This window comes from Kitasatospora sp. NPDC051984, from assembly GCF_044593455.1.
Taxonomy (GTDB): Bacteria; Actinomycetota; Actinomycetes; order Streptomycetales; family Streptomycetaceae; genus Kitasatospora.
Genome location: NZ_JBIUCB010000013.1, coordinates 56336 through 170735, shown reverse-complemented (window position 1 = coordinate 170735; position 114400 = coordinate 56336). Strand labels below are relative to the sequence as shown.

Here is a 114400-nt window from a genome sequence, read left to right as displayed (position 1 = left end):
CGGACCAGCCGGACCGGGCCGACGAACCTGGTCAGCGGCCGCAGCAGCATCCGCAGCCAGCCCCGGTCCGGCCACTCCAGGTCGGTGGCCACCTCGATCACCACGAATACCGGCACGTACAGCAGCCGGGCCATCAGGTCCAGCGGGACCAGCACCCACTGGACGGCGAACCACAGCACCAGCCCGATCCGCGAGCGCCGCCCCGCCGACGGGGTCAACGGCGCTGTGCCGTACGTCAACGGCGGTGTGCCGTACATCAGTTGCCTCCGCTGAACTGGTCGTGGATGCCGGTGACGATGCCCGGCAGCGAGGGCACCCCGTTGATGCCCCGGCTCCACCAGGACATCGGGTCGAGGCTGCCGTCGGCCCGGATCGCGTTCTGGAACGAGGGGATCGAGCGCAGGCCCGGCAGGTTGGCGACCCGGGTGGACTTGAACGTGTCGACCGCGGTGCCGTACACCGACTCGGCGACGTGCTTCTCCCAGGCGAACTTCATCCGGTTGCCCATGCCGGGCAGCGCCTTGAAGGTGGTCTTCAGCGCGCCCTCCGCGCCGATCTCGGTGACCCGGACGGCCGACCCGCGCAGCGCGTCGCCCATGTGGTCGACGATCTGGCTCTTGGCGATCTCCCGGACCTTCCCGCCGGTCTGCCGCATCACCGTCCCGCCGGTCTCCAGCGCCACCTTCTCGATCTTCGGGACCAGCTTGGTGGTGACCTTCATGACCGGCTTGGCCGCGGTGCCGACCAGCTTGCCGAACGGCAGCGCACCCAGCCCGTCGCCGACCAGGTCCATCGCGCTGACGTCCGCGCCGCCGAGCTTGGCCAGGCCGTGGCTGGCCAGCGCACCGGCAGAGAGTACGCCGCCGGCCAGCGCCAGCGCGCCGGACAGCGGCGGGAACCACAGGGTGCACAGGGCTGCCACGCCCAGGATGGTGGAGGCGATGCCCAGCCAGTCGCCGATCTTCTTCAGCAAATCGGCGTGCTTGGTGGCCCACTCCTTGAGCGCGTGCCCGGCCCGCTTCAGGGCGTCCTTGAAGCCGTCCCACATGCTGGTGGACGGCGCGTTCTGGTTTGCCTTGCGCAGGGCCCGGGCGACCTTCGCGGCCTCGTCCTGGTGATCCTCGCGAAGTTCCTTCGCCTGCTTCACTATCGCCCGGAAGGCGTCCTCGGCGTTCTCCAACGCCTGCTTGGCGTCGTCGAGTTCCTCGCCGGCCGCGTTCAACTCGCGCTGCGCGGCGTCGATCTCGGCCTGGGCCTGCCGCAGCTGCGCATCGTCGGTGTACATCCGCCCGGCCAGCCGGAACGCCGGGGCGCCGGCCGCCGTCTCGTACCGCGAGCGGGCGCCGTCCTGCTGACGCTCGCAGGTCTCGCAGCGCCGCTTGGCCGCCTCCGCGTCCGCCTCGTAGCGTCTCGCCACCTCCTGGAAGTGCGTCAACTGGCCGCGCCAGCTCTCCAGTTGCCGGGCAGCCGTGCGCACCGCGTCGTCGCTGTCGCGGAGCAGGCCGGGCAGTTCGCCGACCTTCCCGGCGAACGCGCGCGCCGCGTCGCCGCGCCAGCTGCCGCCGGCCCGGGTGAGCCGCTCCAGGGTGCCGTGGGCACTCTCCAGCGCCCCGGCCGCGGTGGTCAGCCGCCGCACCAACTCGTCCACGCTGCCCGGGTTTCCGGGTGCCGGGTCGAAGCCCAGCGCCGGGAACTGCGCCGTGTCGTTCACGCGGCACCGCCGCCGAACGCGTCGCGCAGGGCCTGGTCGGTCTCCGCGTAGGCCCGCCGGGTGATGGTCAGCCCCTCCTCCACCTGCTGGGTGGACTCGGCGATCTTCTTGATCGCGTCGTCCCAGCTGTCGTGGAACTCGTCGCAGGCGTGGTCCAGCGACGTGGCGCCGGTGGTCTTCGGCCCGGTGTCGCGCATCGCGTTCAACGCGGTGCGCAACTCGTCCTGACTGCGGTGCAGGTCAGCCAGCAGACGGTCCAGGTCCGCCACGTCGACCGCGAAGAACGACCCCAAGACTCCCCCAAAATAACGTCAACTCCAGGTAATGTGGCTCAGCATAATCCGTGCCCGCCGCGACGCTCCGCACGCAAAGCTCCGTCCACCCCGCACCGCCACCCGGACATAAGGTGGGCAGGTGAGCACCTGTACGACGCTGTCGCGCGAACTGACCGAGCCGCTGGCCGCCACCGCGGCCACCGCCACCACCTGGCTGCTGCTCGAACAGCCCGGCCCCTGGGGCGCCCAGGCGCTCACCGCCAGCCACCTCGACCCCGGACTCGGCGCCGCGCTGGAGCTGGCGGCCGAGGGCACCGATGTCCGGATCGCGCTGATCCGCCGGCCCGGCCGGCACGCCGACACCGACACCGCGGCCCGCCACGAGGTGCTGATCGCGCACACCGCGCCCGCCGACCCGTGGGTGCGCCGGGCCCGGCTGGACTCCCCCGCCGAACTGCTCGACCTCGACTTCGCCGCCCTCGGCGCGGGCCGCCACGACGGCTTCGGCAGCGAACACATCGGCGGCCCGATCGCCCTGGTGTGCACCAACGGCCGCCGCGACCGCTGCTGCGCGCTGCTCGGCCGCCCGCTGGCCGCCGACCTGCTGTCCGCCGGCCACAGCGAGGTCTGGGAGGTCACCCACCTCGGCGGCCACCGCTTCTCCCCCACCATGCTGGTGCTGCCGCACGGCTACGCGTACGGCCGGCTCACCGCGGAGTCCGCCAAGGAGGTGCTGTCCGCCACCGCCGCCGGCCACACCGTCCCCGCCCACTCGCGCGGCCGCTCGTACTGGCCCCGCCCGTCCCAGGCCGCCGAGCAGGCCGTCCGCGAACTGACCGGCGAGAGCGCCGCCGACGCGCTGACCATGCGCCAGACAGCCGACGGCGACGGCTGGACGGTCGGGGTCGCGCACACCGACGGCCGCCGCTGGCGGGCAACGGTCGCGGAGGCCGCGAGCGAGCCGCCCCGCGCCGAGAGCTGCGGCAAGGCCCCGGGCACCCCGTCCCGGATGGACGTCACCGCCCTCGCGGCCGTCACCGAATGACGAACGGGCCCCGCACCACCCGGTGCGGGGCCCGTCGTCGACGCTCCGTCAGGCGGCTCCGGCGCCGGTCAGGGCGCGGACCTCCAGCTCGGCGTAACCGTCCTCGTCGGCGGGCTCCCGGTCCAGCAGGGTGCCCAGCCAGCCGGCCAGGAAGCCGAGCGGGATGGAGACCAGTCCGGGGTTCTCCAGCGGGAACCAGTGGAAGTCCATGCCGGGCAGCACCGAGGTCTTCGCCCCGGAGACGACCGGCGAGAACAGCACCAGCACCACCGCCGGGACCAGGCCGCCGTACACCGACCAGACCGCGCCCCGGGTGGAGAAGCGCTTCCAGAACAGCGAGTACAGCAGCGTCGGCAAGTTCGCCGAGGCGGCCACCGCGAACGCCAGGCCGACCAGGAAGGCGACGTTCAGGCGCTGCGCGTACAGGCTGAGCACGATCGCGAGCCCGCCGATCACCACGGCGGAGACCCGGGCCGCGATCACCTCCTCGCGCTCGGACACCTGCCGGCTGCCCTCCCGCCGCCAGGCCCGGGCGTACAGGTCGTGGGCGAAGGCCGCGGAGGACGCCAAGGTGAGCCCGGCGACCACCGCCAGGATGGTGGCGAACGCGATCGCCGAGATCACCGCGAACAGCAGCAGGCCCCAGGTCGAGCCGTCGCCGCCGCCGAGGTCCAGGGCGAGCAGCGGAACGGCCGTGTTGCCCGCCGAGTTGGACACCCGGAGGTCGTGTCCGCCGACCACCGCGCCCGCCCCGAGCCCGAGCACGATCGCCATCAGGTAGAACGAGCCGATCAGGCCGATCGCCCACATCGTGGAGCGCCGGGCGGCCCGCGCGGTCGGCACCGTGTAGAACCGGCTGAGGATGTGCGGCAGTCCGCCGGTGCCGAGCACCAGCGCCAGGCCGAGGCTGACGAAGTCCAGCCGGTCGAGCGCGCTGGAGCCGTAGTTGAGGCCCGGCCGCAGGTACTTCTCGCCCTCGCCGCTGCGCCGCGCGGCGGTCTCCATCAGCGCGCCCAGGTCGCCGTGGAAGCGGGCCACCACCAGCACCGTGAGCAGCACCGAACCGCCCACCAGCAGGAAGGCCTTGACGATCTGGATCCAGGTGGTGGCGCGCATTCCGCCGACCGTCACGTAGACGATCATCAGGGCGCCGACCCCGATGATGGTCCACGCCTTGGCGGCCCCGCTGTTGGTGCCCAGCAGCAGCGCGACCAGGCTGCCCGCGCCGACCATCTGCGCGATCAGGTACATCAGCGTGACGACCATGGACGACAGGCCGGCCGCGGCCCGCACCGGCCGCTGGCGCATCCGCAGCGCCAGCACGTCGGCCAGCGTGTACCGGCCCGCGTTGCGGACCAGTTCGGACACCAGCATCAGCACGACCAGCCAGGCGACCAGGAAGCCGATGCTGTAGAGCACGCCGTCGTAGCCGTACAGCGCGATCAGTCCGGTCACGCCCAGGAAGGAGGCGGCGGACAGGTAGTCGCCGGACAGCGCGAAGCCGTTCTGCAGCGGGGAGAAGTCCCGGCCGCCGGCGAAGAAGTCCTCGGCGGCGTGGCCGCGGCGGCCGACCCAGACGGTGATGGTCAGCGTCACCGCGACGACGACGGCGAACAGGGCGACGGCGAGGCCGTGGTTCGGGTGGTGAGCGGTCATCGCAGCTGGTCCTGGGTGTCCCAGCGCAGCTCGAGGGCGGCTCGATCGCGCTTGGTGCGGGCATTACGGGCGTAGAGCCAGGTGAGCAGGAACGTCGAGGCGAACTGGCCGAGGCCGAGCGTCCAGGCCACGTTCAGCGGCCCGGCGATCCGGCGGCCCAGCAGGTCCGGCATGAAGGCCTCGGCCGTCACGAACAGCAGGTACCAGGCCAGGAACCCGGCGCTGGCCGGGAACACGAACGAGCGGTAGCCACGCCGGATCTCCTGGAAGGCCTCACTGTCCTGGACGCTCCGGTACACCGCGCCCCCGACCCGGTCCTCCGGCGGCACCGCGTCCACTTCCGCACTGCGCCGCGGCGCCACCACCCGCGGTTGGGGGGCGGCGGTCCCGGCCCACCAGTCGACTCTCTCCTGCTGCGCCACTTGCCGACACCTCATCATTTCGGTCGTTACGACCGAACCATGATGGAGTGTCACAAACCACACAACGAAACCCGTGAAGAAACCTTCAACCTAAGCGGTGAAAGGGCGGTACGTTCACCAACCTTCGGAAATTCCATGCTTGAAGGCGTACGCGACGGCCTGCGCACGGTCCCGGACCGCCGTCTTCGCGAAAAGGTTGTTGATATGGGTTTTCACCGTTGCGGGGCTGACGAACAACCTCTCGGCGATCTCCGCGTTGGACAGTCCGGACGCGATCAGCGCCAGCACCTCGGCCTCCCGCTGGGTCAGCCCGTCCGGCAGCACCGCCCGGGCGGTTTTCCCGGCCTCGGGCTTCGACGGCCGCACCGGCTCCGGGGCCCCGCTCGGCGGCGGGCTGGTGCTCGGCGCGCCCGAAAGCCGCTCCAGCAGCCGCAGTTGGACCTGCGGGGAGAGCCCGGCCGCGCCCGAACGGACGTCCGCGACCGCGCGGGCGATCTCCTCCGCGCCGGCGTCCTTGGTCAGGAAGCCGCGCGCCCCGGCCTGCAGCGCGGAGAACAGCGAATCGTCGTCGGCGTACGTGGTGAGCACCACCACCTCGGTGCCCGGGTGCTCGGCGCGGATCCGCCGGGTGGCCTCCACACCGTCGCAGCGCGGCATCCGCAGGTCCATCAGCACCACGTCGGGGGCGTGTTCGGCGACCAGCCGCACCGCCTCCTCGCCGTCCGCCGCCGAGCCGACCACCGTGATGCCCGGCAGCAGGCCGAGCAGCATCACGATGCCCTCGCGGACCACGGTCTGGTCGTCGGCGACCACCACCCGGATCGGTCCGCCCGTCATCTCCGCACCCGTCACGTCGGCACCCGCAGCAGCACGCGCCACCCTCCCTCCTCGGGGCCCGCCAGCAGTTCGCCGCCGAGCAGTTCCGCGCGTTCGCGCATCCCGAGCAGACCGTACCCGCTCCCGCTGTCCCCCAGCACCGGGTGTCCGCCGCGGGGCGCCCGGGAGTTGTGCACCCGCAGCTCCACCGCGCCGTCCAGGTAGCCGAGTCTGACGTCCACCCGGCCGCCGGGCGCGTGCTTGCGGGCGTTGGTCAGCGCCTCCTGGGCGACCCGGCGGACGGCCAGTCCGGCCTCGGCGGGCAGCGGGCGGGGCACCCCGTCGACGGCCAGTTCGGCCCCGGACTGCGCGGCCAGCCCGGCCACGAACTCGGTGACGGGGGCGAACTCGCCGCGCAGCGCGGACAGCGCCTGCCGGGTCTCGGTCAGCCCGTCCTGCGCCATCCGCCGGGCGGCGACCACCCGTTCGCGGATCTCCGCCCGTTCGGCGCCGGCGTCCAGCATCAGCCGGGCCGCCTCCAGGTGCACCAGCTGCGCGGACAGGCTGTGCGCGAGCACGTCGTGGATCTCCCGGGCGATCCTGGCCCGTTCGGCGAGCGCCGCGGACTCCGCCTGCGCGACCTGCGCGGCCCGTTCCTGGGCGAGCAGGGCGCGCTGCGCGGCGCGGGCCTGGCTGTCCAGGCGCAGCAGGTAGCCGAGCAGTCCGAGGCCGCCCGCGACGGCCAGCATCATCAGCATCGAGTCGCCCGAGCTGAGACCGTAACTGCCCAGCGCGGCACCGGCGGTGAGCAGCCCGGCGGCCAGCGGCAGCCGGATCACGGCGAGCACCGCGAGCCCGCACCAGATCACCGAGGCCAGGGTGTCGGCGCCGCCTTCGTGGGCCAGCGCGGAGAATACCAGCAGCCCGGCGGCGCAGCCCAGCGCGGGCCACAGCCGCTGGGCCCGGCAGTTGAAGAACCAGCCGGTGAACAGGGCGGCCGATCCCGCGATCCAGAAGATCGGGGGCAGCAACCGCCAGCCGGAGTACCGCTGTTCGGCGAAGGTCCCGAACAGCACGGCGGCCAGCATCGCGCCCCGGCCGAAGAACGACAGCACGAGCCGGGCCCGGGAGCTGCGTTCCCTGATCGGGACGTCCCCGGCCGGCCACCGGGTCCATCGTTCCAGCGTGCTCACCGGCTGTTCCTCTCTCAACGGCGGTGCCGCCGACCCCCGTTGCGGGGCCAGCGGCTCTGGTGGTCCGACGGGCCGTCAGGCGGCCAGCGTGTGCTGCTTGCCGCCGTCCAGGTGCTTGGCCCGCCACTGGATGGCCACCGAGCGGGTCAGCAGCAGCAGGCCGAGCGACAGCAGCAGCACGCTGTTGGACTGGTGGATGTGCAGCGCGACGGCCACCCCGTACCAGCCGGCGCGGATCAGGATCGCGCCGACCCAGGCGAACGCGGTGGAGGCGGTGCCCTTGGTCCACAGCGCACCGTCCGACTCGCGCCAGATCCGCACCGTCCAGCCCCAGGCGCAGCCCATGCCGACGGTGGTGATCAGCGAGCAGCCCACGATGACGGCGGCGGCGGTCTTGTGCTGCGGGTCGATCAGTACCGGGTCGCGCAGCGCGACGGCGGCCAGCACCAGCGGCAGCAGCCAGAAGCGGCGTTCGGTGTCCAGCCGGCGGGCCCGCAACTGCCGGCCGACCACGAGGACGATCACGGCGACGGCGATCAGGACATCGGACAGGGCGGTCATTTCGGGTGCCTCCTGGGCGGGGTGTTCTCGACACCACGAACGCTACGGAGCACGGGCCGCAGAATCCTCGGAGCGCGGGTTGATCCCGCAGCTGAAAGGGCTCTCCACCCGTGGGTGGAGAGCCCTTTCGAGCGGCTTGCTCAGGCGTCGATCCGGGAGCGGTCCAGGGTGGCCGCCGAGTCCACGATGAACTCCCGCCGCGGCGCGACGTCGTTGCCCATCAGCAGGTCGAAGGTCTTCTCCGCGGACTCCAGGTCGCCCAGGTTGATCCGGCGCAGGATCCGGTGCCGCGGGTCCACGGTGGTCTCCGCCAGCTGGTCGGCGTCCATCTCGCCGAGGCCCTTGTAGCGCTGGATCGGGTCCTTCCAGCGCAGCCCCTTGCCCTGGAACTCCAGCAGGGTGCGGCGCAGTTCGGCGTCCGAGTAGGTGTAGTGGTACTTCTCCTGGCCGCGCTTGGGGTTGGTCAGTTCGATCCGGTGCAGCGGCGGCACCGCGGCGAACACCCGGCCCTGCTCGACCATCGGCCGCATGTAGCGGTGGAACAGCGTCAGCAGCAGGGTGCGGATGTGGGAGCCGTCGACGTCGGCGTCGGCCATGAAGATGACCTTGCCGTACCGGGCCTGGTCGATGTCGAAGGTGCGGCCGGAGCCTGCTCCTATGACCTGGATGATCGACGCGCACTCGGCGTTCTTGAGCATGTCGCTCACCGAGGCCTTCTGGACGTTCAGGATCTTGCCGCGGATCGGCAGCAGCGCCTGGAACTCGGAGTTGCGGGCCAGCTTGGCGGTGCCCAGCGCCGAGTCGCCCTCGACGATGAACAGTTCGCTGCGGTCCACGTCGTCGCTGCGGCAGTCGGCCAGCTTGGCGGGCAGCGAGGAGGTCTCCAGCGCGGTCTTCCGGCGCTGGGCCTCCTTGTGCTGCCGGGCGGCGACCCGGGTGCGGGCGGCGGCGACGACCTTCTCCAGCACGGCCCGGGCCTGGAGCTTCTCGTCCTTCTTGGCGGAGGTGAGGAAGCTCTTCAGCTCCTTGGCCACCACCGCGGCCACGATCCGGTTGGCCGCCGAGGTGCCCAGCACCTCCTTGGTCTGCCCCTCGAACTGCGGCTCGGCCAGCCGGACGGTGACCACCGCGGTCAGGCCCTCCAGCGCGTCGTCCTTGCTGATGTCGTCCTCGGCGACCCGCAGCAATTTGCTGGCGCGCAGCACCTCGTTGACGGTCTTGGCGAGCTGCCGCTCGAAGCCGTTGACGTGGGTGCCGCCCTTGGGGGTGGAGATGATGTTGACGAAGGAGCGCACCGTGCTGTCGTAACCGGCGCCCCAGCGCAGTGCGATGTCCACCCCGAGCTCGCGGGTGACCTCGGTGGGGGTCATGTGCCCGAGCTCGTCGAGCACCGGGACGGTCTCCTTGAAGGTGCCCTCGCCGCGCAGCCGCAGCACGTCGGAGACCGGGCGGTCGGGCGCGAGGAACTCGCAGAACTCGCTGATGCCGCCGTCGAAGCGGAAGGTGTCCTCCTGGACCTGCTCGCTCTCCGTCAGCCGCTCGTCACGGACCACGATGGTCAGGCCGGGCACCAGGAACGCGGTCTGCCGGGCGCGGGCGTGCAGCGACTCCAGCGAGAGCTTGGCGTCCTTGAGGAAGATCTGCCGGTCCGCCCAGTAGCGGATCCGGGTGCCGGTCCGGGTCTTGGCGAACTTGCCCTTCTTGGTCATTCCGCTGCCGGCCGTGAACTTCGCGTCCGGGCCGTCCTCGCCGAACGTGCCGGGGGTGCCGCGCCGGAAGCTGATCGAGTGGGTGGTGCCGGAGCGGTCGACCTCCACGTCCAGCCGGGCGGACAGCGCGTTCACCACCGAGGCGCCGACGCCGTGCAGACCGCCGGAGGCCGCGTACGAGCCGCCGCCGAACTTGCCGCCCGCGTGCAGCTTGGTCATCACCACCTCGACGCCGGACAGCCCGGTCTTGGGCTCCACGTCCACCGGGATGCCGCGGCCGTTGTCCCGCACCTCGACCGAGCCGTCCTGGTGCAGCAGCACGTCGATCCGGTCGCAGAACCCGCCGAGGGCCTCGTCCACCGAGTTGTCGATGATCTCCCACAGGCAGTGCATCAGGCCGCGACTGTCGGTCGACCCGATGTACATGCCCGGCCGCTTGCGGACCGCCTCCAGCCCTTCGAGGACGAGCAGATGCCGCGCGGTGTAGTCGGACCCGCCCTCGCCGGTCACCAGTGAGGACGGGACGGTCTTTTCTCCACTCACGCTCTGCACTCCTCCACGATGTTGACGGACACCCCGCATGCTCTCAGCAACTGAGACTTCGGCCGCCGAGGCCCGCGCGCCTTGTACGCGCTGCGCGAACACGACTCCCACCGCGAACGCGGCCCCCACCCTGCCATCCCCTGCCGACACCACGGGTCCTGGCGGACCGGGGCGGCCGGGGAGGGCGGCGGAGCTGCTGCGATGCGGTCAAACGGGGTCCGGGACGGGGCTTATGCTCCAACCCAGCGGAGGATTATGCTACGCGGACCTCGCTCCCCGGCCCGATCGGGCGTTCGAGGTGATTGGCAGACCATCGGAATCGGTACGCATGAACCACCGGTGCCCGGGGCACGCCCTCATCAACGAGACAGCAGAATCCTCAAAGAGAAAAGCCACGAGCGGGAACGAATTCGACCTGGTTGGATGTTGATCCTGGTACACAGCTCGTCGAGCTAGAGAAGAGGCGACGTGACTACTGTTCTGACCCCTGCGAGCCCGCTCACCGCGGCAGACCGCTGCGACCGTTGCGGCGCTCAGGCCTACCTGCGCGTCGTCCTTTCCAGCGGTGGAGAGCTGCTGTTCTGCGCCCACCACGGGCGTAAGTTCGAGCCCGAGCTCAAGAAGATCGCCGTGGAGATACACGACGAGAGCGAGCGCCTCTCCGGCACCTCGGCAACGGCCGGCGAGGGCGAGCGCTGACGCTCCCGCTCGTCTCCTGAGCTGCCTGAACGGCCGGGGGGGCCCCCCCCCCGGGGGGGGCGCCCCCCCCGGGGGGGGGGGCCGGGGGGGGGGGGCGGGCGCAGCCGCGCGCAGCGCATCACGGCACCGGCACCCGGCACCGTGCACCGCGCCGCGATCCGCCCTCCCCCGCGCGGAGCGCACCCTTCGCTGGCGGGTGCCCGGGCGGGTGGGCGGGCGCAGCCGCGCGCAGCGCATCATCCTCCGCCGGCGGGTGGGCGCAAAAGCAGGAACCCCCCACCCAGGACAAGCCTGGACAGGGGGTTCCTGTTGCGTCAGCTACTCAGCGAGAGCGATTCAGCTCTGGCCGCCGGCCAGCTTCTCGCGCAGAGCGGCCAGGGCCTCGTCGGACGCCAGCGCGCCCGAGCCCTCGTCGCTGCTGGAGGAGTACGAGCCGCCACCGGAAACCGGGGCCTCCTCGCCGGCCTCGGCGGCGGCAGCCGCGTCGGCCTCGCGGGACTTGATGACCTGGGCCTGGTGCTGCTCGAAGCGGGCCTGGGCCTCGGCGTACTGCCGCTCCCACTCCTCGCGCTGCTTCTCGAAGCCGGGCAGCCAGTCGTTCGCCTCGGGGTCGAAGCCCTCCGGGTAGATGTAGTTGCCCTGGTCGTCGTACGAGGCAGCCATGCCGTACAGGGTCGGGTCGAACTCGACCGACGCCGGGTCGGCACCGAGGGACTCGTTGGCCTGCTTCAGCGAGAGGCTGATGCGACGACGCTCGAGGTCGATGTCGATGACCTTGACGAAGATCTCGTCGCCGACCTGGACGACCTGCTCCGGGATCTCGACGTGGCGCTCGGCCAGCTCGGAGATGTGGACCAGGCCCTCGATGCCCTCGTCCACGCGGACGAACGCACCGAACGGAACCAGCTTGGTGACCTTACCCGGCACGACCTGGGAGATCTGGTGCGTGCGGGCGAACTGCTGCCACGGGTCCTCCTGGGTCGCCTTCAGCGACAGGGAGACACGCTCGCGGTCCATGTCGACGTCGAGAACCTCGACGGTGACCTCCTGGCCGACCTCGACAACCTCGTTCGGGTGGTCGATGTGCTTCCAGGACAGCTCGGAGACGTGAACCAGACCGTCGACGCCGCCGAGGTCCACGAACGCACCGAAGTTGACGATCGAGGAAACGACGCCGGAGCGGACCTGGCCCTTCTGCAGGGTGGTGAGGAACGTCTGGCGAACCTCGCTCTGGGTCTGCTCGAGCCAGGCACGGCGGGACAGGACCACGTTGTTGCGGTTCTTGTCCAGCTCGATGATCTTCGCCTCGAGCTCCTTGCCCACGTAGGGCTGGAGGTCGCGGACGCGACGCATCTCGACCAGCGAGGCCGGGAGGAAGCCGCGGAGGCCGATGTCGAGGATGAGACCACCCTTGACGACCTCGATGACGGTACCGGTGACGATGCCGTCCTCTTCCTTGATCTTCTCGATCGTGCCCCAGGCGCGCTCGTACTGCGCACGCTTCTTGGACAGGATCAGGCGACCCTCCTTGTCCTCCTTCTGGAGAACCAGGGCCTCGATGTTGTCGCCAACCGCGACAACCTCGTGGGGGTCGACGTCGTGCTTGATCGAGAGCTCGCGGGACGGGATGACACCCTCGGTCTTGTAACCGATGTCGAGGAGCACCTCGTCACGGTCGACCTTCACGATGACGCCCTCAACGATGTCGCCGTCGTTGAAGTACTTGATGGTCTCGTCGATGGCGGCGAGGAAGGCCTCGGCGTCGCCGATGTCGTTGACCGCAACCTGCGGGGTGGTGCTGACAGAGGTGTCGGTGGGGCTCGTCATTAGGAAAAGGGCTCCGGTACGGACATGAAGTCGTAGTAATGCCACGCGGAGGGCCCTGATCGCTCCCACCGAAAGCCGTACAGGCCAGAAAACGGCCACCGAAACGATTCCTGCGATCGGAATCCCGATGTCCGTCTGACGACCGTTGGGGTCTTCGACAGATGCGAGCGCGACCTGCTCCGTCCGAGGCGCGCAGGCCCGCAGCGCAACTTGTAGCATACGGGGACACCCGGACACGGTCAATGCCGAAGTCGGCGAGACCGGTAGAGGCCGGGACGGATCAGGCCATATCCTCCGAAGGCGCACCTCGCGGCGGCTCGAACACCGGCCCTACCCCGGATGCCACAGCCCGACCCGGCCCAGCAAAGGACCGGCTCCGCGGCAGTGGCGCTTCCGCGATCCATAGCCTACGTGACGGATTCCATGAACCACTCCACCACCCCCGGTCCCATCGAGCCCAGCGACTACGACCCTGCCGGGTACGACGTCCCGAGCGCCTACCACGTCGAGTCCGATCAGGAGGACGACGGCGACGAGGCGCTGCGCCGGGAGGTCGGTGAGGTGGAGTCGAGCCGGGCGAGTCGGCACTGGTGGGACCGGAACGCGGACGACTACCAGGACGAGCACGGGGAGTTCCTGGGGGACGACCGGTTCACCTGGTGTCCGGAGGGGGTGGACGAGGCCGAGGTGCGGCTGCTCGGTGAGCCGGCCGCGCTGAAGGGTGCGGACATCCTGGAGATCGGTTCGGGGGCCGCGCAGTGTTCGCGCTGGCTGGCGGCGCAGGGGGCCCGGCCGGTGGCACTGGACATCTCGTACCGGCAGTTGCAGCACTCGCGGCGGATCGACCTGGGCCGCGGTCTGGAGCCGGTCGCGGTGGTGCAGGCGGACGGCGCGGCGCTGCCGTTCGCGGACGGCTCGTTCGACCACGCGTGTTCGGCGTACGGCGCGGTGCCGTTCAGCGCGGACACCGAGCGGCTGATGCGCGAGGTGCACCGGGTGCTGCGGCCGGGCGGGCGGTGGGTGTTCTCGGTGACGCACCCGATCCGCTGGGCGTTCCCGGACGAGCCCGGGGAGGAGGGCCTGACGGCGTCGTCCTCGTACTTCGACCGGACGCCGTACGTGGAGCAGGACGAGCAGGGTGTGGCGACGTACGTCGAGCACCACCGGACGCTGGGCGACCGGGTGCGGGAGCTGGTGGGGGCCGGGTTCGTGCTGCTCGACCTGATCGAGCCGGAGTGGCCGGAGGAGCTGGAGCAGGAGTGGGGCGGCTGGAGCCCGCTGCGCGGTCAGCACATCCCCGGGACGGCGATCTTCGTCGCCCGCCGGGACGGCTGACGGTGCGCACCGGGGGGCTCGAGTTGCCGGTCCGCACCGCGCTGCCCGCGCTGGCCGAGGCGCTGGAGGAGTGCGGCGCGGCGGTGCTGTCCGCGCCGCCGGGCACCGGCAAGACCACCCTGGTGCCGCTCGCGCTGGCGGGGCTGCTGGATGCTTTCCCGGGCCCGCCGCGCCGGGTGCTGGTCGCGGAGCCGCGCCGGCTGGCGGTGCGGGCCGCGGCGCGGCGGATGGCCTGGCTGCTGGGCGAGCCGCTAGGCGATGGGGGTACCTCCCAGCCCCCCCGGGGCTGGGGGAAGATCGGCGGCCGGGTCGGGTTCACGGTGCGCGGCGAGCGCCGGGTCGGCCCGGAGACCCGGGTCGAGGTGGTCACCACCGGCGTCCTGCTGCAGCGGCTGCAGCGCGACCCGGAGCTGCCGGGCGTGGACGTGGTGGTGCTCGACGAGTGCCACGAGCGGCACCTGGACGCGGACACCGCGCTGGCGTTCCTGCTGGACGTCCGGGCGGCGCTCCGCCCGGAGCTGCGGCTGCTGCTGGCCTCGGCCACCGCCGACACCGACGCCTGGGCCGAACTGCTGGACGGCGCGCCGGTGGTGGCCGCCGAGGGTGTCTCGCACCCGGTGGAGACGGTGTGGGCGCCGCCGCCCGGCACCGTCCGCCCGCCGCACGGGACGAAGGTCGATCCGGTGCTGCTCGAGCACGTCGTGGCGACGGTCCGCCGGGCGCTCGCCGAGCGCGACGGGGACGTGCTGTGCTTCCTGCCGGGCGTGGGCGAAATCGCCCGGGTGGCGGGGCAGTTGGACGGCGTCGAGGTGCTGCAGCTGCACGGGCAGGCGCCGCAGGCGGTGCAGGACGCGGCGCTGGCGGCCGGTCAGCGGCGGCGGGTGGTGCTGGCCACCTCGGTCGCCGAGTCCTCGCTGACGGTGCCGGGCGTGCGGGTGGTGGTCGACTCCGGGCTGACCCGTGAGCCGCGCACCGACCACGCCCGCGGCCTGTCCGGGCTGGTCACCGTCCGCACCTCGCTGGCCGCCGCCCGGCAGCGGGCCGGCCGGGCCGGGCGCGAGGCCCCCGGCACGGTGTACCGGTGCTGGGCGGAGGTGGAGGATGCCCGCGCCGCGCGCTTCCCGACGCCGGAGATCGCGCTCGCCGACCTGACCTCGTTCGCCCTGCAGGCCGCCTGCTGGGGCGACCCGGACGCCACCGGCCTCGCCCTCCCCGACCCGCCGCCCGCCGGGGCGATGGCCGCCGCCCGCACCACCTTGCGCGCGCTGGACGCGGTGGACGCCGGCGGCCGCCCCACCGACCGCGGCCGGGCGATCGCCCGCACCGGCCTGCACCCCCGGCTGGCCCGCGCGCTGCTCGACGGCGCCGCCGCCGTCGGCGCGCGGCGCGCCGCCGAGCTGGTCGCACTGCTGTCCGAGGAACCGCCGCGTGCCCTCGGCGACGACCTGGCCCACATCTGGCGCACCGTCAAGCAGAGCAACGACCCGTACGCACGCCGGTGGAAGGACGAGACCCGGCGGCTGGAGCAGCAGGTCGACGGGCCGTCGGGCGGGCTCCCCGACGCCGCGGCCGTCGGGCTGGTGGTCGGCCTGGCGTACCCGGAACGGATCGCCCGGGCCCGGGAGGGCGGCGAGGGCGCGTACCTGATGGCCTCCGGGACGGCGGCCCAGGTGCAGGCCGGATCGCGGCTGCCGGCCGGCGGGTGGCTGGCGATCGCGGTGGCCGACCGGCCCGCCGGGTCGCCGTCGGCGCGGGTGCTGCGGGCGGTGGCGATCGACGAGGCGACGGCCCGCCGGGCGGGCGGGCCGCTGCTGGACGGGCGGGAGGAGGTCGGCTGGTCGGCCCGGCAGCGGGAGGTGACGGCCCGCCGGGTGGAGACCCTCGGCGCGATCGAACTCGCGGCGGTGCCGCTGACGGCGCCCGACCCGGCGCTGGTGCGCGACGCGCTGCTGGAGGGCCTCGCCCGCGAGGGCGTCTCCGCCCTGCTGAACTGGCCGCCGGCCGCGGCCGGGCTGCGCGAGCGGCTGGCGTTCCTGCACCGAACCCTCGGCGGGGTGTGGCCGGACGTGAGTGACGCGGCGCTGCTGGTCGCCGCCGAGCAGTGGCTGGAGCCGGAACTGTCCCGGGCCCGGCGCCGCGCCGACCTGGAGCGGATCGACACCGCCGCCGCGCTGCAACGCCTGCTGCCGTGGGCGAGCGGCCAGGCCGGCCGGCTGGACGAGCTGGCCCCCGAGCGGATCACCGTGCCCACCGGCAGCCGGATCCGGGTCGACTACTCGGGCGACCGCCCCGTCCTCGCCGTCAAGCTCCAGGAGCTGTTCGGCTGGGACGCCGCCCCCGCTCTCGCCGACGGCCGCGCCCCGCTCACCGTCCACCTGCTCTCCCCCGCGGGCCGGCCGGCCGCCGTCACCGGCGACCTGGCCGCGTTCTGGCGCGAGGGCTACCGCGCCGTCCGCGCCGACCTGCGCGGCCGCTACCCCCGCCACCCCTGGCCGGAGGACCCGACCACCGCCGAACCCACCCGCCGGGCCAACCCACGCAAGTGACTACAGCCAGTCCTCCGCGAGGACGGCCATGTCGATGTCGTCGATCCACTCGTCGCCGTACCGCAGGACCTGCCGGCGGACGCCCTCGACCTTGAACCCGGCCTTCTCGTAGGCCCGTTGGCCGCGCCCGTTGAAGGCGTAGACGCCCAGCGAAACCCGGTTCAGGCCGAGGGCGCGGATGGCGTGGTCGGTGACGAGCCGGACGGCCTCGGTGCCGAAGCCCCGGTCGCGGCCGTCGGGGCCGATGCAGATCCGGAGGTTGCAGGAGCGGTTGGGTTCGCTCCACTCGTTGAGGACGACCTCGCCGACGCCGCGGCCGGTCGACTTGTCGACGATGATCAGGTCGAGGCGGTCGGTCTGCGTGTTGCGGGTGGAGTACCACGCGACGATGCGCTTCTCCATCACCTCGTCCCACTCCGGCGCGACGGGGGTGTACTCGCTCGAGGTGTACTTGAGCACCTCCGGGTCGTTGAGCATGACGCGCAGCCAGGGAAGGTCCTCCTCGGCCTTGACCGGCCGGAGGACGATCCGCTCCCCCTCCAGCGTCGGCTTGTCGGCGAACGTGGCGGCGGGGGCGGGAAGTTGATCAGTCATTCGGCCAGTCTCGGAGGACCGGCCGACCGACCGCAATCGGATTATTTGGACGGCCGGATCAGATCGCGTGCCATATCCGATGGTCCGCGTCCTCCGGGAAGTCGTTGGTGAATGTCACAGCGATCGGACCGTACTGCGTGTCGATGCGCCAGTTCTCGAATTGGTCGAGCTCCGTCATGACGTAGCGCCGCAGGTAGTCGCGGAGCCGGGTCCACTCGGCGTCGGTGAGCCTGAGCTCGGGGTCGCCTGTGCGCTCGGGCTCGGGACCGGACGGCAGTTCGTGGCCCCAGTCCTCCGCGAGGGCCGCCATGTCGATGACGTTTGCCCACCGATCGCCGTACCGCACGGCCTTCCGCCGGACGCCCTCGACTCTGAACCCGGCCTGCTGGCAGGCGCTTTGGATGCTGTGGCCGGGGATGCGGACGGAGAGCGAGACCCGGCGGAGGCCGAGGACGCGGAAGGCGTGGTCGGTGAGCAGGCGGAGGGCCTCGGTCTCGAAGCCGCGGTCGCGGCCGTCGGGGGCGATGGCGATGCGGAGGGTGCAGGAGTTGTTGGGTTCGTCCCACTGGTCGAGGACGATCTCGCCGACGCCGCGATCGGTGGACCGGTCGACAACGATCAGGTCGAGCCGGTCGGCCTGCCTGTTGCGGCTGCGGTGCCACCACTTGACGGTGCGGCGCTCCGTCGCCCTGGCCCGTTCGGGGGCCTTCGGGGCGTCGAGCGTGGTACGGAGCGCGGAGAGGTCCTCCTGCGGCCGGGCGGGACGCAGGAGGACCTTCTCGCCCACCAGGGTGGGCCTGTCGGCGAAGGGGGTGCGCGATTCGGTCACCGGGCCAGTCTCGGGACCGGCCGGGCCGCGCCGCAAGGGATCAGTGGGCTGCGGCCTCCCAGTTGGCGCCGATGCCGACCGAGACGTCGAGCGGGGCGCGCAGCGGGTAGGCGGCGGCCATCTGTTCGCGGACCAGGGTTTCGACCTGTTCGCGCTCGCCGGGGGCGAGTTCGAGGACGATTTCGTCGTGGACCTGGAGCAGCATGCGGGACTTCAGGTCGGCGGCGCGGAGGGCCTCGTCGACGCGGAGCATGGCGATCTTGACGATGTCGGCGGCGGAGCCCTGGATGGGGGCGTTGAGGGCCATGCGTTCGGCCATCTCGCGGCGCTGGCGGTTGTCGCTGGTGAGGTCGGGCAGGTAGCGGCGGCGGCCGAGCAGGGTCTCGGTGTAGCCGACGGCGCGGGCCTCCTCGACGACGTTCTGCAGGTAGTCGCGGACGCCGCCGAAGCGCTCGAAGTAGGTGTCCATCAGGCCCTGGGCCTCGCCGGGCTTGATGCCGAGCTGCTGGGACAGGCCGTACGCGGACAGGCCGTAGGCGAGGCCGTACGACATGGCCTTGATCTTGCGGCGCATCTCGGCGTCGACGGAGTCGGGGCAGACCGCGAAGACCTGGGAGGCGACGGTGGTGTGCAGGTCCTCGCCGGAGGCGAAGGCCTCGATCAGGGCCTCGTCCTCGGACAGGTGCGCCATGATGCGCAGTTCGATCTGCGAGTAGTCGGCGGTGAGCAGCGACTCGTAGCCCTCGCCGACCACGAAGGCGCGGCGGATGGCGCGGCCCTCCTCGGTGCGGACGGGGATGTTCTGCAGGTTCGGGTCCTGGGAGGAGAGCCGGCCGGTGGCGGCGACCATCTGGTTGAAGGTGGTGTGGATGCGGCCCTGCGGCGAGACGGTCTTGAGCAGGCCCTCGACGGTGGTGCGCAGCTTGGCCTGGTCGCGGTGGCGGAGCAGGATGACCGGGAGTTCGTTGTCGGTCTGGGTGGCGAGCCAGGTGAGGGCGTCGGCGTCGGTGGTGTAGCCGGTCTTGATCTTCTTGGTCTTGGGCAGGTTGAGGTCGCCGAACAGGATTTCCTGGAGCTGCTTGGGCGAGCCGAGGTTGAACTCGCGGCCGGCGGCGGCGTGCGCCTCTTCGACGCAGCGCTGGATCTCGGCGGCGAACTGGGCTTCCAGGCCCTGCAGCCAGGCGCGGTCGGCGGCGATGCCGTAGCGCTCCATCCGGGCGAGGAGTTCGGCGATGGGCAGTTCCATGTCGTGGAACAGCTTGTCGGCGCCGACCTCGGCGAGCCGGGTGTCGAAGAGTTCGGCGAGGTCGTGGATGGCGCGGGCCTCGGTCATCAGGGCCTGGGCACCGGCGGTGGGGTCGGGCTCGTCGGCGTCGAAGCTGAGCTGGCCGGTCTCGGCCTGGGCGGCTGCGGGGGCGAGCGAGCGGGCCAGGTACTCCTCGGCGAGGACGTCGAGGGTGAAGGTGCGGCGGCCGGGCTTCTCCAGGTAGGCGGCGAGCGCGGTGTCGGCGCTGACGCCGGCGAACTGCCAGCCCTGTTCGGCGAAGGCGCGGATGACCTGCTTGGCGATGTGCAGGGCCTTGGGGCGCTCGGGGTCGGCGAGCCAGGCGGTGAACGCCCGGTCGTCGTTCTCGTCGAGCGTGGCGGGGTCGAACCAGGCGGCGGCGGTGCCGGTGGCGAGCGCGACCTGCTTGACGTCGCCCGCGCCGAGGGCCCACGCGTAGTCGGCGGCGAGCGCGGTGCGTTCGCCCTTGCCGGTGTGCTCCTCCAGCCAGGCGGTGAGCGCGCCGGGTTCGGTGAGCAGGTCGCCCTCGACGGCGGGGCCGGTGGGGATCTCGGCGGCGGCGCTCTCGGCGCCGGCCGGGTCGATGCCGTGCACCCGGTCGCGGAAGTTGGGGTTGCGGAACTCCAACGCCTCCATCAGCCGGGCGATTTCCTCCCGGTCGAACGGCGTGCGCTCCAACTGCGGGACGGCGAGCGGGAGTTCGACGTCCCGGACGAGCTCGGTGAGGACCCGGTTGCGCTTGACGGAGTCGAGGTGCTCGCGGAGCTTCTCGCCGATCTTGCCCTTGACCTCGTCGGCCCGGTTGACCAACTCCTCGAAGGAGCCGAACTGGTTGACCCACTTCGCGGCGGTCTTCTCGCCGACGCCGGGGATGCCGGGCAGGTTGTCGGACGGGTCGCCGCGCAGCGCCGCGAGGTCCGGGTACTGGTCGGGGCGCACGCCGTACTTCTCGGCGACCTTCTCGGGGGTGTAGCGCGTCAACTCGGAGACGCCCTTGGTCGGGTAGAGCACGGTGACGTGCTCGTTGACCAGCTGCAGCGAATCCCGGTCGCCGGTGACGATGAGCACCTCGAAGCCCTCGGCCGCGGCGGCGGTGGCCAGGGTGGCGATGATGTCGTCGGCCTCGAAGCCCTCGGCGGTGAGCCGGGGGATCCGCATCGCGTCGAGGAGTTCGCCGATCAGCGGGATCTGGCTGCGGAACTCGTCGGGCGTCTTGGCGCGGTTGGCCTTGTAGTCGGGGAACTCGGCGGCGCGGAAGGTCTGCCGGGAGAGGTCGAAGGCGACCGCGAGGTGGGTGGGTGCCTCGTCGCGCACGGTGTTGACCAGCATCGAGGTGAAGCCGTACACCGCGTTGGTGTGCTGGCCGGTGGTGGTGGAGAAGTTCTCCACCGGCAGGGCGAAGAAGGCCCGGTAGGCCATCGAATGCCCGTCCAGCAGCATCAGCCGGGGCCGTTCGGCCGCACTCTTGCCTGCACCCTGTGTCGCCACGTCACGTCCTGTTCCTGCCGGATTGCACTGCCTCCACGATCCTATGGCCCGTGGCCGACATCTCCCGGCGCGGCGCGGAGCACCTCCCTACTGGCGGGTAGACAGTCGTACGATCGACGCGCACAGACGAAGTGAACCCCCGAACAGGAGCACCATGACCGACGCGGCGCCCGTACTGAACGTGCCCCAGGACGTGCTGGACCACTTCGCGAAGCTGGGGGTGAGCCCGGAGACCTTCTCCGGTGGGCACCTGGGCGAGAAGCTGGGCATCACCATCGTCGAGGCCTCCCCGGACCGGGTGGTGGGCACCATGCCGGTGGAGGGCAACCAGCAGCCGTACGGGCTGCTGCACGGCGGCGCCTCGGCCGCGCTCGCGGAGACCCTGGGGTCGATCGGCGCGATGCTGCACGCCGGCCCGGGCCGCTACGCGGTGGGCGTGGACCTGAACGCCACCCACCACCGCTCGGCCACCTCCGGCCTGGTGACGGGCGTGGCGACGGCGGTGTTCAAGGGCCGCACCGCGGCGACCTACGAGATCGCGGTGACGGACGACACCGGCCGCCGGATCACCAGCTGCCGACTGACCTGCATGCTGCGCGACCTGTAACCCGTAGATCCCCAACTCCCTACGCGCCCCCGGTGTTTGGCCACTCCCCGGTAGGGGAAATCTCGGCTGGACGAGGGGGCGCCGTCATGTCCGCAGAGAGCGAAAGACCGGGCGAACCAGGAGGGTTCCTCGGCCCGGTGGAGCCGGGCGAGGGCACCTGGACGCAGTTCCGGAGGAACGCCGACCAGCCACCACGCCTGCTGAGTCTGCGTCAGAAGTCGCTGGTGGTCGGCCTGTTGCTGGCGCTGGCGCTCGCGCTGACCGTCCGTCACGCGCTGGACCGCTCGGCGGCGGCCGGCCCGGCGCCGTCGGAGCTCGCACTGCCGTTCCCTTCGCAGGCCACCCGGTTCGAATACGGCGGCCCGCTGCCGTCCTGGCAGGACTCGTTCGCGCTGTCGCTGACAGTGCACAACACCAGCGCGGGCCCGGTGGACGTGCTGGCGGTGAGCCAGGGCTACCGCGGGCTGTCGGTGGCGGTGGCGGGCTGGCTGCCGCAGACGGTGCCGCCCGGGCAGACGGTCTCGCTGCGGGTCGGCCTGCGGGTGACGGACTGCTCGGCCGCCCCGGCGGACGCCGGAATGCCCTTCCTCGACGTCACGCTGCGTAACACGCGTGCCATCGAGACCCAGAGCGAGATCCTGGGCGACTCGTACGCCCGCGACCTGTCCGCCGCCCTGCACGCCACCTGCGACAGTCCCGATAATCGGACGCCGACGACCAGCCCGACCGCGCCGGACAAACCTGTTCGATAAGCGGAGTTCCCAAGCCTGAACAGGGAGTTGAGAACCCTCACCGTTCACTCCTCGGAGTGGGGCCCGGAATCGAGGGCTCCACCTGGGATTTTTCGACCGCGCACAGAGATCAACTTCCGGCGTGGTCATAACAAGAGAATCACAGCCTCTCTCGCCCCTCTGCCCGAGCCGCCGCGCCCGGTCTAGAGTCACGCCCAGTCACCGTCTGTCCGATTTTCGGGCTCGGTCGACGCGTTCCGGCACCGCCAGCCCTGTGCGCGTGTCTTCCGTCCAGAAGGAGACCCCCGTCGTGCGAAAGAGCTCACTTCTTGTCGTGACCATTGCAGTTACCGGAGCGCTCACCCTCTCGGCCTGTGGCTCGCGCGGTGACAAGTCCACGGAGGGCGGGAAGGCCGGCGGCACCACCAAGGTGGTCATCGGTGTGGACGCCCCGATCAGCGGCAAGCTGTCCGCGCTGGGCCTGGGCATCAGGAACTCGGCCGAACTCGCCACCAAGAAGGCCAACAAGGACAACCTGGTCCCCGGCGTCACCTTCTCCATCGAGGCCAAGGACGACCAGGCCAACCCGACCTCCGGCAAGCAGAACGCCACCGCCCTGGTCGACATGAAGGACGTCATCGGCGTGGTCGGCCCGCTGAACTCCAGCGTCTCGCAGACCATGCAGAAGGTCTTCAACGACGCCAAGCTGACCCAGGTCTCCCCGGCCAACACCAGCCCCGAGCTGTCGCTCGGCCCGGACTGGGGCAGCAGCAAGTTCACCCGCCCGTACGCCTCGTACTTCCGCACCGCCACCACCGACGTGGTGCAGGGCAAGTACGCCGCCCAGTACCTGTTCACCGAGGCGAAGAAGACCAAGGTCTACGTCATCGACGACAAGAAGACCTACGGCGCGGGCCTGGCGGCCATCTTCCAGGAGGAGTTCAAGAAGCTCGGCGGCACCGTGGCCGGCACCGACCACATCAACCCGGACGACAAGGACTTCTCCGCGGTCGCCACCAAGGTCGCCGCCTCCGGCGCCGACTCGGTGTACTACGGCGGCGAGTACCCGGAGGCCGGCCCGCTCTCCGACCAGATCAAGAAGGCCGGCGCGAAGATCCCGCTGATGGGCGGCGACGGCATCTTCGACGCCGAGTTCATCAAGCTCTCCAACAACAACAGCGACGGTGACCTGGCCACCTCGGTCGGTGCCCCGGTGGAGGAGCTGCCCTCCGCCAAGGCCTTCATCTCCGACTACTCGGCCGCCGGCTACAAGGACGCGTACTCCGCGTACGGCGGCTACTCGTACGACGCCGCGTGGTCGCTCATCGAGGCCGTCAAGGCCGCGGTCGAGCACAACGGCGGCAAGGTGCCCAGCGACCTGCGCACCAAGGTGCTGGCCGAGATGGCCAAGGTGAACTTCTCCGGCGTCACCGGCCAGGTCTCCTTCGACCAGTACGGCGACACCACGAACAAGCAGCTCACCGTCTACAGCGTCAAGGGCGGGGAGTGGAAGGCGGTCAAGAGCGGTACCTACACCGGCTGATTCCGCACCGCACCAGCCTGTCCGGCGGGGGGCGCCACAAGTGCCCCCCGCCTCCTCATACCCCCCTATCCACGGAGGCCCGCGGTGCACGAACTGCCGCAAAACCTGGCCAACGGACTGATGCTCGGCCTGATGTACGGCCTGATCGCCATCGGGTACACGATGGTCTACGGCATCGTCCAACTCATCAACTTCGCCCACGGCGAGATCTTCATGATCGGCGGCTTCGGGGCACTGACCGCCTACGCCGCGCTGCCGCACGGCACTTCGCTCTGGCTGGCGCTGCCGGTCATGATCCTGGGCGGCGTGATCGCCTCCGTGCTCACCGCCACCGCGGCCGAGCGGTTCGCCTACCGGCCGCTGCGGACCGCGCCCCGGCTGGCCCCGCTGATCACCGCGATCGGCCTGTCCATCGCGCTGCAGCAGGTGGTCTGGGCGTTCTACCCGGGAGCCAAGAAGGCCATCTCCTTCCCGCAGTTCGAGGGCGCCAACGTCAGCCTCGGCCTGTTCCACCTGCAGCGCAACGACCTGTTCCTGCTGGCCGCGGCGCCGCTGTGCATGCTGATCCTGGCCTCGTTCGTGCGCTTCACCCGCACCGGCCGGGCCATGCAGGCCACCGCGCAGGACCCGGACACCGCGAAGCTGATGGGCATCAACACCGACCGGATCATCGTGATCGCCTTCGCACTGGGCGCGGCCTTCGCCGCGGTCGCGGCCGTGGCGCACGGTCTGCGGTACGGCCAGGTCGACTTCATGATGGGCTTCCTGGCCGGTCTGAAGGCCTTCACCGCCGCCGTGCTGGGCGGCATCGGCAACATCTACGGCGCGATGCTCGGCGGGCTGGTCCTCGGCGTCGCCGAATCGCTGGCCACCGCGTACATCCAGAACGTCCCCGGCATGCACCAGCTCGGCGGCGGCGCCTGGGCCAACGTGTGGGCGTTCGTCCTGCTGATCGTCGTGCTGCTGGTCAGGCCACAGGGCCTGCTCGGCGAGCGCGTCGCGGATCGGGCGTGAACACCATGAAAGCAACTTCCCACGAGACCAAGCCCGTTCTGCCGCTGCCCGGCACCGCGGCGCTCGCCGCCGCGGTGGCCGGCGGGGTGCTGGCCGCCGCGTCGGCGGCGATGTCCTGGACCTGGACCGACCGGTTCCCCGGCGACCTCACCTACTACGGTTCCCCGGCCGGCCTGCAGTGGCTGGCACTGGCCGGCGGCCTGCTGACCGCGCTGCTGGCGCTCGCCGCCCGCGGGCTGAAGGGCCTGCGCTGGCTGAGCCCGTCCGGCAGCCACAACGGTGTGCTGTTCGCCGCCCTCGGCACCCTCGCGGTGTGCTGGTACTCGGTGATCGCGATCGCCGTCGAGCTGGACGGCCTGGTCAACCTCGACCCGGGCGGCTGGGTCGCCGCGGTCGGCTCGCTGCTCGCCGTGCTCGGCGCGCTCGGCCTGCCGCTGGACCGCCGCCGCACCGTCAAGCAGGCCCCCGTCGCCTGGTGGTGGTACCTGGTCGCGGGTGTCGCGCTGGTGCTGCGGGTCGGCTTCGGCCAGGGCTGGGCGCTGAACGCCGTTCCGCCCGGGATCCGGCCGATCTTCAGCGAGAACCTGTGGTTCTTCGTCGCGGTGCCGGTCGTGATCCTCGGCTTCCGGCTCTGGCAGCTGCTGGACGCCTGGCTGCGGATCGGCCGGATCGAGCGCCCGCTGCCCGCCGCCCGCGCGCTGCCGTCCTGGGCGGAGATCCTGGTGATCACCGCGGTGTTCGCGCTCGGCCTGGGCGTGGTCGAGTTCGGCATCTCCACCGAGTACGGCGAGCTGTTCATCGGCTTCCTGCTGCTCGCGGTCTTCGCCACCGCCGCCCTGCTGGCCAGCGGCGCGGTCGGCCGGCTGAGCGAACTGACCACCCGGCACCGCGCGGTGACCACCGGCGCGGCGTTCGCCGCCGCGGGCGCGTTCCCGTTCACCCAGAGCAGCGAGACGTACGTGCTGATCGGGGCGAACATCCTGATCTTCGCCACGGTGGCGCTCGGCCTGAACGTGGTGGTCGGCCTGGCCGGTCTGCTGGACCTCGGCTACGTGGCCTTCCTCGGCGTCGGCGCCTACGCGGCCGCGCTGGTCTCCGGTTCGCCGTACTCGGTGTTCCGCGGCCTGCACCTGCCGTTCCCGCTCGCGGTGCTGATCGGCGCGCTGGCCGCGCTGGTGTTCGGCGTGGTGATCGGCGCCCCGACGCTGCGGCTGCGCGGCGACTACCTGGCGATCGTCACGCTCGGCTTCGGTGAGATCTTCCGGATCGCCATGAACAACCTGGACGGCCGCTCCGGCCCGAGCCTGACCAACGGCCCGAACGGCGTCGCGGCGATCCCCGACGTCAACCTGTTCGGCTTCGACTTCGGTCAGCCGCACGACTTCGGCTTCGTCCAGCTCGGCAAGTTCGGCAACTACCTGCTGCTGATGCTGGTGGTCACCGCCATCGTCGTGGTGGTGTTCGGCCGGGTCGCCAACTCCCGGATCGGCCGCGCCTGGGTGGCGATCCGCGAGGACGAGACGGCGGCCGAGGCGATGGGCATCAACGGCTTCCGGGTGAAGCTGATCGCCTTCGCGCTGGGCGCCACCCTGGCCGGTCTGGCCGGCGCGGTGCAGGCGCACGTGGCGGGCGCGGTCTCCCCCGACCAGTACCAGTTCGCCGGGCCGGTCCCGCCGAACTCGGCGTTCCTGCTGGCCGCGGTGATCCTCGGCGGCATGGGCACCATCAGCGGTCCGCTGGTCGGCGCGGCGCTGCTGTTCCTGATCCCGGCGAAGCTCCAGTTCCTGCAGTCCTACCAGCTGCTGGCGTTCGGCGTCGCGCTGATCCTGCTGATGCGCTTCCGCCCCGAGGGGCTGATCGCCAACCGCCGGCAGAAGTTGGAGTTCCACGAGGCCGAGCTGCCCGCGCAGGGCGGCCCGACCGACGACGCACTCTCGAAGGCAGGGGCGTGAGCACCATGACCACCGACACCGCGCCCGCCGCGCCGCTCGCCGAACCCGTGCTGACCGCCAGCAACGTGGTGATGCGCTTCGGCGGCCTGACCGCCGTCAACCAGGTCAACCTGACGGTCCGCCAGGGCGAGATCGTCGGCCTGATCGGCCCGAACGGCGCCGGCAAGACCACCTTCTTCAACTGCCTGACCGGGCTGTACGTCCCGACCGCGGGCACCGTCATGTACAAGGGCAAGGTGCTGCCGCCCAAGCCGCACCTGGTCACCCAGGCGGGCATCGCCCGGACCTTCCAGAACATCCGGCTGTTCTCCAACATGACGGTGCTGGAGAACGTCCTGGTGGGCCGGCACACCCGCACCAAGGAGGGCCTGTTCTCGGCGATCGTCCGCGGCCCCGGCTACCGGCGGGCCGAGGCCGAGAGCCGCGAACGGGCCATGGAACTGCTGGAGTTCTGCGGCCTGGCCGCGAAGTCCGAGCACCTGGCCCGCAACCTGCCCTACGGCGAGCAGCGCAAGCTGGAGATCGCCCGGGCGCTGGCCTCCGAGCCCGGGCTGCTGCTGCTGGACGAGCCGACCGCGGGCATGAACCCGCAGGAGACCCGGGCCGCCGAGGAGCTGGTGTTCGCGATCCGGGACCTCGGCATCGCGATCCTGGTGATCGAGCACGACATGAAGTTCATCTTCAACCTGTGCGACCGCACGGCGGTGCTGGTGCAGGGCCAGAAGATCGTCGAGGGCGACCGGGAGACCGTCCAGAACGACGAGCGGGTCGTCACCGCCTACCTGGGTGCCCCGCTCGAAGACACCACCGCAACGGAGGCCGACCAGTGACCGCTCTGCTGGAGGTCGAGGACCTTCGCGTCGCCTACGGAAAGATCGAGGCCGTCAAGGGCATCAGCTTCACCGTCGAACAGGGCGAGGTCACCACCCTGATCGGCACCAACGGCGCCGGCAAGACCACCACCCTGCGCACCCTGTCCGGCCTGCTCCGGCCGACCGCGGGCAGGATCACCTTCCAGGGCGAGCCGATCGACACCGTGCCCGCGCACAGGATCGTCGCCCTGGGCCTGGCCCACTCCCCCGAGGGCCGGCACATCTTCCCCCGGATGACCATCGAGGAGAACCTGCTGCTCGGCGCGTTCCTGCGCCGCGACCAGGCGGGCATCACGGAGGACGTGGAACGGGCCTGCACGCTGTTCCCGATCCTCGCCGAACGACGGAAGCAGGCCGCCGGCACGCTCTCCGGCGGCGAGCAGCAGATGCTGGCGATGGGCCGGGCGCTGATGTCCCGTCCGAAGCTGCTGATGCTGGACGAGCCGTCGATGGGCCTGTCGCCGCTGATGATGCAGAAGATCATGGCGACCATCATCGAACTGCGCGCCACCGGCACCACCATCCTGCTGGTGGAGCAGAACGCGCAGGCCGCGCTGTCGCTCTCGGACCGCGCGTTCGTGATGACCACCGGCGAGATCACCCTCTCCGGCACGGGCGCGGAACTGCTCCGCGACGACACGGTGCGCCGCTCGTACCTGGGCGAGGACTGACCCTCCGTCAGCAAGGTGCCCGCCGTCGGACCTCCGACGGCGGGCACCTTGGCGTTCGGGTGGGCTCAGCCCTCGGTGGCCTCGGCCTGCTTGCGGTCCTGGGCGGCGCCCTCCTCGATCACGGCCTCGGCGACGGCGGCCATGGTCATCCGGCGGTCCATCGAGGTCTTCTGGATCCAGCGGAACGCGGCGGGCTCGTTCAGTCCGAACTTGGTCTGCAGCACGCTCTTCGCCCGGTCGACCAGCTTGCGGGTCTCCAGGCGCTGCGAGAGGTCCGCGATCTCCTGCTCCAGGGTGCGCATCTCGGTGTAGCGGGAGACCGCCATCTCGATCGCCGGCACCAGGTCGCTCTTGCTGAACGGCTTCACGATGTACGCCATCGCGCCGGCGTCGCGCGCCCGGTCGACCAGTTCGCGCTGCGAGAAGGCGGTGAGCATCAGCACCGGGGCCAGGTGCTGCTCGTGGATCCGCTCGGCGGCGGACAGGCCGTCCAGCACCGGCATCTTGACGTCCAGGATGGCCAGGTCGGGCCTGAGCTCCTCGACCAGCCGGAGCGCCGTCGCACCGTCACCGGCCTCACCGACGACGGTGTAGCCCTCCTCCTCCAGCATCTCCTTGAGGTCGAGGCGGATCAGTGCCTCGTCCTCGGCGATGACGATTCGGGTGATCTGGGGCAAGTCGGTGTCAAGCGGCTGGGCCTGCTCGTCGGCGGTGCTCACGGGGCTCCTCGGTCCGGCGGGGTGCTGCATGCACGAGCCTACCCAGACACGGTATGTTTGGTTCACCACGGTGGGGGGTTTGACCTTCTAACCGTTGGGCCCCGATAGCCCAATCGGCAGAGGCAACGGTCTCAAACACCGTCCGGTGTGGGTTCGAATCCCACTCGGGGCACTTTCTCTTCGATTCCATGGTCACCGACCTTGGAGTGTGCGCCGCCGCAGTGATCACACTGCGGCGGCGTCGCTGTTTTTGCGGACCGACCGTCTCACCCGGCGAGACAGCCCCTAGGACGCCAGGTGCAGTCCGCCGGGCAGGCCGGCCCGGTGGGCGAGGGCGGCGGCCTCGCCGCGGGAGGTGACGGCGAGTTTGGCCAGGATGTTGGCGACGTGGAACTTCACCGTGGACTCGCTGATGTGCAGCGCGGCGGCGATGTCCCGGTTGCGGCGGCCCCGGGCGAGCTGGTCGAGGACTTCCAACTCGCGGGCCTGAAGGCCGTCCAGCGGGCCGCCGGCCGCGGCGGGTTCGGGCAGTGCGAGCGGCAGGTCCACGGTGACGGTGGCGCCCCAGCCGGGGACGGCCTCGACGGTGCTGCGGCCGCCCAGCGCGGCGATCCGCTCCGCGGTGCGGTGCACGCCCAGCGCGTCGGCCGCCAGCACGCCGAGGCCGTCGCCGCGCACCACCGCGCGCAGGATCGCGTCGGGAGTGAACTGCCAACTGACGTGCAGCCGCGCGGGCTTCTCCTGGTCGAGCATCACCAGCACGGCGGCCCGGACGGCGTCCCGCGCGGTGTGCGCCAGGTCGGCGGGGACGGAGCGGGCGGCGTCCGCCGGAGGTGCGACGTCGAGGCGGATCCGGGTGTGGCGCAGCAGCGGGCGCAGTTCGCGGGCCAGCCGGGCGAACGCGGCGTCCGCGGGTTCCTCGCTGAGGGTGCGGTCCAGGTCGGCGGAGCGGCGCACGTCGAGCAGGGCGGTGACGGCGAGTTCGGTGGCGGCTCGGCGGGCGGCGGCGTCGTCCAGGTCGGCGGAGCGCAGCGGGGCGAGGATGGCGGTGAGCGCGGCGCTGTGGGCGCCGGTGGATTTGGCGATGGCCCAGGCGCGGGCGTTGGCGGAGACCCGGGAGACGGCGGCCTGGGCGGGGGCGGCGTCGGTGGCGCGGTGTTCGGAGTGGGCGACGAGCAGGTCCCACAGTGGTTGCAGGATCTCCAGCGCGTCCGTAGTGAGCGGCCGGTCGTCCGGCCGGACCAGCACCAGGACGGCGCCCTTGCCGGCGCCCGGCGTGGTGGTGACCACCACCAACGGCCGCTCGGCCCCGGCGAGTTGGGCCTTCCCCTGCCAGGGGCGGCCGGGCCCGGCCTCGGTCAGGGCGCGCTCGCCGAGCCGGGAGATCACCAGGCTGCCGAAGGCGTCGGCGAACTCCGGAGGCCCGACGGTGTTCGCCGGCGAGTACGCGCAGACGCCGCTGAGCTGGGCGGCCGCGACGTGCGGGACCAGCGGTTCGAGCACCTCGGACAGCCGCGCCAGCAGGCCGGGGCGGGGTTCGCGCAGCACCTCGACGACGCGGGCCAGCGCGTCCTGCGGGCGGGCCCAGGGGGCGGTCTCGTCCATACCCGTCAGCCTAGTTCGGGCGCCGCGTGACGGCCCTGGCTTTTCGGCCAGGTCGAACTGGCCGAAAGGCTGGCCGGGCAGTGCTTGCCGCGGGACCAGGATGGAACTCGTCGGAGCAACCAACTCCCCTCGATTCCAAGGACATTGCCATGACCAAGGCCATTGCTTTCGCACAGTACGGCGACCCGGACGTGCTGCGCCCGATCGACCTCGACCTGCCCGTGCCGGGTCCGCGCCAGGTGCGGGTCGCGATCCGTGCGGTGGGCGTCAACCCGCTGGACCACAAGCTGCGCAGCGGCATGCTGGACGGTTTCTTCCCGATCTCCTTCCCGTGGGTGCCGGGCCACGAGGTGGCGGGCGTGGTGGAGGCCGTCGGCGCGGAGGTGACCGAGTTCGCCGTCGGGGACGAGGTGTTCGGTTCGGTGCACGGTGGCGGTTACGCCGAACACGCCCTGGTGGATGCCGAGTTGCTGGCCCGCAAGCCGGCCTCGCTGAGCTGGGCGGAGGCGGCGGCGCTGCCGGTGGCGGCGGAGACCTCCGAGCGGATCCTCGGCGTGCTGGGTGTGCGGCCGGGCGAGACGCTGCTGGTGCACGGCGCGGCCGGCGGTGTCGGCACGCTGCTGCTGCAGTTCGCCCGGGCCCGCGGCATCACCGTGGTGGGCACCGCGAGCGAGCCCAACCACGAGTACCTGCGGTCGCTGGGCGCGATCCCGGTGGCGTACGGCGAGGGTCTGGCCGAGCGGGTGCGGGCGGCGGCCCCGGGCGGGGTGGACCGGGCGCTGGACGCGTCCGGGAAGGCCGACGAGGTGCCGGTGTCGATCGAACTGACCGGCAGCGCGGACCGGGTGCTGACCATCACCTCGCCGATGGCCGGCCAGCAGCACGGCGTCCGTTTCACCGGCGGCGACGAGGTCGAGCAGTACCACCCGCGGGCGTTCGCGGCCGCGCTGGCGCTGCACGGGGCGGGCACCCTGGTGCTGCCGATCCACCGGGTGCTGCCGCTCGCGGACGCGGCCGAGGCGCACCGGATCAGCGAGCACGGCCACCTGCGCGGCAAGATCGTCCTGACGGTGTGACACCCCACGCGAGAAGGGCCGCCCTCCGGGGGGCGGCCCTTGCGCCGTCAGTTGTCCAGCTCGCCCACGTGGTGCACCCGCACCAGGTTGGTGGAGCCGGCCAGGCCGGGCGGGGAGCCGGCGGTGATCACCACGATGTCGCCGCGCTCGCAGCGGCCCAGGCCGATCAGTTGGGCGTCGACCTGGGCGACCATCTCGTCGGTGGTGGTGACGTACGGGCCGAGGAAGGTCTCCACGCCCCAGGTGAGCGCCAACTGGCTGCGCACGGCGGGCTCGTAGGTGAACGCCAGGACCGGGATCGGCGAGCGGTAGCGGGTCAGCCGGCGGGCGGTGTCGCCGCTCTGGGTGAACGCGATCAGGTACTTGGCGTCCAGGAAGTCGCCGATCTCGGCGGCGGCCCGGGCGACCGCGCCGCCCTGGGTGCGCGGCTTTCCCTTCCCGGTGAGCGGCGGCAGCCCGGCGGCCAGCACGTCGGACTCGACGGCCTCGACGATCCGGGCCATGGTCCTGACCGTCTCCACCGGGTACTTGCCGACCGAGGTCTCGCCGGACAGCATCAGCGCGTCGGTGCCGTCGAGCACCGCGTTGGCGACGTCGGACGCCTCGGCGCGGGTCGGCCGGGAGGCGTTGATCATCGAGTCCAGCATCTGGGTGGCGACGATCACCGGCTTGGCGTTGCGCTTGGCCAGCTTGATCGCCCGCTTCTGGACGATCGGCACCTGCTCCATCGGGAGTTCGACGCCGAGGTCACCGCGGGCGACCATCAGACCGTCGAAGGCGTCCACGATGGAGTCCAGGTTGTCCACCGCCTGCGGCTTCTCGATCTTGGCGATGACCGGGATCCGGCGGCCCTCCTCGGCCATCACCCGGTGCACCTCCTCGACGTCCTTCCCGCTGCGCACGAACGACAGCGCGATGATGTCGGCGCCGGTCCGCAGTGCCCAGCGCAGGTCTTCGACGTCCTTGTCGGAGAGCGCGGGCACGGAGACGGCGACTCCGGGCAGGTTGAGGCCCTTGTGGTCGGAGACCAGGCCTCCTTCGATGACGATGCAGTGCACCCGGGGGCCCTCGACGTGGGTGACCTCCAGGCAGACCCGGCCGTCGTCGACCAGGATCCGCTCGCCGCGCGACACGTCGGCGGCCAGGCCCTTGTACGTGGTGCCGCAGATGTCCCGGTCGCCGGGGACGTCGTCGGTGGTGATGGTGAACTCGTCGCCGCGTTCCAGCAGCACGGGGCCGTCGGCGAAGGTGCTCAGCCGGATCTTCGGGCCCTGCAGGTCGGCGAGCACCCCGACGCTGCGGCCTGTCTCGTCCGAGGCCTTGCGGACCCGGTGGTAACGCTCCTCGTGCTCCGCGTGGGAGCCGTGGCTGAGATTCAGTCGGGCGATGTCCATGCCGGCGTCGACCAGGGCCTTGATCTGGTCGTACGAGTCTGCGGCAGGCCCGAGAGTACAGACGATTTTTGCTCGGCGCATGGCTCCGAAACTATGGCATTACCGAGCCGTAACAACGCGCTTCCGGCCAATCCTCCCATGACAGTTGGCGAAAGATTTGTTGACATCTTCCACCGGCCGGAACCGGTGGCCGCCGGCCCTCGCGAGTCGGGCTTTCTGCTTCGCAGCCGACTGCCGACCCGGGTCACCGGCTGCGGGACGGAGCGCCGCCCATCGGTCTCACACCTGCTCCACAGACCTGACTTCCCGCCGGCCCGGCGGCAGGCGCCGGTCGGCTCGGTTTTCGCCGACCGGACGCACCGTCGCGCATACCCCTCCGGCCTGCACGACCGGCGGCCGGAACCGGGTGAATTCCCACGCCTTCGATTGACGCACAGTCGTGCGGACGGATGGGGCGGCGTCACGGGTGAGTTGCCCAGATCTCACCTGTTGGAAAGCTCGCGGGGCTGGTACCGGAGGCGAGAAGAGGGCAGACTGCCACACGCGTTTTCTACGCGCGTCGCGGCAGGTGGCGGGGGGTCAGCCGTCCCACCGCCATGTCCGCCTGACGGCCCGTACGCCCGACTTGGAGTCTTGATGTCCCTGAACCGCCGTGACTTCGTCACCCGCTCCGCCGCCACCGCGGCCGGTGCCGCCCTGGCCGGCGGCCTGACCGCCGCCGTGGCCACCCCCGCCGCCGCGGCGGACCAGAACCAGGACGAGTTCCGCGGCCGGGGCCCCGTCCCGTTCAAGGCGAGCTTCACCGTGATGGGCACCACCGACCTGCACGGCCACGTCTTCAACTGGGAGTACTTCACCGACTCCGAGTTCGACGACAAGGCCCACAACGACGTCGGCCTGGCCAAGGTCTCCACCCTGGTCGAGCAGGTCCGCGCCGAGAAGGGCCGCGGCCACACCCTGCTGATCGACGCCGGCGACACCATCCAGGGCACCCAGCTGTCCTACTACTACGCCCGGGTCGAGCCGATCACCGGCAAGCGCGCCCCGGTCCACCCGATGGCCGCCGCGATGAACGCCATGGGCTACGACGCCGCCGCGCTCGGCAACCACGAGTTCAACTACGGCATCCCGCTGCTGCGCGCCTACCAGGACCAGCTGGACTTCCCGCTGCTCGGCGCCAACGCGCTGAACGCCAAGGACGACAAGCCGGCCTTCCCGCCCTACGTGATCCGCGAGCTGCACCTCGGCCACGGCCGCCCGATCCGGGTCGGCATCCTCGGCCTCACCAACCCGGGCATCGCGATCTGGGACAAGGCCAACGTCCAGGGCAAGCTGACCTTCCCGGGCATCCCCGAGGTCGCCGCCAAGTGGGTGCCGAAGCTGCGCGCCGCCGGCGCCGACGTGGTCGTGGTCTCCGCGCACACCGGCGTCGACGACCCGTCCTCCTGGGGCGACCAGCTGCCCTACGCGGAGAACGCGGGCGCCGCGATGGCCGCCACCGTCCCGGGCATCGACGCGGTGCTGGTGGGCCACGCCCACAAGGAGATCGCGCAGCGGATCGTGGTCAACACCCAGACCGGCAAGAACGTCGTGCTGTCCGAGCCGCTGTGCTGGGGCGAGCGCCTGACCTGCTTCGACTTCGAGGTCGAGTTCGCCCGCGGCCAGTGGACCGTCACCGGCGTCACCTCGCGGCTGCTGAACTCCAACACCGTCGCCGAGGACCAGAAGATCGTCAAGCTGGTCGACGCCCAGCACAAGAAGGTCGTCGCGTACGTCAACCAGGTCATCGGCACCTGCAAGGAGAGCCTCTCCATCGCCGAGTCCCGGTTCAAGGACACCCCGATCATCGACCTGATCGGCCGCGTCCAGGCCGACGCCGTGCGCACCGCGCTGGCCGGCGGCCAGTACGCGAGCCTGCCGGTGATCGCCCAGACCGCGCCGTTCAACCGCACCGCGGTCATCCCGGCCGGGGAGGTCAAGCTGCGCGACGCGGCCGGCCTGTACATCTACGAGAACACCCTGGAGGCCCGGATCCTGACGGGCGCCCAGATCAAGGACTACCTGGAGTACTCCGCCAAGTACTTCGCCCAGGTCGCCCCGGGCGCGCCGATCAACCTGGACACCCTGACCAACCAGGCCAACAACACGCCCGACTACAACTACGACTCGCTCTACGGCGTCAGCTACGACATCGACATCGCGCAGCCCGTCGGCAGCCGCATCGTCAACCTGTCGTACCAGGGCAAGCCGGTCGACCCGACCGCGCAGTTCGTCCTCGCCGTCAACAACTACCGGGCCAACGGCGGCGGCAACTTCCCGCACGTCGCCAAGGCGCAGCAGGTGTGGGCGAACTCCGAGGAGATCCGCAACACCATGATCGCCTGGGTGAAGGCCAAGGGCGTCATCGACCCGGCCGACTTCTACGGCCAGTCCGGCTGGCGCCTGGTCCGCGCCGGCGTGCCGGTCTTCTAAGTCCCGCTCGCCCAGGGGCCGTTCGGACAATCGTCCGGACGGCCCCTGTCCCGGTCTCCGGAACCGTTGTGCCCCTTGGTCCGTCCAACTCACAATCGAGGCACGGACATTGAGGGGGCAATGGACATGCGCGGACGGATCGCGATGACGACAGTGGCAGTGGCACTGCTGCTCGGCGGGTGCACGGACAACTCGGGGACGCCGACACCGGGGAGCAGCCCGAAGGCGGCACCCAGGCCGAGCCTGATCACGGCCGGACCGGAGGTGCGCCCCGCCACCGGCGAGGCGGCCGAGCGAGCGGCGGAACTGACCGCTGCCTGGCCCGGCTCGCCCACCCAACAGGTCTGGGAACACGGCTACTTCCCGACCGAGGACTCCACCGTGTGGATGCCCGAGGGGGCGTTCCACAGCGACGACGACAAGGCCGCCTACTATTCCCACCACTTCGACCTGAAGACCACGCTGCCGGTCGCCGTGTCCGGCACCGCCGAGGTCCGGTTCGCGGACGGCACCCGGCTGACCCTGCCGCAGCGCACCGCACAGGCCGTCCTCGACTCACTGACCGAACACAGCAACCCCTGCCCCGCCCAGTGCTACCGGCTGGCTGTCACCGCCGTCCAGCCCGGCACCACCACCGTGGCCACCAGTCGCGGCCAAGCGACCATCCCGGTATGGGAGTTCACCATCACCGGCTACGACCACCCCTTCCGCTACCCCGCCGTCCTCCCCCAGGCCCAGGCCGGTCCGGCGCCCGGATCCGACACCGACCCCGCCACCACCTGGCTGCGCAAGGCCTCCCCCGACGGCCTGGTCCTCACCGCCTCGGTGCCGCACGGCAGTTGCGACAGCGTCCTGCCCGGCGAGGTCCACGAGACCGACCAGGCCGTCGTCCTGATCGGCCGCACCACCCCGGACAAGTCCGACGGGCCGTGCACCGCCATCCTACTCTCCACCGCGGTCGAGTTCCGCCTCTCCCGCCCCCTCGGCCTCCGCCCCGTCCTCGGCCTCGGCGACGGCCGCCCGCAGACCGTGGCAGCGCACTAGCCTGACCGCATGCTGATCACCGACCGCCTCACCCTGCGCCCCTGGGAACCCGCCGACCGCGACCGCGCCTTCGACCTGTACTCCCGCTGGGAGGTGGCCCGTTGGCTCGGCCGCGAACCCCGCGCCCTCACCGAGCCCGCCGAAGCGGACGGGATCATCGCCCGCTTCCGCTCCCGCTGCACACCGGACGGCCGGTACGGCGTCTGGGCGGTCGAGGTCCGCGAGACCGGCGTGATCGCCGGGACGCTGCTGCTGATCCCGATCCCGGACGGCGCCGGCGAGATCGAGATCGGCTGGCACTTCCACCCGGACAGCTGGGGGCACGGCTACGCGACGGAGGCCGCGGCCGCGATCCGCGACCGCGCCTTCGCCGACGGACTCACGGAGCTGTACGCCGTCGTCCGCCCGGACAACACCCGCTCGATGGCGGTCTGCCACCGCCTGGGCATGACGCCACTCGGCCGCACCGACCGCTGGTACGAAACCGAGATGGAAGCGTTCCGCCTCGGCCAATAGGAGGCGAAACGCAGGCGGGCGCGAATCCGGGGGCCCGGGACCTGCACGCAGCCGGCCCCCGCCGCGTTCCACGGAACCGGATCACCGGGTGCCCCGTCCAACTCGCGATCGAGATACGGACGTTGAGGGGACGATGGACATGCGTGGACGGATCGCCGTGGCAACGGTGGCAATGGCGCTACTGCTGGGCGGGTGCGCGAGCACCTCGCCGACACAGACACCGGCAGTGGGAAGCAACGCGGCACTCGCGCCCAGCCCGGTCCCCGCCGGCCCCGAGGTGCACCCCGCCACCGGCGACGCGGCCCGGCGGGCGGCGGAGGTGACGGCCGCCTGGCCCGGCTCGCCCGCCCAACAGGCTTGGGAACACGGCTACTTCCCCACCGAGGACACCACCGAGTGGCTGGCCGACGGCGCGTTCCACAGCGGCGACGACAAGGCCGCCTACTACTCCGGCCACTTCGACCTGAAGACCACCCTGCCGGTCGCCGTCTCCGACACCGCCGAGGTGCAGTTCGCGGACGGCTCCCGGCTGACCCTGCCGCAGCGCACCGCACAGGCCGTCCTCGACTCACTGACCGAGAAGGGCAGGGTCTGCCCCGGCGACTGCGGCGGCCGGCTGACCATCACCGCCGTCCAGCCCGGTACCACCACCGTGGCCACCAGCCGCGGCCAAGCGACCATCCCCGTCTGGGAGTTCACCATCACTGGCTACGACCGGCCGTTCCGCTACCCCGCCGTCCTCCCCCAGGCCCCGGCCGGCCCGGCGCACGGCCCCAACTCCGAACCCGGCTCCACCTGGCTGCGCTCGGTCTCCAGCGACGGCCTGGTCCTCACCGCCACTGTCCCGCACGGCACTTGCTCCACCCTCCTGCCCGGCGAGGTCTACGAGACCGACCAGGCCGTCGTCCTGATCGGCCGCACCGCCACCGTCACCCCCGACCCCGACCACGTCTGCGACGCCGCCCTCCGCGCCACCCCGGTCGAGTTCCGTCTCTCCCACCCTCTCGGCACCCGCGCCGTCCTCGGCCTCGCCGACGGCCGCCCGCAGGCACTGCCCGCGCAGCACTGACACCCGACTCGGCGCCGCCCGGTCGCACACCGCCCGCGCGGCGGACCTCTTGGTCACCGCCCACGTGGACCAGCAACTCGCCCAGCTGCGCACCGCGTTGCCCTGGGCGACCCACCTGGGGACAACCGTGGCGGACATCTGCGAGACCTACCCGGCCAACACCGGCTTCACCCGCCGGACCTGGACCCCGGTGATGTGCACCAGAACCGGCACCGCCTACCTGGCCTTCGACGGCGACTTCCGCGAGCACCTCGCCCAGCTCGATACAGCCCTCGCCGACGAAGGATGGAAGCCCACCAACAACGCAGGGGATCAGCCCGGCCTGGTCGCGGACCTCGACTACACCCACCGCCCACCCGGCGACGCGACCGCGGCCGAGCTCGCGAAGGCAGCCGCCCGACCGAACGTGGCCACTGTGCGGTACACCCTGCCGATCCCCTCCGCCTTCGCGGTCCCACCGGGCGCCGGCGGCGGCCCCTTCCCGATCGGGACGGTCGAGGTGGCCCAGGCCCCCACTTGCCGACCATCGACGACGGAACGGCCGCGCACGACCTGACGCTCGAGACCAGGCACTTCGTGGACTGGCAGCCGTACAGCCACACCCAGCTCTCCGCCGCGTACCCGGCGCACGGCGCGATCCTCGCCATCTCGGTCCGCCTGCCCTACAACACGTAGCTGGCGGGCGCGAAACCGGGGGCGCTGGGGGTACCCCCAAGGAAGCCGAGGGGGCGGCACGCGCGAAGCGGAAGGCACCCGACCGCAAGATCGCGACGCAGGGCAATGACTTGCCATCGATCGCGACCTTGCGGGGACGGGCAGCAACTCCTAGAACGGGAAGCGCGACCGCCCGTGCTGAATCGAGATCCACTTCACCGTCGTGAACGCGTCCACGCTGGTCTCACCGTTCAGTCGCCCCAGCCCCGAGTTCTTCTGCCCCCCGAACGGCACCAGCGGCTCGTCCGCGATGGTCCCGTCGTTGACGTGGATCATCCCGGTGTCGATGCGCTGCGCGAACCGCACGCCGCGCTCGACGTCCGCGGTGTGAACGGCCCCGGACAGGCCGAAGGGCGTGTCGTTGGCGATCCGGACGGCCTCGTCCTCGCCGTCGAACGGAATCAGCAGCGCAACGGGCCCGAAGATCTCACGCTGCAGAATCGGCGCGTCCGCCGGAATGTCCGTCAGGACCGTCGGCTTCACCAGCGTGCCCACGGTCACCCCGTGCAGCAGCGGCCGAGCGCCGGCCGCGATCGCCTGGGAGACCTCCGCGGTGATCGACTCGGCCTGCGCGGAGTTGATGAGCGGCCCGAGCTGGGTGTCCGGGTCGCCGGGGTCGCCGGCCCGCAGGGAGGCGACCTTCGCGGTGAACTTCTCGCTGAACTCGGCGAACAGCGAACGGTCCACCAGGATCCGGTTGGCGGCCATGCAGATCTGCCCCTGGTGGACGAAGCGGCTGGCCACCGCAGCGTCCACCGCGTAGTCGACGTCCGCGTCGTCGAGCACCACGAGGGCGCTGTTGCCGCCGAGTTCGAGCACGGTCCGCTTCAGGTGGCTCGCGGCGACGGTGGCGACGTGCCGGCCGACGGTGTCGGAGCCGGTGAAGGCGATCACCTTGGGCACGGGGTGCTCGATGAACACGTCGCCGATCTCGGCGATGTCGGTGAGGACGACGTTGAGCAGGCCGGCGGGCAGCCCGGCCTCCTCGAAGATCTTGGCGATCAGGGTGCCGCCGGCCACCGGCGCGTCCTGGTGGGGCTTGAGGACGACCGCGTTGCCGAGTGCGAGCGCGGGCGCGACGGCCTTCAGCGACAGGAAGACGGGGGCGTTGAACGGGCTGATCACGCCGACCACGCCGACCGGCAGGCGGTAGAGGCGGTTCTCCTTGCCGGGCACCGGGGAGGGCAGGATCTTGCCCTCGACGCGCATCGCGGTCGTCATGGACTCCCGCAGCATGTCCTTGACCAGCGAGAGTTCGAACGCGGACTTCATCAGGGTGCCGCCGAGTTCGACGGTCATCACCTCGAGGATCTCGGCCTCGCGGGCCTCCACCACCTGCAGTGCCCGCTCGAAGACCAGTCGGCGCTCGTAGGGGCTGGTGGCGGCCCAGGCGGGCTGGGCCCGCTCGGCGGCGCGGTAGGCCTGGTCGATCTCCTCGGCGGTGGCGACGGTGAACGAGGCCAGCTTCTCCCCGCTGAAGGGATCGAGGTCCACGATGTCCCAGGAGCCGGTTCCCGGCCGCCACTGGCCGTCGATGTACTGCTGGGCGAGTTCCGCGATCAAGGACATGCGATCCCTTTCGGCGCTAACGATCACCTACTGACGGATCATCATCTTAATTGCGGGCTAGCTCTCCTGGAGGATCTCCGCCAGAAGAGACCGGGTCTCCTCCTCGGACAGCGCCGCCGCCGACACCCGGTCCAGCGCGGCCGCGTACTCGGCGACCTCGCTCGGCTTGTCCAGGTACAGCGCGGTGGTGAACTGCTCGACGTACACCACGTCCACCAGGTCCGGCTCCGGGAAGCACAGCACCGTGAACGCCCCGCTGTCCGCCGCCAGCGCGCCCATGCCCAGCGGCAGCACCCGCAGGCTGATGGTCTCGCGCAGCGACAGCTCGGCCAGCCGCGCCAGCTGACCGCGCATCACCTCCGGCCCGCCGCACGGCCGCCGCAGCGCCGTCTCGTCGACGATCAGCTCCAGCCGGGCGGTGGTGTCCGCCGCGAGGTACCGCTCCTGGCGGCGCAGCCGGACGGCCGCCCGCCGGGTGATCTCCTCCTCCGGCGCGCTGGGGCTGCCCGCCCGCATCACCGCGTGCACGTACTCGGGGGTCTGCAGCAGCCCGGGCACGAACTGCACCTCGTAGCTGCGCACCAGGTTCGCCGCGTCCTCCAGGTTGAGGTACGTCTGGAACCAGCCGGGGATGACGTCCCCGTAACCGTGCCACCAGGCCGGGGCGTTGGTCCCGCCGACCAGGCCGAGCAACGCCGCCCGGGACTGCTCGTCCTCGACGCCGTACAGCGTCAGCAGGTCCGCCACGTCGCGCTGCTTGAAGCCGACCCGGCCGAGCTCCATCCGGCTGATCTTCGACTCGGAGGCGCGGATCGAGTAGCCCGCGTCCTCCCGGGTCACACCCCGGGCCTCGCGCAGGCGCCGCAACTGGGCACCCAACTGGATGCGACGCGCGGTCGCACCGCTGCCCGTCTGCAGGCCCGTCATGCAAACCTCCGCGCCGAACCAACAGTTGGACCCTGTAGGGATGCAGTCTGCCACTGCCCGGCGACACTCCGCGAGGGGCTTCCGGCATTTGGCCAAGCCGTTGCACAGTTGTACTGCAACGCCGCTCAGGACAGGGCCGGCAGCACCTCGGCAAGATCGGTGCGGGAACTCACCCCGAGCTTCGGATACGCCTTGTACAGATGGTGGCCGACGGTACGGGCGCTGAGGAAGAGCTGTGCGGCGATGTCCCGGTTGGACAGGCCCTGCGCGGCCAGCCGGACGATCTGCGACTCCTGCGGCGTCAGACCCGCCACCACCTTGACCGGGCCGCGCGCGGCGGGCGCGCCGGTGGCGTCCAGCTCCAGCCGGGCCCGCTCCGCCCAGGGCAGCGCGCCCAGTTGGCGCAGCGTCTGCTCGGCCGCCCGCAGTGGCACCCGGGCCTCCGCCTTGCGCCGGGCCCGGCGCAGCCACTCGCCGTACAGCAGCTCGGTGCGGGCCTGCTCCCACGGACGCGGCTGCTCGGCGTGCCGGGCCAGCGCCGCCAGGTACAGCTCCTCCGCCAACTCCTCGGGGGCCAGCAGCGCGTGGCAGCGGTGCACCAGCGCCCGCGCCCACGCCTGCCCACTGCGGTCCGCCCACCGTTCGAACCGGGCCAGCGGCTCGGCGACCTCCTCCGGCCGGCGCAGCCGCACCGCCGCCTCCACCAGGTCCGGCACCGAACGGACCGCCGACACCTGGAAGTTCTGTCCGCCGCCGGCAAGCGCCGCCAGCTGCCCGAAAGCGTCCTCGGCCCGGCCCGCGCCCAACTCCAGCACCCCGAGCGCCCACTGCGCCCACCGCGCCCCGGACGCGCCGCGGGCCCGCGCCAGCCCCGCCTGCTCCCGGCACCGCGCGTCCTCGCCGCGGGCCGCCGCCAGGTACGCCAGGAAGCCGTGCGTCTGCCCGGTCCACTGCGGCTGCCCGCAGTCCTCGGCCAGCCGCAGCGCCTCCCCGGCGTGCTCGTCGGCGGTGCCCGGACGGCCGGTGAACAGCTCGGCCTCGGCCAGGAAGAACAGCAGCGTCGGCAGCGTCCCGAACAGGCCGCCCTCCCGGGCTTCCCGGACCAGCCGGCCCGCCAGGTCGAGCACTTCCTCGTCCTGCCCTGCGCCCAGCGCGGCCCCGCACACCAGCGCCAGGTCCACGGGCGCCACCGCCCCGGAGGCCCGCGCCACCCGTTCGGTCTCCGCCGGGGTCGGCCCGTCCGGCGCGTCGCCCAGCGCCCGGGCCAGGTAGCGGGCCACCGGCGCCAGCGGATCGCCCGCCGGGAGAACGAGGTCGTCGAGCGCCGTGAGCGTGCCGCGGACCGACTCGGCGTCCAGGTACCAGGCCGCGTGCACCGCCTGCACCAGCACCCGGGCCGCCGGGCCGGGCGCGAACTCCGCCGCCAGCGCCGCCGCCTCCGTCAGTCGCAGGTGCGCGGAGCGGTGCTCGCCGCGCCAGAACTCGGCCACCCCGCGGGCGAACAGCAGGTGCGCCCGGGTCACCGCGTCCAGCCCGGGGACGTCCGCCGCGGCCGCCAGCGCCTCGGCCCGGCCGAGTTCGCCCGCCTCCAGCGCGGCCTCCACCGCCTCCACCGTCAACTCCCGTGCCCGCGACGGGTCCGGGCTCAGCCGCGCGGCCCGCTCGTACGCCGCCGACGCCCCCAGGTGGCCGCCGCGCCACGCCGCGCCGGCCGCCGCCGACGCCAACTCCTCCGCCACCGCCGCGTCCCGGCCGGTCGCCGCGAGGGCCAGGTGCCAGGCCCGGCACAGCGGCGCCCGCTCGCCGTACGCCTGCGCCAGCGCGGTGTGCGCGGCCAGCCGGTCCACCAGCGGGGCCCGGTCGATCAGTGCCGAACGCAGCATCGGATGCCGGAAGGTCACCTGGTCGGCGTCCAACTCGACCCGCACCAGCCGCTGTTGCTCGGCAGGCGCGAGGTCCGCCACGGTCAGCCCGCACTCGGCCGCCGCGCGCAGCAGCACCTCCAGTGAACCGGACTCCTCCAACGCGGCCAGCAGCAGCCACCGTTGGGCCCCGCCGGGCAGGCGGCTCACCTGCCCGTGGTACGTCAGCCGCAGCCGCCCCGCCGGGGGCAGCACACCGGCGACCTCGCCCGCCGAAAGCTCCAGCAGTGCCAGGGGGTTGCCCTGTGCCGCCTTCAACACCTGGTCGGTGTCGGCGAGTTCGGGCGCGACGGCGGCCAGCAGCTCGGCGGCGGCCTGCTCGCTCAGCGGCTCCACCCGCAACTCGGGCAGCCCCGGCAGCTCCGGGCCGTCCGTCCGGGTCGCCAGCAGCAGCGCCACCGCCTCCGCGCCCAGCCGGCGGGCCGCGACCTGCAACACCGCCACGGACTCCCGGTCCGCCCACTGCACGTCGTCCACCAGGCACAGCAGCGGCCCCTGCTCGGCGAGATCGCCCAGCAGTGTCAGCACCGCCAGCCCCACCAGCAGCCGGTCCCCCGCCGGACCGTCCGACAGCCCCAACACCCGCTCCAGCGCCGCCCGCTGAGGCCCCGGCAGCTCCGGCACCCGGTCCAGCACCGGGGCCAGCAACTGGCTCAGCGCCGCATACGGCAGCCGGGCCTCCGACTCCACACCCGTCGCCCGCAACACCCGTCCCGGCGCACTCCCGGCCGCCTCCGCCAGCAGCGCGCTCTTCCCGACCCCCGGCTCCCCGCGCAGCACCAGCACCCCGGCCCGGCCCGCAACCGCCGCCTCCAGCAGCCGACTTACCGCCGACTGCTCGGCTCCCCGCCCGTACAGCACCATGCCCCGCACCCTACCTATGCGCGACTGATTCCCCCCGCCCGCGAGCTCCGTAACGTCTTGTCCCGCAAGGAAGAAGCCACCCGGAACGGAGCCCACCATGGACCTGCACAACATCGTCGAGCGCTACCTCGCCGTCTGGAACGAGACCGACCCGACCGCCCGCCGCAAGCTCATCGACGACATCTGGGCCACCGACGGCACCTACACCGACCCCCTGACCGCCACCCGCGGCCGCGACGAGTTCGACGCCGCCCTCGCCGCCGTCCAGTCCCAGTTCCCCGGCCTCACCTTCCGCCTCGGCAGCCCCGTCGACGCCCACCACAACGTCGCCCGCTTCACCTGGGAACTCGCCCCCGAGGGCGCGGACGAGGCCCTGGTGATCGGCTTCGACGTCCTCACGGCAACGGACGACGGCCGCGTCGCATCGGTGGTGGGCTTCCTGGACAAGGTGCCCGCTGCATAGAGGGTGAGCACCACCAGGGGCGCGGGGAACTGCGCGAAGCGGAGGGCCCCAACCGCAAGATCGCGACGCAGGACAATGACTTGCGCGTGCTCGCGACCTTGCGGACGGGCCTTGGCCTTGTCGCGCAGTTCCACGCGCCCCTGGCCCCGAAAAACAACGACGCCTGCCCTAAACCTGGTCGGGGAAAGGGGCAGGCGTCTACCGGATCCCGGCGGCGCTGGCGGGTCGGTGCTTGGGGGTGGTCGGTCAGACCACCAGGGGACGGTCGGTCGGCTTGATCGGCGCGGGGAGCGCCGTCCTGCCGCCCAGGTAGGTGTCGACCGCCGCGGCGGCCGAGCGGCCTTCCGCGATCGCCCAGACGATCAGCGACTGGCCGCGACCGGCGTCACCGCAAACGTACACCCCATCAACGTTGGTGCCGAACTTGCCGTCACGGGCGACGTTTCCGCGGGCGTCGAGCTCGACACCCAGCTGCTCCACGAGACCGTTCTTGACGTCCGTCCCGGTGAAACCCATGGCGAGGGTGACCAGCTGAGCGGGAATCACCTTCTCGCTCCCGGGCACGGGCTCGAACTTGCCGTCCTTGAAGGCGACTTCGACCAGGTGCAGCTCCTGCACGTTCCCGTCCGCGTCGCCCGCGAAGTGGGTCGTGGAGACCGAGTAGATCCGCTCCCCGCCCTCCTCGTGCGCGGAGGTCACCTTGTACGTCATCGGCATGGTCGGCCACGGCTGCCCGGCCGGACGCAAGTCCGAAGGTCGCGGCATGATCTCCAACTGGGTGACGGACGCGGCGCCTTGACGGTGCGCGGTGCCGACGCAGTCGGCACCGGTGTCGCCGCCGCCGATGACGACGACGTGCTTGCCCTTGGCCGAGATCGGGGAGTCGACGTAGTCGCCCTCCTGGACCTTGTTGGCCAGCGGCAGGTACTCCATCGCCTGGTGGATGCCGTTCAACTCCCGTCCGGGGACAGGCAGATCGCGCGCGGTGGTGGCGCCGGCCGCGATCACTACGGCGTCGAAGCGGGAGCGCAGGTCCTGCCCGGTGAGGTCGACGCCGACCTCGACGCCGGTGCGGAACCGGGTGCCTTCGGCGCGCATCTGCTCGATGCGGCGGTTGATGTGGCGCTTCTCCATCTTGAACTCGGGGATGCCGTAGCGCAGCAGTCCGCCGATCCGGTCGGCGCGTTCGTAGACGACGACGGTGTGCCCGGCCCGGGTGAGCTGCTGGGCGGCGGCCAGGCCGGACGGGCCGGAGCCCACCACGGCGACGGTCTTGCCGGACAGCCGCTCGGGGACCTGCGGGGTGACGCCGCCCCGGTCCCAGGCCTTGTCGATGATGGTGACCTCGACGTTCTTGATGGTCACCGCGTCCTGGTTGATGCCGAGCACGCACGCGGACTCGCACGGGGCGGGGCACAGGCGGCCGGTGAACTCCGGGAAGTTGTTGGTGGCGTGCAGGCGCTCGATGGCGCCGACGAAGTCGTCCCGGTAGGCGAGGTCGTTCCACTCGGGGATGAGGTTCCCGAGCGGGCAGCCGTTGTGGCAGAACGGGATGCCGCAGTCCATGCAGCGTCCGGCCTGCTCGGTGATGATCGGAAGGAGGCTGCGCTCGACGTAGACCTCGTTCCAGTCGCGCAGTCGCACGTCCACCGGACGGCGCTCCGCCAGCTGCTTGGGCGTGGTCAGGAAGCCCTTGGGGTCAGCCACGTGCCGCCTCCATCATCTTCGCGGTGGTGTCGGCCTCGGAGAGGCCATCGCGCTCAGCGGCGTCCTTGGCGGCGAGCACTGCCTTGTAGTCGGTCGGCATGATCGTGGAGAAGCGGGAGACTCCGCTGCCCCAGTCGGCGAGGAGTTCGGCGGCGACGGTGGAGCCGGTCTCCTCGTAGTGCTGCTGCACGGTCTCGCGCAGCCATTCGCGGTCGGCGGCGTTGGGGGCCTCGATGCCCACCATGCCGCTGTTGACGTTGGCGGGGCGCAGGTCCAGCACGTAGGCGATGCCGCCGGACATGCCCGCCGCCAGGTTGCGGCCGGTCTCGCCGAGGATGACGACCCGGCCGCCGGTCATGTACTCGAGGCCGTGGTCGCCCACGCCCTCCACCACCAGGGTGGCACCGGAGTTGCGGACGGCAAAACGCTCACCGGCCTTGCCGCGCAGGTGGATCCGGCCCGCGGTGGCGCCGTAGCCGATGGTGTTGCCGGCGATCACGTGGTGCTGCGCGTCGGCGCCGATCGCGGCGGCGTCCCGGGCCGGGCGGACCACGATCACGCCGCCGGACAGGCCCTTGCCGACGTAGTCGTTGGCGTCGCCCTCGAGTCGCAGCGTCACGCCGCGCGGGACGAAGGCGCCGAACGACTGGCCGGCCGAGCCGGTGAAGGTGACGTCGATGGTGCCCTCGGGCAGGCCCTCGCCGCGGTGCTTCTTGGTGACCCGGTGGCCGAGCATGGTGCCGACGGTCCGGTTGACGTTGCGGATCGGCAGCTGGATGCGGACGGCGTCGCCGCGCTCCAGGGCGTCCTCGGCGAGTTCGATCAGCTGGTTGTCGAGCGCCTTGTCCAGCGCGTGGTCCTGCTCGGTGGTCCGGTGCAGCGCGGCACCCTCGGGCAGTTCGGGGACGTGGAACAGCGGGGCCAGGTCGAGCCCGGCTGCCTTCCAGTGGTCGATCGCGGCCCGGGCGTCGATGTGCTCGGCGTGGCCGACGGCCTCCTCGATCGAGCGGAAGCCCAGTTCGGCGAGCAGCTCGCGGACCTCTTCGGCGATGAACTCGAAGAAGTTGACCACGAATTCGGGCTTGCCGGTGAACCGCTCGCGCAGCACCGGGTTCTGGGTGGCGACGCCGACCGGGCAGGTGTCAAGGTGGCAGACCCGCATCATGATGCAGCCGGAGACCACCAGCGGGGCGGTCGCGAAGCCGAACTCCTCGGCGCCGAGCAGGGCGGCGATGACCACGTCGCGGCCGGTCTTCAGCTGGCCGTCGGTCTGCACGACGATGCGGTCGCGCAGGCCGTTGAGCAGCAGGGTCTGCTGGGTCTCGGCGAGGCCGAGCTCCCAGGGGCCGCCGGCGTGCTTGAGACTCGTGAGGGGGGACGCACCGGTGCCGCCGTCGTGACCGGAGATCAGCACCACGTCCGCGTGCGCCTTGGACACACCCGCGGCGACCGTACCGACGCCGACCTCCGACACCAGCTTCACGTGGATGCGGGCGTCCGGGTTGGCGTTCTTGAGGTCGTGGATCAGCTGAGCCAGGTCCTCGATCGAGTAGATGTCGTGGTGCGGCGGCGGGGAGATCAGGCCGACGCCCGGGGTGGAGTGCCGGGTCTTCGCCACCCACGGGTAGACCTTGTGGCCGGGCAGCTGGCCGCCCTCGCCGGGCTTGGCGCCCTGGGCCATCTTGATCTGGATGTCGTCGGCGTTGACCAGGTACTCGGAGGTGACGCCGAACCGGCCGGACGCGACCTGCTTGATCGCCGAGCGGCGCTCGGGGTCGTGCAGGCGCTCCGGGTCCTCGCCGCCCTCACCGGTGTTGGACTTGCCGCCGAGCCGGTTCATCGCGATCGCGAGCGTCTCGTGCGCCTCCATCGAGATGGAGCCGTACGACATCGCGCCGGTGGAGAACCGCTTGACGATCTCGGAGACCGGCTCGACCTCGTCGACGGAGATCGGGGTGCGGCCGAGCCCGTCCAGCTGGAACAGGCCGCGCAGCGTCATCAGCCGCTCGGACTGGGCGTTCACCCGGTCCGTGTACTGCTTGAAGACGTCGTAGCGCTTGGTGCGGGTGGAGTGCTGGAGCCGGAACACCGTCTCCGGGTCGAACAGGTGCGGCTCGCCCTCACGGCGCCACTGGTACTCGCCGCCGATCTCCAGCGCGCGGTGCGCGGCGGAGATGCCGGACGCCGGGTACGCCTTGGCGTGCCGGGCGGCGGTCTCCTTGGCGATCTCGTCCAGGCCGATGCCGCCGAGCTTGGTGGTGGTGCCCGCGAAGTAGGCGTTCACCAGTTCCTGGGACAGGCCGATGGCCTCGAAGACCTGCGCGCCGCGGTAGGAGGCGACGGTGGAGATGCCCATCTTGGACATCACCTTCAGCACGCCCTTGCCGAGCGCCTTGATCAGGTTCTTGATCGCCTTCTCGGGCTCGCCCTTGACGAACACGCCCTGGGACACCAGGTCCTCGACGGACTCCATCGCCAGGTACGGGTTGACCGCGCCGGCGCCGTAGCCGATCAGCAGCGCGACGTGGTGCACCTCGCGGACGTCACCGGCCTCGACCAGCAGCGACACCTGGGTGCGCTGCTTGGTGCGGATCAGGTGGTGGTGGATCGCCGAGGTGAGCAGCAGCGACGGGATCGGGGCGTGCTCGGCGTCCGAGTGCCGGTCGGAGAGCACGATGATCCGGGCCCCCTCGGCGATCGCCGCGTCGGCCTCGGCGGCGATCTCGGCGAGCCGGGCGGCCAGGCCCTGGCCACCCGTCGCGACCTTGTACAGGCCGGAGAGGGTGACGGCCTTCAGGCCGGGCTGGTCGCCGTCCGCGTTGATGTGGATCAGCTTGGCCAGCTCGTCGTTGTCGATCACCGGGAAGGTGATGCCGACCGAGCGGCAGTGCGCCGGGGTGGCGTCCAGCAGGTTGCCCTCGGGGCCGAGGTTGCTGTGCAGCGAGGTGACCAGCTCTTCGCGGATGGCGTCCAGCGGCGGGTTGGTGACCTGGGCGAACAGCTGGGTGAAGTAGTCGAACAGCAGGCGCGGCTTCTCGCTGAGCGCGGCGATCGGCGAGTCGGTGCCCATCGAGCCGAGCGCCTCGGCGCCGGTCTTGGCCATCGGCGCGAGGATGACCCGCAGCTCCTCCTCGGTGTAGCCGAAGGTCTGCTGCCGGCGGGTCACCGAGGCGTGGGTGTGGGCGATGTGCTCGCGCTCGGGGAGCTTGGCGAGCTGGATCTGCCCGGCGGCGACCCACTCCTCGTACGGGTTCTCGGCGGCGAGGGCGGACTTGATCTCCTCGTCCTCGACGATCCGGTGCTCGGCGGTGTCGATCAGGAACATCCGGCCGGGCTGCAGGCGGCCCTTCTTGACGACCCTGTCCTGCTCGATGTCGAGCACGCCGACCTCGGAGGAGAGCACGACCAGCCCGTCCTCGGTGATCCAGTACCGGGCCGGGCGCAGGCCGTTGCGGTCGAGGACGGCGCCGATCCGGGTGCCGTCGGTGAAGGTGACGCAGGCCGGGCCGTCCCAGGGCTCCATCAGGTTGGAGTGGTACTGGTAGAACGCGCGGCGGGCCGGGTCCATGGTGGCGTGGTTCTCCCACGCCTCCGGGATCATCATCAGCACCGCGTGCGGCAGCGAGCGGCCGCCGAGGTGGAGCAGCTCCAGCACCTCGTCGAAGGACGCCGAGTCGGAGTGCTCCGGGGTGCAGACCGGGAAGATCCGGCCCAGGTCGCCGGGGATCAGGTCGGTGGCGAGCTGGGACTCCCGGGCGGTCATCCAGTTGCGGTTGCCCTTGACCGTGTTGATCTCGCCGTTGTGCGCGACGAAGCGGTACGGGTGGGCGAGCGGCCAGCTCGGGAAGGTGTTGGTGGAGAACCGCGAGTGCACCAGGCCGACCGCGGAGGCGTACAGCCGGTCCGACAGGTCGGGGAAGAACGGCTCCAGCTGCCCGGTGGTCAGCATGCCCTTGTAGACCAGGGTCCGCGCGGACAGCGACGGGAAGTACACCCCGGCCTCCCGCTCGGAGCGCTTGCGCACCACGAACGCGACCCGGTCCAGCTCGATGCCCGCACGCTCGCCGTGCGACAGGAACAACTGCCGGAAGCGCGGCATGACGGAGCGGGCGGTGGAGCCCAGCAGCTCCGGGGCGGTCGGGACCTCGCGCCAGCCGAGGACGGTCAGGCCCTCCTCGGCGGCGATCGCGCCGATCCGGGCGACGGCGGCGTCGGTCGCCTCGTCGTCCTGCGGCAGGAAGGCGATGCCGACCGCGTAGGAGCCGGCGGCGGGGAGTTCGAAGTCGACGTTGGCGCGCAGGAAGGCGTCGGGGATCTGGGTCAGGATGCCCGCGCCGTCACCGGAGTCGGGCTCGGCGCCGGTGGCGCCGCGGTGCTCCAGGTTGCGCAGCACGGTCAGTGCCTGCTCGACGATCCGGTGGTCGGCGACACCGGTCAGCGTGGCCACGAAGCCGACGCCGCAGGCGTCGTGCTCGTTGCGCGGGTCGTACAGACCCTGGGTCTGGGGACGCGCGTCCGGAACGAGGGCGTAGGGGCCGGTGGCCCGGGCGTCCTCGTGGCCGGAGTGCATGGATGCAGACAGCATCGGCTCTCCCGTCGTCGTGATCAGTTGCTTGATGCAAAGGGACGACGTTGGCCCTGATGCGATTTGGTCGGTGCAGGCTACATGATGCCGAGTGTCCCGGGAAGTGGGATTCTGCGTCCGCATCGCGGACTCGACCCCAGGTCACGGGGCGGCTGGGGGGTAGGCGCAGCGTCGCGCGTCCACACCAGTGTGCCCGGGGTCGAGAGGGACGAAACAGGGGCGAAACGCCCCCGGAACGACCTTTGCCAGAGGTTGACCTGGGATTCCCCGACCGGGACGCCGACCGCGGTTGGGATTGTGCGGGTCGGCGACCGGATGTTGAGACTAGGGCAAGGGGGCAGCCCGTGCCCATGTGTGCAACATCACCCAGACCCCTGCATAAACATGCAGAGGTCTGGGTGTTCGTACAGGCCTGTCCGGAGGCCCGGTCAGCCGATCGCCCCGCCGATCAAGCGGCCCAGCAGGAAGGTGACGACCGCCGCCGCGCCACCCAGCGCCAGCTGGCGCAGGCCGCTGAACCACCAGGTGCGGGCGGTCACCCGGGCCACCGCCGCACCGCAGACGAACAGGCCGAGCATCGCCAGCAGCGCGGCCGGCCACAGCGCGGTGGCGCCCAGCAGGTAGGGCAGCACGGGCAGCAGCGCGCCGAGCGCGAAGCAGGCGAACGAGGAGCCGGCGGCGACCAGCGGCGAGGGCAGGTCCTCCGGGTCCACGCCGAGTTCCTCGCGGGCGTGCACGGCGAGCAGGGTGTCCGGGTCGGCGGACAGCTGGCGGGCGACCTCCATGGCCAGCTCCGGGTCGACGCCCTTGGCCACGTACAGCTGGGCCAGCTCGGCCAGCTCGCCCTGCGGGTTGCGCTTCAGCTCGATCCGCTCGGCCTCCAGCTCGGCCTCCACCAGCTCGCGCTGGGAGGCCACCGAGGTGTACTCGCCCACGGCCATCGAGAACGCGCCGGCCGCCAGGCCGGCCAGTCCGGTCAGCACCACGGTGCTCGGTTCGGCGGCCCCGCCGACCACGCCGGTCATCAGCGCGAAGTTCGACACCAGGCCGTCCACCGCGCCGAACACGGCCGGCCGCAGCCAGCCGCCGTTGACGTCCCGGTGGTGGCCGTCGGCGGGAATCCGGGGCTGCGGGCTGTCGATGTGCTGGTCGGCGGTGATGGTGCTCATGCTTGCGGCTCCCCTTCCGGGCACGGCGAAGGCCCCCCGGGGCGCATGTTCCGGCCAGGGCTGCTGGTGCCCCTCGAAACTAGCCGTTTGACCTGCGACTTTCCAGCAAAGTAAGCCTGCCCAAAGGCAGTTGGGGCCGCCCCCGCCGACTGCGGCAGGGGCGGCCCCAACGGGGTCAACTCACGTGCTCAGGAGGACTTTTCGGAATCCTTGGCGCTCTTGACGCCCTTGTCGTCCGCGGAATCCTCGGAGTCTGCGGCGTCCTCGGCAGTTCCGTCGCCGTCCTTCGGACCACCCTCGCCCTTGCCCTTGCCGGGCGCCGCGTCCGCGACCGGCTCCGCCCCGGCCTCCCGGGCCGCCGCCTCGGCGCGCTCCAGGGTGGCAGCCGGGTCGATCTCGTCCGGGTCCTCGCGGCCGGGCCGCAGCCGCGCGGAGATCACCAGGTAGACCACCGCGCCGATGAAGAGGGCGATCGCCGTCCAGTCGTTCAGCCGCAGGCCGAAGAAGCGGTGCGCCTCGTCGATCCGCAGCCACTCGGTCCAGAACCGGCCCGGCGTGTAGAGCGCGACGTACAGCGCGAAGGCCCGGCCGTGGCCGAGGGTGAAGCGCTTGTCGGCCCAGATCACCAGCACCGCGACCAGCACGCACCAGAGCGACTCGTACAGGAAGGTCGGGTGGTAGGTGCCCGTGACGACCTCGCCGTTCGGCAGGGTCTTGTCGATCTCCAGGCCCCAGGGCAGCGTGGTGGGCTTGCCGTACAGCTCCTGGTTGAACCAGTTGCCCCAGCGGCCGATGGCCTGGGCGAGCGCGAGGCCGGGGGCGACCGCGTCGGCCCAGGCGGGCAGCGGGACGCCGCGGCGGCGGGCGCCGATCCAGGCGCCGACCGCGCCGAGCGCGACGGCACCCCAGATGCCGAGGCCGCCCTGCCAGATCTTCAGCGCGTCGATCGGGTGCTTGCCCTCACCGAAGTACAGCTGGTTGTCCGTGATGACGTGGTACAGCCGACCGCCGACCAGGCCGAACGGCACCGCCCAGACGGCGATGTCGCCGACCGTGTGCTTGCCGCCGCCGCGGGCGACCCAGCGCCTGCTGCCGAGCCACACGGCCACGACGACACCGATGATGATGCAGAACGCGTAGGCGCGCAGCGGGATGGGTCCTAGGTAGAGGACGCCCCGCGACGGGCTCGGAATGTATGCGAGATCCATGACACCCTCGACGCTACCGTGTCCCGCCCGCCGCACCGGCACCGGAACGGGTCACGGAAACGTCAAGCCTCCCGGTCGATCCTCCGGCGGTCAGGGCGCGGGCGTGGTGTTGGACTCGCCGGCGGTCGAGGTCGGCGCGGGGCTCTGCCCGTGCGAGCCGGGGGTGCCCAACTGCTTGCCCTGGTTGGCCTGGTCCACCCACTTCACCAGGTTGTCGGTGCTGATCTGCTCGTCGCCCTTCTTCGGGTAGATCGGTTCGCCGTTGAGCAGCACCGTGGGCGTCGACTTGAAGCTGGACTTGTCGAAGTCCTGCTGCACGGCGGAGACCCAGCCGCCGAACTTGTTGGTGTTGACGCAGGACTGGAACTCGGCGTTGTCCAGGCCCGGCACCTGCTTGCCCAGGTCGATCAGGGCCTGCTTGCTGCCGAAGGTGTCCTCGGTCTCGCCGGGCTGGTTGCGGTAGAGCACGTCGTGGTAGTCCCGGAAGTGCCCGGCGTTCTGCGCGCAGCCCAGCGCGTTGGCGCCGTACTTGGAGCCGTTGCCGCCCAGCGAGCGGTCGATGAACGAGACGATGTGGTAGTTGACGAAGATCTTGCCGGCGTCTTCCAGCTGGTCGATGGTCGGCGAGAAGGCGCGCTCGAAGCCGCCGCAGGCCGGGCAGCGCGGGTCCTCGTAGACGGTGAGGGTGGACGGGGCGTTGGCGGACCCGACCGGGATGATCAGGTTCTTGTCGCCGATGGTGCCCGCGGGGGCGGCGGTCGGCGTCTCCGGCTTGGAGCGGTTGTTCTGCACCACCACGCCGACCACCACGGCGGCGGCGATCACGGCGATCACCGCGCCGCCGACGATCAGCTTCTTCTTCCGCTTCGCCCGGGCCTCCTGTTCGACCCGTTCCTCCAGCATCCGCTCACGGGCGCTGCGCTTGCCTTCTTCGTTCTTCTCGCTCATGAGGTGCTCTGCCATGGTCCAGGGATCGGTTCTCTTCGGATGAGTGCTGCGGGACGGGGTACGGTCAGGCGGCCAGCCAGGCGTCCGCCGAGAGCTTGGTGCGGGGGCGGAAGATCAGCCATGCCGACATCAACAGGAAACCGGTGTCGCGGAGGATCTCCTGGACGTACTTGGTCTGCGCCTCGCTCACCGCGCCGCCGCCGCCGAAGCAGCCGCAGTCGATCGAGATGCCGCGCGCCCAGACGGAGGAGATGCCGGCGATGAACAGCACCAGCAGCGTCGCGGAGATCACCGCGACCACCCGGGTGCCGAGGCCGAGCACCAGCAGCACCGCCAGCGCCAGTTCCAGGAACGGCAGCCCCCAGCCGACCGGCTTCACCAGTGACTCCGGCAGGATCTGGTAGGCCCGTACGGCCTGCGCCGCCTCCGCCGGGTCGGAGACCTTCGCCAGTCCGGCCCAGCCCCACACCACGGCCAGGCCCAGCCGCACCACCAGCCCGAACCACTCCGCCGCCGAACCGTCCACCACCCGGCGAAACCCGCTCACCCGGTCGTGTTCGGCCTGCTGACTGGCCATCAGTTCCCCCTCGGGCGCGCTCCACCGTTTCCTGCCTGATGAACCGTAGGGGATGGGGTGCGGTTCCTCCATATTCGCCAGTTACGCCGGATGAGTGACGCTATGCGGTCATACGTCCGATTATTCGGATCATCGCCCCGCCGGCCCGCACTCCGCCCCCGCCTGCCGGCACACCACCGCCCGCTCCGCGCCCCGGCGCGCCAACTCCCGTTCCACGCCGCCGGTTCCGGCCAGCGCGGCGGCCAGCGCCAGGACGGCCGCCAGCGCCCGCAGCAGGACCGCCTTGTGCACCCGCGCCATCCGCACGCCCTTTCGCCGACCGGCCGTCGGCGGGTTCAACGGACTGAACCTCGACAAGATCACCGCGCGGCCCGGACAGTTCACCCGATCAGGTGGCGGCCCGAGAACGGCGAAGAGCCGCCCGGGGATGCTCCCCGGACGGCTCTCGGCCTCGAGCGCTACTTGCGGCGCACGCCCGACGCCAGGTCGGCGGCCAGCGCCCGGACGGCGGCCAGGCCGGCCGCCGGCTCGGCGGCGTCCAGCAGGCGCTGCACGAACGCGGAGCCGACGATCACGCCGTCCGCGAAGGCCGCGACCTCGGCGGCCTGGTCGGCGTTGGAGACGCCCAGGCCGACGCAGACCGGCAGCGCGGTGGTGGCGCGGGTGCGGGCCACCAGGTCCTCGGCCAGGTTGCCGACCGCGGCCCGGGTGCCGGTGACACCCATCACGGCGGCGGCGTAGACGAAGCCGGAGCCGGCCGCGGTGACCTCGGCCAGGCGAGCGTCCTTGGAGGACGGGGCGACCACGAACACGGTGTCCAGACCGTGCTCCGCGGCGGCCTTGCGCCACTCCACCGACTCCTCGACCGGCAGGTCGGGCAGGATGCAGCCCGCTCCCCCGGCCGCGGCCAGGTCGGCGGCGAACCGGGCGACACCGTAGCGGTCCACCGGGTTCCAGTAGGTCATCACCAGCACCGGCACGGCCGGGTGGGCGGCGGAGACCTCGGCGACGGTGCGCAGCACGTCCTTGATCTTGACGCCGCCGCGCAGCGCGATGTCGTCGGCGGTCTGGATGACCGCGCCGTCCAGCACCGGGTCGGAGTGCGGCAGGCCGACCTCGACGACGTCGCAGCCGCCCTCGATCAGCGCGTTGATCGCGGCGATGCCGCCGTCGACGGTCGGGAAGCCGGCCGGCAGGTAGCCGATCAGGGCGGCCCGGCCCTCGGCCTTGGCGGCGGCGAGGGCGGTGGTGAGCTTGGTGTCGGCCATGGTCAGTTGGTCCCCTCGGCGTCGTCGTAGAGGCCGAAGTACTCGGCTGCGGTGTGCATGTCCTTGTCGCCGCGGCCGGAGAGCGAGACCAGGATGGTCGCCTCCGGGCCCAGCTCGCGGCCGAGTTCGAGCGCGCCGGCCAGGGCGTGCGCGGACTCGATGGCCGGGATGATGCCCTCGGTGCGGGACAGCAGCCGCAGCGCCTCCATCGCGGCGCGGTCGGTGACCGGACGGTACTCGGCCCGTCCGGTGTCCTTCAGCCAGGCGTGCTCGGGGCCGACGCCCGGGTAGTCCAGGCCGGCCGAGATCGAGTGCGACTGGATGGTCTGGCCGTCCTCGTCCTGCAGGACGTAGGTGCGCGAGCCGTGCAGCACGCCCGGGTCGCCCTTGGTCAGGGTGGCGGCGTGCTTGGGGGTGTCGGCGCCGTCGCCGGCCGCCTCGCAGCCGATCAGGCGCACGCCCGCGTCCGGGATGAACTCGTGGAAGATGCCCATCGCGTTGGAGCCGCCGCCGACGCAGGCGACCACCGCGTCGGGCAGCCGCCCGGTGCGGTCCAGCACCTGCTGGCGGGCCTCGATGCCGATGACGCGGTGGAAGTCGCGCACCATCATCGGGAACGGGTGCGGGCCCGCGACGGTGCCGAACAGGTAGTGGGTGGAGTCGACGTTGGCGACCCAGTCGCGGAACGCCTCGTTGATGGCGTCCTTCAGGGTGCGGCTGCCGGACTTGACCGGGATCACCTCGGCGCCCAGCATCCGCATCCGGGCGACGTTCAGGGCCTGCCGCTGGGTGTCGACCTCGCCCATGTAGATGGTGCAGTCGAAGCCGAACAGCGCGCAGGCGGTGGCGGTGGCCACGCCGTGCTGGCCGGCGCCGGTCTCGGCGATGATCCGGGTCTTGCCCATCCGGCGGGTCAGCAGCGCCTGCCCCAGCACGTTGTTGATCTTGTGCGAGCCGGTGTGGTTCAGGTCCTCGCGCTTGAGCAGCACCCGCGCCCCGCCGGCCTCGGCGGAGAACCGGTGGACGTCGGTCAGCGGGCTGGGCCGGCCGGTGTAGTCCTTCAGCAGGGCGTCGAGTTCGGCGGCGAACGCAGGGTCGTTCTTGGCCTTCTCGTACTCCTCGGCGACCTGCTCGACGGCGGCGACCAGCGCCTCCGGGATGAAGCGGCCGCCATAGGCGCCGAAGTAACCGCGAGCGTCCGGGACTTGGGTACCCGGAACGTTGAGCTCGGACATGGACAGTCCTCTGTCTGGAAGTTGACGGCGTGAAAAGAAACAGGCGGCGAGTACTCAGCCGCAGGTTCCGCGCCATCGACGTCCGGGGACCTGTCCGGGCTCGCAGCCGATCACGTAGCGCACCCGCCGCCCCAGCGCCCGGCGTGCGGGCGCGCGGCAGCCGCGCGGGCGGCAGCCGGGAGCGAGGCGGGTGGCGATCGACATGGCGGAGGGTCAGCCCCGCCCGTTGTTGCGCAGCGCCGGGTGCGCCCCGGCGGCGACCAGGTCGGCGACCGCGGTGCGCGGGTCGCGGCCGGTCACCAGGGACTCGCCGACCAGCACCGCGTCGGCGCCCTGGTTGGCGTAGGTGATCAGGTCGTGCGGGCCGCGCACCCCGGACTCGGCGACCTTGACGATGTGCGCCGGGATGGCGTCCACCACGTTGCCGAAGGTGTTCCGGTCGACCTCGAGGGTCTTCAGGTTGCGGGCGTTGACGCCGATGATCTTCGCGCCGGCGTCCACCGCGCGCGCGATCTCCTCCTCGTCGTGCACCTCGACCAGCGGGGTCAGCCCGATCGACTCGGCCCGCTCGATCAGCGAGACCAGGGCCGGCTGCTCCAGCGCGGCAACGATCAGCAGCGCCAGGTCCGCGCCGTGCGCGCGGGCCTCCCACAGCTGGTAGGCGGTGACGATGAAGTCCTTGCGGAGGATCGGCGTCTCGACCGCGGCACGCACCGCGTCCAGGTCGGCCAGCGAGCCGCCGAAGCGGCGCTGCTCGGTGAGCACGCTGATCGCGGCGGCCCCGCCGGCCGCGTAGTCGACCGCCAGCGCGGCCGGGTCGGCGATCGCCGCCAGCGCGCCCTTGGACGGGCTGGAGCGCTTGACCTCGCAGATCACCCGGACACCGTCGCCGCGCAGTGCGGCCACGCCGTCCTTCGCCGCGGGTGCCTTCGCCGCGAGCTCCTTGAGCTCGTCCAGGGAGGTCCGGGCCTGTCGCTCGGCGAGGTCCTGCCGGACCCCGTCGATGATCTCGTCGAGCACAGTCACGCGTGCGCCCCCATCATGTTTCGCTGGTGTGGCCGGGGACACAGGTGCACGGCCCCGGCCTTTCGATGGTATCGGGCCCCGGGGGCGCACTCCGCATCCGACCGGCGTGCGTCTCGATCGGCGGACCGCCCGGCGCGCGTTCAGGGCCTGCCCCGGACCGCCGCGCGCACTCGCTCGGACCACCGCGCGCACTCGCTCGGACCGCCGCGCGCACTCGCTCAGACCACCGGGGGCGCGAGCCCGGCGCCGATCGGCAGGTTGCGGAGCACCGCGAACAGGGCCAGCGCCAGCATCAGCACGACCGTCTGCCGGCCGGTCAGCCGGAAGCCGGCGGGGCGGCCGCGCAGCGCCCGCACCGTCCAGCGCAGCCACAGCGCGAGCGCGGCCAGCGCCAGCAGCGTCACCAGCAGGTTGTCGTGGGCGGCGGTCAGCAGCTCGCCCCTGGTCAGCGCGTGCACACAGCGCAGCCCGCCGCAGCCGGGGCACCACCAGCCGGTGGCCTGCAGCACCGGGCAGACCGGGTAGTGGCCGGGGGTGTTCGGGTCGACCGCGGCGACGAACGCGGTGGGCATCGCCACCGCGACCAGCGCCGCCAGCGGGCGGACCAGGCGGCGCGGCGCAAAGCCGGCAGTGGGAGCGTTCACGGCCACGATTGTGCCCGGGCCGGCCCCGAGGACGCGCCGGAAAACGCCGAACGGCGGGCGCGCGGCCCGCCGTTCGTACCGTGTCCCGCGGTCAGGCCGCGGTGACCGCGCTGCGCTCCTCGGTGGGCGCCGGCGCGAAGTTCTTGCTGGGCTGCTTGCCCATACCTGCCATCGACATCGCCTTGCCGACGACGCCACCGATCAGGACCACGGCGAGGCCCGCGATGGTCAGCACGACGCTCGGCATGATCATGGCCACGCCGGCCACGCAGAAACCGACGAAGGAAATGACCACGCCGGTCCACGCGGCGGGAGTGTGGCCGTGCGCTGCTGAAGCCATTGATGCTGCTCCTTGTTCTACCTGGGCCCCGCTCGGGCGGTCCTGGGCGGCGCTCGACGGGTTGACACCCCCATTGTGCCGGGCCGAACACGGCGTCCCCAAGCGGGGGCCACCGTGGTGCCGAGCACACTCAGCCGGTGGGGTCCTCGCCGCGGTCCAGCGCCTTCCACAGGTCAGCGGGACTGTTGGCGCCCGCCGGGGTCTTCCCGGCCGGACGGCTGCGGGTCGGGGCCTCGTAACGGGAGCCCATCGCGGGCCAGTTGCGGCCGAAGCACACGGTCAGCGCGCCCGCCACGACCAGCAGCAGGCCGCCCGCCAGCGCCACCCACGGCCAGCCGGTGCGGGTGATCTGCTCGGCGTGGCCGCTGGTCAGCCCGAGCTGCCCGGCCGCGGCGGCGTGCAGGCCCGCGGTGTCGGTGCGGCCGATCACCGCCCCGGCGACCGCGCCCACGCCCGCCAGTGCCGTCAGCGCGCCCACCAGCATCCGGGCCCGACCGCGCACCGCGAACACCGTGACGCCGGCGGCCATCGCCACCAGCGCCATGCCGGTCGGCAGGCCGGTCAGCGTGCTGCCGGAGGCGTGCACCGCGATCCGGCCGCCGTCCGTGCCTGCCACCACCCCCTCCGCCCAGGTGCGGCCGACGGAGGTCAGCAGCAGGGTGGCGCCGAGCGCGGTCAGCAGCAGCATCAGCGCGAGGGGGCCACGGGACTTGGATGCAGCGGGGGTCTCACTCACCCGACCAGTGTCCCCGACCGCACGCGGCGGCCCGCTGCCGGGTCGGTCAGCGCAGCGTGTTCGCGGCGGCGACCGCCCGCAGCACCGCGGTGGCCTTGTTGCGGCACTCGGTGTCCTCGGCGTGCGGGTCGGAATCGGCGACCACGCCCGCCCCGGCCTGCACGTACGCGGTGCCGCCGCGGATCACCGCGGTGCGGATCGCGATCGCGGTGTCCGAGTCCCCGGCGAAGTCCAGGTAGCCGACGCAGCCGCCGTACAGGCCGCGCCGGGTCGGCTCCAGCTCCTCGATGATCTGCATGGCGCGGGGCTTGGGCGCGCCGGACAGCGTGCCGGCCGGGAAGCAGGCGGTGAGCACGTCGAGCGCGCTGCGGCCCTCGGCGACCTTGCCGGTGACGGTGGAGACGATGTGCATCACGTGGCTGTAGCGCTCGACCGCCATGAACTCCACCACCTCGACCGAGCCCGGCGCGCAGACCCGGCCCAGGTCGTTGCGGCCCAGGTCGACCAGCATCAGGTGCTCGGCCCGCTCCTTCGGGTCGGCCAGCAGCTCGGCGGCCAGCTCGGCGTCCTCGAGCGCGGTGGCGCCGCGGTGCCGGGTCCCGGCGATCGGATGCACCATCGCCTCGCCCTCGGCGACCTTGACCAGCGCCTCCGGGCTGGAGCCGACCACGTCGAAGCCGCCCTCCGCACCGCCGTCCGGGCCGGGGAAGCGGAACAGGTACATGTACGGGCTGGGGTTGGTGGTGCGCAGAACCCGGTAGACGTCCAGCGCGGACGCCTCGCAGGGGGCCTCGAAGCGCTGCGAGGGCACCACCTGGAACGCCTCGCCGGCCCGGATCCGCTCCTTCACCACCTCCACCGCCTTGCGGTAGGGCTCGCCGCCGAACGGCGAGTGCGCGTCCACCTCGGTCGGCGTCCAGGTCGCCAGGCCCGGGTCGACGGGGCGGCGCAGGTCGGCCTCCATCGCGTCCAGCCGGGCCACCGCGTCGGCGTACGCCTCGTCCACGCCGGTGGCCAGGTCGTTGTGGTTGACGGCGTTGGCGATCAGCAGCACGGTGCCGGACGCGTGGTCGAGCACGGCCAGGTCGGTGGCCAGCAGCATGGTCAGCTCGGGCAGCCGCAGGTCGTCCGGGGTGAGGTTCGGCAGGTTCTCCAGGCGGCGGACCACGTCGTAGCCGAGGTAGCCGACCAGGCCGCCGGTGAGCGGCGGCAGGCCGTCGTCCGGGTGCCGAGGGGTGTGCAGGGCGGCCAGCGTGGCACGCAGCACCTCCAGCGGGTCGCCGGAGGTCGGGATGCCGACCGGCGGTTCGCCCAGCCAGCGCGCGCCGCCGTCCTGGCCGACCGTCAGAACGGCGCCGGAGCGCACCCCGACGAACGAGTACCTGGTCCAGCTGCCCTGCTCGGCGGACTCCAGCAGGAAGGTGCCGGGCCGCTCGGCCGCCAGGCTGCGGTACACGCCGATCGGGGTGAGGCCGTCCGCGAGGAGCCGGCGGGTGACGGGAATGACCCGGGTGTCTGCGGCGAGCGCGCGGAAAGCCTCAAGTTCCATGGGGCACCGATCAGATGAGAGAGCGGGTGGTCGGGAACAGGCTAGCGGGACAGCGGCAGCACATCGGCGTCGAAACAGGTCCGCTCGCCGGTGTGGCAGGCCGCGCCGACCTGGTCGACCTTGACCAGCAGGGTGTCGCCGTCACAGTCCAGCGCGACGTGCTTGACGTGCTGGAAGTGACCGGAGGTGTCGCCCTTCACCCAGTACTCGTTGCGGCTGCGGCTCCAGTACGTGCAGCGGCCGGTGGTCAGGGTGCGGTGCAGCGCCTCGTCGTCCATCCACCCGAGCATCAGCACCTCGCCGGTGTCGTACTGCTGGGCGACGGCGGGCACCAGACCGTCCGGGGTGCGCTTGAGGCGGGCGGCGATCGCCGGGTCCAGGGCGGTGCTGCCGGGGGCGGCGGGGTTGATCGACATGCAGTCCATTCTCGCAGGCGGGCCCGGCCGGCCCGGGCGGCCCCGCCAGGGCGGTAGTTTGACCCCCGACGAAAAACAGAACTGCTCTGCACGATGGGGGATTTGCCGGGTGAGTCAGTACCAGCCGCAACCATTGCCGACCGTCGCCTTCGGTCACCACCTGCTCCAGCGGACGGCGGGCGAACACCTCTACCCCGGCGAGCCGATGATCGGCACCTGGGCGATGAAACTGGACCGCCTCGCACCGCTCTGGTGGGACCGCGACACCGTCCGCGCCGCGAGCCACGCCCCGCTGGCGTGGATCTACAACTTCTTCGTGCGGCTCTGGTACGGCTTCCTGCTGTACTTCCTGCCGCGCTGGTTCGTCTTCTGGTTCACCCCGGACATCCACCTGCGGCGCCCGTACGGCCTGTCGCTGACCCGGCGCGCCTACCGGGCGATCCGCCGGCCGATGCACGGCGGCTCGCTGAGCGGCGACGAGGGCTCGACGGCCTGGCAGTTCTGGCGCGCGGTGCGGACCACGCCCGGCGAGAAGCTGCGGGCCGACCACGACTACTTCACGGTGCTGCTGACGGACCGCCGGCTGCTGATCCTCAGCCGCTGGGACCTCCTGCAGGCCAAGCAGCACTACCGGGCCGTCCCGATGTACGAACTCCCGCTCGGCAGCTGGTGGCTGCGCCCCGACACCCCGAACGACATCTGGGCCGCCCGCCAGGACCTGCTGTTCGCGGACGGCTCCTGGATCGCCCTGGACTTCGAGGACGAGGCCGAGCGCGAGGCGTTCCGCGCGGCGACGGCCGGGCGCTGACCGCACGGACCGCACGACGAGGCCCCGCCGCCGTACCCGGGTACGGCGGCGGGGCCTCGGTCATCTGTCAGCCGAACGCGGTCGCGATCCGCGACTCGTCCACCCGGTACGGCGCCGGGTCGTTGGCCAGGCCCACGTCGTGCAGGAGCTCCTGCTTGATCGCTTCCTTGTTGACGGGGCTCTTCAGGCCCTCCTTGCCGACCGCCATCGCGGACTGGCCGGCCGCCTTCAGGTTGCCCTTGAGCGTGCCGTCGCCGCGCTGCACCGGGTCGTCGTCCTCGATGCCGAGCAGGTCTCGGAACTGGTTGTTGGCCCACTTGCTGGCCTCGCCGTCGAGCTGCTGGGCGGCCTTGGCGATCATCCCCTCGCCCTGCTCCAGCTCCCGCATGCCCTGGACCGCGGTCTTCACGTTCTTGACCTGCTTCAGCGCCCGGCTGACGCTGCTCAGGTTGCGGACCGCCTTCACCGCCTGGCCCATCTCCTTCAGCGCCTTCAGCAGCGCCTCCAGCTTCTGCGCCAGCTGGGCCGAGACCCGGCCCACCCGGGCCACGAAGACGGCGATCTCCGCCTCGGTGATCAGCGCGTCCGCGATCAGGCCGATGCCCATGGTGAACACCGCGATCACCGCCTCGGCGGCCAGCGACACGATCAGCGCCTCGATCGCCTCGCTGATGATCTGGATCACCATGCCCTCGGCCATCGCGCACTCCTGCGCCGCCGAGTTGATGATCTGCGCGGTCTCCAGCATGCCCTGCGCGGTCTGGTCGAGCGCGTCCGCGACCTCGCCCATGTGACCGCCGAACGCGTCGCTGGCGCCGCCCGCCCACGCCTCGGAGAGCGGCACCGCGCCGCCCCGCAGTTCGGTCGCGACCGACTGCACGGCGTGCGCCTGCGCCTGCCACTCCTCGGCGGCCGCGTTCAGCTCCGCGAGGTTGCCGGTGACCTTCTCCAGCATCTCGATCAGGCCGGACTGCTCCAGCGCCCACTCGACCGCCTCGTCGAGCATGCCGCCCAGGCCATTGCGGTCGGGGTGCTGGGCCGGGGGCAGGTGCGCCATCGCCTGCTCGACCCGGGCGTGCGCCCAGGCGTAGGCGTCACTGGCACCGAGCATTCCACCCAGGCCGCCCGGCATGCTGCCCGGATCGACGGGGTAGGGGCCGCTCCACATACCGCCGCCACCCCCGGCACCGCGGCCCGGGTCGAAGTGGAAACCCGGGTCCGGGTCGTAGCCCGGGTCCCGCCCGGGGCCGCGCGGAATGAGGTCCTCCCAGCCATCACCCGGCGCCGGCCGCCCGACCGGCCCACCGGAGGCACCCCCGCCGCCCTCGCCGCCACCCTCGCCGGCGCCCGGCTCGGCGGCCGGCGGGTCCTTCGGGCCGAAGATCTGGTCGCCGGCCCACTCGGTACCGCGCTGGGTCAGGCCGTCGAGGATGGTCGAGGCCGAGCCCTTCAGCTTGCCCTTGAACCAGCCGTCCCGCGGATCGACCGCCCCGACCCCGTCAGCGCCACCGTCATCGCCGCCCGTCGGGTGGTTCGGCGCCTGCGGAGGCTGTTGCGGGTGCTGCGTCTGAGGAGGCTGCTGCGGGTGCTGCACCTGCGGAGGCTGCTGCGGGTGCGGCACCTGCGGCTGCTGCGGAACACGCGGCTGCGGCGCCTGTTGCTGCGGGGTGCGTCCCAACGTCCGCGGATCCGTCACCGGGCGCGACGGCTGCGGGGCCGGGCGCTGCTGCGGCGGCGGCGTCGTCTTCGGCTTGGGCGCGGGGGCCGAGACCTTGCCACTGGGGCTTGGCTTCGTCATTACATGCCACCACCCATCGTGCGCACCACGTGGTCCTCGTGGTCCATGTAGTTCTGCGAGACGCCCGCCAGCCCCTCGGAGGTGTTGTTGACGGCGTTGCCGAGCACGCCGACGTTCTCCTTGTTGGCGTTCGCGTGCTCCTGGTACGCCGAAGCCAGGTGCTGGGCGTTCGGCAGGTGCCCGAAGGCGTTGGACGAGATGGTGATCGCGGCGGTGGCCGACGCGATCCTGCTCAGCAGTTCGGACTGCTCGGCAAGCAGTGACGCATATCGATCGAGTGCGCCCGGTTCGACCCGAAATCCGCCGTCCCCCATGACAGTTGCCCTCCCTCGGCGACCTTTCAACTGGCCGGTCATCCTACTGATTCGCAGGCAAAGGCTTCGCAAACAGATGTCCGAAAAGCACTGCCGCGCCCATCGCCGAACCATCACAATGGCGGTGGAACCAGGGGGTTGGCATGAGTGGGCGACAGAAGACGGTCCTGACTGCGGTGGTGGCGGTCCTTCTGGCGGCCCTGGCCGCCGTCCTGCTGTGGCCCGAGCCGCACCGGCCGGCCGCTGCTCCACCGCCTCCCCCCAGTTCCTCCCCGGCACCTTCACCGAGTCCGACCAAGGTCATTCCGTACCCGTACTTCACCCCGGGCACGTGTTTCCAGGTGCCGCGGCTCAGCAAGGTGCAGCAGCCCACCGCCGTCCCCTGCGACCAGCCGCACGACGCCGAGGCGATCGCCAACGCGGACCTGCCGGACGGTCTGGCCGACCTCCCGGCGATCTTCCGCACCCTGACCGAGCTGTGCAAGGCCCCGACGACGCAGGCCCTCCAGCGCACCGCCGACGGCCCGCGCCACGCCACCTCGGTCGGCCTGCCGCTGGAGTTCTACCAGCAGGGGTTCCGCGGCATCACCTGCGCCCTGACCTTCAAGGCCTGACCCCACCCGTCAAGTGCGTGCAGGATCACGTGCGCGCCAACGTTCAAGGCCCGACCTGCTGCGTAGGCTGTGCGGCATGTCGAGCCTTGCACGGGCCGAGCGTGCCCGTCTTACCGGATTGTTGTCGGCGGCCGGCCCGGACGGGCCGACCTTGTGCGGGGGGTGGCTGACCAGGGATCTGGTGGCCCATCTGGTGGTGCGGGAGGGCCGGCCGGACGCGGCGGCCGGGATCAAGGTGCACGCGCTGGCGAGGTGGACCCGGCGGGTGCAGGACCGCGCGGCGAGGCGCCCGTACGAGCAGTTGGTGAAGTCTTTCCGCTCGGGGCCGCCGGCGTTCTCGCCGTTCAACCTGCCGGGTGTGGACGAGGCGGCGAACCTGCTGGAGTACTTCGTGCACGCGGAGGACGTCCGCCGGGCGGTCCCGTTCGAACCGGAGCCGGTGTCGGCCGAACTGGCGGAGGCGCTGTGGCGGCGGGTCCCGATGGCGGCCCGGCTGGGCGAATCGCGCCCGGCGGTCTCGCTGCGGCTGGCGCGGCCGGACGGCCGGGAGGTGACGATCCGTCGCGGGGAGCGGCCCCTGGTGACGGTGACCGGGGAACCGGGCGAGCTGGTGCTGTTCCTGTTCGGACGCGGCGCGAAGGCGGCGGTGACGGTGCAGGGCGAGCCAGAGGCGGTCGCCGAGCTGGCCGAGACGCTGCCGCTGCCGGAGAGCTGACGAACCGTTCGACGCCCCCACCGGGCCGGTGGGGGCGTCGTTGCGTCAGCGGACGGGGTGGCCGGTGGTCCGGAGTTCGTCCTTGACCTGGCCGATCGTCAGGTCGCCGAAGTGGAAGACGCTGGCGGCGAGCACGGCGTCGGCGCCGGCGTCGACGGCGGGTGCGAAGTCGGCGAGCTTGCCGGCCCCGCCGGAGGCGATGACGGGCAGCGAGACGGCCTTGCGGACGGCGCCGATCATCTCCAGGTCGTATCCGTCCTTGGTGCCGTCGGCGTCCATCGAGTTCAGCAGGATCTCGCCGGCGCCGAGTTCGGCGGCCCGCACCGCCCATTCGACGGCGTCCAGGCCGGTGCCCTGGCGGCCGCCGTGGGTGGTGACCTCGAAGCCGGAGGCGGTCTGGGTGCCCTCGGGGCAGCGCCGGGCGTCGACCGACAGGACCAGCACCTGGCGGCCGAAGCGCCGGGCGATCTCGCGGATCAGTTCGGGGCGGGCGATCGCCGCGGTGTTGACGCCGACCTTGTCGGCGCCGGCCCGCAGCAGCTTGTCGACGTCCTCGGTGGTGCGCACGCCGCCGCCGACGGTGAGCGGGATGAACACCTGCTCGGCGGTGCGGCGGACCACGTCGTAGGTGGTCTCCCGGGAGCCGGACGAGGCGGTGATGTCGAGGAAGGTCAACTCGTCGGCGCCCTGGGCGTCGTAGAGCTTGGCGAGTTCGACCGGGTCGCCGGCGTCGCGCAGGTTCTGGAAGTTGACGCCCTTGACGACGCGTCCGGCGTCCACGTCCAGACAGGGGATCACGCGTACTGCGAGTGTCACGGCTGCTTGCCTTCCAAAGTGCGGGCCAGGCCGGGGCGGTGGGCCTCCAGCTCGACCTCGACCATCATCCGGGAGTCGGTCAGGCCCTGCACGACCACCATCGTGGTGACCGGCCGGACCTGGTCGAAGAGTTCCTTGTGGGCGCGGCCGACCTCGTCGCAGTCCCGGACGTGGGTGAGGTACATCCGGGTGCGGACCACGTCGGCGGCGGTGAGTCCGTAGCGGTCGAGCGCCTCGAAGGCCACCTTGAAGGCGGCGATCGTCTGCTCGTACGGGTCGCCCTCGACCAGGGCGACCTTGTCGTCGAAGGCGGTGCAGCCCGCGACCAGGACGAAGTCCCCGGCCACCACTGCCCGGGAGTGTCCGTACGCGTCCTCCCGGGAGGACGCTTCGGACTGGGGGGCGTCGGCGGCCGGGGTTTCGTCGGTCATCGGGACACAGCCTCCAGGGCCTCTTCGAGGGTGAACTTCTGCTCGTAGAGGGCCTTGCCGACGATCGAGCCCTCGACGCCCTCCGGCACCAGGGTGGCGATCGCGCGCAGGTCGTCCAGCGACGACACGCCGCCGGAGGCGACCACCGGGCGGTCGGTGGCGGCGCAGACGTCGCGCAGCAGCTGGAGGTTGGGGCCGGTCAGGGTGCCGTCGCGGTTGACGTCGGTGACCACGTAGCGGGCGCAGCCCTCGGAGTCCAGGCGGGCCAGGACGTCGAACAGCTGGCCGCCGTCGCGGGTCCAGCCGCGGCCGCGCAGGGTGGTGCCGACCACGTCGAGGCCGACGGCGATCTTGTCGCCGTGCTCGGCGATCACCTTGGCGACCCACTCGGGGCTCTCCAGGGCGGCGGTGCCGAGGTTGACCCGGGTGCAACCGGTGGCGAGCGCGGCGGCCAGCGACTCGTCGTCGCGGATGCCGCCGGACAGCTCGACCTTGATGTCGAGCCGGCCGGTGACCTCGCGGAGCAGGTCGCGGTTGCTGCCGGTGCCGAACGCGGCGTCCAGGTCGACCAGGTGCAGCCACTCGGCGCCGGCGTTCTGCCAGGCCAGGGCGGCGGCGAGCGGCTCGCCGAAGGAGGTCTCGGTGCCGGAGGCGCCCTTGACCAGGCGGACGGCCTGCCCGTCGCGGACGTCGACGGCGGGCAGCAGTTCGAGGCGGTTGGTCATGATCCGTTGGTCTCCCAAGTCGGAGGGCGTCAGAGGGTGTCGACCCAGTTGGTCAGCAGGGCGGCGCCGGCGTCGCCGGACTTCTCGGGGTGGAACTGGGTGGCCCACAGCGGGCCGTTCTCCACCGCGGCGACGAACGGCTGCCCGTGGGTGGCCCAGGTCACCTTGGGGGCGCGGATCTTCTCGGAGTGGGTCTCCAGCAGCCAGTGCCGCACGCCGTAGGAGTGCACGAAGTAGAACCGGGTGTCGGCGTCCATCCCGGCGAACATCCGGCTGTCCGCGGCGGCGTCGACGGTGTTCCAGCCCATGTGCGGGACGACCGGCGCGTCCAGCGGCTCGACCACGCCGGGCCACTCGTCGCAGCCCTCGGTCTCGATGCCGTGCTCGACACCCTTCTCGAACAGGATCTGCATGCCGACGCAGATCCCCAGCACCGGGCGGCCACCGGCCAGCCGGCGGCCGATGATCTGCTCGCCGCGCACCGCCTTCAGGCCGCGCATGCACGCCTCGAAGGCTCCGACGCCCGGTACCAGCAGGCCGTCCGCGTCCAGCGCCTGCTGGAAGTTGGAGGTGACGGTGACGTTGGCGCCGGTCCGTTCGACGGCGCGCTGGGCGGAGCGCAGGTTGCCGGAGCCGTAGTCCAGCACCACCACGTTCTTGCTCATGTCGCGAAACTCCTAGTAGCGCAGGATGCCGGCGGCCAGCAGCATGGCCGAGGCGAAGCCGAGGACGACGATCACGCTCTTCGGCTTGTCCTGCTTCCAGAACGAGTAGACGCCGGCGGCGAAGAAGAGGCCGAGGAAGATCATTACCGATGCCATCAGAGGGCACCCTTCGTGGACGGGAGGATGCCTTCGGCGCGCGGGTCCCGCTCGGAGGCGTAGCGCAGCGCCCGGGCGAGCGCCTTGAACTGGCACTCCACGATGTGGTGCGCGTTGCGGCCGTACGGCACGTGCACGTGCAGGGCGATCTGGGCCTGTGCGACGAAGGACTCCAGGATGTGCCGGGTCATCGTGGTGTCGTACGAGCCGATCATCGGGGCCATGCCCTCGGGCTCGGTGTGCACCAGGTACGGGCGGCCCGACAGGTCGACGGTGACCTGCGCCAGCGACTCGTCCAGCGGGACGGTGCAGTTGCCGAACCGGTAGATGCCGACCTTGTCGCCGAGCGCCTGCCGGAAGGCGGCGCCGAGGGCGAGCGCGGTGTCCTCGATGGTGTGGTGGGTGTCGATGTGCAGGTCGCCGTCGGTCTTCACGGTGAGGTCGAAGAGGCCGTGGCGGCCGAGCTGGTCGAGCATGTGGTCGTAGAACCCGACGCCCGTGGAGACGTCCGTCCTGCCGGTTCCGTCGAGGTCGATCTCGACCAGGACGGAGGTCTCCTTGGTGGTGCGTTCGACGCGGCCGATACGGGACATTGCGGGGTTACAGCTCCTTGATCACGGAGGACACGGCGGCCAGGAAGGCGTCGTTCTCGGCGGGCGTTCCGGCGGTGACGCGCAGCCAGCCGGGCACGCCGTTGTCGCGGACCAGCACGCCCTGGTCGAGGATCGCCTGCCACACCGCGTGGGTGTCGGCGAAGCGGCCGAACTGGATGAAGTTGGCGTCCGAGTCGGTCACTTCGAGGCCGAGCTCGCGCAGCGCGACCACCAGCCGGTCACGCTCGGACTTCAGCTGCGCGACGTAGCCGAGCAGCGTGTCGGTGTGCTCCAGGCAGGCCAGCGCCGTCGCCTGGGTGACCGCCGACAGGTGGTACGGCAGCCGGACCAGCTGCACCGCGTCCACCACGGCCGGATCGGCGGCCAGGTAGCCGAGCCGCAGCCCGGCCGCGCCGAACGCCTTCGACATGGTGCGCGAGACCACCAGGTTGGGGCGGCCGGCCAGCAGCGGCAGCAGCGAGGCGCGGTGCGAGAACTCGACGTACGCCTCGTCCACCACCACCACGCTCGGCTTGGCGGCCTGCGCGGCCTCGTACAGCGCGAGCACCGTGTCGGCCTCGACGGCGGTGCCGGTCGGATTGTTCGGCGAGCAGATGAACACCACGTCCGGGCGCAGCTCGGCGATCGCCGCGCGGGCCGCGTCCAGGTCGATGGTGAAGTCCTCGTTGCGCGGGCCGGAGACCCAGGCGGTGCCGGTGCCGCGGGCGATCAGCGCGTGCATCGAGTACGAGGGCTCGAAGCCGATCGCGGTGCGGCCGGGCCCGCCGAAGGTCTGCAGCAGCTGCTGGAGCACCTCGTTGGAGCCGTTGGCGGCCCACACCTGGTCCTTCGTCACGGCGTGGCCGGTGGTGCGGCTCAGGTACGCCGCCAGGCCGGTGCGCAGCTCGACCGCGTCCCGGTCCGGGTAGCGGTTGAGCTGCCGGGCGGCGTCGGCGACCCGCTCGGCGATCCGGGCCACCAGGGGCTCGGGCAGCGGGTACGGGTTCTCGTTGGTGTTCAGCTGGACGGGCACGTCCAACTGCGGTGCGCCGTAAGGGGACTGGCCGCGGAGTTCGTCCCGGACGGGGAGGTCGTCGATGGTCGTCACGAGCTGGGGACACTCCACTCGAATCGGGCCTTGATCGCATCGCCGTGGCCGGGCAGGTCCTCGGCCTCGGACAGGTTGACCACGTGCGCGGCGATGTCGGCCAGCGCCTGGCGGTCGTACTCGACGACCTGGACGCCGCGCAGGAAGGTCTGCACGGACAGGCCCGAGGAGTGGCAGGCGCAGCCGCCGGTCGGCAGCACGTGGTTGGAGCCGGCCGCGTAGTCGCCCAGCGAGACGGGGGTGAAGCGGCCGAGGAAGATCGCGCCGGCGTTGCGCACCCGCTCGGAGACGGCGTGCGGGTCGGCGGTCTGGATCTCCAGGTGCTCGGCGGCGTACGCGTTGACGACGGCCAGGCCCTGGTCCAGGTCGTCGACCAGGATGATGCCGGACTGCGGGCCGCCCAGCGCCTCGGCCACCCGCTCGGAGTGCCGGGTGCGGGCGACCTGGATCTTCAGCTCGGCCTCCACCGCGTCGGCCAGCTCCGCCGAGGCGGTGACCAGCACCGAACCGGAGGTCGGGCCGTGCTCGGCCTGGCTGATCAGGTCGGCGGCGACCTCGGCGGCGTCCGCCGTGTCGTCCGCGAGCACCATGATCTCGGTCGGGCCGGCCTCGGAGTCGATGCCGATCCGGCCGGCGAACAGCCGCTTGGCGGCCGCCACGTAGATGTTGCCGGGGCCGGTGACCAGGTTGACGGGCGCGCACTCCTCGGTGCCGAGCGCGAACATCGCCACCGCCTGGGCGCCGCCCACCGCGTACACCTCGTCCACGCCGAGCAGCGCGCACGCCGCCAGGATGGTCGGGTGCACCCGGCCGCCGAACGCCTTCTGCGGCGGCGAGGTGACGGCGATGCCGGTCACTCCGGCCTCCTGGGCGGGCACCACGTTCATCACAACGGAGGACGGGTAGACCGCCAGACCGCCCGGCACGTACAGGCCGACCCGGTCTACCGGCACCCAGCGCTGGGTGACGGTGCCGCCCGGCACCACCTGCGTGGTGTGGCCGGTGCGCCGCTGGTCGCCGTGCACGGCGCGGGCCCGGCGGATCGACTCCTCCAGCGCGGCGCGCACCTTCCGGTCGAGCTGCTCCAGGGCCTCGGCGATCTGCTCGGCCGGGACACGGGTGGACGTCAGCCGCACCCCGTCGAAACGCTCGGTGATCTCTATCAACGCCGCCACGCCACGATGGCGTACGTCCTCCGCGATCGGCCGCACCTTCTCAAGGGCGGCCTCCACGTCGAACTCGGCACGGGGCAGCACGTCGCGGGGGTCCTGGTCGGAGCCGCGGAGGTCGATTCGAGAGATCACAGGCCCAAGTGTAAGGAGTGGCGAAAAACCACATCCGGGCATTTCAGTCCGTGATACGAAAGGTGAGACGGCTACAAGATCATCGGGGGGCGCGGTGGATCAGGCACCGGACGACTGGACGGACACCGAACGCGGCCTGTGGGAGGCGTTCCGCCACGGCGACGTGTACGACCTACGGGCCGACCGCTCCGACCCCCGCACCGACCTGGTCCGGCCCGCCCCCGCCGGGCAGGCCGTCCGCCCGGACGAGGAGAGCCGCGGCCCCGACGACCCGTTCGACTCCACCCCCTGGGGGCCGGAGCGCACCGTCCGCGCCGAGGTGATCGCCCGGCTGCTGCTGCACGGCCCCGCCCCCGCGCCCGGCAAGGTCACCTCGCTCAAGCTCACCGGCGCCCGGATCACCGGCCGGCTCGACCTGGCCGGCGGCCGGATCGACGGCTACGTCGAGCTGCGGCTGTGCCGCTTCGACCACAAGCTGCTGCTCTCCGAGGCCTCCGCCGCCACCCTGCGGCTGGTCTCCTGCGCACTCCCCCGGCTGGAGGCGTCCCGGATCGCCACCGAGGGCGACCTGCACCTGGCCCGCTGCGGCATACCCGCCGGCGTCCGGCTCACCGACGCCCGGATCGGCACCGACCTGCTGCTCAACCAGTCCGCCATCGGCCCCGACAGCTTCGGGCGCTCGCTGTCCGCCGACGGGATCGGCGTCAACCAGGACTGCGAGGCCGAACGGCTCGACGTGCTCGGCGAGGTGGGCCTGCGCTCGGCCCGGATCGGCGGCCGCCTCTCGCTGCGCGGCGCCACCCTGCGGGCCTCGCCCGTCAACCCCAACGCGCTCAACGCCCCGCGGATCACCATCGGCCACACCCTGTACCTGTCCGGCTCCGCCGACGCCGACTGGACCGGCTCCCGCACCGTCTACGGCTCCGGCTACGGCGAACCCGCCACCGCCGCCTACGAGGACGTCACCCACACCCCGTTCCGCTCATGGGGCCGGGTCCGGCTCTCCGACGCCCGCTTCGACAACGCCTGCCTGATCACCGCCGCCGAGTTCCACCTCGGTCCCGACCAGGAACTCTCCCTCAACCGGATCCAGACCCCCGAGCTCCGCTTCACCTGCCGAACCCCGCCCACCGGCACCGTCAGCCTCAACCGCGCCCGGATCGGCAACCTGGTCGACTCCCCCGGCGCCTGGCCCACCGACCGGCACATCTCACTCACCGGCTTCAGCTACGAATCGCTCCGCCCCGCCGAGCCCTTCCCGCTGGAACGCCGCGTCGAATGGCTGGAGTCCGGCGCCGAGTTCCGCCCCGAGGCCTACGAGCAGCTCGCCGCCGCCCTGCGCCGCGACGGCGCCGACGAGGACGCCCGCACCGTCCTGCTCGCCAAACAGCGCCGCCGCCGCGCCACCCTGCCGCTGCCCGGCCGGCTCTGGGGCCACCTCCAGGACGCCGCCGTCGGCTACGGCTACCGCCCCGGCCGGGCCGCCACCTGGCTGGTCCTCGCCTGGGCGCTCGGCACCATCTACTTCCAGGAACACCCGCCGGCGCCGATCAAACCCGACGAAGCGGTGGCGTGGAACCCGGCCCTGTACGCGGCCGGCAAGGTCCTCCCCCTGATCGACCTCGGCCAGGCCGGCTGGAACCCCGACCGCCCCGGCCAGTGGGTCGCCACCGCCCTGGTCCTGACCGGCTGGGTCCTCGCCACCACCGCCGTGGCCGGCGTCACCCGCCTCCTCCAGCGCGGCTAGCCGGTAAGTCCGGAGCGGCGGCGGCCCCACGGGAACTACGCTGTCCGCCGTGACTGATCGGCTCCCGCTCTTCCCCCTCAACACGGTCCTCTACCCGGGCCTGGTGCTGCCCCTGCACGTCTTCGAGGAGCGCTACCGACACCTGGTCGCCGACCTGCAGAAGCTGCCCGAGGACGAACCCCGCCGCTTCGGCGTGATCGCCATCCGGGACGGCCGGGAGGTCGCACCCGTACGCGAACTCGACGACCCCGCAGGCCCGTTGGACGGCATCGGCGCCCCCGGCGAGGACCCGCTGGACGCCCTCCACCCGGTCGGCTGCGTCGCCGACGTCGCCTCCGTCCGCGACCAGCCCGAGGGCCGCTACGAACTCCTCGTCACCGGCACCACCCGGTTCCGGCTCCGCGCGATCGACGCCACCGGCCCCTACCTCGTCGGCGACGTCTCCGTGCTGCCCGAACAGCCCGGCGAGGGCTCCGGCGTACTCGCCGCCGGCGTCGAACGCGCCTTCCGCACCTACCAGAAACGACTGGCCGGCGCCCGCGAAGCCACCCTCAACGGCGAACCCGAACTCCCCGACGACCCGCAGGTGCTCTCCTACCTGGTCGCCGCCGCCACCACCCTGCCGGTGGCCGTCAAGCAGGAACTCCTCGCCTGCCCCGACACCGCGCAGCGCCTCACCCGCGAACTCGAACTGCTCCGCCAGGAGAGCGCGGTGATCGCCAAACTCCCGTCCCTGCCCGCCACCGACCTCACCCGCCAGGCCTTCAGCCCGAACTGAGGACACCCCCACCCATGGCCAAGAAGAAGACCGCCGGCGGCACCCCCGCGACCGTCGCCCTCGACACCGCCGCGGTCCCGTTCACCGTCCACGAATACGCCCACGACCCCACCACAAGCTCCTTCGGAGCCGAGGCCGCCGAGGCGATGGGCGTCCCGCCCGGACGCGTCTTCAAAACCCTCCTCGCCGAGACCGACGGCGCCCTCGCCGTAGCCGTCGTCCCCGTCTCCGGCCAACTCGACCTCAAGGCCCTCGCCACCGCGCTCGGCGCGAAACGCGCCACCATGGCCGACCCCACCGCCGCCGAACGCTCCACCGGCTACGTCCTCGGCGGCATCTCCCCCCTCGGCCAACGCAAGAAGCTGCGCACCGTCATCGACACCACCGCCCTGACCCACCCCACGATCTACGTCTCCGCGGGCAAACGGGGCATGGAGGTCGAACTCGCCCCGACGGACCTGATCCGCCTCACCAACGCGGTCACTTGGGCGATCAGGCGAAATCAGGGGCGCGAGGAACTGCGCGAAGGGGAACGCGCTCAACCGCAAGATCGCGACGCAGGACAATGACCTGCACGTGATCGCGACCTTACGGATACGGTGCTACGTTTCGCGTCCCTACTGGGGCGGCTGCGCCCAGTACGGCGGCCGGTCCGGCTCCCGCTTGCCGAACGTCGCCGACAGCGCCAGCAGCACGATCGTCGCCGTCATCGGCCACACCAGCAGCGCGCCGTGCGCCGTGAGCTCCAGCGGCCCGTCGAACGTACCGCCGTTGCCGACGGCCAGCGCGTGCGCCCGCAGGTCCGTCGTGGGGCCGAGCCGGGTGCCGAGCTGCCAGCCGATGACGGAGCCGAGGAGGCCGCCGACGGTGAGGCCGACGGCGACGGCGATGCCACCGCCGCGGGCGCGGGTCCAGAGGAAGGCGCCGAGGGCGGTGGCGACGCCGAGGGCGAGGCCGAGGAGGGAGAAGACGCCGACGGCGGCGATCTGGGCTTCGCCTTCGGGGTCGCGGTAGAGGATCCGGTTGTCCTGGACCTCGAACCCGATCCGGGGGGCGAGCCAGAGCCAGAGCAGGCCGAGGACGACGCCGAGGACCGCTCCGGCGACAGCGATGATCGCTCCGATCCGCAGTTCGGGGCCGACCGGTGGCCGCTCGACGGGGGCGGGCGGCTGGTGCGGGTGGGGCGGGGCGAACGGGTCCGCCCCGGGCGGCGTGTTACCCGCAGGTGTGTTCGGTACGGTCACGGCCCCATCGTCCCACGGCCGCCCCCGCCGCTGTCGATCTCCCGGCGGTGCAAGTTCCCCTGGGAGGAGCTAGCGGGCGGCCCGCCGGTACGCCCAGGTGGCGAGCGTCAGCGAGCCGAGGCCGACCGCGCCGCAGACGCCGAGGTCGATCAGGACGCGGGCCCAGTCGGGGTGCGGGGCGAAGGTGAGGGCGAACGCGTCGACGCCGTAGGTGGAGGGCAGCAGGTCGCGCAGCCACTGCACGGGGACGGGCAGCCGGGAGGCCGGCAGGACGCCCAGCAGCAGCGCTGCGGACATGCCCAACTGCCCGGCAAGGGTGGCGAGTTCCTGGCGCGGGGCGAGCAGCCCGAGCGCCGCGCCGAGTCCGGCGAGCGCCGCGCCGGCCAGCGGGATCACCGCGAACAGGATCCACAGCCGGCCCATCGGCAGGTCGAACATCCAGCTGCCGGCGGCGGCGGTGACGAACACGCCGGGCACGGTGAAGGAGGCGTACGCGGCGGCCGTGCCGAGCACCACGGAGGCGGGCGGGACGGGCAGCGTCGCGTAGTGGTCGAGGCCGCCGGTGTGGCGGAGCCGGCCGAAGTACTGGGCGAGCAGGTTGAGTGCCACGAAGGCGACGACCAGGACGGCGGAGCCGGCCACCACGGCGTGCGCGGAGGGATTGTCGCCGGGGTCGACGACGCCACGCATCATCACCAGGATGCCGATGGACTGGAAGGTCGCGACGAACAGCAGCGGGATCCGGGAGACCTTGGCGCGGGCCAGCTGGGCGCGGTAGACGGCGGCCAGCGCCGGCAGCAGCCGGGCGGCGGGGGCCAGCGGGGCGGCCTGCCCGGTGCCGGTGTCGGCGGGGGCGTCGAGCAGGGTCATCGGGTGAGTCCTTCGTGCCGGCCGCCGAGTCGGAGGTAGGCGTCCTCCAGGGTGGGGGTGGCGAGGGTGAAGTCGTCGAGGGCGGCGAAGGCGGGGCCGGTGGTGACGGCGGCGACCAGTTCGCGGGCCTCGTCGGGGGTGGTGCGCAGGGTCCAGCGGCGGCCGGTGCGCTCGGCGCGTTCGGCGAGCGCGGCGACGGCGGGGACGCCGGTGGGGGCGTCGTGGCGCCACACCAGGTCGAGTCGGACGTGGCCGTCGACCAGGGCCTTGAGGCCGCCGGGGGTGTCGCAGGCGATGACCTTGCCGCCGTCGATCACGGCGACCCGGTCGAGCACGGTCTCGGCCTCGATGACGTTGTGGGTGACCAGCAGCACGGTGGTGCCGCGCTCGGCGCGGCGGCGGTCGACGGCGCTCCAGACGGCGCGGCGGGCGACCGGGTCCATGCCGGTGGTGGGCTCGTCCAGCACCAGCAGCGGGCGTTCGCCGACCAGGGTGGCGGCGAAGCAGGCGAGGCGGCGCTGGCCGCCGGAGAGCTTGGCGAGCGGGCGGTGGGCGAGCGGTTCGAGGCCGAGTTCGGTGATCACGTCGGCGGTCTCGGCGCGGGCGGCGGCGCGGGACAGGCCGCGCAGCCGGCCGGTGGTCTCGGCGGCGAGGGCGACGGTGAGCTCGTCGAGGGCGGTGGATTCCTGGCCGAGGTAGCCGAGCAGCCGGGCGGCCCGTTCGGGGTGACGGACGATGTCGTGGCCGAGCAGCTCGATGGTGCCGGCGTCGGGGCGGAGCAGGCCGGTGAGCTGGCGGACCAGGGTGGACTTACCGGCGCCGTTGGGTCCGAGCAGCCCGAAGATCTCGCCGCGCCGGACGGCGAGATCGATGCCGTCGTTGGCCCGGACCTCGGTGCCGCCCGCCCGATAGGTCTTGACCAGGCCGCTGACGGTGCAGCAGCCCTGAGGTGCCTTGCTCACGACGGAAGACTCTACGCGCCGCAGGGGACGTTCCGGGCATGCGGGTCACACCGAAAGCAGCCGTCGGCGGTGGTCAGTTGTCCTCCAGTGCCTCCGCGGGACGCCGGGTGTCGGGGACGCGGGCGGCCAGTTCCTTCCAGAAGCCCTCCCGGATCGCGTACCTGTCCTGCTCGTCGATCTGGTCCTCCTTGTGCGCGAGCAGGCCGAACCGGGCGGCGTAGCGCAGCAGTTCGCCGTCGAGGCGGTGCGGGATCCGCGGGTGCTCGGTCCACAGCAGGGCGGGGCGGTCGGTGGTGGCGAGGCGGTCGAGCCAGCGGCGGGCGAAGACCTGGCCGACCTCCTGGGGGTCGCCGCCGACGCTGGTGATGTCCTCCTCGCGGTCGGCCCAGCGCTGGGCGGCGGTGGTGAGGCGGTCCAGGGTGGGCAGGGTGTCGGCGGCGCCGGTGGTGTCGGTGCGCTCCAGCCAGCCGCGGTCGGAGGACCAGCGCAGCACCGGCCCGCCGAGCGCGGCGGCCGGCGGTACGGGCACGGGTGCGAGGACGGGGGCGCGGCCTGCCAGGTCCTTGGGGGTGGGGATGACCCGTAACGGGGCGGTCCGCCCGCTGGGGGCGGCCGCGGCGGCGGGGGCGGTGGCGCGCGGGCGGGGCGGGGTGGGCAGCACGGCGACCGGCGCGACGACGGGGGTGACGACAGCGGGTTCGGTGGCGATCTCCCGGGGGCGGGCCCAGCGTTCGATCCAGGCGCGGTCGAGCACCCGGCGTTCGTCGGCCTCGCCGACGAGTTCCTCGGACTGGTTGAAGTCGCCGTCGGCGGCCTCCAGCGCCCACAGGTGGACGGCCACGCCGTGCTCCTTGGCGGAGGCGACGCCGGGCAGCAGGTCGCCGTCGCCGGTGACCAGCACCACGTCTGCGCAGGCGTGGTTGCGGGCGAGTTCGCTGAGTTCGGCGTGCATCGCGGCGTCCACGCCCTTCTGCACCCAGCGGCCCTCCGCGCGGGTGAGCGCGCCGAGCCGGACGGTGACCCGGGGCAGCACTCTGAGGCGCCGGTGTTCGGGCGCGGGTCTGCGGTCGATGGCGGCGTCGAACCAGTAGATCCGCAGCAGCGGCAGCCCGGTCTCCTCCTCGGCGCGTTCGCGCAGCGCGCCGATCAGCACCGGGTGGTCGACGGCGATCCGGGACCGGCCGGATTCTCCCGCGAGCAGGCTGGCGGCGGCGCCCAGCAGGTAGCCCGCGTCGACCAGGACGACGCAGCGGTCCATCTGGCACCTCCTCCTCGGCCCGGCGCCGCGGCGGTGGGGACGCCGCCCGGCGGTCCGGCCCACCGTTGCGCACACCTTTCCCCTTCGTTCGCTCGGTGAACCGCGTCGAACGGTTCGGCTCGCGACCCTGGATACTGGGACACCGTGCGGAAGAGTGCAGTGGCATTGTGCGGAGTGGCGGTGATCGGAGCGGTCGCCATCGTCCTGGTGCCCTCGACCGTTCCGGAGACCTCCCAGGGGGACACCTCGCTGGTCTCGGTGGTGGTCAACGGCGGCCGCACGGTCGAGCTCGGCCCGACCGAGACCCGGACCTTCCCGGTGGAGGTGACGGCGACGGACCGTTCCGGCATCCGCACTGTCGATCCGATAGGCCTGTGGGGCCCGAACTACGCGACCCTCAAGGTCGGCCCGATGAGCTGCGTCCCGCTGGACGCCACCGGCACGGTGAGCCGCTGCACGGGCGAGGCGACGGCCTCGGCGACCTCCCGGGTGCTGTTCGACGACCAGGCCGGCACCTGGTTCGTGGACCTGCGGATCCAGGCCAACGACGGCGACCGCTACGTGTCGAAGTCGGCGGGCGGTTTCTCGCTGAAGCGGACGGCGCAGTTCGACCAGGCGTCCTGCCCCACGACGGCGGTCGACGGCCAGAGCATCCAGCTGCAGGCGCGGCTCCAACGCACCATGTGGGACGAGGGCGGCTACATTCCGCAGCGCGGCATGACGGTGTACCTGCAGTTCCGCCCGACCGGCTCGGACAACTGGTCCACGCTGACGGCGACCAACAGCAACGCCGAGGGCATGGTGTCGATACAGCTCGAGGCCAGCATGTCGGGCACGTACCAGTGGTACACGGCGGGCGACAAGTGGACGGGATCGGCGACCTCGGCGGAGCTGCCGATCACCGTCACCCCGAAGCAGGCGCACCCCGGGCAGTGAGCGCGAAGGGGCGCCGGGGAGGTTCCCCAGCGCCCCTGGTGGCTCTGCCGATCAGCCGCGCAGTTCGGCGGCGACCAGTTCGGCGATCTGCACCGCGTTGAGCGCGGCACCCTTGCGCAGGTTGTCGTTGGACAGGAACAGCGACAGGCCGTTGTCCACGGTCTCGTCCACCCGGATCCGGCCGACGTAGCTCGGGTCCTGGCCGGCGGCCTGCAGCGGGGTGGGGATGTCGGTGAGGACGACGCCGGGGGCGTCGGCCAGCAGCTCGGTGGCGCGCTCGGGGCTGAGCGGGCGGGCGAAGCGGGCGTTGACCTGGAGCGAGTGGCCGGTGAAGACCGGGACGCGCACGCAGGTGCCGGAGACCTTCAGCTCGGGGATGCCGAGGATCTTGCGGCTCTCGTGGCGGAGCTTCTGCTCCTCGTCGGTCTCGTTGCTGCCGTCGTCCACCAGCGCGCCGGCGAACGGCAGCACGTTGAACGCGATCGGACGCTTGTAGACGCCCGGCGCGGGGAACTCGACGGCCGCGCCGTCGTGCACCAGCGCGGTGGCGTCGTCGACGACCTTGCGGGCCTGCTCGTGCAGCTCGGAGACGCCGGCCAGGCCGGAGCCGGAGACCGCCTGGTAGGTGGAGACCACCAGCGAGACCAGCTCGGACTCGCCGTGCAGCGGCCGCAGCACGGGCATCGCGGCCATCGTGGTGCAGTTCGGGTTGGCGATGATGCCCTTGGGTCGCTCGGCGATCGCCTCGGGGTTGACCTCGGCGACGACCAGCGGGACCTCGGGGTCGCGGCGCCAGGCGGAGGAGTTGTCGATGACGACGGCTCCGGCCTCGGCGACCTTCGGGGCGAGGGCCTTGGAGGTGGACCCGCCGGCGGAGAAGATCACGATGTCGAGGCCGCGGTAGTCGGCCGTGGTGGCGTCCTCGACGGTGACCTCGGTGTCCTTCCAGGGCAGCGTGCGCCCGGCCGAGCGGGCCGAGGCGAACAGCCGCAGCTGCTCGACCGGAAAGTTGCGCTCCGCCAGGATCTCGCGGACCACGCCGCCGACCTGACCGGTGGCTCCTACGATGCCGACCTTCATCCGAGTCTCCTCCTCCTACGTTGTGCAAAGCCATCATGCCTTGTCAGAGCGGGTGCGCGCGGGGGCGTCCCAAGGCGTGAACGCCTGCCGTCCGAGGCGGCAATCCCTTTCGTCGGGGCGCCCGCGGGCCGCAAATTCTGCGCGGATCTCAGCCGTGCGCGAGCAGCGGCAGCCGCACCGCCGGGGTGGGGATGCGCCCGGCGCGGTGCAGCAGCGCCTTGAGCGCGGTCGGGTTGGGCCCGGCGAACGCGGCCCGGGACACCTCGGCCAGCTCCGCGCCGAGCTTGCGGGCCAGCGGCACGTCACCGTCCGCCCAGGCCCGGTGCAGGGCGACGAAACGGGCGGTCTCCAGGTGCGCGGAGGCCAGGATGCCGCCGTCGGCACCGAGCGCGAGCAGCGGGGACAGGAACAGGTCGTCGCCGACCAGCACCCCGCGCGGTTCGGCGCCCAGCAGCGCGACGGCCTGCTCGTCGATCCCGCCGGGGGCGTACTTGAGGCCCGCGACCTGCGGCAGCGCCAGCAGTTCCAGCAGCGTGGCGGCGCCGAGCGGCTGCCCGGTGCGGTACGGGATGTGGTAGATCACCAGCGGCACGGGACTGGTGGCGGCCAGTTCCCGGAAGTGCGCGAGCACCCCGGCCTCGCCGGGACGGACGAACGCCGGGACGGCGACCAGTGCCGCGTCCGCCCGCCCGTCCAGCCGGGCCAGCGCCTCGGCGGTGCGCGCGGTGCCGCCGTGCCCTGCGCCGACCGTCAGCACGGCCCCGTACTCGGTGGTGACGCGCCGGCACAGTTCGACCACCGCGTCCTGTTCGGCGTCGGTGAGGGATCCGGGTTCGCCGGTGGTGCCGAGGGCGACCAGTCCGGCGGCGCCGGCGTCCAGGCTGTCGCGGGCCAGCTGCTCCAGCGCGTCCAGGGCGAGGGCGCCGTCGGCGGTGAACGGAGTGACCAGCGGGACGTGAATGCCGTGGAGTTCCATGGGGGAAGCGTGCCGGGCGCCGACCGTGCGGGTCCAGTTCACATTTCCGATGCTTCTCGTAAGCTGAGCCGATGCTCGATGTGCGACGACTGCGGCTGCTGCGCGAACTGGCCCACCTGGGGACGATCGCGGCGGTGGCGGACGCCCTGGCGTTCAGTCCTTCGGCGGTGTCCCAGCAGCTGTCGGTGCTGGAACGGGAGGCCGGGGTGCCGCTGCTGGAGCGCACCGGGCGGCGGGTGGCGCTGACCCCCGCCGGGCGGAACCTGGTGCGGCACACCGAGGCGGTGCTGGAGCTGCTGGAGCGGGCGGACGCCGAACTGGCGCACGCCCGCCGCGGCCTGGCCGGCCCGCTGCGGATCGGCGCCTACCCGTCCGCGGTGCGCGCCCTGGTCCCCGCCGCACTGGCCGAACTGGCCGCCCGGCACCCCGAGTTGGAGGCCATGGTCAGCGAGGTGGACCCGGCCGCGGTGGCGGCGGCGCTGCGCGCGGGCGAACTGGACCTGGCGCTGGTGCACGAGTACGACCTGGTGCCGGCCGAGCCGGAGGAGGGCATCGCGCTGACCGGCCCGGTGTTCGCCGAGCCGATGTACCTGGCGGCCCGCAGCGCCGGCACCCTCGCCGACCACCAGCACAGCCCGTGGATCACCGCCCCGCCCGGCACCCTCTGCCACGAACTGACCGAACGGGCCTGCCAGGCCGCCGGGTTCAGCCCCCGGGTCCGGCACCGGGTGGACGACTTCGCGGCCCAGCTCGCCCTGGTGGCGGCCGGCCAGGGCGTGGCCCTGGTCCCCCACCTGGGCACCGGCCACTGCCCCCCGAACGTCACCCTGACCCGCCTGCCGATCTACCGCCGCACCCGCACCGCCTTCCGCGCGGGCGCCGCCGCCCATCCCGCCGTGGCCGCCTTCGCGGCGGCCCTGCACACGGCGGTCCCGGCCGAACTGCGCGCCGCCTGACGCCCGTTCGGCCCGTTCGATCAATTCAGCACCCTCAGCCCGTTCAGCCCGTTCAGCCCGCGAACTCCCGGATCAGCCGCCAGACTTCGGCGGGCCGCTCCTCCTGCATGAAGTGCCCGCCGCCTTCGACCAGTCCGGTGCTGAGCGCCCGCACGCCGGCCGCCCGCAGACCGGCGGCGTACGCGTCGAGGTCGACGGGTTCGCGGGTGCCGCGCAGGTAGAGCAGCGGGGTGTCGACGGGCCCGGCGGCGGCGGATTCGGCGTTGTCGCGGGCGTCCTGCCCGAAGGCCCGGTAGAGGTCGAACCCGGCGGCGAGCTGCCCGGGTTCGCGGTAGGCGGCGGCCTGTTCGGCGCGCGATTCGGGGGTGATCCGGTCGGGGTCGGCGGACAGCACCCGGTAGAAGTACGCGAAGTAGGCCTCCTGCCGGCCGTCGACCAGCGTCTCGGGCAGCTCGGGGACGGCGTGCAGGCCGAAGTGCCAGATGTACGGGTTGCCCAGCACCTGCTCCCAGGGCGCGACGCCGGGCAGCACGGTGTTCATCACCACCACCCGGTCGACGGCGTCGAAGGCCCGCAGGTAGGCGTACGCGGCCATGCCACCGGCGTCGTGGCCGACCAACGTGGTTCCGGTGAGGCCGAGTTGGCCGATCAGCGCGTGTACGGCGGCGGCGATCCGCCGCTTGGAGCCGCCGACGCCGCCGGTGGAGCGGCCGATGCCGGGCAGGTCGACGGCGAGCAGGCGGGCCTCGTCGCCGGCCGCGGCCATCACGCCCTGCCAGGTGCGGGAGGACTCGGGCCAACCGTGCAGCAGCAGGAAGGGACGGCCGTCGGGGTCGCCGGATTCCACGACGTGCAGGGAGAGTTCACCAACGGGCACCTGATGGCGCCTCAGTTCGATCGACATGCGACATGTCTACCAAAAGACATGGATCATGTCGATGGCCGATCGTCTAGGCTGGCCGCATGAACGACGACCGCCCGGGCTACGAGCGCGGGACCGGCTTCCTGCTGGCCCGGCTCGGCTCGCTCACCGCCCGCTCCTGGACGGCCTTCCTCGGCGAACACCGGCTGACCCAGGCCCAGTACGGCGTGCTGGTCGCGCTCGGGCAGCACGGCCCGGTCGGCCAGGGCCGGCTGGCCGAGCTGGTGGCGGTGGACGCCCGCAACCTGGTGTCGGTGCTGGACGGCCTGACCGGCCGTCACCTCGTGGAGCGCCGCCCGCACGACACCGACGGCCGCCGCCGGGTGGTCGCGCTGACCGCCGAGGGGCGGGCGCTGGTGGACGGCCTGGCCGCCGCGGCCGCCACCGAGCAGGACCGCTTCCTCGCCGCTCTCCCCGCCACCGACCGGGCCCGGCTGAACCGGCTGCTGCAACGCCTCTACGCCGCCCACCTGTCGCAGCCGGACGCGGGGGCTTGAAGCGGTCGATAGCCTTCCGCCATGCATGAGTTGAACGAGCAGAAGGAACAGCCCGGCCGGTTCGGCGCCGGGGCCACGCTGGAGATAGCGGCCGAGCGGATCGGTTCGGTGCACACCACCTACGCGCCGGACCCCGACGGCGACCCGGACCCGGGCGAGATCGTCTGGACCTGGGTGCCGTTCGAGGAGAACGACGGCCGCGGCAAGGACCGCCCGGTGCTGGTGGTGGCCCGGGAGCGGTCCGGCACCCTGCTGACGGTGATGCTGTCCAGCAAGGGCCACGACAACGACCCGGACTGGGTGCCGCTCGGCGCCGGCCCGTGGGACCGCAGCGGCCGGGACTCCTGGGTGGCGCTGGACCGGGTGTTCCGGGTGCACGACGGCGGAATGCGGCGCGAGGCCTGCGCCCTCGACCGGGCCCGTTTCCAGCTGGTGGTCGACTCGTTGAGGCACCGTTACGGCTGGCACTGAGTAACGATTGTCGGATCGTCTTCCATCGCTCGCCCCGAACCGGGTACAACGGCACCAGCAACTCCCAACAGTTGACCTGGAGTCGGACGCATGAGCAGCAACACTCCTCCTGGCTACGGGCCGCAGGACCCGTACGGCCAGAACCCGTACGGCCAGCAGCCGCCTCCGGCCAACGGCGGCTACGGCACCCCGCCCCCGCCTCCCCCGCCGCCGCCGGGCTACGGCGAGCAGCAGCCCGGGTACGGCGCCCCGCAGGGCTACGGACAGCAACCGGGTTACGGGCAGCAGCCCGGCTACGGCGCCCCGCAGGCCCAGTGGCCGGGCTGGCTCAGCCCGACGCCGCCGCCCGGTGTGCCGCCGACGCCGGGCACCCGGGTGCTGGCCTCGTTCGGCGACCGCCTGCTGGCCCGCCTGATCGACTGGGCGGTGCTGCTGATCCCGATCTACATCGCGTTCGCGCTGATGCCCAGCATCTTCCTCGCCTACGTGGTGATCGCCGTGGTCTACGCCGGTTACGACGCGGGGATGATGCTGACCCAGCACGGCCAGACCGTGGGCAAGAAGGTCATGAAGATCCGGGTGGTCAGCCAGGCCCACGGCGGACGCCCGACCGACAACGAGATCTGGACCCGCGCCGCGGTCTGGGGCGGCCCGTTCCTGGTTCCGTTCATCGGTGGCCTGTGCGCGCTGGTGAACGGCCTGTGGCAGCTGGCGGACAAGCCGCTCCAGCAGGCCCTGCACGACAAGGTCGGCAAGACCCTGGTGGTCAAGGAGAGCTGATCCGGCGTCAACGGCGAAGAGCCCCTGCGGAGTTCCGACTCCGCAGGGGCTCTTCGCCTGCCGGTGTCAGCTGGCCAGGCAGCTCGGCCCGAGCAGCTGCTTCAGGTCGCCGAACAGCGCGGGGTCGGACTTCACCCGGTGCCGGTCGAGGCGCAGCACCACGGTCCTGGTCCGCCCGCGCAGGTGGACGTGGACCTCGGTGGAGCCCTTGTGGTGGGTGAGCACCTCGCCGAGCCGGCTGACGATCGGCGGGGTGAGCTTGTTCTCCGGCACGGTGATCACGATCGGCAGCTGGGCGCCGACGTTGGACAGGTCGGGCACCGTGAGTTCCATGCCCATCAGGCGCGGCACGTCCTCCCGCTTGTCGAGCTTGCCGCGCACGAACACCACGGCGTCCTCGACGAGTTGGGAGGAGACCAGCTGGTAGCTGGCGGGGAAGAACATGCAGTCGATGGAGCCGGCCAGGTCCTCGACGGTGGCGATCGCCCAGGCGTTGCCCTGCTTGGTCATCTTCCGCTGGAGGCCGGAGATGATGCCGCCGATGGTGACGATGGTGCCGTCGGGGCGTTCGGCGAGGTCGGCGACCGCGCAGTCGGCCTTGTCGGCGAGCACGTGCTCGATGCCGTGCAGCGGGTGCGAGGAGACGTACAGGCCGAGCATCTCGCGCTCCTGGGTGAGCAGGAAGGACTTTTCCCACTCCTCCTCGGAGAACACCACGTCCAGGCCAAAGCTCGGCTCGTCGGAGACACTGTCGCCGCCGAACAGGTCGAACTGGCCCTCGGCCTCCTTGCGCTTGATCGAGACCACGTTGTCGATCATCGGCTCGAACTGGGCGGTCAGGCCCTTGCGGGTGTGCCCGAGCGAGTCGAAGGAGCCGGCCTTGATCAGCGATTCGACGGTGCGCTTGTTGCAGACCACCGCCTCGACCTTGTCCAGGAAGTCCGGGAAGGAGGTGTACTTCCCCTTGGCCTTCCGGGTGCGGATCATCGACTCCACCACCGGGCCGCCGACGTTGCGGATGGCGGTCAGGCCGAACCGGACGGTGTCGCTGCCGTGCGGGGTGAAGTCGGCGTCGGACTCGTTGACGTCCGGCGGGAGCACCTGGATGCCCATCTTGCGGCACTCGTTGAGGTAGACCGCGGACTTGTCCTTGTCGTCCTTGACCGAGGTGAGCAGGCCGGACATGTACTCGGCGGGGTAGTTCGCCTTCAGATACGCGGTCCAGTAGGAGACCAGTCCGTAGCCGGCGGTGTGGGCTTTGTTGAAGGCGTAGCCGGAGAAGGGGACGAGGACGTCCCACACGGCCTGGATCGCGGCGTCCGAGTAGCCGTGTTCGCGGCAGCCCCTCTGGAAGGGAACGAACTCGGCCTCCAGGATCTCCTTCTTCTTCTTGCCCATGGCCCGGCGCAGCAGGTCGGCCTGGCCGAGCGAGTAGCCGGCCAGGATCTGCGCGGCCTTCTGCACCTGCTCCTGGTAGACGATCAGGCCGTAGGTCGGCTTGAGGATCTCCTCCAGGGGCTTCTCCAGCTCCGGGTGGATCGGGGTGATGTCCTGCTGGCCGTTCTTGCGCAGCGCGTAGTTGGTGTGCGAATTGACGCCCATCGGGCCCGGGCGGTACAGCGCGAGGACGGCGGAGATGTCTTCGAAGTTGTCGGGCTTCATCAGGCGCAGCAGCGAGCGCATGGGGCCGCCGTCGAGCTGGAAGACGCCGAGCGTGTCGCCGCGGGCGAGCAGTTCGTAGGTGGGCTTGTCGTCGAGCGGCAGATCGAGCAGCTCGATCTTGATGGCCTTGTTCTTCTCGATCGCCTTGACGGCGTCGTCCATGATCGTCAGGTTGCGCAGGCCGAGGAAGTCCATCTTGAGAAGGCCGAGGCCCTCACAGGTGGGGTAGTCGAACTGCGTGATGGTGACGCCGTCGGTGTGCCGGGTCCAGACCGGGATGTGGTCGGTCAGCGGCTCGGCGGACATGATGACGCCGGCGGCGTGCACGCCGGGCTGGCGGATCAGGCCCTCGATGCCGCGCGCGGTGTCGATGACCTTCTTGACGTCCGGGTCGCTCTCGTACAGGCCGCGGATCTCGCCCGCCTCGCCGTAGCGGGGGTGCGAGCTGTCGGTGATGCCGGAGAGCGGGATGCCCTTGCCCATGACGTCCGGCGGCATCGCCTTGGTGATCCGGTCGCCCATCGCGTACGGGTAGCCGAGGACGCGCGAGGAGTCCTTGATGGCGGCCTTCGCCTTGATGGTGCCGTACGTGACGATCATGGCGACCTTGTCGGAGCCCCACTTCTCCGTCACGTAGCGGATCACGTCACCGCGCCGGCGCTCGTCGAAGTCGATGTCGACGTCGGGCATGGAGATGCGCTCGGGGTTGAGGAAGCGCTCGAAGATCAGGCCGTGCGGGATCGGGTCGAGGTCGGTGATGCCCATCGCGTAGGCGACCAGCGAACCCGCCGCCGAACCACGGCCCGGACCCACCGCGATGCCCTGGCTCTTCGCCCACATGATGAAGTCGGCGACCACGAGGAAGTACGCCGGGAACCCCATCTGGATGATGGTGTCCATCTCGTACTCGGCGAGCTTCTTGTGCTCGTCGTCGTAGCCGCCCGGGAAGCGCCAGTCCATGCCTTCCCAGACCTTGGACTTGAAGAAGTCCGCCTCGGACTCGAAGCCCTCCGGGATCGGGAACCGCGGCATCAGGTTCTTGAACTTGAACATGCCCTCGGTGTCGACCCGGGAGGCGACCAGCAGCTGGCTGTTGCGGCAGCCCTCCTGCCAGATGTCCGAGGAGTCGAGGCCGTACATCTCGGCGGCCGACTTGATGTAGTAGCCGGTGCCGTCGAACCGGAAGCGGTCCGGGTCGGAGAGGTTCTTGCCGGTCTGGACGCAGAGCAGCAGGTCGTGCGCGCCGGCGTCGGCCTCGGTGGTGTAGTGCGAGTCGTTGGTGACCACCGGCGGGATGTTCAGCTTCCTGGAGATCTCCAGGAGGCCGTCACGGACCCGCTTCTCGATGTCGAGGCCGTGGTCCATCAGCTCCAGGAAGTAGTTCTCCTTGCCGAAGATGTCCTGGTACTCGGCGGCCGACTTGAGCGCCTCGTCGAACTGGCCGAGCCGCAGCCGGGTCTGCACCACGCCGGACGGGCAACCGGTGGTGGCCATCAGGCCCTCGGCGTGCTCGGCGATGATCTCCTTGTCCATCCGGGGCCACTTCACCAGCCAGCCCTCCGCGTACGAGCGGGAGGTCAGCTTGAAGAGGTTGTGCAGGCCCTCCTTGTTGCGGGCCCAGATGGTCTTGTGGGTGTAGGCACCGGACGCCGAGACGTCGTCCTTCTTCTGGTGCGGCTGGCCCCACAGGATGCGCTTGGTGTTCGAGCGGGACTCCGGCGCCACGTACGCCTCGATGCCGATCACCGGGGTGATGCCGGCGGCGGTGGCCTGCTTGTGGAACTCGGCGGCGCCGTACATGTTGCCGTGGTCGGTCATCGCGACGTGGGTCTGGCCCAGCCTCTCGACCTCCTTGAAGAGCTGCTTCAGCCGGGCGGCGCCGTCCAGCATCGAGTACTCGGTGTGGACGTGCAGGTGCGCGTACGGCTGGTCGCTCAAGGCGGGGCCTCCGGGGTACTGAGGGGGTACTGAGGGGTACTTCGGGGGTACTTCGGGGTACTGCGGGGGCTGAAACACGTAAGGCCCGAGCCACCACCTGGGCTCGGACCACGGCTTCCGGGATCGCGGATCCGAGTCTAGTCCCCCTCCGGACGTTGAAGCGCTAACCTCCGACCACCACACGGTTACGGGAGGGGACCCTGCCATGGCCTTCGTACCATCGCCTCTGCCCGCTGCCCGGCCGGCCGTCCGCGGCCTGCCGGGAATCGGCGTGCTCATGTTGTTGCAGCTCATCAGCCTGCTCGGCATCCTCGGCTACGACCTGGCGCAGGGCGACGGCCTGTCGTACCTGCCGACGGCGCTCGGCTTCTCGTACAAGCACATCGTGCCGGCCCCGGTCGGTTTCTTCGGCTGGAGCACCGCGTACCTGCTGGCGACGGCCGCCGTCGTGTTCGGCGCGTTCGCGGGCGGCCGCTGGGTGCGCGGCGCGGCGATACCGCTGACCGCCGTCAACGCGTACCTCTCGCTGAACGAGCTGGTCATCCTGTTCACCGGGGACAACGCCGGCAACGAGTACGTGTACAAGCCGTTCGGGCACCTGCTGCTGACCCTGACCCTGCCGCTGAACCTGCTGATCGCCCTGGCCGTCACCGTGGTGGTGGCCGCCACCCGCACCCCGGGCACCGCGCCGCTGCACCCGCAGCCGGGCTTCGGCCACCCGGGCGCCGTTCCCGGCCCGTGGGGCGGCGCGGCCGCCGGGCCGGTTCCGCAACCGCCCTTCCCCCACCCGCACGCACCGCGGCCCGGGCTGCCGCAGCCGCCCGCCGGCGACCCCGGCGCCGCGTACGCCTACCCCCCGGCACCGGCCGCCCCGCCCGCGCCGCCCGCCGGTGCGCCCGGCTATCCCCCGGCACCGGCCGCCCCGCCGCACTTCACACACCAGCCGCACCAGCCGCACCACTCGCACCAGCCCGCCCCCGGTCCCGTCACCGGCGGCGAGTCGCAGCCCCACCACTCGCACCAGGACCACTCGCACCACCAGCCGCCGCCCACCCCTCCGATGTCCTGACCGACTGTTAGCTTGGGCGTCGCCGAGAGGAGCCCCGACGATGCCCACCGCCGTCCGAACGCTGACCGCCCGCGAGTTGACGGTCGGCTACTTCGAACGCCAACTACTGGACCGCGCCCAGCCGTTGCCCGCCGTCGAGGCGGCGCGCCGGCTGGCCGCGCTGCAGGCGCAGTACTCGACGTCGCCGCACCTCGCGCTGTGGTCCCGGCTGCCCGGCTTCACCACCGGGCAGCTGGACGCGGCGCTGCTGGACGGCAGCGTGGTGAAGGCGACGCTGATGCGCGGCACCCTGCACCTGGTGCCGGGCGAGGACTACGGCCACCTGGCCGCCGCCTGGCGCCGCCAGTGGCTCACCGACCTGCGCGGCCGGCACCGGGACGCGGGCCTGGATGAGGACGAACTCACCGCCTCGCTGCGGGAGTTCGCCACCGTGGCCCGCTCCGCCGAGGAGCTGCGCGGCCACCTGGCCGAGGCGTCGAAGGAGCGGATCCGGCCCGAGGACCTGCTGCACTTCGCCCGCGCCCTGGCCCCACTGGTGCACGTCGCCCCGTCCGGGCACTGGCGGGCCCACGGCAAGCCCCGATTCGTGCTGTGGCAGGGCGAGTTGCCGCCCGAGCCGGAGGCCACGGCCCGGCTGGTGCGCCGCTACCTGGCCGGGTACGGACCGGCCTCGCGCGCCGACATCGCGCACTTCAGCGGGCTGAGGCTGCGGCAGATCGACCTGGCGCTGGCCGAACTCGGCGAGCTGGTCCGCTACCGGGACGAGGCCGGCCGGGAGCTGCTCGACCTCCAGGACGCCCCGCCGGTCTCCGACCCGGGCCGCGAACTGCCGGTCCGCTTCCTGCCGAAGTGGGACGCGGCGCTGCTCTCGCACGCCGACCGGACCAGGATGCTGCCCGCCGACATCCACCGGCAGGTGTACCGGGCGGTGAACGGCACCCTGCTGGCCTCCTACCTGGTGGACGGCCGGGTGACAGGCACCTGGGCGCACGAGGCGAAGCGCGGCGCGGCCGTGCTGACGCTCACCCCGCTCGTCCCGCACGGGCAGCGGGCCGAGCTGGCGGCCGAGGGCGAGCGCCTGTCGGAGTTCCTGGAGCCCGACGCGGCCACTCGCACGGTCCGGTTCTCCGGCTGACCGCCGGTCAGCCCTGCGAGTCGGCCTCCGCGGTGTCCTCGGCCTCGGCCTCCGCGTCCAGCTCGGCGAGGAACGCAAGCGCGGCCGCCCAGGTCCGCTCGTCGGCCTCGGCGTCGTAGTCCGGCAGTTCGGCGTCGGTGTACAGGTGCCCGGCGCCCCGGTAGCGGTGCACCTCGACGTCGGCGCCGGCCCGGGTCATCTGCAGGTACCAGGTGTTCAGCCAGTCCTCGGACTCGTACGCGTCCGGCTCGGCCACGTGCAGCTGCACCGCGATGCCGGTGGCGGCGTCCTCGCGCAGGTCGGAGGTGCCGTGCAGGAGCAGCAGCCCGCGGGCCTGCTCGTCGGCGAGGGCCAGGTTCTGCGCCAGCGATCCGCCGAGCGAGAACCCGGCGTACACCAGGCCGTGCTTCGCGGGCAGCAGCGGGGCGACGGCGGTGACGGCGCGGCGCAGCAGTTCGTCGTTGCCGATCTCGTCGCGGTACGCCATGCCCTCCTCGGCCTCGTCGAAGGTGCGGCCCTGGTACAGGTCGGGGGTGTGCACGGTGTGCTCGGCCTCGCGCAGCCGGTCGGCGGCCCGGTGCACGGCGGGGCGCGGGCCGTACGCGGAGTGGAACAGGACGATCTCGGCCACGGGTGGCTCCTCAGTGCTCGGGTGCTCGACCGTCCATGATCTCCCATCCGGGAACGCGACGGGGCCCGGCCCACCGCTGGGTGGGCCGGGCCGCTCGTGCCGAGCGCGGTCAGTACGAGGTGCTGACCGAGGCTCCGCTGAACGCCTGCTGGCCGTACAGGCTGATGTAGTTGTACCCGGCGGGCGGGTTGGTGATGGTCAGCGTCTCGTTGTTGCCGCTGCCGGTGGACTTGGCGGTGTACGAGCCGGTGGTGGCCCAGTTGCTGCCGTTGTAGTACAGGTCGGCGTTGCCGGTGCCACCGGAGGTGGTGATGGTGAGGCTGGTGGTGCCGGCCGGCACCCACAGGTAGAAGTACGCGTAGTTCTGGACGGTGGCGGCGACGTTGGAGCGGCCGCAGTTCTTGTCGAGCTGCCGGGTGTCGGAGCCGGTGCACTCGGGGACGCTCGGCACGGCCGGACCGCAGTTGCCGGTGTTGCAGGCGGTCAGCCAGTTGTTGAAGTCGGCGTCGTAGCGGGTGCCGATGGTGGTCTTCAGGATCGTCCGGGCGCCGGCCCAGTCACCGGTGCGGTACTTGGCGAGCACGGCGTCCATGTCGGCGCGGTGCGACTGGAGCATGTAACGGACCGCCAGGTAGCCCCAGTTGTAGACCCTGGTCTGGTCGGCGTTGTTGTAGGTGGTGTCGAACAGGGTGGACAGCGCGTAGGTGTGCTGCCCGGCCTGGGTGATCGCGTCGGTGTACTCGACGCCCCGGTACGCGTAGGAGATGTACTCGGCGAAGCCCTCGACCCACCAGACGGTCGGGGTGGTCATGCCGGCGTCGAAGTCGCCGTACATGTCGAACCGGCCGTCGAGGTAGTGGGTGTACTCGTGGTTGAGGTTCCAGATCTGGAAGGCGGGACGGACCCACTCGGCCTCGTGGGCGATGAACCGCGGCTGGTTGCCGGCCGTGGCCGGGTCGCCCTCCAGGTACATGCCGCCGTTGTCGGTGGAGATGTCGAAGATGGTGCCGGCGTAGGTCCGGTAGTCACTGCTGGAGTGGAACACCACCACCTCGATGGTGGTGTTGTTGTCGTTCGCCACCGCGCCGCTGTCCCGGACCACGCCGTGGAAGTAGGCGTCCTGGCCCTTCAGGCTGGTGCAGGCGGTGTTCAGCTGGTCGGCGGTCAGCGCCTGCGCGAGGATCCGAATGCTCGGGCTGCACGTGTAGTTGACCGTCAGGACGGCGGCCTTCAGCCGGCTGGCCAGGTCGCAGGTGCCGTAGTAGGCGCAGTTCGCCTTGTCGTAGCTGTCGGTCATCTCGGCCAGGCCGACCCACAGCGTGGCGGTCCGCCCGGTGATCGCGCTCTGGTCCAGCAGGCTCTTCACCAGCGGCCGGACCTTGGCCTGCATCGCCGGGTACTGGAGGAACCGGCCGAGTTCGCGGCCCGCGTTGGAGACCAGGAAGTCGTTGGTCCCGCCGAGCAGGCCGCTGTTGCGGGTGGCGAACGCCTGGAGGGTGTCCAGCACGCTCGGGTCGGCCTGGACGGCGGGCAGGAAGTCGCTGTTCTGGTGGCCGCGCCAGAGCACGGTGTACGTGTTGTTGACGGCGTTGACCATGTACCAGGACGGGTCGTAGCTGCTGTTGTAGCCGTTCAGCAGCCGCTTCACGACCGACAGGTAGCGGGCGTTCTCGGCCGCGCTGTCGATCAGGATGACGGCCTCGCCCAGCGTGGCGCCGTTGGCGTCGGTCACGTCCTGCGAGTGCGGGGCGGCGAAGAAGGCGTCCAGGCCGCCCTCGATCGCGGACTTCAGGTTGGCACCGTACGGGCCGACCACGTCCTTGTTGTACCACTGCACGTAGTACCCGGCCCGCAGGTACAGCACGATCTGGGTGGCCGAAGTGGAGTCGTCACCCGGGTAGTTGGCGGAGACGTCGCGCAGCGCGTTGGCCACGCTGACCATCTGCGCCTCGTTGAACGCCAGTTTCGCGTCGTTGCCCTTGAGCAGGAACAGCGAGTTGACGCAGTCCACGGTGGCGGACTTGATCTGGGCGACCAGCGCGCCGCCGGTCTTCCCGGTGAAGTCGGAGACGTTGCAAGTGGCGGCCGCCACCAGCGACTTGGCCTGCTCCGGCTCGCTCTTGACGGCGAGCGGCGGCCGCTTGCTGGCGTCCGACCGCACGTCGCGGTCGGAGTCCTTGCGGCGCTCGGCCGCCTCGGTGCTGCGCGGCGCCGACTTCGACGCCTTCGCGGGCCGCTCGCCGGTGGGAGCGGTGGGGGTGGCCGCCCGGGCGCCCGGCACGAAGGCGGCGAGGAAGCCGAGGGTCAGGCAGAAGGAAAGCAGCAGGCTCCACGTTCGCGCGGGGGACGCGAACGGTATCCGGAAGGTTCGCACGTGGGGGCCTCCGGGCCGATATGACGCCGCGCGTTGGGGGCGCGGCGGAGGGGGAATGCGCCGTCGAGACCAGCTCGACGACTGGGGGTGACATGTACAATTGCACATGTCACCTCACGCGGGAACCCCTCGGGGCCGGATCAACTGGCCCACATAACCCCGGAGTTGATGCCTCTCAGCCGGCCAGCCGGCCCGCCAGCTCCTCCACGTCGGAGACGAACCACAGCTGCAACCCGCGATTGCTCTCCCGCACGAAGTCCCGCAGGGCGTCCGACCGCTCCACGTGCGGTGCGACGTCCCCCACCACCGCGAGACCCATCCGGTACTGGGCGAACTTCTGCACCACCCCGCCCGCCACCCCACTGCGCAGCCGGAAGAACTCCTCCGCGAACCGCTCCACCGGCACCGCCACCCAGGACGCCCCCTGGTAGTACGCGTTCCCCAGCAGGTCCACCGCGTCCTGCTCACCGGCGACCGGCGCGCCCTCCGCCCCGCACACCATCACCTGGACCCCGCCCAGCTCCCGAACCACCGTCATCGCACGTCTCCCGTCAGATCCTCGATCAACCCGAGCACATCCCCCACCCGCCGCGGCGGCCCCAGCACCACGAACCGCAACCCGCCCCGCGCCTCGTCCCGCACCGCCTGCACCCACAACGGCCGCGACTCCCCCGACGACCAGGCCGACGCCGCCGCCAGCACCGCCGTCACCAGCCGATCCGCGTCCCCGCGCCCCACCCCGTCCACCTGCACCACGGCCGAAACCTCCGCCCGCGAGGGGCCCACCGCCTCGGCACCCCCGGTGAACGCCTCCACCTCCGCCCGCGCGATCCGGTACTGCTTCCCGATCCGCACCGCCTTCAGCTTCCCGTCCCGCACATAGCCCCGGACGGTCTTCACATGCAGCCCGAGCAGCTCGGCCACATCCTCGACGGAGTAGAACTCCTGCACGCCGCATCCTTCCCCATCATTCCCCATTTGCCTACCCGATAGGGAAGAATACGGCAGAACGCTGCTACCAGCCCATCCCCGCCGGCCCGATCCCCCGCAGCCCGGCCTGCCGGGCCGGCCACTCGGCGCGCTCCACGTCGCCCGACCGGAAGTGGAGGAAGACCGTGTGATCCGCCGCCGGCACGTCAGCGGTCACCTCCCGGCTGTTGACGGCGATCTGCACGCACGCGTCCTTGTTCCACATCTCCAGCCCGAGCTCCGGAGGCTTTCCGACTCCACACGAACGAGGCCCCGCCGCCCTGGTTCCAGGGACGGACGGGGCCTCTCAACTGCCGCTCAGGCCAAGGGATCCGGCGCCCCCGCCACGCCGGCCAGGCGGTTGCGGCGCCGGAGGCCGACGACAGTGGCGGCGGCCAGGAACACGAGGACGACGACAGTGTCGCGGAGCAGGTCGCGCGGCTCGGCGGGGGCGTTGCGGTAGAGCGGCGGGGGCACCATCGCCCCCCAGGGCAGGGCGGCCAGCGCCACGCCGGCAGCCCGCAGCCGGCCGGTGGCGGGGTCGGCGAGGTGCAGCAGGTACGCGACGGCCAGGACGACCGCCGGCCAGGCGGAGGACATCTCGATCGGGGTCTGCATGATCGGCGGGAACAGGACGCTGGAGGAGTCCTTGCCCCAGGAGCCGAGCCACAGGACGGCAATGCCACTCATCGGCAGGGCGACGGCCGTCGCGGCGGCCACGACCCGATGACGGCCGCGCCGCGAAAGGTCGACCGCGTCCGGCGGGGCGAGAAGCACCAACGCGCCCACGACGGCCCAGACCCCGAGCAGGCTGGTGGCCCCGATGGACTCCGCGTCCTCACCGAACTGCGCCGCGACGACGGCGAGCAGGACGAGGACCCGGGCGGGGGCCCAACGGCCGAGCGCGGCACACAGCAGGGCGAGGACCCAGGGCGCGGCGTGAGCGACGTCCAGCGCGACCGGTGGCTGGTACGGCCCGCGCTCGAACAGCAGGGTCAGGAGCTGGACCGCGCCCAGCGCCGCCCCACCGGCCACCAGGAACGGCGCCGCACCGGCAAGCACCCTGCCCGCCGGGTCGCGCGAGCTGAGCCGGGTGCGCAGCCGCAGCGCGTGCGCGGCCAGGACGACCCACTCGCGCACGGCAGTGCGGCGGTCGGCGTCCTGGACCGACTCGGCGAAGACGGCGACGATCTCCTCGCCGTGCGCGACCCGGTACCCGGCGGGGTAGATGCGGCGCAGCAGCCCGACGAACAGGCGGCTCATGCCGTCCCCCCGCTCAGCCGCAACCCGCCGAGGGCGAGCCGCCGTTCGGCCTCGTCGGCCCCGGCGCGCAGCCGCCGCATCTCCCCGGTCAGGGTGTGCCGGCCCTGGTCGGTCAGGGCGAAGCTGCGGCGCAGCCGCCCGTTCACGACCTCCTCGCCCTCGACCTGGATGAGCCCTTGCTGGAGCAGCCGGTCCAGCGCCGTGTACAGGGTGCCGGTGAGCATCTTGGTCCGGCCGCCGGTGATCGCCAGGACTTCCTGGAGGATCGCGTATCCGTGCCGGGGTTCGTCGGCGAGCGCGGTGAGCACGAGCCGTGTCGGCTCGGGCAGTTGACGGTCTGTCATGCCGCCACCATAGGTCAACCATTTAGATATGTCGATGGTTTAGCTATCGCGCCCCAGCACGCCCGACCCCCGCCCTCCCCGGCCCTCGAAAAAACCATTTGCATCCACCGGCCCGCTGACTAAGGTGGTCCAAGTCCGCCCGCAAGCACTCATGCGCGGGTGGTGAGACGAGTGAGGAGGTGTGGCCAGGATGGTTGCCGCCGTGACGCGGCGCGCTTTCGCCTGCGCGCCATACGCCCCCTCCCCCCGTCTTCTCCCCACCGGCTGACAGCGCGTCACTCCGCGCCCCGGTGGGCCACTCCTCAGGAGCCACCGCAGTGCGCGAGCGCTTTGCCGACAGCGATTCCTTCTCCCGTATCCGCCCCAAGGGCACTTCCCGTCGCGGCCGCAAGGCCGACCGCTTCGACGACGCCGAGCCCGAGTACCTGTACTTCCCCTCCGAGGACTACGCCGAGTTCGACGGCTCCGAGGACGAGAACGAGAACCCCCCGGCCACCGACGGCCCCGCCGTGGGCGACCGCTGGTCCACCTGGGACCAGTCCACCCCGACCGAGAAGGGCCCGCAGCCCCGCCCCGACTGGGTGATCACCGAACTCGCGGCCGTCGACACCGAGTTCGGCATCGTGAAGACCGGCAAGGAGGCCGACGTCTTCCTGCTGGAGCGCAGCGTTCCGGGCACCGAGCGCCGCACCCTGATGGCGGCCAAGCGCTACCGCGATTCCCAGCACCGCATGTTCCACCGCGACTCGGGCTACCTGGAGGGCCGCCAGCACAAGGAGTCCCGGGTCAGCCGGGCGATGGCCAAGCGCACGGCCTTCGGCAAGGAGGCGATCGCCGGCCAGTGGGCGGCGGCCGAGTTCACGGCGCTGTGCCGTCTGTGGTCGGCGGGTGTCGCCGTGCCCTACCCGGTGCAGATCACCGGCACCGAGATCCTGATGGAGTTCGTCGGCGACGAGGCCGGCACTGCCGCCCCGCGGCTGGCCCAGCTGCGCGCCGAGGAGGCCGACATCGACGACCTCTGGGAGCAGCTGGGCCGCAGCCTCTCACTGCTGGCGTACGACGGCTACGCGCACGGCGACCTCTCGGCGTACAACATCCTGGTCCACCAGGGCCGCCTGGTGATCATCGACGTCCCGCAGATCGTGGACGTGGTGGCCAACCCGCGCGGCCTGTCCTTCCTGGAGCGGGACGTCCGCAATGTCGGCGCCTGGTTCGTCTCCCGCGGCCTGCCGCCCGAGCGGGTGGAGGCCCTGGTGCAGTCGCTGGCGGACGACGCCCGCCTCCGCCGCTGACGACCTACTCGCTCGGCCAGAGGATGAACCGCGGCAGCGTGATCCGCCGCGGTTCTCCGCCGCACGCGGCATTCGCGCCGAGCGCCCCGCGGATCTCGTACAGGTGCGCCACGGTGAGCTCCAGCGGCGCCTCGTACGGCTGGTAGGTGTACCGGATCGGGTAGTCGAGGCCCGGCTCGACCGACATCTCGATGTGGCAGCCGAGCACGTGGGTGACGGGCCGCCGTTCGGCCAGCTCGATCATCCGGTCGATGCTGTGGCTGAACGCGGCCCAGTCCTGGATGTACAGGCGGCCGGGGTACACGGTGTCGCCGGTGAGCAGGAATCCGCTCCACGGGTCGTAGAAGGTGACCGAGGCGGCGTGGTGCCCGGGAGTGGCCAGGCACTCCAGCACCCGCCCGCCGAGGTCGATCCGGGCGACGGCCTCCGGGTCGGCGTCGAAACCGAACCACGGCCAGGCGCTGTCCTTCCCGGCCGGCACCAGCTCCGTCCCCGGCCGGTCGGCGAACTGCCCGTCCCCGGCGACGTGGTCGCCGTGCGCATGGGTGTGCACCACCAGCAGCCGGTAGTCCTCCCTGGGGTTGCGCGCCAGCCAGCCGTCGATCAGCTCGTCCACGGTCCGCCGCAGCGGCAGGTACTCGGCCTCGGCGGTGGCCCCGGTGTCGATCAGCACGGCCCGCTCGTTGCCGAACAGCAGGTACAGGAACGGCGCTTCGTAGTTGACGGCCATGTTCTGCCGCAGGATCACGGTGTGCTCGTCGTACGCGTACACCTGCAGGTCGGGGTCGGTGTTGTGCTTGGCCGACGGCGACCCGTGGTTCCAGCTGACGTCCAGCGGCCGCGTCTCGGGCCGTCCGGTGGTGAAGTCGATCGTCACTGCGGCATTCCTCCGTATCTTTCCTCCACGGCCCGCCACTTGACCGCACGTCAGTAACAACGTTCCCGCTCGAACAGACGTGCCCGGCGGCGTGTAGAGTCGCGCGCGAAGAGGGGCCGGGCCGACTTCCCATCGGGCGTCCGGGCGGCCAGACTCTCTTGTTGACGGGTCGTACACCATGCTCGGGGGAAACGGGACATGTGGGGTCGGGGGACGGTGCTCGGGGGCCGCTACGCCCTCACCGAGCGGCTCGGCAGCGGCGCCATGGGCGAGGTCTGGCGCGCGGACGACCAGGTGCTGGGCCGCCAGGTCGCGGTGAAGATCGTCCTTCCGGCGCTGATGGAGGACGAGGTCTTCGCGGCCCGCTTCCGCCGCGAGGCGACCGTGCTGGCGGCGATGAACCACCGCGGCGTCGTGCACATCCACGACTACGGCGAGGACGCCACCGACCCGTCCGCGAAGATCGCGTACATCGTGATGGAACTGCTGACCGGCAAGCCGCTCGACAAGGCGAAGGGACGCGGCAGCTTCCCGCCGGACCGGGCGCTGGACATCGCCGCGCAGATGCTGGACGCCCTGCACGCCGCGCACCAGCAGGGCATCGTGCACCGCGACATCAAGCCGTCCAACCTGATGATCGACCAGGACGGCCGGATCACCGTCACCGACTTCGGCATCGCCCGCACGCTCGCCGACACCCGGATCACCACCGCCCACGCGGTGATCGGCACCGCCCTGTACATGGCCCCGGAACGCGCCGAGGGCAAGGACGCCTCGGCCACCTCCGACCTGTACTCGGTCGGCGTGGTGCTGTACGAACTGCTCGCCGGGAAGCCGCCGTTCACCGGCGACACTCCGCTCGAAGTGGTGCTCAAGCACGTCCGCGAACCGGTGCCGGAGCTGCCGGAGACGGTGCCCGCGCCGGTACGCGCGGTGGTCGCGAAGTCCCTCGCCAAGGAACCCGGCGCCCGCTACCCGGACGCCGCCGCGATGGCCCTCGCCGCCCGCCAGGCGATGTCCACCCCGGCCGGCCTGGGCGCCGTCCTGGCCCTCGCCGGCCCGGACGAGGCCCCGCCCGCCGTCGCCGCCCCGGACGCCACCACCGCACCCCACCGCCCCGAACGCGCCGGCCGCCGCCGACTGGTCACCCTGGTCCTGCCGCTGATGCTGGTCACCGGCGGCGGGGTGACCGCCCAGCAGCTCGAACTGCTGCCCTGGCAGCACCGCCCGGAATCCGCCAACAGCGCCAACTCCCCCACCGGCCCGGCAACTTCCAGCCCGAACGGCTCCCCGTCCGGCACCGCCCCGAACAGCCCGGAGCAGCCACCCCAGTCCTCCGGCCCGCCGTCCACCGACCCGTCCGGCAACCCCACCCAGCCCGGCGGCGGCGCACCCGACCAGGGCAACTCCGGTGCCACCAACGGCGGTTCCTCGAACAACAACAACAACGGCGGCACCCCCAACACCGGCGGCTCGAACGGCGGCGGCTCGAACAACAACACCGGCGGCTCGAACGGCGGCGGGTCCGGTGGCTCGAACAACGGCGGTGACGGCGGTTCCACCCCGACCCAGCCCGCCCCCAACACCTCCAAGCCCGCCACCAACGGCCCGGCCTCCGGCTGCGGCGGCAGCGGCTGGGGCCGGCTGGTCAACGTCGGCACCGGCCAGGCCGCCGGCCTCGGCTCGGACGCGCTGATCGCGGGCGTCACCGTGATGTCGGGCAGCAACACCTCCTTCGGGTGGGTGAAGACCACCGATGCCACCAACCGCACCAACTTCATTGCCTGCAAGAGCAGCAGCGGCGTCAAGCTGGGGATCAACTACCTCGGTTCCTCATTCGCCGAACTCGCCGGTTCCACCAATTACAACGACCTCACCGACTTCGTCGTCACCGACGCGGGCTCGGGCATGTTCCAACTCGGGGTCGGCTACGCCAACGCCTGCCTCACGGACTCGGGGGCCGGGCAGCAGCTGACCGCCACCACGTGCTCACCCGGCAGCAGGTCCCAACTCTTCCGCTTCTCCTGACCCCCGACTCCGCCACACCACAACGGAGTTGTCACACCCCTCGGGAAGAGTGCCGGACATGGCCGAACAGTACGTCACCGCCTTCGCGGTGGACGCCGCGCTGCTGCTGCGCCTGCCCGGCTCGGGCGGGCCGGGGCTGCCGGGCGTCCCGCGCTCCGCGGCCCTCACCGAGCTGCTCTCCGGCCGCCTGCGTGCCGACGCGGACTCCCGCTACACCGCCCTGCTGCCCACCCTCGCGGGCACCCTCGGCACCCCACTCGGCGAGGCCGTCCTCACCGGCCGCCACTGGGACGAACTCACCGACGTCTTCCGCACCCTGCGCCTGCCCGCCCTCACCACCCTCTGGTCCCGCCGCTGGCCCTGGCCCGACGGCGCCACCGACGACTGGCCCTGGCCCTACCCCACCCTCACCCCGCAGGCCTCCCTCCCCGCCGTCCTGGCCGACCTCACCGCCCTCAGCCCCGACACCCTCCCCGCCCACCCCACCGCCAACCTTGACGACGAAGACCTCGAAGAGGCCGCCTGGTTCCTCACCCAACACCTCCCCACCTGGGCCTCCCACGCCCAAGCTCAGTCCCTCGACCTCCTCCTGCTCCGCGACGGCGCCCGCTGAACCCCGCCCCCGGCAAGGCCCGCAGCTCCCGACCGACCCTCAGGACACCACGTCCTTCGTCGCGAACCCCCGGAACGCCAGCGCCAGCAGCACCACCGAGTACGACAGCGACAGCACCACGCCCTGCACCATCCCGCCCCACTCCAGCTGCGGCTGCAACGCGTCCGCCCACGCGTACTGCCAGTGCGCGGGGAACCACTCCCGCAGCGAACCGAGCGCGGTGACGGCGTCCAGCACGCCGGTGATGATCGACGCGAACACCGCCCCGCCCACCGCCCCCAGCGGAGCGTCCGTCGCGGTGGAGATCCAGAACGCCAGCGCGCCGACCACGATCTCGGCGAGGAACACGTACAGCACGGCGAGCGCCAGCCGCGGCAGCGCCTCGGTCGCGGACAGCGTCACCCCGGTCGGGAGCTTCAGGTCGCCCCACCCGTACACGGCGGTCCCGACCACCAGGCCGACAGCCGGCAGCAGCACCACCGCCGCGGCCGAGAACACCATCGCCACGATGAACTTCCGCGCCAGCAGCCGGGCCCGCGGCACCGGCGCCGCCAGCAGGTAGCGCAGCGAGGACCAACTCGCCTCGGACGCCACGGTGTCACCGCAGAACAGCGCCACCGGGATCACCAGCAGGAACCCGGTGCCCATGAACAGCAGCGTGGTCGCGAAGTTCACGCCGGACGCGTTGGCCAGCTCGATGAACGTGGTGCGGTTCTCCCGCCCGGGCGGACCCCCGATCTGAAAAGCCGCCAGCACGATGAACGGCAGCACCGCCAGCACCCCGCCGATCACCAGGGTGCGCCGCCGCCGCAACTGCCGCATCGCCTCGACCCGCAACGGCAACGTCCGCCCCGGCCGGTACCCGGGGGCCGCCGTATCCGTCACCGCACTCATGCCGCTCCTCCGATCAGGGACAGGAAGGCGTCCTCCAGCCGTCGCTGCGGACCGATGCCCGTCACCGGCACACCCAGGCGCACCAGTTCGGCGGTCAACCGGCTCACCGGCAGACCGTCCAGCCGGACCAGCAGCCCGCCGTCCGCCGCCTGCACCGACTCCACCCCGTCCAACGCGGCCAGCTTCTCGGCGACCGCAGCCGCCTCCCCGTACCCCTCCTCAACACTCACCAGCAACTGCTCGCCCGCACCGGTGATCTCCGAGGTCGGCCCGGCCGCCACCAGCCGGCCGCGCTCCATCACCACCAGGTGCGTGCAGGACTGCTCGACCTCGGCGAGCAGGTGACTGGAGACGATGACCGTCCGCCCGGCAGCGGCGTACCGGACCATCACCTCCCGCATCTCACGGATCTGCGGCGGGTCGAGACCATTGGTCGGCTCGTCCAGAATCAGCAAGTCAGGCAGACCCAACATCGCCTGCGCGATCGCCAGCCGCTGCCGCATGCCCTGCGAATACGTCCGCACCGCACGCTCCAGTGCCTCGCCGAGACCGGCGATCTCCAGCGCCTCCGCGAAGTGCGCGTCCTCGACGGGCCGCCCGGTCGCCGCCCAGTACGACTCCAGGTTGGCCCGCCCGCTCAGGTGCGGCAGGAAACCCGCGCCCTCGACGAACGCGCCGACCCGGGACAGCACCGGCGCACCCGGACGGATCGCATGCCCGAACACCCGGATCTCACCCTCATCGGGACGGATCAGACCCATCAGCATCCGCAGCGTGGTGGTCTTGCCCGCACCGTTCGGCCCGAGCAGACCGAGCACCTGCCCGGCCTCCACCCGGAACGACAACTCCCGTACCGCGTAACGGTCCACCGACCCCTTGTACTTCTTCGACAGCCCGGTGATCTGCAACGGCACCCCGGCCAGCGCCGGATCCGGCGCTGGCGCCGCCCCCCGCCGCCGACGCGCGAACACCAGCAGCGCACCGATCGCCAACGCCACCAACGGCAGCACCCACGTCCGGTCCGGCACCGGCGCGGCCTCGGTCCGCAACTGGTCCACCGTCGGCACGCTCAACGGCCCGGCCGCCGACAGCGTGTACGTGGCGGCCTGCGCGGGCGAGGCGTACGCCAGGTCGGTGGACGCCAGCACCAGCCGCAACCGGTGCCCGGCCGGGAACTCGTGGTCCACGGCCGGCAGCGTCACCTGCACGGTCCGCCCACCCGCCGCGTCCGCCCCGGTCACCCGCAGCGGGGCGACCAACTGCTGCGGCAACGACTGCTTCCCGTCCGGCGCGACGTCGTACACCTTCGCGAACAGCACCGCCTCCGGCACGTCCGCCGCCACCTGCACCGCCACCGTCGGCGCACCCGTCAGGTGCAACGCCCCATCCAGCGGCGCGGACTCGAACGACGCGAACTGACCGGGGAAATCGATCGACAGATCCGCCCCCACCGCTGACAGCTGGGACAACGCCCCGATCCCCGGCAACGTCGAAATGTTCGGCGGCGCACCACCCGGCGGGTTCGCCACCTTCTGCTCCCGGCCCGTCAACTCCACACTGCGCTGCGCCGTCCCACCCAACCCGGGGTAGACATCGGCGTCCGCGCCGCGCAGCACCGCCTGAAAGCCCGTCGAATCGACGCCACCGGTACGCGTCACCCGAAACGCGGGCCCGGTCGACCCACCGCTCCCCTTCAACCAGTGATCGAACCAAGCCGTCACCCGAGCATCCGAGCGCGTGCTGCTCTCCTGCCCGCCGTCATGCCCCGCACCGAACCAGTCCACCGCCACCGGCGCCCCGTTCGCGGCCACCGCCTTCGCGATCCGGTCACCCTGGTCCAGCGGGAACAGCGAATCCTGCTGCCCCTGGATCACCAGCGTCGGCACCTTGATCCGATCCGCCACCGACGACGGACTCGACCGCTCCAACACCCGCACCGCGTCCGCATCCGGCCGCCCGGCCGCCGCCACCCGGTTGTACATCGCACACAACTCGTCCCGGAACCGCCCGCACCCCACCGGCCCCTGCACCTGCTGCTTCGGCCCGCCCTCACCCAGCCCCGCCGCCGAGCCGGTCGTAAAGAAAATCCCCGCCCACAACTTCTTGAACACCCCGTCGGCAGCCGAACTCCCCTGCGCCGCCTGCGGAAACAGCGCATCCGCCAGATTCCACCAGGTGATCTGCGGCGCAATCGCATCAATCCGCTTGTCGTAACCGGCCGCCAACAGCGACACCGCCCCGCCGTACGACGCCCCCGTCACCCCGACCCGCGGATCCCCCTCCCCGTCCAACTGCACCTCGGGCCGCTGCGCCAACCAGTCCACCAGCCGCGACACATCCGCGACCTCACGCTCCGGATCGTTCAGCCCGATCTGCCCCGACGACTCCCCGAACCCCCGCGCCGACCACGTCAACACCGCATACCCCGCCCGAGCCAACTCCTCGGCCCGCGCCCGCTCCCCGTCCTTCGACCCACCAAACCCATGCGCCAACAAAATCGCCGGCCGCCGCCCCGCCCCACCCGACGTAAAGAACGACGTATCAATCCGAACGGCCCCACCCCCGTCCGGCACCTCCAAAAACCGATCCTCCCGATGCACCCCCACCGGAGCCCCCGCCCCCGCAACCGCCACCCCACCCCCCACCAGCAGAGCAACCCCCACCCCACCGGCCACCAACCCCCGCCGACGCATCCCCCACCTACGCCAAACCCCAACAAACCCCATAACCAGCGATCCTAACCACGCCCCAAGTAGGACCCCCGTTAACCCACCCCCGCTCCACCCCCCACCCCGCCCCTCCCCCCTGACAACCGCCCCTTACCCGCAGCCAAGTCACGGCCAGACAAACACCCCCAACCACCCCGCCCCCACACCCCGCCCCTCACCCCTCCCCCACTGCCCGCACCGCGCCCCTCGCACCCCGCCCGCCGCTCTCCTCGCCCTCCCCCTCCGCAGCCGGGTCACGGGCGGGTGGGCGGGCGAACAACCCCAACCACCCCCCACCCGCACTACTCCCCCACCCACGCCCCTCTCCCACCTCCCTACGCAGCCGGGTCACGGGTGGGCGGGCGGGCAAAGAACCCCAACCACCCCCCACCCGCACAGCACCCCTCGCACCCCGGCACACCCCACCCCCGCCGCCCCAAAGGCGCCCAAAACAACGAGGGACCGCGGTCCACCCTCGACCGCAGCCCCTCATCACCTACCGACCTACCGACCCACCGACCTACAGCACCCGCGTCATCGTCCGATGCGGAATCCCGGCATCGTCGTACTCGGCCCCCTCAGCCGCATACCCGAGCCGCTCGTAGAAGCCCAGCGCCTGTACCTGCGCGTGAAGCTCGAGCTCCTTCGCGCCGCGCTCCCGACCCAACTCCTCAACGGCCCGCACCAGCCCAGCCCCCAAGCCGGTACCCCGAGCAGTCTGCACCACAGCAAGCCGCCCGAGCAGCACCCGGTCCTGGATCCCGCCGGTGAGGCCCAGCGCCTCCGCGCCACAGATCAGCCGCGCAGTGCCCAGCGCAGCGCCGTCCTCCCCGACCGCCAGCACATGCACCGACGTCGCGTCGTATTCGTCGTACTCCAGCTCGGCAGGAATCTCCTGCTCCTCGACGAACACCGCCCGCCGCACCGCCCAAACCGCCGCGAGGTCGTCCTCCCCGACCGCGACCCGGATGACGACGGCCATCTCAGCTCTCCGCCGCGATGACGTCCAGCGCGTGCTGCAGGTCGTCGGGGTAGGCGGAGGTGAACTCGACCCAGCGCCCGTCCTCGGGGTGTTCGAAGCCGAGCGAGACGGCGTGCAGCCACTGCCGGGTCAGGCCGAGCCGCTTGGCGAGCGTCGGATCCGCACCGTAGGTGAGGTCGCCGACGCAGGGGTGGCGCAGCGCGGACATGTGGACCCGGATCTGGTGGGTGCGGCCGGTCTCCAGCTTGATGTCGAGCAGGGAGGCGGCCCGGTACGCCTCGATCAGGTCGTAGTGCGTGACCGACGGCTTGCCGTCGCGGGTGACCGCCCACTTCCAGTCACTGCTGGGGTGCCGGCCGATCGGCGCGTCCACCGTGCCGGACATCGGGTCGGGGTGGCCCTGGACGAGCGCGTTGTACTTCTTCTCGGTGACCCGGTCGTGGAACTGCCGCTTCAGGTCGGTGTAGGCGCGCTCGGACTTGGCGACCACCATGATCCCGGAGGTGCCGACGTCGAGGCGGTGCACGACGCCCTGGCGCTCGGCGGCGCCGGAGGTGGAGATCCGGTAGCCGGCGGCGGCCAGTCCGCCGATCACGGTCGGGCCGGTCCAGCCGGGGCTGGGGTGTGCGGCGACGCCGACGGGCTTGTCAATGACGACGACATGATCATCATCATGAATGATCCGCATGCCTTCGACGGCTTCGGCGACGATCTGCACCGGCGCGGCGGGAGCGGGGATCTCGACCTCCAGCCAGGATCCGGCGGTGACCCGGTCCGACTTCCCGGCGACCGCGCCATCCAGGGTGACCTTGCCCTCGGCGGCGAGCTCGGCGGCCTTGGTGCGGGAGAACCCGAACATCCGGGCCAGGGCGGCGTCCAGCCGCTCGCCCTCCAGGCCGTCGGGTACGGGGAGGCTACGGGTCTGCGCTGCGATACTCACCCACCCGAGTATGCCCGACCCGCACGGGCCCCTCTCCCGCCAGTGGGGCCCTCAACGCCCCGCAAGCCCGAAGTCAGGCCTTGGACTCCCCGTCCTCGCCCTCGCCGTCGGACTTCTCCGAGGTCGGCGCCCCGTGCGTGGTCCCGTCCGGGTTGGACCCGCGGAACGACAGCAGCACCACCAGGATCCCGCCGCACACGATCGCCGAGTCCGCGAGGTTGAAGACCGCGAAGTGCTGGACCGAGATGAAGTCGACCACGTGGCCGCGGAACACCGACGGCGAGCGGAACAGCCGGTCGGTGAGGTTGCCGAACGCCCCGCCGAGCAGCAGGCCGAGGGCGATCGCCCAGGGCAGGCTGTACAGGCGGCGGGCGATCCGCCAGATCACCACGATGACGCCGGCGGCGATGGCGGTGAACAGCACCGTCAGCGCCTCGCCCATGCCGAACGCGGCACCGCCGTTGCGGATCACCTGGAGGGTCATCCAGTCGCCGATCACCCGGATCGGCGCGGTGCGGTCCTCCAGGTTGGCGACGACCAGCAGCTTGGAGCCGAGGTCGATCAGATAAACGAGCAGCGCGACGACCATCAGCACGCTGATCCGACGCCGGCGAACCACCGCACGCGCCCCGTCGGCGGCAGTCGCGCCACCCTCGCCCCGGCGCTCCTCGGGCGCGGCGGAGCTCACCCGGTCACCCGCCCCGGTGGCAGAGGTGGGGACGGCGTCGTCCTGGGTCTGGTGGGAATCTGGCGTACTGATGATCCGCTCCGCTGCCGTGGGAAAAGCCGGTCGTCGTTACGGGGACGAGAGTACGACACCCGTAGGCCCGTTGGCCGCCCTGTACGACAATGTGCAGCGTGCAGGACGGCCCAGGGTCGCGACGACGGTCAGCGGCGCTCCTGCTTCGCCTTGCAGCTGACGCAGAGGGTGGCGCGCGGGAAGGCCTGCAGTCGGGCCTTGCCGACCGGCTGGCCGCAGGACTCGCACAGGCCGAAGCCGGTGCCTTCGAGGCGGCCCAGCGCGCGTTCGGTCTGGGCGAGGCTGTCGCGCGCGTTGTTGGCGAGCGAGAGCTCGCTCTCCCGGTTGATGTTCTTGGTGCCGGCGTCGACCTGGTCGTCGCCCGCCCCGTCGTTGGAGTCCCGCATCAGGCCGGCGATGGCGGCCTCGGAGGCCTCGATCTCGGAGCGCAGCCGCAGCAGGTCGGCCGCCAGTTCGTCGTGCAGTTCGGCGACTTCGGCGGCCGTCCACGGCTCTTCGCCGGGCCGGACCGGCAGCTCGGCCGGGTCCACCGCCTCGGCGCCGCGCGCGCCGGAGCCGGCCGGCGCGTGGGTGCGGCTGCTGGCTGCGGTGTGTCCGGTGGTACCGGTCTTTCGCCGCGCAGTACTCACGGTCCCCTCCCCTGGGTCGCTCGCCACGGCCTTGCGCGACCTCGCGGTCACGGTTCCTGTCGCCTTCTCAGCCATGGCTTTCGACCTCATTCACGAATGATCAGATGCGTCGGTTCCCGACGATCTTGCCGGTCCCGGAACGATAAACCTCATCGAATCGCCCCACAACGGGACATACCGAAGCGTTTCTTCGATCCCACCCGCCCAGCCTCCGCCTGTCCCGGCGCTGCACAAGTTGTGCCCAGAACGCCTCCGGCTAACCACCCGGGACCCGGCTCACGGGTGCGCGAAACGGCTTGCGGAGGCCGATACACTGGGCCGTGCAAGGCGCAGATGGGACGAGTACCGACGTACGCAGCCATGAGCGACCCGGGGACGGTGCGAGCCCGGGGGTGTGCACGGCGGGAAGATCACCCCGGAGCCGCCGGAAGAACGGCCCGGTTCACAGGGCCTACTAGACCCGGCAGCAAACCCAAAGAGAGGGCCGCAGCGCGCGCGGTCAAGGAGGGTGGTACCGCGGGGCGGCTCGCCGTCTCGTCCCTCCGTCGGAGCCAGTCCACGCATCCGCCGGAGGTAGACGCACCCCATGTCGCCCACCTACAACACCGTGCCCGCGCAGGTTGACCTGCCCGTGCTCGAACACCAGATCCTTTCCTTCTGGCGTGACCAGAAGGTCTTCCAGCGCAGCCTGGAGCAGTCCGAGGGCCGCCCCGAGTGGGTGTTCTACGAGGGCCCGCCCACCGCCAACGGCATGCCGGGCGCCCACCACATCGAGGCCCGCGTCTTCAAGGACGTCTTCCCGCGCTACCGCACCATGAAGGGCTACCACGTGGCCCGCAAGGCCGGCTGGGACTGCCACGGCCTGCCGGTGGAGCTCGCGGTGGAGAAGGAGCTGGGCTTCTCCGGCAAGCCGGACATCGAGAAGTACGGCATCGCCGAGTTCAACGCCAAGTGCCGCGAGTCGGTCACCCAGTACACCGACGCGTTCGCCGAGCTCACCGAGCGGATGGGCTACTGGGTCGACATGGACCAGGCCTACCGCACCATGGACCCGTCCTACATCGAGTCGGTCTGGTGGTCGCTCCAGCAGATCTTCGACAAGGGCCTGCTGGTCCAGGACCACCGCGTCGCCCCGTGGTGCCCGCGCTGCGGCACCGGCCTCTCGGACCACGAGCTGGCCCAGGGCTACGAGACCGTGGTCGACCCGTCGGTGTTCGTACGCTTCCCGCTCACCTCCGGCCCGCTGGCCGGCAACGCCGCCCTGCTGGTGTGGACCACCACCCCGTGGACCCTGGTCTCCAACACCGCCGCAGCCGTCCACCCGGAGGTGACCTACGTGGTCGCCACCGACGGCAACGAGCGCCTGGTGGTCGCCGAACCGCTGGTCGCCAAGGCCCTCGGCGAAGGCTGGGAGACCACCGGCGAGTCCTTCACCGGTGCCGAGATGGAGCGCTGGGCCTACCAGCGCCCGTTCGAGCTGGTCGAGATCCCGGACGCCCACTACGTGCTGACGGCCGACTACGTCACCACCGAGGACGGCACCGGCATCGTCCACCAGTCGCCCGCCTTCGGCGCCGACGACCTCGCGACCTGCCGCCGCTACGGCCTTCCCGTGGTCAACCCGGTGGAGACCGACGGCACCTTCGCCGCGGACGTCCCACTGGTCGGCGGCGTGTTCTTCAAGAAGGCCGACGAGACCCTGGTCGCCGACCTGAAGGCCCGCGACCTGCTGTTCCGTCACCTCCCGTACGAGCACAGCTACCCGCACTGCTGGCGCTGCCACACCGCGCTGCTGTACTACGCGCAGCCGTCCTGGTACATCCGGACCACCGCCGTCAAGGACGCGATGATCCGTGAGAACGAGGCCACCAACTGGTACCCGGAGACGGTCAAGCACGGCCGCTTCGGCGACTGGCTGAACAACAACATCGACTGGGCGCTGTCCCGCAACCGCTACTGGGGCACCCCGCTGCCGATCTGGCGCTGCGCGGACGACCACCTGACCTGCGTCGGCTCGCTCGCCCAGCTCTCCGAGCTGACCGGCACCGACCAGTCGGCCCTCGACCCGCACCGCCCGTTCATCGACGAGGTCACCTTCCCCTGCCCGCAGTGCTCCACCACCGCGGTCCGGGTGCCCGAGGTGATCGACGCCTGGTACGACTCGGGCTCCATGCCGTTCGCGCAGTACGGCTACCCGTACCGCAACAAGGAACTGTTCGAGCAGCGCTACCCGGCGCAGTTCATCTCCGAGGCGATCGACCAGACCCGCGGCTGGTTCTACACGCTGATGGCCGTCGGCACCCTGGTGTTCGACAAGAACAGCTACGAGAACGTCGTCTGCCTGGGCCACATCCTGGCCGAGGACGGCCGGAAGATGTCCAAGCACCTGGGCAACATCCTCCAGCCGATCCCGCTGATGGACCAGCACGGCGCCGACGCGATCCGCTGGTTCATGGCCGCCGGCGGCTCCCCCTGGTCGGCCCGCCGGGTCGGCCACGGAACGATCCAGGAGGTGGTCCGCAAGACCCTCCTCACCTACTGGAACACCGTCGCCTTCCAGGCCCTGTACGCCCGCACCGCCGGCTGGGCCCCCTCGGCCAACGACCCGTCCGCCGCCGAGCGCCCGCAGCTCGACCGCTGGGTGCTGTCCGAACTGCACACCCTGGTGCGCGAGGTGGACGCTTCCTACGAGGCGTACGACACCCAGCGGGCCGGCAAGCTGCTGTCCGGCTTCGTCGACGACCTCTCCAACTGGTACGTCCGCCGCGGCCGCCGCCGCTTCTGGCAGGGCGACGCCGCCGCGCTCGCCACCCTGCACGAGGCGCTGGAGACCGTCACCCGCCTGATGGCCCCGCTGACCCCGTTCATCACCGAGCGGGTCTGGCAGGACCTGGTCGTCCCGGTCACCCCGGACGCCCCGCTCTCCGTCCACCTCAGCAGCTGGCCGGTCGCCGACGAGACGCTCATCGACACCGAGCTCTCCAAGCACATGGCACTGGTCCGCCGCCTGGTCGAACTCGGCCGCGCCACCCGTGCCGAGAGCGGCGTCAAGACCCGTCAGCCGCTGTCCCGCGCGCTGATCGCCGCCCAGGGCTGGGAGGAACTCCCCGCCGACCTGCGCGCCCAGATCGCCGAAGAGCTCAACGTCTCCGTCCTGGAGTCCCTCGCCGCGGTCGGCGGCTCCCTCGTCGACACCTCCGCCAAGGCCAACTTCCGTGCCCTCGGCAAGCGTTTCGGCAAGGGCGTCCAGGACGTCGCCAAGGCCGTCGCCGCGGCCGACGCCGCCCGCCTCGCCGCGGAGCTGCGCGCCACCGGCGAGACCTCGGTCGAACTGAACGGCGAGACGGTGGCCCTCTCCCCCGACGAGGTCGTCATCACCGAGACCCCGCGCGAGGGTTGGGCCGTCGCCAACGAGTCCGGCGCGACCGTCGCCCTCGACCTGGCGATCACCCCCGAGCTCAAGCGCCTCGGCGTGGTCCGCGACGCGATCCGCCAGATCCAGGAGGCCCGCAAGAACTCCGGCCTCGACGTCGCCGACCGCATCCACCTCCAGCTCGCCACCACCGACGAGGACACCCTCGCCGCGCTGACCGAGCACCAGTCCCTGGTCGCCGCCGAGGTCCTGGCAGAGTCCCTCGGCCTCACCATCACCGACCCCGACGCCCCCCGCTTCTCCGACGAGAATCTCTCGCTGGAGTTCACGCTGCGACGGGCCTAACGGTCAGGGGCGCTGGGGGTACCCCCAGCGCCCCTTCTCGCACCCACCCGCTCGCGCGAGCGACCCCGCACGAACCGCAAGATCCGCCCGAGGACCGAACTCCCGTCCCCGGGCGGATCTCTGTGCGCCCGACCCACCGACTCCACGCGCAAACGCGAAGGGCGCCCCCGGCCGTCGTGGCCAAGGGCGCCCTTTCGATTACGCGTTGCGGGACCGCTAGTTGTCGCCGTCCTCGTCGATCAGGAACCCTCGCATCGGAGCGGGAGCCTGCTGCATCGGCTGCGGAGGCTGCGGCCGCACGGCCGCCATCGGCTGGGTCATGCCCGCCGGCGCCATCGCCCCGTTGGAGCTCGCCGAGGCGCCACCGAACGACGGGGTGCCGGCCGAGCTGCCGAAGGAGCTGCCACCGAAGGACTGGTTGCCGCCGAAGGACGGGGTGGACCCGAACGACGGTGCCGAGGAGGACATCGCGCCGGCACCGGCGGGCGCCATCGACGACGCGGCCGGCGGCAGCGACGCGGTGGCGGGGATCCGCGGCGGGGCGAGCGAGTCGTCCGCCTGTGACTCCAGCTGACGCAGCTGGGTCTCCAGGTAGGACTTCAGTCGCGTGCGGTACTCGCGCTCGAAGGCACGCAGGTCCTCGACCTTGCGCTCCAGCGTGGCGCGGGCGGACTCCAGCGAGCCCATCGCGACGCGGTGCTTCTCCTGCGCGTCCCGCTCCAGCGCGTCAGCCTTGGCACGGGCGTCGCGCTCCAGACCCTCGGCACGGCTGCGGGCCTCGCCGACAATCTTGTTGGCCTCGGAACGGGCCTCGGAGATGGCCTGGTCGGCGGTCTGCTGGGCGAGCGCGAGCACCCGGGCGGCGCTGTCGCCACCGGGACCCTGCTGCTGCTGCATCGGGTTGCCCATCGGGCCACCCATCGGCTGCAGCTGCTGGCCACCCATCGGCTGGAGCTGCTGCCCACCGAGCTGCTGCCCGCCGAGCTGCTGGCCGCCCATGGTCTGACCCATCTGCTGCTGCATCGGGTTGCCCATCGGCTGCAGCATCTGACCGCCCATCGGCTGGACCAGCTGCTGCTGGCCGCCCATGGTCTGGCCCATCTGCTGCTGCTGCATCGGGTTGCCCATCGGACCGCCCATCGGGCCGCCCTGACCGGCAGGCAGCTGCGGCGCGCCGGACGGCAGGCCGAGCGGCTGGTTGCCCATCCCCTGCTGGGGGCCGGCGAGCTGCTGCGGGCCACCGAGCTGCTGCGGACCGGGGCCCTGCTGCTGGCCGGGCACCGGGGGGCCGGATATGGCGGCGGGCACGGGAGCGCCGGGGCGTCCGCCGTCCTGCGGAGCCTGCTGCTCCTTGCGCATGTTCGCCTGGTTCTGCGCGGCAGCACGGGTGGCGGCCGCCAGCTTGGCGCGCAGGTCCTCGTTCTCGCGCAGCAGGCGGGTCAGCTCGGCTTCGACCTCGTCGAGGAAGGCATCGACCTCGTCCTCGTCATAGCCTTCGCGCAGCCGGACGGTCGTGAACTGCTTGTTCCGAACGTCCTCGGGGGTCAATGGCATCTCTTCACCTCAACGTGATCGTCGGACCGGCATCCTGTCGCATCGTTCAGAACGACAGGCGCTGCACGAGCGAGATCAGGACATACACAATGATCATCAGTACGAAGAAGGACAGGTCGAGCGCCACGCCCCCGAGACGCAACGGCGGGATGAATCGCCGAAGAAGCTTGAGTGGCGGATCCGTGACAGTGTACGTGGCCTCCAGCACCACGACCATGGCCTTCCCAGGACGCCACGATCGAGCGAACTGGAACACCCAGTCCATCACCAGCCTGAAGAGCAGGATCAGTAGGAACACGGTCAGCACCCAATAGAGCACCGAACCGAAGATTCCCATCACTTCTCCCTCTCCCTGACCGGCAGTCCGTCAGTGACGCACTGTCAAACTGATCCACACAGAAAGTCGTGGCCGGGTCAGCTCTGGTTGAAGAACCCACCCTCGGCGATCCGAGCCTTGTCCTCCGCCGTGACATCGACGTTAGCAGGCGACAGGAGGAACACCTTCTGTGTCACGCGCTCGATACTGCCGTGCAGACCGAAGACCAGTCCAGCCGCGAAGTCTACGAGCCGCTTGGCATCCGTGTCGTCCATCTCGGTCAAATTCATGATCACGGGCGTGCCGCCACGGAACTGCTCCCCGATCGTACGGGCCTCGTTGTAGGTCCGGGGGTGCAGCGTGGTGATGCGGTAGGGCTCTCGTTCGTTGACGACCTTGGGCATGATCACCGGGGTGCTCTTCTCCAGGTTGCGGTGGCGCTCGGATGTGATGGACGACACGGGAGCCATGCGCGGCTGCTCCTGACGGATCGG

General features: G+C 71.8%; 106 protein-coding genes and 1 tRNA gene (2 of these 107 cut by a window edge). 37 read left to right on the top strand and 70 right to left on the bottom strand.

All coding sequences use genetic code 11. The features are described 5' to 3' along the window. The 3 genes in view from ACIHEI_RS24580 to ACIHEI_RS24570 are tightly spaced (each overlapping or abutting the next) and all read right to left on the bottom strand, a layout consistent with a single transcriptional unit that may run on beyond the window. Positions 1-257, bottom strand: the start of a protein-coding gene (locus ACIHEI_RS24580; RefSeq protein ID WP_396608091.1) for a hypothetical protein. The gene continues 304 nt to the left of window position 1, outside the view; 257 of the gene's 561 nt are visible here — the first part of the coding sequence; its start codon is at positions 255-257; its stop codon lies beyond the left edge, outside the window. Continuing rightward, complete coding sequence (locus ACIHEI_RS24575; RefSeq protein ID WP_396608090.1) at positions 257-1711, bottom strand: putative T7SS-secreted protein; 1455 nt, start codon at positions 1709-1711, stop codon at positions 257-259. Before ACIHEI_RS24575 ends, ACIHEI_RS24580 begins: the two co-directional genes overlap by 1 nt. Continuing rightward, on the bottom strand, positions 1708-2004 hold the full coding sequence (locus tag ACIHEI_RS24570) for a WXG100 family type VII secretion target (protein WP_380476393.1): 297 nt from the start codon (positions 2002-2004) through the stop codon (positions 1708-1710). The genes ACIHEI_RS24575 and ACIHEI_RS24570 overlap by 4 nt, the downstream gene beginning before the upstream one ends. Before the next feature lie 121 nt (positions 2005-2125). On the opposite strand from ACIHEI_RS24570, the gene ACIHEI_RS24565 reads away from it, so the two are divergent. After that, positions 2126-3031, top strand: a complete 906-nt coding sequence (locus ACIHEI_RS24565; protein ID WP_396608089.1) for a sucrase ferredoxin — start codon at positions 2126-2128, stop codon at positions 3029-3031. 48 nt (positions 3032-3079) lie between these two features. Here ACIHEI_RS24565 and ACIHEI_RS24560 read toward each other — a convergent pair whose 3' ends face one another. The 6 genes from ACIHEI_RS24560 to ACIHEI_RS24535 all read right to left on the bottom strand — a co-directional run bounded on the left by ACIHEI_RS24560 (position 3080) and on the right by ACIHEI_RS24535 (position 9970). After that, positions 3080-4687, bottom strand: coding sequence for a cation acetate symporter (locus ACIHEI_RS24560; RefSeq protein WP_392956719.1), 1608 nt, complete (start codon positions 4685-4687; stop codon positions 3080-3082). Beyond that, complete coding sequence (locus ACIHEI_RS24555; protein ID WP_387648861.1) at positions 4684-5109, bottom strand: DUF485 domain-containing protein; 426 nt, start codon at positions 5107-5109, stop codon at positions 4684-4686. The genes ACIHEI_RS24560 and ACIHEI_RS24555 overlap by 4 nt, the downstream gene beginning before the upstream one ends. A 114-nt stretch (positions 5110-5223) precedes the next feature. Then, positions 5224-5946 carry a response regulator gene (locus ACIHEI_RS24550; RefSeq protein WP_387866724.1) on the bottom strand — a complete coding sequence of 241 codons (723 nt, stop codon included), beginning with the start codon at positions 5944-5946 and terminating at the stop codon, positions 5224-5226. 11 nt (positions 5947-5957) lie between these two features. Continuing rightward, positions 5958-7118 (bottom strand): sensor histidine kinase, encoded by a 1161-nt coding sequence (locus ACIHEI_RS24545; RefSeq protein WP_392956718.1) that lies wholly within the window; start codon positions 7116-7118, stop codon positions 5958-5960. A 75-nt stretch (positions 7119-7193) separates the two neighbouring features. Beyond that, the gene (locus ACIHEI_RS24540; protein ID WP_392956717.1) at positions 7194-7679 is read right to left on the bottom strand and encodes a DUF1453 domain-containing protein; all 486 of its coding nucleotides are present in this window, start codon (positions 7677-7679) and stop codon (positions 7194-7196) included. A gap of 140 nt (positions 7680-7819) precedes the next feature. Beyond that, the gene (locus ACIHEI_RS24535) at positions 7820-9970 is read right to left on the bottom strand and encodes a type IIA DNA topoisomerase subunit B (RefSeq protein WP_387866681.1); all 2151 of its coding nucleotides are present in this window, start codon (positions 9968-9970) and stop codon (positions 7820-7822) included. 429 nt (positions 9971-10399) lie between these two features. Here ACIHEI_RS24535 and ACIHEI_RS24530 point away from each other — a divergent pair, with 429 nt between their 5' ends. Further along, positions 10400-10630 carry a hypothetical protein gene (locus ACIHEI_RS24530; protein ID WP_387648848.1) on the top strand — a complete coding sequence of 77 codons (231 nt, stop codon included), beginning with the start codon at positions 10400-10402 and terminating at the stop codon, positions 10628-10630. A gap of 336 nt (positions 10631-10966) precedes the next feature. Here the strand turns inward: ACIHEI_RS24530 and rpsA are convergent, their stop codons facing one another. After that, positions 10967-12457: a 30S ribosomal protein S1 gene (gene rpsA, locus ACIHEI_RS24525; RefSeq protein WP_043913368.1), complete on the bottom strand. Its 1491-nt coding sequence runs from the start codon at positions 12455-12457 to the stop codon at positions 10967-10969. Positions 12458-12868: 411 nt separating this feature from the next. Between rpsA and ACIHEI_RS24520 the strand changes: the two genes are divergently transcribed. Both ACIHEI_RS24520 and hrpB read left to right on the top strand, forming a co-directional pair. Next, positions 12869-13792, top strand: coding sequence for a class I SAM-dependent methyltransferase (locus tag ACIHEI_RS24520; RefSeq protein ID WP_392948544.1), 924 nt, complete (start codon positions 12869-12871; stop codon positions 13790-13792). Positions 13793-13794: 2 nt separating this feature from the next. Then, positions 13795-16338 carry an ATP-dependent helicase HrpB gene (gene hrpB, locus ACIHEI_RS24515; RefSeq protein WP_396608088.1) on the top strand — a complete coding sequence of 848 codons (2544 nt, stop codon included), beginning with the start codon at positions 13795-13797 and terminating at the stop codon, positions 16336-16338. On the opposite strand, the gene ACIHEI_RS24510 is transcribed toward hrpB, so the two are convergent. Genes ACIHEI_RS24510 through polA form a run of 3 tightly spaced genes read right to left on the bottom strand, consistent with a single transcriptional unit; the run spans position 16339 to position 20486 of the window. Then, on the bottom strand, positions 16339-16932 hold the full coding sequence (locus ACIHEI_RS24510; RefSeq protein WP_392948549.1) for a GNAT family N-acetyltransferase: 594 nt from the start codon (positions 16930-16932) through the stop codon (positions 16339-16341). 58 nt (positions 16933-16990) lie between these two features. Then, positions 16991-17761 (bottom strand): GNAT family N-acetyltransferase, encoded by a 771-nt coding sequence (locus tag ACIHEI_RS24505; protein WP_396608087.1) that lies wholly within the window; start codon positions 17759-17761, stop codon positions 16991-16993. Positions 17762-17801: 40 nt separating this feature from the next. Continuing rightward, a complete protein-coding gene (gene polA, locus ACIHEI_RS24500; RefSeq protein WP_396608108.1) occupies positions 17802-20486 on the bottom strand; it encodes a DNA polymerase I in 2685 nt (894 codons plus the stop codon). A gap of 202 nt (positions 20487-20688) precedes the next feature. Between polA and ACIHEI_RS24495 the strand changes: the two genes are divergently transcribed. The 7 genes from ACIHEI_RS24495 (at position 20689) to ACIHEI_RS24465 (ending at position 27924) form a co-directional block, all read left to right on the top strand. Further along, positions 20689-21141: a PaaI family thioesterase gene (locus ACIHEI_RS24495; protein ID WP_073813597.1), complete on the top strand. Its 453-nt coding sequence runs from the start codon at positions 20689-20691 to the stop codon at positions 21139-21141. 86 nt (positions 21142-21227) lie between these two features. Continuing rightward, entirely contained in the window at positions 21228-21893 is a 666-nt protein-coding gene (locus ACIHEI_RS24490; protein WP_396608086.1) for a Tat pathway signal sequence domain protein, read from the top strand. 289 nt (positions 21894-22182) lie between these two features. Beyond that, on the top strand, positions 22183-23415 hold the full coding sequence (locus ACIHEI_RS24485; protein ID WP_387645762.1) for an ABC transporter substrate-binding protein: 1233 nt from the start codon (positions 22183-22185) through the stop codon (positions 23413-23415). Between the two features lie 84 nt (positions 23416-23499). Beyond that, positions 23500-24429, top strand: a complete 930-nt coding sequence (locus ACIHEI_RS24480; protein ID WP_387645765.1) for a branched-chain amino acid ABC transporter permease — start codon at positions 23500-23502, stop codon at positions 24427-24429. A 5-nt stretch (positions 24430-24434) separates the two neighbouring features. Continuing rightward, complete coding sequence (locus tag ACIHEI_RS24475; protein ID WP_396608085.1) at positions 24435-26381, top strand: branched-chain amino acid ABC transporter permease; 1947 nt, start codon at positions 24435-24437, stop codon at positions 26379-26381. Positions 26382-26386: 5 nt separating this feature from the next. Then, complete coding sequence (locus ACIHEI_RS24470) at positions 26387-27211, top strand: ABC transporter ATP-binding protein (protein WP_387645993.1); 825 nt, start codon at positions 26387-26389, stop codon at positions 27209-27211. Continuing rightward, positions 27208-27924 carry an ABC transporter ATP-binding protein gene (locus ACIHEI_RS24465; RefSeq protein ID WP_396608084.1) on the top strand — a complete coding sequence of 239 codons (717 nt, stop codon included), beginning with the start codon at positions 27208-27210 and terminating at the stop codon, positions 27922-27924. Before ACIHEI_RS24470 ends, ACIHEI_RS24465 begins: the two co-directional genes overlap by 4 nt. Before the next feature lie 65 nt (positions 27925-27989). Here the strand turns inward: ACIHEI_RS24465 and ACIHEI_RS24460 are convergent, their stop codons facing one another. Then, complete coding sequence (locus tag ACIHEI_RS24460; protein WP_387645771.1) at positions 27990-28643, bottom strand: ANTAR domain-containing response regulator; 654 nt, start codon at positions 28641-28643, stop codon at positions 27990-27992. A 98-nt stretch (positions 28644-28741) separates the two neighbouring features. Here ACIHEI_RS24460 and ACIHEI_RS24455 point away from each other — a divergent pair. Continuing rightward, positions 28742-28815, top strand: a tRNA-Leu gene (locus ACIHEI_RS24455). A 113-nt stretch (positions 28816-28928) separates the two neighbouring features. Here the strand turns inward: ACIHEI_RS24455 and ACIHEI_RS24450 are convergent. Next, on the bottom strand, positions 28929-30248 hold the full coding sequence (locus ACIHEI_RS24450; protein ID WP_396608083.1) for a LuxR C-terminal-related transcriptional regulator: 1320 nt from the start codon (positions 30246-30248) through the stop codon (positions 28929-28931). Between the two features lie 149 nt (positions 30249-30397). Between ACIHEI_RS24450 and ACIHEI_RS24445 the strand changes: the two genes are divergently transcribed. Next, positions 30398-31324, top strand: a complete 927-nt coding sequence (locus ACIHEI_RS24445; protein ID WP_396608082.1) for an NADP-dependent oxidoreductase — start codon at positions 30398-30400, stop codon at positions 31322-31324. Positions 31325-31371: 47 nt separating this feature from the next. On the opposite strand, the gene pyk is transcribed toward ACIHEI_RS24445, so the two are convergent. After that, on the bottom strand, positions 31372-32799 hold the full coding sequence (pyk, locus tag ACIHEI_RS24440; protein ID WP_392948568.1) for a pyruvate kinase: 1428 nt from the start codon (positions 32797-32799) through the stop codon (positions 31372-31374). Positions 32800-33354: 555 nt separating this feature from the next. Here pyk and ACIHEI_RS24435 point away from each other — a divergent pair. From ACIHEI_RS24435 to ACIHEI_RS24410, 6 genes are all read left to right on the top strand, one after another. Next, entirely contained in the window at positions 33355-35190 is a 1836-nt protein-coding gene (locus ACIHEI_RS24435) for a bifunctional metallophosphatase/5'-nucleotidase (RefSeq protein WP_392948571.1), read from the top strand. 126 nt (positions 35191-35316) lie between these two features. Beyond that, complete coding sequence (locus tag ACIHEI_RS24430; protein WP_396608081.1) at positions 35317-36234, top strand: hypothetical protein; 918 nt, start codon at positions 35317-35319, stop codon at positions 36232-36234. Between the two features lie 9 nt (positions 36235-36243). After that, positions 36244-36750, top strand: a complete 507-nt coding sequence (locus ACIHEI_RS24425) for a GNAT family N-acetyltransferase (protein WP_387863890.1) — start codon at positions 36244-36246, stop codon at positions 36748-36750. A 226-nt stretch (positions 36751-36976) separates the two neighbouring features. Continuing rightward, entirely contained in the window at positions 36977-37819 is an 843-nt protein-coding gene (locus tag ACIHEI_RS24420) for a hypothetical protein (protein WP_396608080.1), read from the top strand. A gap of 49 nt (positions 37820-37868) precedes the next feature. After that, positions 37869-38375, top strand: coding sequence for a hypothetical protein (locus ACIHEI_RS24415; protein ID WP_396608079.1), 507 nt, complete (start codon positions 37869-37871; stop codon positions 38373-38375). Continuing rightward, positions 38336-38494, top strand: coding sequence for a hypothetical protein (locus ACIHEI_RS24410; protein ID WP_396608078.1), 159 nt, complete (start codon positions 38336-38338; stop codon positions 38492-38494). Before ACIHEI_RS24415 ends, ACIHEI_RS24410 begins: the two co-directional genes overlap by 40 nt. 150 nt (positions 38495-38644) lie before the next feature. Here ACIHEI_RS24410 and ACIHEI_RS24405 read toward each other — a convergent pair whose 3' ends face one another. From ACIHEI_RS24405 to ACIHEI_RS24395, 3 genes are all read right to left on the bottom strand, one after another. Further along, a complete protein-coding gene (locus ACIHEI_RS24405; RefSeq protein WP_387645795.1) occupies positions 38645-40102 on the bottom strand; it encodes an aldehyde dehydrogenase family protein in 1458 nt (485 codons plus the stop codon). A 57-nt stretch (positions 40103-40159) separates the two neighbouring features. Further along, positions 40160-41029: a helix-turn-helix domain-containing protein gene (locus ACIHEI_RS24400; RefSeq protein ID WP_387863898.1), complete on the bottom strand. Its 870-nt coding sequence runs from the start codon at positions 41027-41029 to the stop codon at positions 40160-40162. A gap of 125 nt (positions 41030-41154) precedes the next feature. Next, the gene (locus ACIHEI_RS24395) at positions 41155-43815 is read right to left on the bottom strand and encodes an ATP-binding protein (RefSeq protein WP_396608077.1); all 2661 of its coding nucleotides are present in this window, start codon (positions 43813-43815) and stop codon (positions 41155-41157) included. Between the two features lie 97 nt (positions 43816-43912). Here ACIHEI_RS24395 and ACIHEI_RS24390 point away from each other — a divergent pair, with 97 nt between their 5' ends. Further along, on the top strand, positions 43913-44278 hold the full coding sequence (locus tag ACIHEI_RS24390; protein ID WP_396608076.1) for a nuclear transport factor 2 family protein: 366 nt from the start codon (positions 43913-43915) through the stop codon (positions 44276-44278). A 246-nt stretch (positions 44279-44524) separates the two neighbouring features. On the opposite strand, the gene ACIHEI_RS24385 is transcribed toward ACIHEI_RS24390, so the two are convergent. The 16 genes from ACIHEI_RS24385 to hisI form a co-directional block, all read right to left on the bottom strand. After that, on the bottom strand, positions 44525-45985 hold the full coding sequence (locus tag ACIHEI_RS24385) for a glutamate synthase subunit beta (RefSeq protein ID WP_392948593.1): 1461 nt from the start codon (positions 45983-45985) through the stop codon (positions 44525-44527). Then, positions 45978-50570, bottom strand: coding sequence for a glutamate synthase large subunit (gltB, locus tag ACIHEI_RS24380; protein WP_396608075.1), 4593 nt, complete (start codon positions 50568-50570; stop codon positions 45978-45980). The genes ACIHEI_RS24385 and gltB overlap by 8 nt, the downstream gene beginning before the upstream one ends. Before the next feature lie 428 nt (positions 50571-50998). Continuing rightward, positions 50999-51739, bottom strand: coding sequence for a VIT1/CCC1 transporter family protein (locus ACIHEI_RS24375; protein ID WP_387645812.1), 741 nt, complete (start codon positions 51737-51739; stop codon positions 50999-51001). 188 nt (positions 51740-51927) lie between these two features. After that, a complete protein-coding gene (gene lgt / locus ACIHEI_RS24370; RefSeq protein ID WP_396608074.1) occupies positions 51928-52947 on the bottom strand; it encodes a prolipoprotein diacylglyceryl transferase in 1020 nt (339 codons plus the stop codon). A 90-nt stretch (positions 52948-53037) separates the two neighbouring features. Continuing rightward, complete coding sequence (locus ACIHEI_RS24365; RefSeq protein WP_396608073.1) at positions 53038-53910, bottom strand: thioredoxin domain-containing protein; 873 nt, start codon at positions 53908-53910, stop codon at positions 53038-53040. 49 nt (positions 53911-53959) lie between these two features. Next, positions 53960-54472: a MauE/DoxX family redox-associated membrane protein gene (locus ACIHEI_RS24360; protein ID WP_392948605.1), complete on the bottom strand. Its 513-nt coding sequence runs from the start codon at positions 54470-54472 to the stop codon at positions 53960-53962. A 129-nt stretch (positions 54473-54601) separates the two neighbouring features. Then, entirely contained in the window at positions 54602-54772 is a 171-nt protein-coding gene (locus ACIHEI_RS24355; protein ID WP_396608072.1) for a hypothetical protein, read from the bottom strand. Positions 54773-54930: 158 nt separating this feature from the next. Beyond that, the gene (gene trpA, locus ACIHEI_RS24350) at positions 54931-55740 is read right to left on the bottom strand and encodes a tryptophan synthase subunit alpha (RefSeq protein WP_392948610.1); all 810 of its coding nucleotides are present in this window, start codon (positions 55738-55740) and stop codon (positions 54931-54933) included. A 2-nt stretch (positions 55741-55742) separates the two neighbouring features. Continuing rightward, positions 55743-56975 carry a tryptophan synthase subunit beta gene (trpB, locus tag ACIHEI_RS24345; RefSeq protein ID WP_396608071.1) on the bottom strand — a complete coding sequence of 411 codons (1233 nt, stop codon included), beginning with the start codon at positions 56973-56975 and terminating at the stop codon, positions 55743-55745. Between the two features lie 54 nt (positions 56976-57029). Further along, positions 57030-57179, bottom strand: a complete 150-nt coding sequence (trpM, locus tag ACIHEI_RS24340; protein WP_360291891.1) for a tryptophan biosynthesis modulator TrpM — start codon at positions 57177-57179, stop codon at positions 57030-57032. A 9-nt stretch (positions 57180-57188) separates the two neighbouring features. Beyond that, a complete protein-coding gene (gene trpC / locus ACIHEI_RS24335; protein ID WP_387645829.1) occupies positions 57189-58001 on the bottom strand; it encodes an indole-3-glycerol phosphate synthase TrpC in 813 nt (270 codons plus the stop codon). A gap of 218 nt (positions 58002-58219) precedes the next feature. Beyond that, positions 58220-58645, bottom strand: a complete 426-nt coding sequence (locus ACIHEI_RS24330; protein WP_387645832.1) for a DUF2752 domain-containing protein — start codon at positions 58643-58645, stop codon at positions 58220-58222. Between the two features lie 91 nt (positions 58646-58736). After that, the gene (locus tag ACIHEI_RS24325; RefSeq protein ID WP_392948614.1) at positions 58737-58985 is read right to left on the bottom strand and encodes an HGxxPAAW family protein; all 249 of its coding nucleotides are present in this window, start codon (positions 58983-58985) and stop codon (positions 58737-58739) included. A 130-nt stretch (positions 58986-59115) separates the two neighbouring features. After that, positions 59116-59721 carry a TIGR02234 family membrane protein gene (locus ACIHEI_RS24320; RefSeq protein WP_396608070.1) on the bottom strand — a complete coding sequence of 202 codons (606 nt, stop codon included), beginning with the start codon at positions 59719-59721 and terminating at the stop codon, positions 59116-59118. A gap of 46 nt (positions 59722-59767) precedes the next feature. After that, positions 59768-61270 (bottom strand): anthranilate synthase component I, encoded by a 1503-nt coding sequence (locus ACIHEI_RS24315; RefSeq protein ID WP_387645840.1) that lies wholly within the window; start codon positions 61268-61270, stop codon positions 59768-59770. 41 nt (positions 61271-61311) lie between these two features. Then, entirely contained in the window at positions 61312-61686 is a 375-nt protein-coding gene (gene hisI, locus ACIHEI_RS24310) for a phosphoribosyl-AMP cyclohydrolase (RefSeq protein WP_387645842.1), read from the bottom strand. 109 nt (positions 61687-61795) lie between these two features. Here hisI and ACIHEI_RS24305 point away from each other — a divergent pair, with 109 nt between their 5' ends. Next, positions 61796-62494 carry a hypothetical protein gene (locus ACIHEI_RS24305; RefSeq protein ID WP_392948620.1) on the top strand — a complete coding sequence of 233 codons (699 nt, stop codon included), beginning with the start codon at positions 61796-61798 and terminating at the stop codon, positions 62492-62494. A gap of 67 nt (positions 62495-62561) precedes the next feature. On the opposite strand, the gene ACIHEI_RS24300 is transcribed toward ACIHEI_RS24305, so the two are convergent. After that, positions 62562-64292, bottom strand: coding sequence for a WXG100 family type VII secretion target (locus ACIHEI_RS24300; RefSeq protein ID WP_396608069.1), 1731 nt, complete (start codon positions 64290-64292; stop codon positions 62562-62564). Next, on the bottom strand, positions 64292-64606 hold the full coding sequence (locus tag ACIHEI_RS24295; protein WP_387863922.1) for a hypothetical protein: 315 nt from the start codon (positions 64604-64606) through the stop codon (positions 64292-64294). Before ACIHEI_RS24295 ends, ACIHEI_RS24300 begins: the two co-directional genes overlap by 1 nt. 143 nt (positions 64607-64749) lie before the next feature. Here ACIHEI_RS24295 and ACIHEI_RS24290 point away from each other — a divergent pair, with 143 nt between their 5' ends. Both ACIHEI_RS24290 and ACIHEI_RS24285 read left to right on the top strand, forming a co-directional pair. After that, complete coding sequence (locus ACIHEI_RS24290; RefSeq protein WP_396608068.1) at positions 64750-65220, top strand: hypothetical protein; 471 nt, start codon at positions 64750-64752, stop codon at positions 65218-65220. Between the two features lie 76 nt (positions 65221-65296). Next, positions 65297-65935: a TIGR03085 family metal-binding protein gene (locus tag ACIHEI_RS24285; protein ID WP_396608067.1), complete on the top strand. Its 639-nt coding sequence runs from the start codon at positions 65297-65299 to the stop codon at positions 65933-65935. A gap of 45 nt (positions 65936-65980) precedes the next feature. Here ACIHEI_RS24285 and hisF read toward each other — a convergent pair whose 3' ends face one another. The 8 genes from hisF to hisD are packed head-to-tail and all read right to left on the bottom strand — an operon-like array spanning position 65981 to position 71733. Then, complete coding sequence (hisF, locus tag ACIHEI_RS24280; protein WP_387645857.1) at positions 65981-66751, bottom strand: imidazole glycerol phosphate synthase subunit HisF; 771 nt, start codon at positions 66749-66751, stop codon at positions 65981-65983. Continuing rightward, entirely contained in the window at positions 66748-67182 is a 435-nt protein-coding gene (locus tag ACIHEI_RS24275; RefSeq protein ID WP_387863925.1) for a RidA family protein, read from the bottom strand. The genes hisF and ACIHEI_RS24275 overlap by 4 nt, the downstream gene beginning before the upstream one ends. Then, on the bottom strand, positions 67179-67907 hold the full coding sequence (priA, locus tag ACIHEI_RS24270; RefSeq protein WP_035861549.1) for a bifunctional 1-(5-phosphoribosyl)-5-((5-phosphoribosylamino)methylideneamino)imidazole-4-carboxamide isomerase/phosphoribosylanthranilate isomerase PriA: 729 nt from the start codon (positions 67905-67907) through the stop codon (positions 67179-67181). The genes ACIHEI_RS24275 and priA overlap by 4 nt, the downstream gene beginning before the upstream one ends. 29 nt (positions 67908-67936) lie before the next feature. Beyond that, positions 67937-68572: an imidazole glycerol phosphate synthase subunit HisH gene (gene hisH, locus ACIHEI_RS24265; protein WP_387645862.1), complete on the bottom strand. Its 636-nt coding sequence runs from the start codon at positions 68570-68572 to the stop codon at positions 67937-67939. Positions 68573-68584: 12 nt separating this feature from the next. After that, the gene (locus ACIHEI_RS24260; RefSeq protein WP_387645865.1) at positions 68585-68728 is read right to left on the bottom strand and encodes a hypothetical protein; all 144 of its coding nucleotides are present in this window, start codon (positions 68726-68728) and stop codon (positions 68585-68587) included. After that, positions 68728-69321 (bottom strand): imidazoleglycerol-phosphate dehydratase HisB, encoded by a 594-nt coding sequence (gene hisB, locus ACIHEI_RS24255; RefSeq protein ID WP_387645867.1) that lies wholly within the window; start codon positions 69319-69321, stop codon positions 68728-68730. Before hisB ends, ACIHEI_RS24260 begins: the two co-directional genes overlap by 1 nt. A 7-nt stretch (positions 69322-69328) precedes the next feature. Further along, positions 69329-70429 carry a histidinol-phosphate transaminase gene (locus ACIHEI_RS24250; protein WP_396608066.1) on the bottom strand — a complete coding sequence of 367 codons (1101 nt, stop codon included), beginning with the start codon at positions 70427-70429 and terminating at the stop codon, positions 69329-69331. Beyond that, positions 70426-71733 (bottom strand): histidinol dehydrogenase, encoded by a 1308-nt coding sequence (gene hisD, locus ACIHEI_RS24245; RefSeq protein ID WP_396608065.1) that lies wholly within the window; start codon positions 71731-71733, stop codon positions 70426-70428. Before hisD ends, ACIHEI_RS24250 begins: the two co-directional genes overlap by 4 nt. Before the next feature lie 94 nt (positions 71734-71827). Here hisD and ACIHEI_RS24240 point away from each other — a divergent pair, with 94 nt between their 5' ends. The 3 genes from ACIHEI_RS24240 to ybaK are packed head-to-tail and all read left to right on the top strand — an operon-like array spanning position 71828 to position 74827. Then, the gene (locus ACIHEI_RS24240; protein WP_396608064.1) at positions 71828-73480 is read left to right on the top strand and encodes an oxidoreductase; all 1653 of its coding nucleotides are present in this window, start codon (positions 71828-71830) and stop codon (positions 73478-73480) included. Between the two features lie 49 nt (positions 73481-73529). Next, positions 73530-74258: an LON peptidase substrate-binding domain-containing protein gene (locus tag ACIHEI_RS24235; RefSeq protein WP_392948644.1), complete on the top strand. Its 729-nt coding sequence runs from the start codon at positions 73530-73532 to the stop codon at positions 74256-74258. A gap of 14 nt (positions 74259-74272) precedes the next feature. Further along, positions 74273-74827 carry a Cys-tRNA(Pro) deacylase gene (gene ybaK, locus ACIHEI_RS24230; RefSeq protein WP_396608063.1) on the top strand — a complete coding sequence of 185 codons (555 nt, stop codon included), beginning with the start codon at positions 74273-74275 and terminating at the stop codon, positions 74825-74827. Between the two features lie 48 nt (positions 74828-74875). Here the strand turns inward: ybaK and ACIHEI_RS24225 are convergent, their stop codons facing one another. From ACIHEI_RS24225 to ACIHEI_RS24210, 4 genes are all read right to left on the bottom strand, one after another. Next, the gene (locus tag ACIHEI_RS24225) at positions 74876-75502 is read right to left on the bottom strand and encodes a hypothetical protein (protein WP_396608062.1); all 627 of its coding nucleotides are present in this window, start codon (positions 75500-75502) and stop codon (positions 74876-74878) included. A 69-nt stretch (positions 75503-75571) separates the two neighbouring features. Next, positions 75572-76372: an ABC transporter permease gene (locus tag ACIHEI_RS24220; RefSeq protein ID WP_396608061.1), complete on the bottom strand. Its 801-nt coding sequence runs from the start codon at positions 76370-76372 to the stop codon at positions 75572-75574. After that, the gene (locus ACIHEI_RS24215) at positions 76369-77334 is read right to left on the bottom strand and encodes an ABC transporter ATP-binding protein (RefSeq protein ID WP_387863935.1); all 966 of its coding nucleotides are present in this window, start codon (positions 77332-77334) and stop codon (positions 76369-76371) included. The genes ACIHEI_RS24220 and ACIHEI_RS24215 overlap by 4 nt, the downstream gene beginning before the upstream one ends. Before the next feature lie 73 nt (positions 77335-77407). Beyond that, on the bottom strand, positions 77408-78592 hold the full coding sequence (locus ACIHEI_RS24210; protein WP_396608060.1) for an NYN domain-containing protein: 1185 nt from the start codon (positions 78590-78592) through the stop codon (positions 77408-77410). Between the two features lie 180 nt (positions 78593-78772). On the opposite strand from ACIHEI_RS24210, the gene ACIHEI_RS24205 reads away from it, so the two are divergent. Next, complete coding sequence (locus tag ACIHEI_RS24205; protein WP_396608059.1) at positions 78773-79528, top strand: hypothetical protein; 756 nt, start codon at positions 78773-78775, stop codon at positions 79526-79528. A gap of 51 nt (positions 79529-79579) precedes the next feature. Here ACIHEI_RS24205 and ACIHEI_RS24200 read toward each other — a convergent pair whose 3' ends face one another. Together ACIHEI_RS24200 and ACIHEI_RS24195 are read right to left on the bottom strand one after the other, a co-directional pair. After that, positions 79580-80608, bottom strand: coding sequence for an aspartate-semialdehyde dehydrogenase (locus ACIHEI_RS24200; RefSeq protein ID WP_387863939.1), 1029 nt, complete (start codon positions 80606-80608; stop codon positions 79580-79582). A gap of 148 nt (positions 80609-80756) precedes the next feature. Next, positions 80757-81584, bottom strand: a complete 828-nt coding sequence (locus ACIHEI_RS24195) for a dihydrodipicolinate synthase family protein (protein ID WP_396608058.1) — start codon at positions 81582-81584, stop codon at positions 80757-80759. Positions 81585-81655: 71 nt separating this feature from the next. On the opposite strand from ACIHEI_RS24195, the gene ACIHEI_RS24190 reads away from it, so the two are divergent. Next, on the top strand, positions 81656-82540 hold the full coding sequence (locus tag ACIHEI_RS24190; protein ID WP_387863941.1) for a LysR substrate-binding domain-containing protein: 885 nt from the start codon (positions 81656-81658) through the stop codon (positions 82538-82540). Between the two features lie 52 nt (positions 82541-82592). Here the strand turns inward: ACIHEI_RS24190 and ACIHEI_RS24185 are convergent, their stop codons facing one another. Then, positions 82593-83444, bottom strand: coding sequence for an alpha/beta fold hydrolase (locus ACIHEI_RS24185; RefSeq protein ID WP_396608057.1), 852 nt, complete (start codon positions 83442-83444; stop codon positions 82593-82595). Between the two features lie 59 nt (positions 83445-83503). Here ACIHEI_RS24185 and ACIHEI_RS24180 point away from each other — a divergent pair, with 59 nt between their 5' ends. From ACIHEI_RS24180 to ACIHEI_RS24170, 3 genes are all read left to right on the top strand, one after another. Then, positions 83504-83959: a MarR family winged helix-turn-helix transcriptional regulator gene (locus ACIHEI_RS24180; RefSeq protein ID WP_396608056.1), complete on the top strand. Its 456-nt coding sequence runs from the start codon at positions 83504-83506 to the stop codon at positions 83957-83959. 21 nt (positions 83960-83980) lie between these two features. Beyond that, on the top strand, positions 83981-84430 hold the full coding sequence (locus tag ACIHEI_RS24175; RefSeq protein WP_396608055.1) for a type II toxin-antitoxin system PemK/MazF family toxin: 450 nt from the start codon (positions 83981-83983) through the stop codon (positions 84428-84430). A 90-nt stretch (positions 84431-84520) separates the two neighbouring features. After that, positions 84521-85210, top strand: a complete 690-nt coding sequence (locus ACIHEI_RS24170) for an RDD family protein (protein ID WP_396608054.1) — start codon at positions 84521-84523, stop codon at positions 85208-85210. A 66-nt stretch (positions 85211-85276) separates the two neighbouring features. Here the strand turns inward: ACIHEI_RS24170 and dnaE are convergent, their stop codons facing one another. Then, on the bottom strand, positions 85277-88810 hold the full coding sequence (dnaE, locus tag ACIHEI_RS24165) for a DNA polymerase III subunit alpha (RefSeq protein WP_396608053.1): 3534 nt from the start codon (positions 88808-88810) through the stop codon (positions 85277-85279). Positions 88811-89087: 277 nt separating this feature from the next. On the opposite strand from dnaE, the gene ACIHEI_RS24160 reads away from it, so the two are divergent. Continuing rightward, positions 89088-89879: a hypothetical protein gene (locus ACIHEI_RS24160; protein ID WP_396608052.1), complete on the top strand. Its 792-nt coding sequence runs from the start codon at positions 89088-89090 to the stop codon at positions 89877-89879. Between the two features lie 40 nt (positions 89880-89919). After that, complete coding sequence (locus tag ACIHEI_RS24155; protein WP_396608051.1) at positions 89920-91014, top strand: winged helix DNA-binding domain-containing protein; 1095 nt, start codon at positions 89920-89922, stop codon at positions 91012-91014. Positions 91015-91021: 7 nt separating this feature from the next. On the opposite strand, the gene ACIHEI_RS24150 is transcribed toward ACIHEI_RS24155, so the two are convergent. The 7 genes from ACIHEI_RS24150 to ACIHEI_RS24120 form a co-directional block, all read right to left on the bottom strand. Next, positions 91022-91645, bottom strand: coding sequence for a dienelactone hydrolase family protein (locus ACIHEI_RS24150; RefSeq protein ID WP_396608050.1), 624 nt, complete (start codon positions 91643-91645; stop codon positions 91022-91024). 109 nt (positions 91646-91754) lie between these two features. Then, complete coding sequence (locus ACIHEI_RS24145) at positions 91755-93926, bottom strand: M9 family metallopeptidase (protein ID WP_396608107.1); 2172 nt, start codon at positions 93924-93926, stop codon at positions 91755-91757. Positions 93927-94194: 268 nt separating this feature from the next. After that, a complete protein-coding gene (locus ACIHEI_RS24140; RefSeq protein WP_387863953.1) occupies positions 94195-94557 on the bottom strand; it encodes a DUF4180 domain-containing protein in 363 nt (120 codons plus the stop codon). Beyond that, on the bottom strand, positions 94554-94970 hold the full coding sequence (locus tag ACIHEI_RS24135) for a helix-turn-helix domain-containing protein (RefSeq protein ID WP_392948687.1): 417 nt from the start codon (positions 94968-94970) through the stop codon (positions 94554-94556). The genes ACIHEI_RS24140 and ACIHEI_RS24135 overlap by 4 nt, the downstream gene beginning before the upstream one ends. 64 nt (positions 94971-95034) lie before the next feature. Next, positions 95035-95214 (bottom strand): hypothetical protein, encoded by a 180-nt coding sequence (locus ACIHEI_RS24130; RefSeq protein ID WP_396608049.1) that lies wholly within the window; start codon positions 95212-95214, stop codon positions 95035-95037. Positions 95215-95306: 92 nt separating this feature from the next. Beyond that, entirely contained in the window at positions 95307-96251 is a 945-nt protein-coding gene (locus ACIHEI_RS24125; RefSeq protein ID WP_396608048.1) for a hypothetical protein, read from the bottom strand. Next, positions 96248-96595 carry a PadR family transcriptional regulator gene (locus ACIHEI_RS24120; protein WP_387645929.1) on the bottom strand — a complete coding sequence of 116 codons (348 nt, stop codon included), beginning with the start codon at positions 96593-96595 and terminating at the stop codon, positions 96248-96250. The genes ACIHEI_RS24125 and ACIHEI_RS24120 overlap by 4 nt, the downstream gene beginning before the upstream one ends. A gap of 317 nt (positions 96596-96912) precedes the next feature. Here ACIHEI_RS24120 and ACIHEI_RS24115 point away from each other — a divergent pair, with 317 nt between their 5' ends. Continuing rightward, positions 96913-97887 carry a serine protein kinase RIO gene (locus ACIHEI_RS24115; protein ID WP_396608047.1) on the top strand — a complete coding sequence of 325 codons (975 nt, stop codon included), beginning with the start codon at positions 96913-96915 and terminating at the stop codon, positions 97885-97887. A 4-nt stretch (positions 97888-97891) separates the two neighbouring features. On the opposite strand, the gene ACIHEI_RS24110 is transcribed toward ACIHEI_RS24115, so the two are convergent. Beyond that, on the bottom strand, positions 97892-98764 hold the full coding sequence (locus ACIHEI_RS24110) for an MBL fold metallo-hydrolase (protein WP_387861123.1): 873 nt from the start codon (positions 98762-98764) through the stop codon (positions 97892-97894). A 198-nt stretch (positions 98765-98962) separates the two neighbouring features. Here ACIHEI_RS24110 and ACIHEI_RS24105 point away from each other — a divergent pair, with 198 nt between their 5' ends. Then, positions 98963-100792, top strand: a complete 1830-nt coding sequence (locus ACIHEI_RS24105; RefSeq protein WP_396608046.1) for a protein kinase — start codon at positions 98963-98965, stop codon at positions 100790-100792. Positions 100793-100850: 58 nt separating this feature from the next. Beyond that, positions 100851-101405: a hypothetical protein gene (locus tag ACIHEI_RS24100; RefSeq protein ID WP_396608045.1), complete on the top strand. Its 555-nt coding sequence runs from the start codon at positions 100851-100853 to the stop codon at positions 101403-101405. A gap of 39 nt (positions 101406-101444) precedes the next feature. On the opposite strand, the gene ACIHEI_RS24095 is transcribed toward ACIHEI_RS24100, so the two are convergent. The 6 genes from ACIHEI_RS24095 to ACIHEI_RS24070 all read right to left on the bottom strand — a co-directional run bounded on the left by ACIHEI_RS24095 (position 101445) and on the right by ACIHEI_RS24070 (position 108318). After that, positions 101445-102299, bottom strand: coding sequence for an ABC transporter permease (locus ACIHEI_RS24095; protein WP_396608044.1), 855 nt, complete (start codon positions 102297-102299; stop codon positions 101445-101447). Beyond that, entirely contained in the window at positions 102296-105025 is a 2730-nt protein-coding gene (locus ACIHEI_RS24090; RefSeq protein WP_396608043.1) for an alpha/beta fold hydrolase, read from the bottom strand. The genes ACIHEI_RS24095 and ACIHEI_RS24090 overlap by 4 nt, the downstream gene beginning before the upstream one ends. A 502-nt stretch (positions 105026-105527) precedes the next feature. Next, a complete protein-coding gene (locus ACIHEI_RS24085) occupies positions 105528-105989 on the bottom strand; it encodes a GNAT family N-acetyltransferase (RefSeq protein ID WP_396608042.1) in 462 nt (153 codons plus the stop codon). 1 nt (position 105990) lies between these two features. Further along, positions 105991-106929, bottom strand: coding sequence for an RluA family pseudouridine synthase (locus ACIHEI_RS24080; RefSeq protein WP_387643821.1), 939 nt, complete (start codon positions 106927-106929; stop codon positions 105991-105993). Between the two features lie 73 nt (positions 106930-107002). Then, positions 107003-107692, bottom strand: coding sequence for a signal peptidase II (gene lspA / locus ACIHEI_RS24075; RefSeq protein ID WP_396608106.1), 690 nt, complete (start codon positions 107690-107692; stop codon positions 107003-107005). Between the two features lie 125 nt (positions 107693-107817). After that, positions 107818-108318 carry a TraR/DksA family transcriptional regulator gene (locus ACIHEI_RS24070; protein ID WP_387643818.1) on the bottom strand — a complete coding sequence of 167 codons (501 nt, stop codon included), beginning with the start codon at positions 108316-108318 and terminating at the stop codon, positions 107818-107820. A gap of 586 nt (positions 108319-108904) precedes the next feature. On the opposite strand from ACIHEI_RS24070, the gene ileS reads away from it, so the two are divergent. Beyond that, positions 108905-112036, top strand: a complete 3132-nt coding sequence (gene ileS / locus ACIHEI_RS24065) for an isoleucine--tRNA ligase (protein ID WP_392955634.1) — start codon at positions 108905-108907, stop codon at positions 112034-112036. A gap of 216 nt (positions 112037-112252) precedes the next feature. On the opposite strand, the gene ACIHEI_RS24060 is transcribed toward ileS, so the two are convergent. The 3 genes from ACIHEI_RS24060 to sepF all read right to left on the bottom strand — a co-directional run. Continuing rightward, positions 112253-113590, bottom strand: coding sequence for a DivIVA domain-containing protein (locus ACIHEI_RS24060; RefSeq protein WP_387643813.1), 1338 nt, complete (start codon positions 113588-113590; stop codon positions 112253-112255). Positions 113591-113636: 46 nt separating this feature from the next. Then, positions 113637-113927: a YggT family protein gene (locus tag ACIHEI_RS24055; RefSeq protein WP_033216891.1), complete on the bottom strand. Its 291-nt coding sequence runs from the start codon at positions 113925-113927 to the stop codon at positions 113637-113639. A 77-nt stretch (positions 113928-114004) separates the two neighbouring features. Beyond that, positions 114005-114400, bottom strand: partial view of a cell division protein SepF gene (sepF, locus tag ACIHEI_RS24050; RefSeq protein ID WP_387643811.1) — the 3' portion only. It continues 222 nt past the right edge of the window; only the last 396 of its 618 coding nucleotides appear in the window; its start codon lies off the right edge, out of view; it ends in the stop codon at positions 114005-114007.

Excerpts from the sequence above, each read along its gene's own strand:
- ACIHEI_RS24560 (WP_392956719.1), bottom strand. The coding sequence starts at position 4,687 with ATGACCGCTCACCACCCGAACCACGGCCTCGCCGTCGCCCTGTTCGCC.
- ACIHEI_RS24550 (WP_387866724.1), bottom strand. The coding sequence starts at position 5,946 with ATGACGGGCGGACCGATCCGGGTGGTGGTCGCCGACGACCAGACCGTG.
- ACIHEI_RS24540 (WP_392956717.1), bottom strand. The coding sequence starts at position 7,679 with ATGACCGCCCTGTCCGATGTCCTGATCGCCGTCGCCGTGATCGTCCTC.
- ACIHEI_RS24535 (WP_387866681.1), bottom strand. The coding sequence starts at position 9,970 with ATGCGGGGTGTCCGTCAACATCGTGGAGGAGTGCAGAGCGTGAGTGGA.
- rpsA (WP_043913368.1), bottom strand. The coding sequence starts at position 12,457 with ATGACGAGCCCCACCGACACCTCTGTCAGCACCACCCCGCAGGTTGCG.
- ACIHEI_RS24510 (WP_392948549.1), bottom strand. The coding sequence starts at position 16,932 with ATGACTGATCAACTTCCCGCCCCCGCCGCCACGTTCGCCGACAAGCCG.
- polA (WP_396608108.1), bottom strand. The coding sequence starts at position 20,486 with ATGCTGCTGGACGGGCATTCGATGGCCTACCGGGCCTTCTTCGCCCTG.
- ACIHEI_RS24495 (WP_073813597.1), top strand. The coding sequence starts at position 20,689 with ATGACCGACGCGGCGCCCGTACTGAACGTGCCCCAGGACGTGCTGGAC.
- ACIHEI_RS24490 (WP_396608086.1), top strand. The coding sequence starts at position 21,228 with ATGTCCGCAGAGAGCGAAAGACCGGGCGAACCAGGAGGGTTCCTCGGC.
- ACIHEI_RS24475 (WP_396608085.1), top strand. The coding sequence starts at position 24,435 with ATGAAAGCAACTTCCCACGAGACCAAGCCCGTTCTGCCGCTGCCCGGC.
- ACIHEI_RS24470 (WP_387645993.1), top strand. The coding sequence starts at position 26,387 with ATGACCACCGACACCGCGCCCGCCGCGCCGCTCGCCGAACCCGTGCTG.
- ACIHEI_RS24450 (WP_396608083.1), bottom strand. The coding sequence starts at position 30,248 with ATGGACGAGACCGCCCCCTGGGCCCGCCCGCAGGACGCGCTGGCCCGC.
- ACIHEI_RS24445 (WP_396608082.1), top strand. The coding sequence starts at position 30,398 with ATGACCAAGGCCATTGCTTTCGCACAGTACGGCGACCCGGACGTGCTG.
- pyk (WP_392948568.1), bottom strand. The coding sequence starts at position 32,799 with ATGCGCCGAGCAAAAATCGTCTGTACTCTCGGGCCTGCCGCAGACTCG.
- ACIHEI_RS24435 (WP_392948571.1), top strand. The coding sequence starts at position 33,355 with ATGTCCCTGAACCGCCGTGACTTCGTCACCCGCTCCGCCGCCACCGCG.
- ACIHEI_RS24430 (WP_396608081.1), top strand. The coding sequence starts at position 35,317 with ATGCGCGGACGGATCGCGATGACGACAGTGGCAGTGGCACTGCTGCTC.
- ACIHEI_RS24425 (WP_387863890.1), top strand. The coding sequence starts at position 36,244 with ATGCTGATCACCGACCGCCTCACCCTGCGCCCCTGGGAACCCGCCGAC.
- ACIHEI_RS24405 (WP_387645795.1), bottom strand. The coding sequence starts at position 40,102 with ATGTCCTTGATCGCGGAACTCGCCCAGCAGTACATCGACGGCCAGTGG.
- ACIHEI_RS24400 (WP_387863898.1), bottom strand. The coding sequence starts at position 41,029 with ATGACGGGCCTGCAGACGGGCAGCGGTGCGACCGCGCGTCGCATCCAG.
- ACIHEI_RS24395 (WP_396608077.1), bottom strand. The coding sequence starts at position 43,815 with ATGGTGCTGTACGGGCGGGGAGCCGAGCAGTCGGCGGTAAGTCGGCTG.
- ACIHEI_RS24390 (WP_396608076.1), top strand. The coding sequence starts at position 43,913 with ATGGACCTGCACAACATCGTCGAGCGCTACCTCGCCGTCTGGAACGAG.
- gltB (WP_396608075.1), bottom strand. The coding sequence starts at position 50,570 with ATGCTGTCTGCATCCATGCACTCCGGCCACGAGGACGCCCGGGCCACC.
- ACIHEI_RS24375 (WP_387645812.1), bottom strand. The coding sequence starts at position 51,739 with ATGAGCACCATCACCGCCGACCAGCACATCGACAGCCCGCAGCCCCGG.
- lgt (WP_396608074.1), bottom strand. The coding sequence starts at position 52,947 with ATGGATCTCGCATACATTCCGAGCCCGTCGCGGGGCGTCCTCTACCTA.
- ACIHEI_RS24365 (WP_396608073.1), bottom strand. The coding sequence starts at position 53,910 with ATGGCAGAGCACCTCATGAGCGAGAAGAACGAAGAAGGCAAGCGCAGC.
- ACIHEI_RS24360 (WP_392948605.1), bottom strand. The coding sequence starts at position 54,472 with ATGGCCAGTCAGCAGGCCGAACACGACCGGGTGAGCGGGTTTCGCCGG.
- ACIHEI_RS24355 (WP_396608072.1), bottom strand. The coding sequence starts at position 54,772 with ATGGCGCGGGTGCACAAGGCGGTCCTGCTGCGGGCGCTGGCGGCCGTC.
- trpA (WP_392948610.1), bottom strand. The coding sequence starts at position 55,740 with ATGGCCGACACCAAGCTCACCACCGCCCTCGCCGCCGCCAAGGCCGAG.
- trpB (WP_396608071.1), bottom strand. The coding sequence starts at position 56,975 with ATGTCCGAGCTCAACGTTCCGGGTACCCAAGTCCCGGACGCTCGCGGT.
- trpM (WP_360291891.1), bottom strand. The coding sequence starts at position 57,179 with ATGTCGATCGCCACCCGCCTCGCTCCCGGCTGCCGCCCGCGCGGCTGC.
- ACIHEI_RS24325 (WP_392948614.1), bottom strand. The coding sequence starts at position 58,985 with ATGGCTTCAGCAGCGCACGGCCACACTCCCGCCGCGTGGACCGGCGTG.
- ACIHEI_RS24315 (WP_387645840.1), bottom strand. The coding sequence starts at position 61,270 with ATGGAACTTGAGGCTTTCCGCGCGCTCGCCGCAGACACCCGGGTCATT.
- hisI (WP_387645842.1), bottom strand. The coding sequence starts at position 61,686 with ATGTCGATCAACCCCGCCGCCCCCGGCAGCACCGCCCTGGACCCGGCG.
- ACIHEI_RS24300 (WP_396608069.1), bottom strand. The coding sequence starts at position 64,292 with ATGACGAAGCCAAGCCCCAGTGGCAAGGTCTCGGCCCCCGCGCCCAAG.
- ACIHEI_RS24295 (WP_387863922.1), bottom strand. The coding sequence starts at position 64,606 with ATGGGGGACGGCGGATTTCGGGTCGAACCGGGCGCACTCGATCGATAT.
- ACIHEI_RS24290 (WP_396608068.1), top strand. The coding sequence starts at position 64,750 with ATGAGTGGGCGACAGAAGACGGTCCTGACTGCGGTGGTGGCGGTCCTT.
- ACIHEI_RS24285 (WP_396608067.1), top strand. The coding sequence starts at position 65,297 with ATGTCGAGCCTTGCACGGGCCGAGCGTGCCCGTCTTACCGGATTGTTG.
- ACIHEI_RS24275 (WP_387863925.1), bottom strand. The coding sequence starts at position 67,182 with ATGACCGACGAAACCCCGGCCGCCGACGCCCCCCAGTCCGAAGCGTCC.
- priA (WP_035861549.1), bottom strand. The coding sequence starts at position 67,907 with ATGACCAACCGCCTCGAACTGCTGCCCGCCGTCGACGTCCGCGACGGG.
- hisH (WP_387645862.1), bottom strand. The coding sequence starts at position 68,572 with ATGAGCAAGAACGTGGTGGTGCTGGACTACGGCTCCGGCAACCTGCGC.
- ACIHEI_RS24260 (WP_387645865.1), bottom strand. The coding sequence starts at position 68,728 with ATGGCATCGGTAATGATCTTCCTCGGCCTCTTCTTCGCCGCCGGCGTC.
- hisB (WP_387645867.1), bottom strand. The coding sequence starts at position 69,321 with ATGTCCCGTATCGGCCGCGTCGAACGCACCACCAAGGAGACCTCCGTC.
- ybaK (WP_396608063.1), top strand. The coding sequence starts at position 74,273 with ATGGCCAAGAAGAAGACCGCCGGCGGCACCCCCGCGACCGTCGCCCTC.
- ACIHEI_RS24220 (WP_396608061.1), bottom strand. The coding sequence starts at position 76,372 with ATGACCCTGCTCGACGCCCCCGCCGACACCGGCACCGGGCAGGCCGCC.
- ACIHEI_RS24210 (WP_396608060.1), bottom strand. The coding sequence starts at position 78,592 with ATGGACCGCTGCGTCGTCCTGGTCGACGCGGGCTACCTGCTGGGCGCC.
- ACIHEI_RS24200 (WP_387863939.1), bottom strand. The coding sequence starts at position 80,608 with ATGAAGGTCGGCATCGTAGGAGCCACCGGTCAGGTCGGCGGCGTGGTC.
- ACIHEI_RS24195 (WP_396608058.1), bottom strand. The coding sequence starts at position 81,584 with ATGGAACTCCACGGCATTCACGTCCCGCTGGTCACTCCGTTCACCGCC.
- ACIHEI_RS24190 (WP_387863941.1), top strand. The coding sequence starts at position 81,656 with ATGCTCGATGTGCGACGACTGCGGCTGCTGCGCGAACTGGCCCACCTG.
- ACIHEI_RS24185 (WP_396608057.1), bottom strand. The coding sequence starts at position 83,444 with ATGTCGATCGAACTGAGGCGCCATCAGGTGCCCGTTGGTGAACTCTCC.
- ACIHEI_RS24180 (WP_396608056.1), top strand. The coding sequence starts at position 83,504 with ATGAACGACGACCGCCCGGGCTACGAGCGCGGGACCGGCTTCCTGCTG.
- ACIHEI_RS24175 (WP_396608055.1), top strand. The coding sequence starts at position 83,981 with ATGCATGAGTTGAACGAGCAGAAGGAACAGCCCGGCCGGTTCGGCGCC.
- ACIHEI_RS24170 (WP_396608054.1), top strand. The coding sequence starts at position 84,521 with ATGAGCAGCAACACTCCTCCTGGCTACGGGCCGCAGGACCCGTACGGC.
- ACIHEI_RS24160 (WP_396608052.1), top strand. The coding sequence starts at position 89,088 with ATGTTGTTGCAGCTCATCAGCCTGCTCGGCATCCTCGGCTACGACCTG.
- ACIHEI_RS24155 (WP_396608051.1), top strand. The coding sequence starts at position 89,920 with ATGCCCACCGCCGTCCGAACGCTGACCGCCCGCGAGTTGACGGTCGGC.
- ACIHEI_RS24140 (WP_387863953.1), bottom strand. The coding sequence starts at position 94,557 with ATGACGGTGGTTCGGGAGCTGGGCGGGGTCCAGGTGATGGTGTGCGGG.
- ACIHEI_RS24130 (WP_396608049.1), bottom strand. The coding sequence starts at position 95,214 with ATGTGGAACAAGGACGCGTGCGTGCAGATCGCCGTCAACAGCCGGGAG.
- ACIHEI_RS24125 (WP_396608048.1), bottom strand. The coding sequence starts at position 96,251 with ATGAGCCGCCTGTTCGTCGGGCTGCTGCGCCGCATCTACCCCGCCGGG.
- ACIHEI_RS24120 (WP_387645929.1), bottom strand. The coding sequence starts at position 96,595 with ATGACAGACCGTCAACTGCCCGAGCCGACACGGCTCGTGCTCACCGCG.
- ACIHEI_RS24105 (WP_396608046.1), top strand. The coding sequence starts at position 98,963 with ATGTGGGGTCGGGGGACGGTGCTCGGGGGCCGCTACGCCCTCACCGAG.
- ACIHEI_RS24100 (WP_396608045.1), top strand. The coding sequence starts at position 100,851 with ATGGCCGAACAGTACGTCACCGCCTTCGCGGTGGACGCCGCGCTGCTG.
- ACIHEI_RS24095 (WP_396608044.1), bottom strand. The coding sequence starts at position 102,299 with ATGAGTGCGGTGACGGATACGGCGGCCCCCGGGTACCGGCCGGGGCGG.
- ACIHEI_RS24090 (WP_396608043.1), bottom strand. The coding sequence starts at position 105,025 with ATGGGGTTTGTTGGGGTTTGGCGTAGGTGGGGGATGCGTCGGCGGGGG.
- ACIHEI_RS24085 (WP_396608042.1), bottom strand. The coding sequence starts at position 105,989 with ATGGCCGTCGTCATCCGGGTCGCGGTCGGGGAGGACGACCTCGCGGCG.
- ileS (WP_392955634.1), top strand. The coding sequence starts at position 108,905 with ATGTCGCCCACCTACAACACCGTGCCCGCGCAGGTTGACCTGCCCGTG.
- ACIHEI_RS24060 (WP_387643813.1), bottom strand. The coding sequence starts at position 113,590 with ATGCCATTGACCCCCGAGGACGTTCGGAACAAGCAGTTCACGACCGTC.
- ACIHEI_RS24055 (WP_033216891.1), bottom strand. The coding sequence starts at position 113,927 with ATGGGAATCTTCGGTTCGGTGCTCTATTGGGTGCTGACCGTGTTCCTA.